This is a genomic window from Streptomyces sp. AM25, from assembly GCF_058146165.1.
In genome coordinates, this window is the sequence record NZ_JBKIWN010000138.1 from 1 (window position 1) to 111352 (window position 111352).

The 111352-nt window shown below is 71.6% G+C and carries 109 protein-coding genes, 3 tRNA genes and 5 pseudogenes (1 of these 117 cut by a window edge); 75 read left to right on the plus strand and 42 right to left on the minus strand.

Annotated features, from left to right (window positions below; translation table 11 throughout):
• Positions 1-27: 27 nt before the first annotated feature.
• A pseudogene (locus tag ACLHRZ_RS39700) lies at positions 28-324 on the minus strand (helix-turn-helix domain-containing protein); the annotation flags it as partial.
• A 361-nt stretch (positions 325-685) separates the two neighbouring features.
• The gene (locus ACLHRZ_RS39705) at positions 686-1465 is read right to left on the minus strand and encodes a GOLPH3/VPS74 family protein (protein WP_490423476.1); all 780 of its coding nucleotides are present in this window, start codon (positions 1463-1465) and stop codon (positions 686-688) included.
• A 268-nt stretch (positions 1466-1733) separates the two neighbouring features.
• Between ACLHRZ_RS39705 and ACLHRZ_RS39710 the strand changes: the two genes are divergently transcribed.
• Entirely contained in the window at positions 1734-4187 is a 2454-nt protein-coding gene (locus tag ACLHRZ_RS39710; RefSeq protein WP_490423477.1) for a D-alanyl-D-alanine carboxypeptidase, read from the plus strand.
• A 62-nt stretch (positions 4188-4249) separates the two neighbouring features.
• Here the strand turns inward: ACLHRZ_RS39710 and ACLHRZ_RS39715 are convergent, their stop codons facing one another.
• On the minus strand, positions 4250-4639 hold the full coding sequence (locus ACLHRZ_RS39715) for a peptidase inhibitor family I36 protein (RefSeq protein ID WP_490423478.1): 390 nt from the start codon (positions 4637-4639) through the stop codon (positions 4250-4252).
• Between the two features lie 116 nt (positions 4640-4755).
• The gene (locus tag ACLHRZ_RS39720) at positions 4756-5685 is read right to left on the minus strand and encodes a hypothetical protein (RefSeq protein WP_490423479.1); all 930 of its coding nucleotides are present in this window, start codon (positions 5683-5685) and stop codon (positions 4756-4758) included.
• Between the two features lie 409 nt (positions 5686-6094).
• On the opposite strand from ACLHRZ_RS39720, the gene ACLHRZ_RS39725 reads away from it, so the two are divergent.
• The 3 genes from ACLHRZ_RS39725 to ACLHRZ_RS39735 all read left to right on the plus strand — a co-directional run bounded on the left by ACLHRZ_RS39725 (position 6095) and on the right by ACLHRZ_RS39735 (position 9713).
• Positions 6095-7960: a glycosyltransferase family 87 protein gene (locus ACLHRZ_RS39725; RefSeq protein WP_490423480.1), complete on the plus strand. Its 1866-nt coding sequence runs from the start codon at positions 6095-6097 to the stop codon at positions 7958-7960.
• 232 nt (positions 7961-8192) lie between these two features.
• On the plus strand, positions 8193-8750 hold the full coding sequence (locus ACLHRZ_RS39730) for a GVDTG sorting domain-containing protein (RefSeq protein ID WP_490423481.1): 558 nt from the start codon (positions 8193-8195) through the stop codon (positions 8748-8750).
• Between the two features lie 237 nt (positions 8751-8987).
• Positions 8988-9713, plus strand: coding sequence for a class F sortase (locus ACLHRZ_RS39735; RefSeq protein ID WP_490423651.1), 726 nt, complete (start codon positions 8988-8990; stop codon positions 9711-9713).
• Here ACLHRZ_RS39735 and ACLHRZ_RS39740 read toward each other — a convergent pair.
• A complete protein-coding gene (locus ACLHRZ_RS39740; protein ID WP_490423482.1) occupies positions 9655-10179 on the minus strand; it encodes a MarR family winged helix-turn-helix transcriptional regulator in 525 nt (174 codons plus the stop codon). The genes ACLHRZ_RS39735 and ACLHRZ_RS39740 overlap by 59 nt on opposite strands.
• A 72-nt stretch (positions 10180-10251) precedes the next feature.
• Here ACLHRZ_RS39740 and ACLHRZ_RS39745 point away from each other — a divergent pair, with 72 nt between their 5' ends.
• Positions 10252-11373, plus strand: a complete 1122-nt coding sequence (locus tag ACLHRZ_RS39745) for a questin oxidase family protein (protein WP_490423483.1) — start codon at positions 10252-10254, stop codon at positions 11371-11373.
• A 66-nt stretch (positions 11374-11439) separates the two neighbouring features.
• On the opposite strand, the gene recQ is transcribed toward ACLHRZ_RS39745, so the two are convergent.
• Positions 11440-13299: a DNA helicase RecQ gene (gene recQ / locus ACLHRZ_RS39750; RefSeq protein WP_490423484.1), complete on the minus strand. Its 1860-nt coding sequence runs from the start codon at positions 13297-13299 to the stop codon at positions 11440-11442.
• A gap of 130 nt (positions 13300-13429) precedes the next feature.
• Positions 13430-15469 (minus strand): restriction endonuclease, encoded by a 2040-nt coding sequence (locus ACLHRZ_RS39755; protein ID WP_490423485.1) that lies wholly within the window; start codon positions 15467-15469, stop codon positions 13430-13432.
• A gap of 251 nt (positions 15470-15720) precedes the next feature.
• Here ACLHRZ_RS39755 and ACLHRZ_RS39760 point away from each other — a divergent pair, with 251 nt between their 5' ends.
• Positions 15721-16278, plus strand: coding sequence for an RICIN domain-containing protein (locus ACLHRZ_RS39760; RefSeq protein WP_490423486.1), 558 nt, complete (start codon positions 15721-15723; stop codon positions 16276-16278).
• Between the two features lie 56 nt (positions 16279-16334).
• Here ACLHRZ_RS39760 and ACLHRZ_RS39765 read toward each other — a convergent pair whose 3' ends face one another.
• Positions 16335-17942 (minus strand): LCP family protein, encoded by a 1608-nt coding sequence (locus tag ACLHRZ_RS39765; protein ID WP_490423487.1) that lies wholly within the window; start codon positions 17940-17942, stop codon positions 16335-16337.
• Positions 17923-18507, minus strand: a complete 585-nt coding sequence (locus tag ACLHRZ_RS39770) for a DUF6542 domain-containing protein (protein WP_490423488.1) — start codon at positions 18505-18507, stop codon at positions 17923-17925. Before ACLHRZ_RS39770 ends, ACLHRZ_RS39765 begins: the two co-directional genes overlap by 20 nt.
• Positions 18508-18601: 94 nt before the next feature.
• Here ACLHRZ_RS39770 and ACLHRZ_RS39775 point away from each other — a divergent pair, with 94 nt between their 5' ends.
• A complete protein-coding gene (locus ACLHRZ_RS39775; protein WP_490423489.1) occupies positions 18602-18919 on the plus strand; it encodes an ArsR/SmtB family transcription factor in 318 nt (105 codons plus the stop codon).
• Positions 18920-18925: 6 nt separating this feature from the next.
• Here the strand turns inward: ACLHRZ_RS39775 and ACLHRZ_RS39780 are convergent, their stop codons facing one another.
• From ACLHRZ_RS39780 to ACLHRZ_RS39805, 6 genes and pseudogenes are all read right to left on the minus strand, one after another.
• Positions 18926-19285 carry a hypothetical protein gene (locus tag ACLHRZ_RS39780; protein WP_490423490.1) on the minus strand — a complete coding sequence of 120 codons (360 nt, stop codon included), beginning with the start codon at positions 19283-19285 and terminating at the stop codon, positions 18926-18928.
• The gene (locus tag ACLHRZ_RS39785) at positions 19285-19914 is read right to left on the minus strand and encodes a DUF6232 family protein (RefSeq protein WP_490423491.1); all 630 of its coding nucleotides are present in this window, start codon (positions 19912-19914) and stop codon (positions 19285-19287) included. The genes ACLHRZ_RS39780 and ACLHRZ_RS39785 overlap by 1 nt, the downstream gene beginning before the upstream one ends.
• Positions 19915-20130: 216 nt before the next feature.
• Positions 20131-20215, minus strand: a tRNA-Ser gene (locus ACLHRZ_RS39790).
• Between the two features lie 694 nt (positions 20216-20909).
• Complete coding sequence (locus ACLHRZ_RS39795) at positions 20910-21365, minus strand: NUDIX hydrolase (RefSeq protein WP_490423652.1); 456 nt, start codon at positions 21363-21365, stop codon at positions 20910-20912.
• Between the two features lie 15 nt (positions 21366-21380).
• A pseudogene (locus ACLHRZ_RS39800) lies at positions 21381-21593 on the minus strand (GntR family transcriptional regulator); the annotation flags it as partial.
• A gap of 143 nt (positions 21594-21736) precedes the next feature.
• The gene (locus ACLHRZ_RS39805) at positions 21737-22195 is read right to left on the minus strand and encodes a transcriptional regulator (RefSeq protein ID WP_490423662.1); all 459 of its coding nucleotides are present in this window, start codon (positions 22193-22195) and stop codon (positions 21737-21739) included.
• 93 nt (positions 22196-22288) lie between these two features.
• On the opposite strand from ACLHRZ_RS39805, the gene ACLHRZ_RS39810 reads away from it, so the two are divergent.
• Complete coding sequence (locus ACLHRZ_RS39810) at positions 22289-22816, plus strand: hypothetical protein (RefSeq protein ID WP_490423663.1); 528 nt, start codon at positions 22289-22291, stop codon at positions 22814-22816.
• 12 nt (positions 22817-22828) lie between these two features.
• Here ACLHRZ_RS39810 and ACLHRZ_RS39815 read toward each other — a convergent pair.
• A pseudogene (locus ACLHRZ_RS39815) lies at positions 22829-22903 on the minus strand (hypothetical protein); the annotation flags it as partial.
• Positions 22904-22962: 59 nt separating this feature from the next.
• A complete protein-coding gene (locus ACLHRZ_RS39820) occupies positions 22963-23283 on the minus strand; it encodes a putative quinol monooxygenase (RefSeq protein WP_490423492.1) in 321 nt (106 codons plus the stop codon).
• Between the two features lie 172 nt (positions 23284-23455).
• Here ACLHRZ_RS39820 and ACLHRZ_RS39825 point away from each other — a divergent pair, with 172 nt between their 5' ends.
• The 20 genes and pseudogenes from ACLHRZ_RS39825 (at position 23456) to ACLHRZ_RS39920 (ending at position 34608) form a co-directional block, all read left to right on the plus strand.
• Positions 23456-23812 carry an SCO3933 family regulatory protein gene (locus tag ACLHRZ_RS39825; RefSeq protein WP_490423493.1) on the plus strand — a complete coding sequence of 119 codons (357 nt, stop codon included), beginning with the start codon at positions 23456-23458 and terminating at the stop codon, positions 23810-23812.
• A gap of 2 nt (positions 23813-23814) precedes the next feature.
• Positions 23815-24780, plus strand: a complete 966-nt coding sequence (locus tag ACLHRZ_RS39830; RefSeq protein WP_490423494.1) for an FtsK/SpoIIIE domain-containing protein — start codon at positions 23815-23817, stop codon at positions 24778-24780.
• An 84-nt stretch (positions 24781-24864) separates the two neighbouring features.
• Positions 24865-26568 (plus strand): IS1634 family transposase, encoded by a 1704-nt coding sequence (locus tag ACLHRZ_RS39835; RefSeq protein WP_490423495.1) that lies wholly within the window; start codon positions 24865-24867, stop codon positions 26566-26568.
• Between the two features lie 115 nt (positions 26569-26683).
• Positions 26684-27151 (plus strand): annotated as a pseudogene (locus tag ACLHRZ_RS39840) (plasmid transfer protein); the annotation flags it as partial.
• Between the two features lie 90 nt (positions 27152-27241).
• A complete protein-coding gene (locus ACLHRZ_RS39845) occupies positions 27242-27448 on the plus strand; it encodes a hypothetical protein (protein ID WP_490423496.1) in 207 nt (68 codons plus the stop codon).
• Between the two features lie 5 nt (positions 27449-27453).
• Positions 27454-27654 carry a hypothetical protein gene (locus ACLHRZ_RS39850; protein WP_490423497.1) on the plus strand — a complete coding sequence of 67 codons (201 nt, stop codon included), beginning with the start codon at positions 27454-27456 and terminating at the stop codon, positions 27652-27654.
• An 18-nt stretch (positions 27655-27672) separates the two neighbouring features.
• Positions 27673-27864, plus strand: coding sequence for a hypothetical protein (locus tag ACLHRZ_RS39855; protein ID WP_490423498.1), 192 nt, complete (start codon positions 27673-27675; stop codon positions 27862-27864).
• The gene (locus ACLHRZ_RS39860) at positions 27861-28052 is read left to right on the plus strand and encodes a hypothetical protein (RefSeq protein ID WP_490423499.1); all 192 of its coding nucleotides are present in this window, start codon (positions 27861-27863) and stop codon (positions 28050-28052) included. The genes ACLHRZ_RS39855 and ACLHRZ_RS39860 overlap by 4 nt, the downstream gene beginning before the upstream one ends.
• 81 nt (positions 28053-28133) lie before the next feature.
• Complete coding sequence (locus tag ACLHRZ_RS39865; protein WP_490423500.1) at positions 28134-28793, plus strand: DUF2637 domain-containing protein; 660 nt, start codon at positions 28134-28136, stop codon at positions 28791-28793.
• Positions 28794-28816: 23 nt separating this feature from the next.
• Complete coding sequence (locus ACLHRZ_RS39870; RefSeq protein ID WP_490423501.1) at positions 28817-29011, plus strand: mobile element transfer protein; 195 nt, start codon at positions 28817-28819, stop codon at positions 29009-29011.
• 16 nt (positions 29012-29027) lie between these two features.
• Positions 29028-29183, plus strand: coding sequence for a hypothetical protein (locus ACLHRZ_RS39875; RefSeq protein WP_490423502.1), 156 nt, complete (start codon positions 29028-29030; stop codon positions 29181-29183).
• 25 nt (positions 29184-29208) lie between these two features.
• On the plus strand, positions 29209-29523 hold the full coding sequence (locus ACLHRZ_RS39880; protein WP_490423503.1) for a SpdD-like protein: 315 nt from the start codon (positions 29209-29211) through the stop codon (positions 29521-29523).
• A 1-nt stretch (position 29524) separates the two neighbouring features.
• Positions 29525-29710 carry a hypothetical protein gene (locus ACLHRZ_RS39885; protein WP_490423504.1) on the plus strand — a complete coding sequence of 62 codons (186 nt, stop codon included), beginning with the start codon at positions 29525-29527 and terminating at the stop codon, positions 29708-29710.
• A 94-nt stretch (positions 29711-29804) separates the two neighbouring features.
• Positions 29805-30005 carry a hypothetical protein gene (locus ACLHRZ_RS39890; RefSeq protein ID WP_490423505.1) on the plus strand — a complete coding sequence of 67 codons (201 nt, stop codon included), beginning with the start codon at positions 29805-29807 and terminating at the stop codon, positions 30003-30005.
• On the plus strand, positions 29999-31450 hold the full coding sequence (locus ACLHRZ_RS39895) for a DNA cytosine methyltransferase (protein ID WP_490423506.1): 1452 nt from the start codon (positions 29999-30001) through the stop codon (positions 31448-31450). Before ACLHRZ_RS39890 ends, ACLHRZ_RS39895 begins: the two co-directional genes overlap by 7 nt.
• Positions 31447-31614 carry a hypothetical protein gene (locus tag ACLHRZ_RS39900; protein WP_490423507.1) on the plus strand — a complete coding sequence of 56 codons (168 nt, stop codon included), beginning with the start codon at positions 31447-31449 and terminating at the stop codon, positions 31612-31614. Before ACLHRZ_RS39895 ends, ACLHRZ_RS39900 begins: the two co-directional genes overlap by 4 nt.
• 2 nt (positions 31615-31616) lie before the next feature.
• On the plus strand, positions 31617-31880 hold the full coding sequence (locus ACLHRZ_RS39905) for a hypothetical protein (RefSeq protein ID WP_490423508.1): 264 nt from the start codon (positions 31617-31619) through the stop codon (positions 31878-31880).
• The gene (gene repSA, locus ACLHRZ_RS39910) at positions 31880-33265 is read left to right on the plus strand and encodes a replication initiator protein RepSA (protein ID WP_490423509.1); all 1386 of its coding nucleotides are present in this window, start codon (positions 31880-31882) and stop codon (positions 33263-33265) included. Before ACLHRZ_RS39905 ends, repSA begins: the two co-directional genes overlap by 1 nt.
• Before the next feature lie 3 nt (positions 33266-33268).
• The gene (locus ACLHRZ_RS39915; protein WP_490423510.1) at positions 33269-33478 is read left to right on the plus strand and encodes an excisionase family DNA-binding protein; all 210 of its coding nucleotides are present in this window, start codon (positions 33269-33271) and stop codon (positions 33476-33478) included.
• Positions 33478-34608, plus strand: coding sequence for a tyrosine-type recombinase/integrase (locus ACLHRZ_RS39920; RefSeq protein ID WP_490423511.1), 1131 nt, complete (start codon positions 33478-33480; stop codon positions 34606-34608). Before ACLHRZ_RS39915 ends, ACLHRZ_RS39920 begins: the two co-directional genes overlap by 1 nt.
• 90 nt (positions 34609-34698) lie before the next feature.
• Here the strand turns inward: ACLHRZ_RS39920 and ACLHRZ_RS39925 are convergent.
• Both ACLHRZ_RS39925 and ACLHRZ_RS39930 read right to left on the minus strand, forming a co-directional pair.
• Positions 34699-34771 (minus strand) — tRNA-Arg (locus ACLHRZ_RS39925).
• 70 nt (positions 34772-34841) lie between these two features.
• Complete coding sequence (locus ACLHRZ_RS39930) at positions 34842-36095, minus strand: M6 family metalloprotease domain-containing protein (RefSeq protein WP_490423512.1); 1254 nt, start codon at positions 36093-36095, stop codon at positions 34842-34844.
• Positions 36096-36305: 210 nt separating this feature from the next.
• Here ACLHRZ_RS39930 and ACLHRZ_RS39935 point away from each other — a divergent pair, with 210 nt between their 5' ends.
• Complete coding sequence (locus ACLHRZ_RS39935) at positions 36306-36935, plus strand: TetR/AcrR family transcriptional regulator (protein ID WP_490423513.1); 630 nt, start codon at positions 36306-36308, stop codon at positions 36933-36935.
• Between the two features lie 125 nt (positions 36936-37060).
• Positions 37061-38581 carry an MFS transporter gene (locus ACLHRZ_RS39940; RefSeq protein ID WP_490423514.1) on the plus strand — a complete coding sequence of 507 codons (1521 nt, stop codon included), beginning with the start codon at positions 37061-37063 and terminating at the stop codon, positions 38579-38581.
• A gap of 72 nt (positions 38582-38653) precedes the next feature.
• On the opposite strand, the gene ACLHRZ_RS39945 is transcribed toward ACLHRZ_RS39940, so the two are convergent.
• Positions 38654-39166, minus strand: a complete 513-nt coding sequence (locus tag ACLHRZ_RS39945) for a MarR family winged helix-turn-helix transcriptional regulator (RefSeq protein WP_490423515.1) — start codon at positions 39164-39166, stop codon at positions 38654-38656.
• Positions 39167-39279: 113 nt separating this feature from the next.
• Between ACLHRZ_RS39945 and ACLHRZ_RS39950 the strand changes: the two genes are divergently transcribed.
• Positions 39280-40062 carry a dioxygenase family protein gene (locus tag ACLHRZ_RS39950; RefSeq protein WP_490423516.1) on the plus strand — a complete coding sequence of 261 codons (783 nt, stop codon included), beginning with the start codon at positions 39280-39282 and terminating at the stop codon, positions 40060-40062.
• Between the two features lie 17 nt (positions 40063-40079).
• Here ACLHRZ_RS39950 and ACLHRZ_RS39955 read toward each other — a convergent pair whose 3' ends face one another.
• Positions 40080-40514 carry a hypothetical protein gene (locus tag ACLHRZ_RS39955; RefSeq protein WP_490423517.1) on the minus strand — a complete coding sequence of 145 codons (435 nt, stop codon included), beginning with the start codon at positions 40512-40514 and terminating at the stop codon, positions 40080-40082.
• Between the two features lie 425 nt (positions 40515-40939).
• Between ACLHRZ_RS39955 and ACLHRZ_RS39960 the strand changes: the two genes are divergently transcribed.
• Entirely contained in the window at positions 40940-41941 is a 1002-nt protein-coding gene (locus ACLHRZ_RS39960) for a sigma-70 family RNA polymerase sigma factor (protein WP_490423518.1), read from the plus strand.
• Positions 41942-42039: 98 nt separating this feature from the next.
• Here ACLHRZ_RS39960 and ACLHRZ_RS39965 read toward each other — a convergent pair whose 3' ends face one another.
• A complete protein-coding gene (locus ACLHRZ_RS39965; protein WP_490423519.1) occupies positions 42040-43008 on the minus strand; it encodes a helix-turn-helix transcriptional regulator in 969 nt (322 codons plus the stop codon).
• A 96-nt stretch (positions 43009-43104) separates the two neighbouring features.
• On the opposite strand from ACLHRZ_RS39965, the gene ACLHRZ_RS39970 reads away from it, so the two are divergent.
• Entirely contained in the window at positions 43105-44598 is a 1494-nt protein-coding gene (locus ACLHRZ_RS39970) for an MFS transporter (RefSeq protein WP_490423520.1), read from the plus strand.
• Between the two features lie 96 nt (positions 44599-44694).
• On the opposite strand, the gene ACLHRZ_RS39975 is transcribed toward ACLHRZ_RS39970, so the two are convergent.
• Together ACLHRZ_RS39975 and ACLHRZ_RS39980 are read right to left on the minus strand one after the other, a co-directional pair.
• Positions 44695-45789: a P1 family peptidase gene (locus tag ACLHRZ_RS39975; RefSeq protein WP_490423521.1), complete on the minus strand. Its 1095-nt coding sequence runs from the start codon at positions 45787-45789 to the stop codon at positions 44695-44697.
• Positions 45790-45801: 12 nt separating this feature from the next.
• A complete protein-coding gene (locus tag ACLHRZ_RS39980) occupies positions 45802-46968 on the minus strand; it encodes a low temperature requirement protein A (RefSeq protein WP_490423522.1) in 1167 nt (388 codons plus the stop codon).
• Between the two features lie 64 nt (positions 46969-47032).
• On the opposite strand from ACLHRZ_RS39980, the gene ACLHRZ_RS39985 reads away from it, so the two are divergent.
• Entirely contained in the window at positions 47033-47197 is a 165-nt protein-coding gene (locus ACLHRZ_RS39985; RefSeq protein WP_490423523.1) for a hypothetical protein, read from the plus strand.
• A 103-nt stretch (positions 47198-47300) separates the two neighbouring features.
• Here ACLHRZ_RS39985 and mscL read toward each other — a convergent pair whose 3' ends face one another.
• The 5 genes from mscL to ACLHRZ_RS40010 form a co-directional block, all read right to left on the minus strand.
• Positions 47301-47765, minus strand: a complete 465-nt coding sequence (gene mscL / locus ACLHRZ_RS39990) for a large conductance mechanosensitive channel protein MscL (RefSeq protein WP_490423524.1) — start codon at positions 47763-47765, stop codon at positions 47301-47303.
• Between the two features lie 37 nt (positions 47766-47802).
• Positions 47803-48651, minus strand: a complete 849-nt coding sequence (locus ACLHRZ_RS39995) for an S-methyl-5'-thioadenosine phosphorylase (RefSeq protein ID WP_490423525.1) — start codon at positions 48649-48651, stop codon at positions 47803-47805.
• Positions 48652-48734: 83 nt separating this feature from the next.
• Entirely contained in the window at positions 48735-49040 is a 306-nt protein-coding gene (locus ACLHRZ_RS40000; RefSeq protein ID WP_490423526.1) for an FmdB family zinc ribbon protein, read from the minus strand.
• Positions 49041-49106: 66 nt separating this feature from the next.
• Positions 49107-50396, minus strand: coding sequence for an MFS transporter (locus ACLHRZ_RS40005; RefSeq protein WP_490423527.1), 1290 nt, complete (start codon positions 50394-50396; stop codon positions 49107-49109).
• 190 nt (positions 50397-50586) lie between these two features.
• The gene (locus tag ACLHRZ_RS40010) at positions 50587-52107 is read right to left on the minus strand and encodes a potassium/proton antiporter (RefSeq protein ID WP_490423528.1); all 1521 of its coding nucleotides are present in this window, start codon (positions 52105-52107) and stop codon (positions 50587-50589) included.
• Positions 52108-52367: 260 nt separating this feature from the next.
• Between ACLHRZ_RS40010 and ACLHRZ_RS40015 the strand changes: the two genes are divergently transcribed.
• Complete coding sequence (locus tag ACLHRZ_RS40015) at positions 52368-55127, plus strand: penicillin acylase family protein (RefSeq protein WP_490423529.1); 2760 nt, start codon at positions 52368-52370, stop codon at positions 55125-55127.
• 80 nt (positions 55128-55207) lie between these two features.
• On the opposite strand, the gene ACLHRZ_RS40020 is transcribed toward ACLHRZ_RS40015, so the two are convergent.
• Positions 55208-55798, minus strand: a complete 591-nt coding sequence (locus ACLHRZ_RS40020; protein WP_490423530.1) for a 5-formyltetrahydrofolate cyclo-ligase — start codon at positions 55796-55798, stop codon at positions 55208-55210.
• Positions 55799-55877: 79 nt separating this feature from the next.
• On the opposite strand from ACLHRZ_RS40020, the gene galU reads away from it, so the two are divergent.
• The 8 genes from galU to ACLHRZ_RS40060 all read left to right on the plus strand — a co-directional run bounded on the left by galU (position 55878) and on the right by ACLHRZ_RS40060 (position 62757).
• Positions 55878-56780 carry a UTP--glucose-1-phosphate uridylyltransferase GalU gene (gene galU, locus ACLHRZ_RS40025; RefSeq protein ID WP_490423531.1) on the plus strand — a complete coding sequence of 301 codons (903 nt, stop codon included), beginning with the start codon at positions 55878-55880 and terminating at the stop codon, positions 56778-56780.
• Between the two features lie 13 nt (positions 56781-56793).
• Positions 56794-58092, plus strand: coding sequence for a molybdotransferase-like divisome protein Glp (gene glp / locus ACLHRZ_RS40030; RefSeq protein ID WP_490423532.1), 1299 nt, complete (start codon positions 56794-56796; stop codon positions 58090-58092).
• 54 nt (positions 58093-58146) lie between these two features.
• On the plus strand, positions 58147-58641 hold the full coding sequence (gene moaC, locus ACLHRZ_RS40035; protein WP_490423533.1) for a cyclic pyranopterin monophosphate synthase MoaC: 495 nt from the start codon (positions 58147-58149) through the stop codon (positions 58639-58641).
• On the plus strand, positions 58638-59147 hold the full coding sequence (locus ACLHRZ_RS40040) for a MogA/MoaB family molybdenum cofactor biosynthesis protein (protein ID WP_490423534.1): 510 nt from the start codon (positions 58638-58640) through the stop codon (positions 59145-59147). Before moaC ends, ACLHRZ_RS40040 begins: the two co-directional genes overlap by 4 nt.
• Positions 59144-59758, plus strand: coding sequence for a GNAT family N-acetyltransferase (locus ACLHRZ_RS40045; RefSeq protein ID WP_490423535.1), 615 nt, complete (start codon positions 59144-59146; stop codon positions 59756-59758). Before ACLHRZ_RS40040 ends, ACLHRZ_RS40045 begins: the two co-directional genes overlap by 4 nt.
• Before the next feature lie 161 nt (positions 59759-59919).
• Positions 59920-60936, plus strand: a complete 1017-nt coding sequence (sepX, locus tag ACLHRZ_RS40050; protein WP_490423536.1) for a divisome protein SepX/GlpR — start codon at positions 59920-59922, stop codon at positions 60934-60936.
• Between the two features lie 75 nt (positions 60937-61011).
• Positions 61012-61085, plus strand: a tRNA-Ala gene (locus ACLHRZ_RS40055).
• Between the two features lie 226 nt (positions 61086-61311).
• Positions 61312-62757 carry a hypothetical protein gene (locus ACLHRZ_RS40060; protein ID WP_490423537.1) on the plus strand — a complete coding sequence of 482 codons (1446 nt, stop codon included), beginning with the start codon at positions 61312-61314 and terminating at the stop codon, positions 62755-62757.
• Between the two features lie 75 nt (positions 62758-62832).
• Here ACLHRZ_RS40060 and ACLHRZ_RS40065 read toward each other — a convergent pair whose 3' ends face one another.
• Positions 62833-65019: an alpha-N-acetylglucosaminidase gene (locus ACLHRZ_RS40065; RefSeq protein WP_490423538.1), complete on the minus strand. Its 2187-nt coding sequence runs from the start codon at positions 65017-65019 to the stop codon at positions 62833-62835.
• 215 nt (positions 65020-65234) lie between these two features.
• Between ACLHRZ_RS40065 and ACLHRZ_RS40070 the strand changes: the two genes are divergently transcribed.
• The 3 genes from ACLHRZ_RS40070 to ACLHRZ_RS40080 all read left to right on the plus strand — a co-directional run bounded on the left by ACLHRZ_RS40070 (position 65235) and on the right by ACLHRZ_RS40080 (position 67509).
• A complete protein-coding gene (locus ACLHRZ_RS40070) occupies positions 65235-65702 on the plus strand; it encodes a hypothetical protein (protein ID WP_490423539.1) in 468 nt (155 codons plus the stop codon).
• Between the two features lie 18 nt (positions 65703-65720).
• On the plus strand, positions 65721-66935 hold the full coding sequence (locus tag ACLHRZ_RS40075) for an ATP-binding protein (protein WP_490423540.1): 1215 nt from the start codon (positions 65721-65723) through the stop codon (positions 66933-66935).
• 64 nt (positions 66936-66999) lie between these two features.
• On the plus strand, positions 67000-67509 hold the full coding sequence (locus ACLHRZ_RS40080) for a DUF1269 domain-containing protein (RefSeq protein ID WP_490423541.1): 510 nt from the start codon (positions 67000-67002) through the stop codon (positions 67507-67509).
• Here ACLHRZ_RS40080 and ACLHRZ_RS40085 read toward each other — a convergent pair.
• Positions 67478-68011, minus strand: a complete 534-nt coding sequence (locus ACLHRZ_RS40085) for a GNAT family N-acetyltransferase (protein WP_490423542.1) — start codon at positions 68009-68011, stop codon at positions 67478-67480. The genes ACLHRZ_RS40080 and ACLHRZ_RS40085 overlap by 32 nt on opposite strands.
• A gap of 34 nt (positions 68012-68045) precedes the next feature.
• On the opposite strand from ACLHRZ_RS40085, the gene ACLHRZ_RS40090 reads away from it, so the two are divergent.
• Entirely contained in the window at positions 68046-68840 is a 795-nt protein-coding gene (locus ACLHRZ_RS40090) for an exodeoxyribonuclease III (protein WP_490423543.1), read from the plus strand.
• An 87-nt stretch (positions 68841-68927) separates the two neighbouring features.
• On the opposite strand, the gene ACLHRZ_RS40095 is transcribed toward ACLHRZ_RS40090, so the two are convergent.
• The 4 genes and pseudogenes from ACLHRZ_RS40095 to ACLHRZ_RS40110 all read right to left on the minus strand — a co-directional run bounded on the left by ACLHRZ_RS40095 (position 68928) and on the right by ACLHRZ_RS40110 (position 71796).
• A complete protein-coding gene (locus ACLHRZ_RS40095; protein ID WP_490423544.1) occupies positions 68928-69656 on the minus strand; it encodes a hypothetical protein in 729 nt (242 codons plus the stop codon).
• 288 nt (positions 69657-69944) lie between these two features.
• A pseudogene (locus ACLHRZ_RS40100) lies at positions 69945-70145 on the minus strand (hypothetical protein); the annotation flags it as partial.
• A gap of 44 nt (positions 70146-70189) precedes the next feature.
• Positions 70190-71047, minus strand: coding sequence for a helix-turn-helix domain-containing protein (locus tag ACLHRZ_RS40105; protein WP_490423545.1), 858 nt, complete (start codon positions 71045-71047; stop codon positions 70190-70192).
• Positions 71044-71796 carry a DUF6879 family protein gene (locus tag ACLHRZ_RS40110; RefSeq protein ID WP_490423546.1) on the minus strand — a complete coding sequence of 251 codons (753 nt, stop codon included), beginning with the start codon at positions 71794-71796 and terminating at the stop codon, positions 71044-71046. The genes ACLHRZ_RS40105 and ACLHRZ_RS40110 overlap by 4 nt, the downstream gene beginning before the upstream one ends.
• Before the next feature lie 218 nt (positions 71797-72014).
• Here ACLHRZ_RS40110 and ACLHRZ_RS40115 point away from each other — a divergent pair, with 218 nt between their 5' ends.
• The 3 genes from ACLHRZ_RS40115 (at position 72015) to ACLHRZ_RS40125 (ending at position 74648) form a co-directional block, all read left to right on the plus strand.
• Complete coding sequence (locus ACLHRZ_RS40115; RefSeq protein WP_490423547.1) at positions 72015-73505, plus strand: flavin-containing monooxygenase; 1491 nt, start codon at positions 72015-72017, stop codon at positions 73503-73505.
• Positions 73502-74386 (plus strand): SDR family oxidoreductase, encoded by an 885-nt coding sequence (locus ACLHRZ_RS40120; RefSeq protein WP_490423548.1) that lies wholly within the window; start codon positions 73502-73504, stop codon positions 74384-74386. The genes ACLHRZ_RS40115 and ACLHRZ_RS40120 overlap by 4 nt, the downstream gene beginning before the upstream one ends.
• Positions 74387-74462: 76 nt before the next feature.
• Positions 74463-74648 (plus strand): hypothetical protein, encoded by a 186-nt coding sequence (locus ACLHRZ_RS40125; protein ID WP_490423549.1) that lies wholly within the window; start codon positions 74463-74465, stop codon positions 74646-74648.
• A gap of 146 nt (positions 74649-74794) precedes the next feature.
• Here ACLHRZ_RS40125 and ACLHRZ_RS40130 read toward each other — a convergent pair whose 3' ends face one another.
• Positions 74795-78043 carry a S41 family peptidase gene (locus tag ACLHRZ_RS40130; RefSeq protein ID WP_490423653.1) on the minus strand — a complete coding sequence of 1083 codons (3249 nt, stop codon included), beginning with the start codon at positions 78041-78043 and terminating at the stop codon, positions 74795-74797.
• Positions 78044-78404: 361 nt separating this feature from the next.
• Here ACLHRZ_RS40130 and ACLHRZ_RS40135 point away from each other — a divergent pair, with 361 nt between their 5' ends.
• The 16 genes from ACLHRZ_RS40135 to ACLHRZ_RS40210 all read left to right on the plus strand — a co-directional run bounded on the left by ACLHRZ_RS40135 (position 78405) and on the right by ACLHRZ_RS40210 (position 97114).
• Complete coding sequence (locus ACLHRZ_RS40135; protein WP_490423654.1) at positions 78405-78977, plus strand: TetR/AcrR family transcriptional regulator; 573 nt, start codon at positions 78405-78407, stop codon at positions 78975-78977.
• Between the two features lie 101 nt (positions 78978-79078).
• Positions 79079-81295 carry an MMPL family transporter gene (locus tag ACLHRZ_RS40140; protein WP_490423550.1) on the plus strand — a complete coding sequence of 739 codons (2217 nt, stop codon included), beginning with the start codon at positions 79079-79081 and terminating at the stop codon, positions 81293-81295.
• 303 nt (positions 81296-81598) lie between these two features.
• Complete coding sequence (locus ACLHRZ_RS40145; RefSeq protein ID WP_490423551.1) at positions 81599-82795, plus strand: MarP family serine protease; 1197 nt, start codon at positions 81599-81601, stop codon at positions 82793-82795.
• A 152-nt stretch (positions 82796-82947) separates the two neighbouring features.
• Positions 82948-84033, plus strand: coding sequence for a Nickel transporter NicT (gene nicT / locus ACLHRZ_RS40150; RefSeq protein ID WP_490423655.1), 1086 nt, complete (start codon positions 82948-82950; stop codon positions 84031-84033).
• Between the two features lie 97 nt (positions 84034-84130).
• On the plus strand, positions 84131-85303 hold the full coding sequence (locus ACLHRZ_RS40155) for a serine hydrolase domain-containing protein (protein ID WP_490423552.1): 1173 nt from the start codon (positions 84131-84133) through the stop codon (positions 85301-85303).
• A gap of 12 nt (positions 85304-85315) precedes the next feature.
• Entirely contained in the window at positions 85316-86101 is a 786-nt protein-coding gene (locus ACLHRZ_RS40160) for an SDR family NAD(P)-dependent oxidoreductase (RefSeq protein ID WP_490423656.1), read from the plus strand.
• Positions 86102-86188: 87 nt separating this feature from the next.
• A complete protein-coding gene (locus ACLHRZ_RS40165; protein ID WP_490423553.1) occupies positions 86189-87931 on the plus strand; it encodes a dolichyl-phosphate-mannose--protein mannosyltransferase in 1743 nt (580 codons plus the stop codon).
• Between the two features lie 139 nt (positions 87932-88070).
• Positions 88071-89687 (plus strand): penicillin-binding transpeptidase domain-containing protein, encoded by a 1617-nt coding sequence (locus ACLHRZ_RS40170; RefSeq protein WP_490423554.1) that lies wholly within the window; start codon positions 88071-88073, stop codon positions 89685-89687.
• Positions 89688-89740: 53 nt separating this feature from the next.
• Positions 89741-90586: an EamA family transporter gene (locus ACLHRZ_RS40175; RefSeq protein ID WP_490423555.1), complete on the plus strand. Its 846-nt coding sequence runs from the start codon at positions 89741-89743 to the stop codon at positions 90584-90586.
• Between the two features lie 80 nt (positions 90587-90666).
• Complete coding sequence (locus ACLHRZ_RS40180) at positions 90667-91110, plus strand: DUF6299 family protein (protein ID WP_490423556.1); 444 nt, start codon at positions 90667-90669, stop codon at positions 91108-91110.
• Positions 91111-91173: 63 nt separating this feature from the next.
• Complete coding sequence (gene rsmI / locus ACLHRZ_RS40185) at positions 91174-92034, plus strand: 16S rRNA (cytidine(1402)-2'-O)-methyltransferase (RefSeq protein ID WP_490423557.1); 861 nt, start codon at positions 91174-91176, stop codon at positions 92032-92034.
• 182 nt (positions 92035-92216) lie between these two features.
• Positions 92217-92678: a hypothetical protein gene (locus ACLHRZ_RS40190; RefSeq protein WP_490423558.1), complete on the plus strand. Its 462-nt coding sequence runs from the start codon at positions 92217-92219 to the stop codon at positions 92676-92678.
• Between the two features lie 27 nt (positions 92679-92705).
• Complete coding sequence (locus ACLHRZ_RS40195; protein WP_490423559.1) at positions 92706-93614, plus strand: TatD family hydrolase; 909 nt, start codon at positions 92706-92708, stop codon at positions 93612-93614.
• Between the two features lie 104 nt (positions 93615-93718).
• The gene (locus ACLHRZ_RS40200; RefSeq protein WP_490423560.1) at positions 93719-95149 is read left to right on the plus strand and encodes a resuscitation-promoting factor; all 1431 of its coding nucleotides are present in this window, start codon (positions 93719-93721) and stop codon (positions 95147-95149) included.
• Entirely contained in the window at positions 95146-96024 is an 879-nt protein-coding gene (gene rsmA, locus ACLHRZ_RS40205; RefSeq protein ID WP_490423561.1) for a 16S rRNA (adenine(1518)-N(6)/adenine(1519)-N(6))-dimethyltransferase RsmA, read from the plus strand. The genes ACLHRZ_RS40200 and rsmA overlap by 4 nt, the downstream gene beginning before the upstream one ends.
• Before the next feature lie 184 nt (positions 96025-96208).
• A complete protein-coding gene (locus ACLHRZ_RS40210; RefSeq protein WP_490423562.1) occupies positions 96209-97114 on the plus strand; it encodes a 4-(cytidine 5'-diphospho)-2-C-methyl-D-erythritol kinase in 906 nt (301 codons plus the stop codon).
• A gap of 42 nt (positions 97115-97156) precedes the next feature.
• On the opposite strand, the gene ACLHRZ_RS40215 is transcribed toward ACLHRZ_RS40210, so the two are convergent.
• Positions 97157-98347 (minus strand): cytochrome P450, encoded by a 1191-nt coding sequence (locus tag ACLHRZ_RS40215; protein ID WP_490423563.1) that lies wholly within the window; start codon positions 98345-98347, stop codon positions 97157-97159.
• Positions 98348-98554: 207 nt separating this feature from the next.
• Between ACLHRZ_RS40215 and ACLHRZ_RS40220 the strand changes: the two genes are divergently transcribed.
• The 4 genes from ACLHRZ_RS40220 (at position 98555) to ACLHRZ_RS40235 (ending at position 103991) form a co-directional block, all read left to right on the plus strand.
• Entirely contained in the window at positions 98555-99283 is a 729-nt protein-coding gene (locus ACLHRZ_RS40220; protein WP_490423564.1) for a GbsR/MarR family transcriptional regulator, read from the plus strand.
• A gap of 52 nt (positions 99284-99335) precedes the next feature.
• Positions 99336-101135 carry an ABC-F family ATP-binding cassette domain-containing protein gene (locus tag ACLHRZ_RS40225; RefSeq protein WP_490423565.1) on the plus strand — a complete coding sequence of 600 codons (1800 nt, stop codon included), beginning with the start codon at positions 99336-99338 and terminating at the stop codon, positions 101133-101135.
• A gap of 191 nt (positions 101136-101326) precedes the next feature.
• Complete coding sequence (locus tag ACLHRZ_RS40230; RefSeq protein WP_490423566.1) at positions 101327-102997, plus strand: hypothetical protein; 1671 nt, start codon at positions 101327-101329, stop codon at positions 102995-102997.
• Between the two features lie 268 nt (positions 102998-103265).
• Positions 103266-103991 carry a response regulator transcription factor gene (locus ACLHRZ_RS40235; protein ID WP_490423567.1) on the plus strand — a complete coding sequence of 242 codons (726 nt, stop codon included), beginning with the start codon at positions 103266-103268 and terminating at the stop codon, positions 103989-103991.
• Here the strand turns inward: ACLHRZ_RS40235 and ACLHRZ_RS40240 are convergent.
• Positions 103939-104229 carry a hypothetical protein gene (locus ACLHRZ_RS40240; protein ID WP_490423568.1) on the minus strand — a complete coding sequence of 97 codons (291 nt, stop codon included), beginning with the start codon at positions 104227-104229 and terminating at the stop codon, positions 103939-103941. The two genes, ACLHRZ_RS40235 and ACLHRZ_RS40240, sit on opposite strands and share 53 nt — an antisense overlap.
• 23 nt (positions 104230-104252) lie before the next feature.
• Positions 104253-105929 carry a sodium:solute symporter family protein gene (locus ACLHRZ_RS40245; protein ID WP_490423657.1) on the minus strand — a complete coding sequence of 559 codons (1677 nt, stop codon included), beginning with the start codon at positions 105927-105929 and terminating at the stop codon, positions 104253-104255.
• Between the two features lie 111 nt (positions 105930-106040).
• On the opposite strand from ACLHRZ_RS40245, the gene galT reads away from it, so the two are divergent.
• From galT to galK, 3 genes are read left to right on the plus strand one after another with little or no spacing between them, the layout of a single operon-like run.
• Positions 106041-107087, plus strand: coding sequence for a galactose-1-phosphate uridylyltransferase (galT, locus tag ACLHRZ_RS40250; protein ID WP_490423569.1), 1047 nt, complete (start codon positions 106041-106043; stop codon positions 107085-107087).
• Entirely contained in the window at positions 107084-108049 is a 966-nt protein-coding gene (gene galE / locus ACLHRZ_RS40255) for a UDP-glucose 4-epimerase GalE (protein WP_490423570.1), read from the plus strand. The genes galT and galE overlap by 4 nt, the downstream gene beginning before the upstream one ends.
• Positions 108036-109148, plus strand: a complete 1113-nt coding sequence (gene galK, locus ACLHRZ_RS40260) for a galactokinase (RefSeq protein WP_490423571.1) — start codon at positions 108036-108038, stop codon at positions 109146-109148. Before galE ends, galK begins: the two co-directional genes overlap by 14 nt.
• A 70-nt stretch (positions 109149-109218) precedes the next feature.
• Here galK and ACLHRZ_RS40265 read toward each other — a convergent pair whose 3' ends face one another.
• Positions 109219-109659: a GNAT family N-acetyltransferase gene (locus ACLHRZ_RS40265; protein WP_490423572.1), complete on the minus strand. Its 441-nt coding sequence runs from the start codon at positions 109657-109659 to the stop codon at positions 109219-109221.
• Between the two features lie 240 nt (positions 109660-109899).
• Between ACLHRZ_RS40265 and ACLHRZ_RS40270 the strand changes: the two genes are divergently transcribed.
• On the plus strand, positions 109900-110697 hold the full coding sequence (locus ACLHRZ_RS40270; RefSeq protein WP_490423573.1) for a response regulator transcription factor: 798 nt from the start codon (positions 109900-109902) through the stop codon (positions 110695-110697).
• Here the strand turns inward: ACLHRZ_RS40270 and ACLHRZ_RS40275 are convergent.
• Positions 110656-111153, minus strand: coding sequence for a MarR family winged helix-turn-helix transcriptional regulator (locus tag ACLHRZ_RS40275; protein ID WP_171081837.1), 498 nt, complete (start codon positions 111151-111153; stop codon positions 110656-110658). The genes ACLHRZ_RS40270 and ACLHRZ_RS40275 overlap by 42 nt on opposite strands.
• A gap of 105 nt (positions 111154-111258) precedes the next feature.
• Between ACLHRZ_RS40275 and ACLHRZ_RS40280 the strand changes: the two genes are divergently transcribed.
• Positions 111259-111352: the 5' end (the start) of a trans-aconitate 2-methyltransferase gene (locus ACLHRZ_RS40280; protein WP_490423574.1), read on the plus strand. The gene runs 713 nt beyond the window's last position; only the first 94 of its 807 coding nucleotides appear in the window; its start codon is at positions 111259-111261; its stop codon lies off the right edge, out of view.

Below are 111352 nucleotides of genomic sequence, written 5' to 3' on the forward strand. Positions count from 1 at the left end.
CATGATCTGGACTCCAGACAGGACCTAGACGCTGTAGGGGATGTCGCCGAAGGCATGCCACCAGCCCTGCTGGCGCGACTCCTTCGCCATCTGCATCAGCGAATCGACGATGCGGTGGTCGTCCACCCCGTACACGCTGCACAGGTCGCGGACGTCGCGCTGGCTGATGCTGCGCCGGCCGTTCTCCAGCCGGCTGATCTTCGACTGCGAGACGAGGAGCCGCTCCGCGACCTCCTCGGCCGTCATTCCTTTGAGCTCACGGAGCTTGCGCAGCTCCTGCCCCAATCGGCGCCGCCTTACGGTGGGGTTGACACTGGACGCCACGGGACGCACCTCCGGCTCCGTCATGCTGATGTCTCCTGCCCCGCAGCCTGCCACCCCCAACCTCGGCGGCGCTGGGAAAATGCCGAACCGAAAGTCCGCTTGCGCCCGCCCGCCGCAGCCTGCACGGACGGACGCGTACGCGGGGCGGCGGGCCGTACCGCCGTCACGAGGGACGGGCCGGCCCGCCGCCCCGCGTCCTGATGCGGCTCCCGAACCGGGCCTTGGGGACTGCGGTGCGGTCGATGTGGAGCGGAGGGTGGTGCTGATGGTGCCGTCAGTTACTGCCTCTGGCTGTCTTCTGGCTGTCTCTTGCTGCTGACCGTGCGCTGCTATCGGTGATCGGAGGAACTGCCGAACCGTTTCACGAGGCGCCCGCACGGGCCATGACGCCTTCACGGACCGGCTGGGCGGCGGCTTCGGCGGGTGCCGCAGCCCTGGAACGCACTGCCGCCCTGCGGCCCGGGGCACCGGATCCGCCCGCGGCACCGGCCGCGGCGGCCGACCGCCGGGGCTGCGCACCGACGCCGTTCTGCACGTCCATCACGGCGTGCGCCACGAGCCCGCCCATCGGGTCGTGCCTGATCAGGTCCCGCAGCCGGGACCGCGAGGAACGGCCCTCATTGCCCGGGTAGAGATGCTTGCCGAGGCCGACCGCGTGCGCGAGCGCGGCGAGCGCCGCCGTCCGCGGGTCCGGCGGCACGCCGGTGCGGATGGCGCTGTCCAGCCGGGACCTGATCTCCCGGCTGATCGCCGTGTCCGTCGCCTGGTAGCGCGTGGTCGGCAGCACCCCGCACATCTGGCCCGCCACGGCATGCACCATGCCGCACCGCTCCAGGTGCGTGAGGTACGTCTGGCGCAGCCCCAGCCGGGGCCCGCCGATCCAGTGGACGGCGCGGACCGGACTGCCGCGGCGGCGCAGCAGTTCGAGCGCGGTGTCCAGGGTCGGATCACCTGTCGGCCGTGGGTGCACCACGGCGATACGATCCCCGTCAGGGGCTATCCGTCCGGCCAGAGCCAGCTCCACTAGCTGAGCTCCGGCGAGACCGAGATCGAGCGACTGCGGCTGCGCCGTGGTACCCGTGGCCGGGTCCAGGGCGAGCAGCAGAAGCTCCTCCGGAATTGTTCTGCGGCTCCTGCCCATCCATGCCTCCCCGCGTGGATGAGTGACAGGGTGACCCCTCTCACATTGGTCTGTCGAGAGCGCGTGGTGGCTTCGTGTGGGAACCGGTAGGTATGTCGTCTCGTCTAGCACGTGGGTGAACCCAGGCGAAGCCCTCTGGAGATACGGGTGCGCATGCACGCGACGATCACAGAGGACACTGGTAGACGTTGAGTGAATTCCGGGCCCTGAGGCGCGCTGGCGCCTCCGGATCCGGATGTACGGCGCGCGAATTTTCGAGGAGGCATCGGTGGCGGGCGAGTCCCCCGACATGTCGGAGCAGCGGAGCGGCCTGCGGTCGGCTTCGGGCGCGGGTACCGGTGCCGGTTCCGGTTCCGGGTCCGGTGGGCCTGCGGCCGGTACCGGTACGGGTGTTGCCGGCGGCAGGGACAGTAGTTCCGGCGCCGCCACCGCTGACGGCGGTCGGGGCGAGGGCCGGCCGGCCGGGGACGCCGACGGCGCGACCGGCGCTGCGGCACGCTCCGAGGCGGGCGGGGCCGGGACCGGGGCCGGTACGAAGGCGGCCAAGGACGGCGGACGTCCCGATCCGCGCGTGGCCGTGCGTGACGGTGCGGACGACGGGGCAGGTGAGGCGGCGGCTGCGGGGTCCGGAGCGGCGAAGCCCGGTTCGGGCGACAGAGGCAAGGCCGGTGCGGACGCCGACGGCAAGGCCGGTGCGGCTGACGGTGCCGAGGACGGCGCGGCGGCTGCGAAGTCCGGTGGTGCGGGCAGCGGCAAGGCCGACCAGGCGACTGCTGTGTTCGGTGCTGTGAAGACGGCCGGGGACGAGGCCGGTGCCAAGGACGACCAGGCGCCTGCCGCGTCCGATAAGGCGGACAAGGCTCCCGCCGCGTCCGACGACGCCAAGGCCGATGCCAAGGGCGCCAAGGCCGATCAGGCCACCGCCGTGTTCGGCGCCGTCAAGGCGCCCAAGAGCGACGCGGGCTCCGAGCCCAAGGCCGCCTCCTGGGGTGCCGGTGCCTCCGGCAACGGCAAGCCCAAGGAGGACGCCCGGCTCAAGGCCGCCGTCGCGGCCTGGGTGGCCGAGACCGAGACCGAGGAAAAGGGCGACGGCGAGGGCAAGGCGGCCTCGGCCGATCAGCCCACCGAGCTGATCGAGGCCCCCAAGGCTCCCAAGGACGGCAAGGGCGCCAAGGACTCGAAGGCGAAGGCTTCCGCCGACCAGCCCACCCAGGCCATCAAGGCGCCCGCGAACCCGGACTCCGAGTCCGAGCGCACCAGCCAGTTCGTCCCGCTGAAGAAGGACGGCGCTCCGGCGGCGAAGCCGCTCAAGGCCCCTGAACCGGCCGCCGAGCCGAAGGCCGCGCCGAAGCCCGAGGCCAAACCCAAGGCCGCGCCCCCGGCGCCCCCGAAGCCCGAGGAACCGGCGGAGCCCAAGGCTCCGCTGGATCTGCTCGCCCAGCTGACCAACACCCCGCCCCCGCCGGAGACCCCGGTGCGCACGGCGGTGCGCCGGGTGAAGATCTGGACGCCGCTGGTCGCGCTCCTCGCGATAATTTTCGTGGTGGTGCAGGCGATGCGCCCGCTGCCCGCCCCGAAACTGGCGCTCGCGGACAAGTCGTCCTTCACCTTCGAAGGCGGCACGCCGTCGCTGCCCTGGCCCACGGAGGGCCAGGCGATCGTGGACGTGGACGGCCTCGGCCGGGTCGGCTCGTACGGCGAGATGAAGCCGCTCCCCATCGGCAGCGTGGCCAAGGTGATGACGACGTACATCATCCTGCGCGACCACCCGCTCAAGAAGGACGGGACCGGGCCGATGATCGACGTCGATCAGAAGGCCGAGGACGACTTCACCAACGGCGTCAAGGAGAAGGAGTCGGTCGTCGAGGTCCACAAGGGCCAGAAGATCTCCGAGAAGGAGGCGCTCCAGGCCGTCATGCTGCCGTCCGCGAACAACGTCGCGCGGCTGCTCGCCCGGTGGGATGCGGGCAGCGAGGAGGCGTTCATCAAGAAGATGAACGACACCGCCAAGGAACTCGGCATGACGAACACCACCTACACCGACGCGAGCGGCCTCATCGAGAGCACCGTCAGCACGGCCGACGACCAGGTGAAGCTGGCCAAGAAGGCGATGCAGGACCAGGTCTTCCGGGAGATCTCCAAGGCGACCGAGTACACCTCCACCACCGCCTCCGGGTCCGGCTCCGGTGTCGAGTACCAGAAGACGCAGCGCAACTTCAACAAGCTCGTCCCCGCGTTCGGCGTCGTCGGCATCAAGACCGGTTCCACGACCAAGGCCGGCGGCAACCTGCTCTTCGCCGCGGAGAAGAAGGTCGGCGACTCCACGCAGCTGATCATCGGCGCGGTCTTCGGGCAGCACAAGAGCCCGATCATCGACACCGCCACCGACTACAGCAAGCAGCTCATCCTGGGCGTGGGCAAGGCGCTGACCACCGGCACCGTCGTGAAGAAGGGCGAGGTCGTCGGCCACGTCGACGACGGTCTGGGCGGGACGACCCCGGTCGTGGCGACCAAGGACCTGACGGCGGTCGGCTGGCCCGGTCTCAAGATCGACCTGAAGCTCACCGACAACGGCAAGGCGATCCCGCACACGGCCAAGGCCGGTACCGAGGTCGGCTCCCTCACCGTGGGCGGCGGCATGGGTGAGGTGAAGGTGCCCGTGGCGCTGCAGAAGGACCTCGCGGAGCCGTCGTTCGGCTCGAAGGTGACGCGCATCTCCTGACGGGTGGATATGGCCGGGCCCCGGTACGCGCAGTGCGTACCGGGGCCCGGCCATATCGGTTCTCAGCAGTCGCCGGCGAACTTCACCGAGGCGTTGTTGTTGTACGTGTTGCCCAGGTTGTGGGCGTTGCGGTAGTTGAACACATCGGTGGGACCGCTGTAGTTGGAGTTGTAGAAGACGGTGACCGTCATGCACACGTTGGAGACAGCGGACGCGGCGCCGTTCTTGACGCTCTTGCCCTGGCCGTTGCCGGGGCTGGTGAACGTGTAGCCGGCGAGGTTGGACACGCTGCTCTGCATCGCGTTGTGGGAGCCCTGCTCGTTCGAGTTGTAGAAGAAGCAGAAGCGGTTCGCCTCGCAGTCGCCCGCACTGGCCTGCGCGGTGGTGGCGAGGGTGGGGACGAGCAGGGCGGCGCCCAGGGCTGCTGCGGCGAGCTTAGGGGTGTGCTTCATGTCTTTCGGTCCTCTCTCTGCGGTCGTCCATGGCGTGTGTGCAGTCCTCCGGCATGCCTGAGGGCATGCCGGAGGAAGGGTGGGCGTGCCAGGACGTGAAAATGTCGGCCCACGGTTTACTGATCGCGCAGTACGGCTTCGGCCTTGGCGAGTTGCTCGTTCTTCGTCTTCAATGCTGCGGTGAAGTCGGCTTGTTGTCGTGCGATCAGTTCCTTTTGCAAGGAAGTCTCGGCCGTGAACCAGATGCCGATCAGGTTCACTTGCTGTTTGCAGGCCACGTCGGCGGACGCTGCTCGGCGCTCCGGCTGCGTGGGTGAATTCCCCTGGAAGCGGCGGTCACTGATGGCCGCCAAGGGGTCGGGATAGGAGTAGCCCTGCTCCTTCATGCAGCCGGACCACGCTTCGAATGCCTGCTTCACTTGCGGCACCGAGCGACTGGCGGTAAAGGTCTGGATATTGGCCTGCCGGGCCGCCTCGCCCGGGCCCAGGTCTCCGGAGCCGGCCAGCTCCTTCTTCGCCTCGTCGTAGCAGCCGCCGGGCGGCACCGTCATGCCGTTGACCCGGAGCGTGGTCTCGCCCTCGCCAGTCTTCTCCTGGGACTGCCCGGTGAGCACCTGCTGTTGCTCGGCGGAGAGCTCGGGCGGGTGGACCGGGTGGGTGCGCGGGTCGCGGTCGCCGAGGTGGTAGCCGTCGGCAGCCGCCTGGGCCTTGTCCGTCACCCCGTACCGGCGGTCCATGAAGGTGCGCGGCCCCGTCGGCGGGCCCGGCGGCTTGATCTCGTAGTCGAGGCCGAACCGGCGCAGGCACTTCTTGTGCAGCGCGGCGCCGGCTCTTGCCATCTTCTCCGACTCCGCATCGGAGAAAAGATATGTCTCTATCGGGAGATGCAAGTCGGCGCTCGACAGAAGTTCCGGAGCGCGCGTTTCCCGTGCCGCCTCGGGAACGGAGTGGCTGGATGAGCCGCAGCCGGACAGGAAAATGCATGTGACGCCGGCCAGGCCGGACAGCCTCGTTTGCAGCTTACGGCTGATTAATCGTCGGTCCATGGCCGAAACCCGATCCCCCCGGAAAACGGCCCGGATATTGCGTCCCCCGACGCCGGGCCTGCATTGGCATTCAAACATGGCCAGGCGATGTGGATCAAGATGATTCCGAGCAACGCGATAGAGATGGGTGGTACATGCATTAAAGCGGACATGGGGGATTAATCGACCTGTCTTCGCCAAAAATCGGCCGCTGGCGGGAGCCTTTCCGTGGGTACCGGGCGGTCCGGACGGCGGGCCTCCGGTACCCGGGCATCGAGGGCACCGACCGTGGGGCCGCCCAGTGCCACTACCCTCGAAGGTCTGCACGGACCGACCCGCCGTGCCGCCCATTGCCGAGGTGATCCGGATGAACGTGATGAACGTGAAGAATGGGTGACGACGACCTGGGGGGAAGACGGGGAGAGCCGCAGTGACCACCGTGGGACCGGCGCGGGCCGGTACGCCGGGAGAGCCCGGACATGATGCCGGGGACGAGGACCGAGTCCCGGACACGCCGGGCCGGCGCCTGCCCTCCTGGGCCTTGCGGCCCGACCCGCAGCGCACGGGCTGGCGCGCGGCGCTGACCCGGACCGTGCCGGTCACCCTGATCACGGCGGCCGTGCTGCACGTGCTGTGGTTCTGGGTCTTCGCCAACAGCGGCGGCGACCTGGCCGCCCAGGACGCCTGGGCGGAGTTCGCGCTCCAGCACCCCTCCTCGGCGTACAACCTCGCCTGGTACGGCGGCATGCACCCCGTCTCGTACAGCGTCATCTCGCCGTACCTGATGGCCGTGCTGGGCGTGCGCACCACGATGATGATCGCGGGCACGCTCTCCGCCGGGCTGATCGCCCTGATCCTGGTGCGCAGCCGCGTGGTGCGCCGTCCGCTGTGGCCCGCGCTCTACGGCGCGTTCGCGCTGACGTGCAACGCGATCTCGGGGCGGGTGACGTTCGGGCTCGGCATGATGTTCGGCCTGGCGGCCGTGGCCGTGATCTTCGCGTGGCCGGTGCGCTGGCGCTCGGACGGCTCGTACCGCTGGCCGCGGGCCGCGCTCGCGGGCGTGCTGGCGGGGCTGGCCACGGCGTCGAGCCCGGTCGCCGGTCTGTACGTGGGCATCGTGGCGGCCGCGCTCTGGCTGGGCCGGCGCCGCCCGGCGGCGTACGCGCTGGGCGTCACCCCGGTGATCGTGGTGGGGCTGTCGGCCTGGCTCTTCCCGTTCTCCGGACAGCAGCCGATGGCGTTCCCGTCGACGGTCCTGCCGCTGCTGGCCGGTCTGTTCGGGATGTTCCTGGTGCCCGCGGAGTGGCGCACCGTGCGGGTCGTCTCGGGGCTCTACGTCCTCGGCGTGCTGCTGGTCTGGCTGATCCCCTCGCAGATCGGCACGAACATCTCCCGCCTCGGCATGGTCTTCGGCGGCGTGGTGATGGTCGCCGTGCTGACGGGCACGAAGGTGCCGCCGCGGTCCGAGCTGCTGAAGCGGGGCCGCCGGTGGACGGTGATGGTGCTCGCCCTGCTGACCTGCACGGTCTGGCAGTCGGTCAACTCCATAAGCGACATCATCCACACCACGCCCGCCGCCTCGTGGGCGCGCGAGCTGGCCCCCCTGGTGGACCGGCTGCAGAAGGTGGACGCCGCGCGCGGCCGCGTCGAGGTCGTCCCCGCCCGCAGCCACCGTGAGGCCTCGGCCCTGACCCCGTACGTGAACCTGGCCCGCGGCTGGAACCGGCAGGCCGACCTCAAGCGCAACCCGCTCTTCTACGAGGAGGGCATGCTCACCCCCGCCAGCTACCAGGCCTGGCTCAGCCGCTGGGCGGTGGCCTACGTGGTGCTGCCGACCGACGAGCCGGACAACGCGGCCGTGGAGGAGGCCAAGCTGGTCTCGCAGGGGCAGCCGTACCTGCGCGAGGTGTGGTCGGACGACAACTGGCGGCTGTACGAGGTGAAGAACCCGACCCCGCTGGCCGAGCCGCCCGCGGTCGTGGAGCGCACGGACCCCGACGGCCTGACGATCTCGGTGAAGAAGCCGGGCCCGGTGCTGATCCGGGTGCCGTACTCGCCGTGGCTGGGCCTGGTGGACGCGGAGGGCAAGGACGTCCAGCCGCCGAAGCCGGGGCCCGGGGGCGAGCCCCCGGTCAACGTCCACGGCTGCCTGACGAAGCAGGTGACCCCGCCGAAGGCCGGGGAGCCCGAGGACGACTGGACCGTCCTGCAGGCGCCCCACGCGGGGAGCTACCGGGTCGTGGCGCGGTACAAGCTGCCGCGCGGGACCGGGTGCCCGGACGACATGGCGCGGTGAGGTCCCGGGGCTTCGCCCCGGACCCCGGACCGCGCTGCGCGCGCCGTGCGGCGGAGCCGCAATCTGCGGTCACCCCGAGTGACGGCCCCCTCACCCGTTCGGCCCTCGGCGTCCCGGCGCCGGAGTGCGGCCCCCGCGGATCCCCGGTTCGCTCGACCTTGGAGGGGCGCGGAACCCCCACCCCCCGCGCGGCACATCCGCGTGCCGCATCCGCGCTCACGGAGGAAGAAGCATGCGTACTGCACGAGTGCTCGCCGGGACCGCAGGGACCGCCCTGGCCATAACCGCCCTTCCCGCCTTCGCGGGCGACTTCGGGAAGCTCGAGGTCACCCCCGGCACCGTCCAGCCCGGCGCCGAGGTCACCGTGAACACCACGGCCTGCGGTCCGAAGGGGCACGGCACGGGCGACGCCAGCGCCGTCGGCGGGCCCGCGTCGTTCGACCTCAAGCCGGGCACCCACAAGGAGGTCGTGGTCGGGCAGTTCATGGTGCCGAAGAACGCCAAGCCCGGTACGTACGGCATCGGTGCCAAGTGCGCCAACGGCAAGGAGGCCACGGGCGACCTGGTCGTCGCCTCGGGCAGCGCCTCCGGCTCGCCCTCGGCCGCGGCCTCGCCCATGCCGAGCATGTCCCCGGCCAAGCCCCCGCAGGGCGGCATGAAGACCGGCGTCGGCGGGACGAGCGAGGAGTCGGGCACGGCCGACATCGTGGCCGGTGCGGCCCTGATGGCGATGGCGGCGGCCGGCGGTGTCTGGTTCCTGCGCCGTCGCGGCACCGGCAGCCGGTACTGAGCCGGCCGCGCGAAGCCGGCGCTCCGGCCGGCCCGGACCGCCCCGGTACCCGGACCCCGTACGCGTCCGGGTACCGGGGCCACGGTCCCCGGACCGTGGTGGAGGACTCCGATGCGCAAGAAGATGCGCAAGAAGACGCGCAAGGACCGCCCCCGACGGCGCCCCCGTCCGCACGCCCGGCCGGCCGCCTGGTGCGACGGTCCGCCCGGGCTCCCGTTCCGGGCCCTCCGTGACGCCCTGCGCGACCTGTGCGCCACGGCGACGGCCGCCGTGGCCCTCGGGGCCGCGCTCTGCACGGGCGGCGCGCTGATCAGCGAGGGCACCCGGGAGCACATACCGCCCCCGCAGCCCTCGGCCGCCGAGGCGTTCGCCGCGGGAGCCGCCAGGGTGATCCGCCCGGACCAGTTGATCCCGCCGCTGCCGCCCGCCCCGCCCACCCGGATCCGGATCCCCGACATCCAGGTCGACGCCCCCCTGACCACCCTCGGCCTGCTGCCCGACGAGACCCTCGCCAGCCCGCCGGAGGACGACAAGAACCTCGCCGGCTGGTACGCGGCCGGCACCGCCCCCGGCGCCACCGGAACCGCCGTCATCGGCGGTCACGTCGACACCGAGTCCGGCCCTGCGGTCTTCTACTCCCTCGGCGCCGTGAAGAAGGGGCAGACGGTCGAGGTGGCGCGCGCCGACGGCCGCACCGCCGTGTTCACGACGGACGCCATCGAGGTGTACGAGCGGGCGGACTTCCCGTCCCGGAAGGTCTACGGGGCCACGGGCCGGGCCGAGTTGCGGCTGATCACGTGCGGCGGGGGCTTCTCGCAGGAGACGGAGGAGTACCTGGGCAACGTGGTGGTGTACGCGCACCTGACGGCGGTGCTCCAGCCGCTGCAGGGCCCGCAGGCCGCTCTCAGGAGCCGCCCCTGGAAGGCTGGGCCTCGCGGGCCCATGCCGCCAGCCCGGCGATGAAGCCCGCCCGTTCGTCCGGCGTCAGGCTGTCGAGCGCCCGCAGCAGCGGGGCGGAGCGCCGGGCGATGAAGGACTCGACGAGCGCCTGGTAGCGGGCGTCGATCCGCACCAGCATCCGCCGCCGGTTCCCCGGGTCCTCGCGCCGTTCCACCAGCCCCGCCTTGTTGAGCGCGCTCACCAGCTCGCTGACGGTCGACAGCGACAGCCCCATCCGGCGGGCGAGTTCGCCCACGGCCAGCGGCTGTTCCGCGATCAGCTGCGGCAGCACCGCGCCGTGCCGGGGCGTGAGGCCGTGCACGTCGAAGACCGCGCGCAGACGGTCGGGCATCTCGGTGAGCGCGTTGCGCATGTAGGGGGAGACGAGCGGGACGAGGCCGATGGCCTCCATCTCCTCGGCGGTCGGGAGGCGGTGCTTTCCGGGCTGACCGGGCTTTCCGTGCTTTCCGGGAGCGGGGGCGTGCGGCATACTGCGAGTCTAGATGCTTCGGATATCCAAACTGTTTGGAAAGCCAAACCAAGGACTTCGAGGGGGACACCCATGCCCGCCGTCACCTACCGCGACGCGCTCGGCGAGGCGCTGGAGCGCCTGGACGACCTCGGCTACGAGCGCGGAGTCGGCACCGGCCTCGCCAACCACGGCCCCATGGGCGCCGAGGCCCTCGCCGCCCTCGGGCACGGCGCCGAGGTCGCCGCGTGGGTCGAGGGCTACCGCACCGCCATGCCCCACCACGAGGTGCCGGAGGCACGCTTCGCCCTCGACCCCGCCGACGAGTCCTCCTGGCGCCCCGCGCTCGGCGACTTCTCCCGCGCGGGCGACTGGGAGCGGCTCCTCGCGCGCGAACTCGCCGGGGCGCCCTGGCGCGAGGTGCTCGTCCGCTGGTGGCCCCGGCTGCTGCCGGGCATGCTCGCCGGCCTCACCCACGGCCTGATCCGCACGGCCCACGCGGTCCGCTCCCTGGCGGCGACGGAGGAGCCGACGCAGCGTCAACTCACCGAGCTGGCAAGGGGGCTGGCCTACTGGGCCGCCCGCTTCGCCCACCTCCCGGGCGAGGTGCGGATCGGCGGCACGTACGACCTCGCCGCCGCCATCGCCTCCGTGCCCCGGACGCCCTACGAGGGCAAGCGCGGCCGCGCCGCCGCGGGCGCGCGGCTGGCCGACCCCGCCCGGCTGCCCGGATACGCGGAGGCGCTCGAAGCGCTGGGCCCCGCCGCCACGGAGCGCCCGGACTGGCTGCTGACCGAGATGACCACCGAGTTCTCGGGCGTCTACCTGAGCCACCCCGAGGTCCTCCCCGTCCCGCTGATCCACGGCGTCACCGCCCCGGCCGCCGTGCGCCTCGTCCTGCCGCACCTGCCGGAGGGCCTGCACCGGCCGACGGTGGCCGCGCTCTGGCAGGTGCACGCGACGCTGCTGGTGACCTTCACCGAACACCGTGGCAGCGAGGCCGGGGCCGCGCGGGCGGCGGCGGAGAAGGACGTGCCGCCGTTCGACGAGCTCGTCGCGCGGGCGGTGGAGCACGGCGACGAGCACGTCATCAAGTTCACCGAGGCGGCGCAGCGCGAGCACGCGCTGCGCCCTGACCCCCGTTATGCGGCGGCGGTGTCGGCGGCGCAGCAGCGGATCAAACCGCGGCGCTCCGCCAGGGGTGCGGTTCGGTAGGTGCGGGTCGGCTGTGGTTGCTCGCGCAGTTCCCCGCGCCCTTTCGGGGCGCGTACCGCACCGGGGTCAGGACGGTGAGGCCGCCCGTAGCTCGGCGAGCGCATCGAGAATCGGCTGGCCGTACTTCGCCAGCTTGCTTTCTCCGACGCCGTTCATGCTCGCAAGCTCGTCGAGGCCGGCAGGCATCCGCGTCGCGATCTCGCGCAACGTCGCGTCGTGGAAGATCACGTACGCGGGCACGCCCTGCTCCTTGGCCGTGGCCGCGCGCCAGGCGCGCAGCGCCTCGAAGACCGGCACCGCCTCGGCGGGCAGGTCGACGGGGGCGCGCTTGCCGGAACCCGAACCGGAGCCGGACTTCGAGGACTTGGCGGCCTTGGCCGCCTTCTCCGGTTCGCGCCGCAGCAGCACCTGCCGCTGCGAGCCGAGCACCTCGCCGCTGGCGTCGGTGAGCACCAGCGTCCCGTACTCGCCCTCCACCGCGAGCAGCCGCTGGGCGAGCAACTGCCGTACGACGCCCCGCCATTCGGCCATGCTCAGCTCCGTGCCGATGCCGAAGACGGTGAGGGCGTCGTGGTCGTGCTGGATGACCTTGGCGGTCTTCTTGCCCAGCAGGATGTCGATGATCTGCCCCGCACCGAACTTCTGCCGCCGCTCGCGGGCCAGCCGGAGGACCGCCGACAGGAACTTCTGCGCGGCGATCGTGCCGTCCCAGGTGACCGGCGGGGTGAGGCAGGTGTCGCAGTTGCCGCAGGGGCCGCTCTGCTGTCCGAAGTAGGCCAGCAGCTGCACCCGGCGGCACTCGACCGTCTCGCACAGCGCCAGCATCGCCTCCAGGTGCGCGGCGAGCCGGCGGCGGTGGGCCTCGTCGCCCTCCGAGCCGTCGATCAGCTTGCGCTGCTGGATCACGTCCTGCAGACCGTAGGCGAGCCAGGCGGTGGACGGCTGGCCGTCGCGCCCGGCGCGGCCCGTCTCCTGGTAGTAGCCCTCGACGGACTTCGGCAGGTCGAGGTGGGCGACGAAGCGCACGTCGGGCTTGTCGATGCCCATGCCGAAGGCGATGGTGGCGACCATGACGATGCCGTCCTCGCGCAGGAAGCGCGACTGGTGGGTGGCGCGCGTGGCCGCGTCGAGCCCCGCGTGGTACGGGAGGGCGTCGATGCCGCTCTGCACCAGGAACGCGGCGGTGTCCTCGACCCCCTTGCGGGACAGGCAGTAGACGACGCCCGCGTCCCCCGCGTGCTCGGTGCGCAGCAGCTCCAGGAGCTGACGCTTGGGCTCGTTCTTCGGGACGATGCGGTACTGGATGTTCGGCCGGTCGAAGCTGGCGACGAAGTGCCGGGCGCCGCCGAGCTGCAGCCGCGCCGCGATCTCCTTGCGCGTGGCCTCGGTGGCCGTCGCGGTGAGGGCGATGCGCGGCACGTCGGGCCAGCGCTCGTGGAGCGTGGAGAGCGCGAGGTAGTCGGGCCGGAAGTCGTGGCCCCACTGGGCCACGCAGTGCGCCTCGTCGATGGCGAAGAGGGAGATCTTGCCGCGGTCGAGCAGCCGCAGCGTGGCCTCGACGCGCAGCCGCTCCGGGGCGAGGTAGAGCAGATCCAGCTCGCCCGCGAGGAACTCGGCCTCGACCATGCGCCGTTCGTCCGGATCCTGCGTGGAGTTCAGGAAGCCGGCCCGCACGCCGAGTGCACGGAGCGCGTCGACCTGGTCCTGCATGAGGGCGATCAGCGGGGAGACGACGATGCCGACACCGGGGCGCACGAGGGCCGGGATCTGGTAGCACAGCGACTTGCCGCCGCCGGTGGGCATCAGGACGAGCGCGTCCCCGCCGTCGACGACGTGCTCGATGATCTCCTGCTGCTCGCCGCGGAAGGCGTCGTAGCCGAAGACGCGCCGGAGGCAGCGCAGGGCGTCGCTGTCGTTGGTGTCCATTCCGGAAGTGTAGGGGGGAAGGGGTGACACGAATGGGGGATGTGGACAACCAGGGGCGCGCGCTCGTACGCGCCCCGCAAGGGGCGCGGGGAACTGCGCGAGCAACCGGAGCCGACCCGCACCCGACCGACTACGCCACCTCGATCCCGAACTCCCGCACCAACGCCTCCAGGCCCCCGACGTACCCCTTCCCGCCCACGACGAAGTCCCAGTCCCCGCTCGCCCGCTTCCGGAAGGACCCGAGGACGAGCGCGGTCTCGCCGGCCCGGCCGTCGGACACCTCCAGCTGTCCGAGCTCGCTCCCGGCCGCGTCCGCGAGCCGGATCCGGGCGTCGGTGAAGCCGGAGAGGTCGGCGTCCGGGTTCACGGCCGGGTCTATGGCGGCCGCGAGCACCAGCCGGTCCGCCTGCGCGGGCAGTGCCTCGAAGGCGACGCGCAGGGCGGCCTTGTCCGCGGCGGAGGGGGCGACGGCGCGGACGGCGCCGTCGGGCGTGCGCGGGTTGTTGTAGAAGACGAAGTGATCGTCGCCGAGGACCCGGTCGCCGGTGCAGACGAGGGCGCAGACGTCGAGGGCGACGCGGCCGGACCAGGACATGCCGAGCACGTTGTGCTCGGCGGGCCCGTCGGTGACGGGAGCCGGCCCACTGCTCGCGGGGCTCCCGGGCCCCAGCCGCCCCCGCAGCCCGTGCTCCTGCAGCAGCCCCACCAGCTCCTCGCCGGAGACGAGCGTCAGTGGCTTCCCGCCCGCGAAGGCGTACGACCCGGGCCCGAACCCGGAGGTCGTGACGAGCACGCCCTTGTTGGCGCCGGCGCCCTGCACGGTCCCGTAGAGATCGCGCACGGCGGTCGGCGGCACCGTCTTCCGGTACCGCTTGACCTGCACGATGATCCGCCCGCCGCTGATCGGGTCGGGGTCGAGGGCCTCGACGTCGACGCCGCCGTCGTTCGACCGCTGGGTCATCACGGCCTGCATGCCGCGGGCCCGGAAGAGCTCGGCGACGAGTACCTCGAAGGCGATCGGGTCCATCTCGAAGAGGTCCGGGTCGTCGTCCCCGCCGTGCGACACCACCCCGCGGCCCACGTCGCCGGGCTGCCGCGCGGGCCGCACCGCCGCCAACTGGTCCGGCCGGGCGGAGAGTTGCCCGCCGAGCCCCTCGACGAGGCAGTCGACGGCACTGACCTGTGCCAGCCGCAGCCCGGAGAAGACCGGCCGGGCGACGGACACGGACGCGAGCACGATCTGCGCGCGCTGCCCGGTGACGGGGTCGTGGTCGTCGACGAAGCCGTTGAGGACGACGGACTCCAGCATCCCGAACTCGTCGGCGGCGAACAGCTCGTGCACGGCCAGCAGCACGCACTGCGCGAGCAGGTCCCGGTGGATCGCGCGGCGCTGCGTGACGGGCCGCGCGGTCTCCTTCTCCTCGTCGGCGGTGGGCATGTAGCGCACGGACTTCACGGCCGGCACGACGTCGGGGCCGGGCAGCTCCCAGTCGACGACCAGCTGCCGGGGCCCGGGGTCGTAGGCGGCGGAGAGCCGGTGGGGGAAGTCGTCGGGCCGGGCGAAGGCGTAGAGGGCGGCCGAGAAGTACTCGACGACGGCGTCCGGGTCACCCTGCCCCAGGGCGGCGACGAGCTCGCCCACCCCGGCGTTGTACTGCCGGACCTCCTGCAGCTGGGCGGCGGCCCACTGGTCGTACTGCTGCCGGTAGGCGGCGAGTTGCTGCTGCCGCTGCGCCTCGGCGGCCTGAGCGGCCTGCCGGTCGCGCTCGTACTGGGCCCGGCTGCCGAACCCGCGGTACCGGTTGGGGTCGGGCAGGACGACGGGCTGCCCGAGGTGTCCGGGGGAGAAGGCCGGCACCTGCTCGGGACGGGCGAGGGCGGCGGTGCTGAAGGCGGGGGCCCGGCAGCCCTCGGCGAGGAGCGAGGACAGCGCCTCGACCTGGGCGTCCAGCTCCTCGTTCCGCCGCCGGACCTCGGCCTCCCGGCTCTGCCGGTACGCCTGCCGCTGCTCCCGGTCGAGCCGGGCCCGCTCCCGCTCCAGGGCCCGCTGCTGCCGCTCGGCCTCCCGCTGCGCCTGCACGGCAGCCCGCTGCCGCGCCTCCTGCTGCCGCTGCTGCTGCCGCTGGGCCTCGGCCCAGACCCCCATCAGTCCGTTGGAGCGTCGGCTCATTGCGGACCCATCCCTCCCCCCGAGACCGGCCCAGCCCCGGAAACCGTTCGTTGACCAGCGGTTACGGGGCAATTTTAGGGGGCTGAGCCGACGTCAGGACGCGGTGGTGGATGGCACTGCCAACGGCGTTGCCTTCGGGCCAACTTGACGGTGGCGCAAGCCGTGCCTGCCGCCCCGCGGGCTTCGGCTATAGCCTGCGCACCGCGCGCGCAGTACGGCTCCTGGTCCACTCCACGAAGAGAAGAGGACACATGAAGTCGCACTATCGCCTACCCGGCATCGTCGCCGCCGCAGCAGCGCTCGTGCTCGGCGCCGTCGTGACCGGTACGACCCAGGCCTCCGCAGCGCCGCAGAGCCCGGAGCGCACCTCCAGACCCGCCGGTGCGGAGGACTACGGCTGGATCCGCAACGCCAACAGCGGTCACTGCCTGGCCGTCCCGGGCGCCAGCACGGCGAACGGGATGGGTCTCATCCAGTGGGGCTGCGGCACCTGGCGCGACCACTTCTGGCAGTTCGAGTACGCCTTCAGCAGTGGCGGGCTGAACTACTACCACATCCGCAACCTCAACAGCCAGCAGTGCCTGGCCGTCCCGGGCGCCAGCAAGACACCCGGCATCGAGGTCATCCAGTGGCCCTGCGGCGGCTGGGCGGACCACTACTGGGGCATCGAGTACACCGACCGGGGCACCCGGCTGGTGAACTGGAACAGCGGCCAGTGCCTGGCCGTCCCGGGCGCCAGCATGGCGCAGGGCGAGAAGGTCATCCAATGGCCGTGCGGTGACTGGCCGGACCACTTCTGGAACTTCTGATCCGGCACCGGCCGGGGCCGGCCGTGGAGGTGCCGGCCCCGGTTCCCCGGATCACGTCAGTTGACGCAGGGGATGCCGCCCTTCACCGCATCACCGGCGAACTTGTCGTCCGACTTGTCGCCGGAGGAGGACGAACCCGGCGCATCGGAGGGTGAGTCCGACGGGCTCGGGGACGAGCTCGCGCCCGCCGACACCCCCTTGAAGTCCTGCCCCAGCGTCACCTGCACATGGCCCGCCGGCACCGTCGGGCTGGCCAGCGGGGCCGCCGTCACGCCGAGGCGGCCCGCGATCTGCCGGCCCGCGTCCTCCGCGCCCTTGCCGTAGACGACGGTGGTGTGGGGCTGGGGCACCGTGTTGGACGCACGGCCCTCCGTGTAGCCCGCGTCCTTCAGGGACTTGAGCTCCTCGGCCGCCGCGCCCGTCCGGCCCGAGCCGTTCAGCACGTCGACGGTGCCGGGGGCGGGCTTCGCCGGGGCGGCGGACGATCCGCCCGCGCTCGGCGAGGCCGACGACGAGGCGTTGCCGAACCGGTCCCGTACCAGCGCCCGGATCTTCTCCGGGTTCACCAGCTGCACGTCCTCGCGGTTGCGCGTGGCCGAGCCCTCCGTCGGCAGCGTGTTGAATTCGACCTTGCCGCCGGTCAGGTTGGTGGCCTGCTGGGCGAAGTCGATGACGTTCAGCTTGCTGTCGATGACCAGGTCCTTCTTCACCACGCCGAACAGGCCCTGCAGCTTGCCCAGGCTGTCGAAGACGCCCTCGCCCTTCAGCTTGTGGGTGACGGAGGAGAGGAACGCCTGCTGGCGGTGGGTGCGGTCCAGGTCGCCGCCGTCCAGGCCGTGCCGCTGGCGGACGAAGGCCAGCGCCTGCCGGGGGTTGACCTCCTGGAGGCCGGCGGGGAAGTCGGCTCCCGAATACCGGTCCTTCACCGGGTGCTTGAGACACACCTGGATGGGCTGGAGCACCTTGGCGATGTCGTAGAAGCCCAGCAGATTGACCTCGGCGAAGTGGTCGATCGGCACGTCGAGGAAGTTCTGCACGGTCGCCAGCGTGGCCTCGCGGCCCGCCTCCCGGCTGCCCGCCTCCAGGTCGGCGCCCCGCTTGCCCTCCTTGTAGAGCCGCTCGCGGGCGCCCGTGTAGGCGTTGGAGTACGCCTCCTTGATCTTGTAGTGCCCCTGCGTCGAACCGTCGCCGTTGAACGTCTGGACGTAGTCGTCCCGGGGGATGGAGAACGCCTGGACCTTCCCGCCGTCGGCGGGGATGTGCATCAGGATGAGGGTGTTGGTGTTGTAGTAGCCGATGTCGCTCGATCCCGCGTGGAGTTCGTCCTGGACGAACTCCTTCGGCAGGTCGTTGCCGTTCATGTCCTTGCGCGAATCGAGGCCGATCAGCAGCAGGTTGACCGAGTTGTCGAGGTGCTTGCGGCCCACCTTGCCGAGCGCGTCGGAGGTGTTGAGGCCGCTGGTGATCCAGTGGTACGCGGCCCAGGAGACCCCGCAGGTCGCCAGCACGGCGGCCGAGGTCAGGCCGGCGACGGTCCGTCCGACGATCACCCCGCGGGGGGTGCGGGAACCGCTGCCGCCCCGGCGGTGGGGCGCACGGCGGCCGCCGGGCCTGTCGCTGCTGGTGCGCCGCTCGGCGCCCGGTTTATCGCGCACGGTACGCACCGCTCTTCCTCGCCCCTCGGCCGGGCGTCACGCCTCGCCTCGCTCGCATCCACCGCACCGTCAGCACCAGCAGCAGCGCGATCTCTGCCGCCGCCATCGCCGGAAAGGCGTCGATCGCCCAGTGGACGGCTCCGGTGGTGGCTCCCTTGGCCTGGGAGTCCTTCGGGCCCGCCGCCAGCTCGGCGGCCACGGTGATCAGCAGCACCACGGGGGGCGGCGCGTACGCGACCCACCAGGCACCCGCCCGCGAGCAGGTCAGGGCCGCCAGCACCGCCCCGGCGACCGCCGTGAGCGCGAAGATCCAGCCCAGCGAGGCCGTGACCAGCTCGTCGGCGAAGGCGCCGGCCACCGGCAGCACCAGAGCGACCAGCGCCGCTCTGCGCGCCTGCGCCCGCGTTCTTCCGCTTCCGCTTCTTCCGCCGCGCGCCGAAGACCGGCCCCGCGGGGCCGGGACCCGGCGTGATCCTTGCGCGCGGGGACGGGAGGCGGCCGGGTCCGGCGAGGGCCTCGCGGCCCTGTCCGGGGCTCCGGCCCGCTGGCCTGCCGTGGGCATTCCGGGTTGCATAGTTGCGCAATGTAGCAAGTGTTCCGGCTAGGCTGTGCGGGTGTCCGGGAGGAATCCCGTGAACGCAACCGCAGACGGGGGAGGAGCCACGCCGATGGCGGCACCAGGGGAGCCTTCGGAACAGGCGCTCAACGCCGCGGCCCTGAAGTTCGGACTGCTGTCCTCTCCACTGCGCCTGCACATCGTATGGGCACTGGCCCGCCGTGAGAGCGATGTCACACAGCTGGCCCGCCGTGTGGGCGCCCGCCCCCAGGCCGTCAGCCAGCACCTGGCCCGGCTGAAACTCGCCGGTGCCGTCCGTTCCCGCAGCGAGGGCCGGCACCAGATCTATGCGGTGACGGACCCACGGCTGACGGCGGCCGTCGAGACGATGATGGGGCCGGCGGGCCGGGCCGACGGGCTGTCGGCCTGAGGGCGGCTACTGCGTGCCCAGCAGGTCCAGGATTCTGTTGACCGCCTCGAGGACCGGCTGCCCGACCGTGCCGACGGTGGCGGCGATGCCCGCGACGGCCAGCAGGGCACGGTGCCGCTCCTGCGGCTGCGCACCGGCGTCGGCGGTGACGCCCGGCAGGGAGTCGTCCAGTGCCTGGGCACTCGCGGCCGGGAGCCTGTCACGGAGCCCGTCCACCAGCTGCAGGAGCTCCTGGACCGCCGCCTGGAGAGCGGGGGACGCGGCCGACGGATCGGCGGCCGGCGCCTGGTTCTTGACGATGCCGGTGTTGCCCGTGCCGCCGTGCATGGTGACGCTGTCGCCGAAGTAGAAGGTGTCGCCGCTCATCAACTCGCCATTCCCACGTTGCCGTTGCCGCCGTACATGTTGACGTTGTCGCCGAAGTAGTAATTCTTCGGGCTGATCGTGATGCTGTCCACCTTCACCTGGAACTCGGTCTCGGGGTTCTCGATCGCGTGGGCGATGTAGCCGACGAGCTGGTTCAGGTGCTGCGGGTTGTCACTGGTGACCACCGCCGTCGACGGGCCCGCCGTCTCGACGGCCAGCACGTAGTGCGACTGGGCCGTCAGGACCGACAGCAGGACCGCGCAGAAGTAGATCAACGTCGCGATGGCGCCGACCCAGACGAAGACGAGGATCCCGCCGCCCGCGTTCCGGCTCGCGAAGGACGCCATGCCGCCGAGGACGGTCAGGGCGATCGCCACGGAGAGCGTGATCCCGGCGTTCTTCAGGAAGTTGGCGACGGCTTCCTTGCGCTTGGGGTGCAGCGTGAACGTGTACACCCGCGCGATGTTCTGCAGGGGATACGCGGCGCTGTCCACCCACAGCAGCCGCTTGCTGACCCGCAGATCGATACTGCGGACGGGCCGCGGGGGCAGCGAAGGCATGGGCGGGGCGGCCTGCGGGGCACTCTGCGGGGCACCTTGCGGCCCGCCCGTCGGATCTGTCGTCTGCACGTGCCGTCCGTCCCCCCGGGGCCTGGGCCCGATGTCCCGTGACTGAGTGGACACCATTAACCACGGGGTGGGTTGGGAGTGCAAGTGGGGATGGACGTGAAGTGTGTTGCTGCTGGGGAGAGTTGAAGCGGCTGCCGGCGGGAACCGGACCGGTGGAACGGAGAAGGCCCAGGACGGAAGAATTTCCGGCCTGGGCCTTCGCGCCGACGGCGCCGGTGCCCCCGGGCAGATTCGAACTGCCGACACCCGCTTTAGGAGAGCGGCAGGGGATCAGTACGGCTGACCTGCGCATTCACTGGGCAGGGATCGGGCTGGAGCTTGAGCCGCTGTGTGCCGCGATTCCCCGCTGTTCCCTGCTCGATCTGGCACGGATGTGGCACGACTCACCACGTGCGGCCGGGCGGTCTGCCACGATGGTGGCGAGCTGAGCGGAGCGCCCCTGACGGGCTTAGCCACAGCGCGGTAGCAGCTGGCTCCCCCTCAGCCTAGACCGGGCGGTGCGATCTCCTCACGCTCGTGCATGTGCGACGGCGTGAGTACGGCGCTCGACTCTGCGGTTGCTGCGGTACGCGAACCGGCCCGGCACCGCCCACCTCCCCTCCTAGCCAGCGTGCTTCCGAAATACGCGACGGCGTGAGGGCGGCTCTGCGGGTTTGGCCGGTGTCCTGCCCGGTCTGGGGTCGGGCATGGCCAGGGGGCCGTACGCTTGCTGGCAACTCGGGCAGGCTTCTCCCCTGCCCGCAATGTGTCCGAGTGGCCCCCTGGTCTTGCCCGACGCGGGACCCGGACCGGGGAGGTGGGTAAAGCCGCAGAGCCGCCCGGCCCATCCCGTGGCCGGCTCTTCCTCCCCAGGCTCCGGCCGTGCCGTAACCAGGGCGCGTGTCGGCGCAGGCGCGCGGAGCGGGCCGAAGGCAGGAGCGGCAGCGCGACCGGAGCCGAAAGCGCGCCCGGCGAAGCGGAGCGCAGCCGGGTGCCTTGATGAAGTAGGGAAAGTTCTACCGCGCCAGGATCAAGCGCTTGCCATCGTGGCTCCGTACGTGAGGGCCGTTGCCATCTAGGGCATCGAGAAGGCGGATCGCGAAGACCTCGGACATCCGCTCGCTCACCTCTTCTGGCGTGAGCCAGCCCACCGCGATGGACTCGCTGGACGTGCGCTCGCTACCCCCGGAGGGCTTGCAGCGAAAGACCAGGGCGAGCACTCCGGCGGAAGTGTTCTTGTACACCCCGGTCAGTTGCTGAACTTCGACCGTGATCCCAGTCTCTTCGTAGGCTTCGCGACGGACGCCTGCCTCGGGGGCTTCGTGGATCTCTAGTACGCCACCCGGAGGCTCCCACGCTTTGTTGTCCGCTCGCTGTACCACCAGCATGCGGCCATCGTCCCGGACCACAGCCCCTGCCACCGAGACGGAGTGAAGGAGCGTGGACCGGGTGCTGATCCGGTTGCTATCCATAGAGACAAAGACTCCCCGGCCATGCTCGGCGATCACGAGTCCCTGTTCAGAGAGAAGACGGATGGCTTCGCGTGCTGTGTTACGAGCGGTGCCGTACTGCTGAGCAAGCATCCGTTCGGAGGGAAGCTTCTGGCCCGGCCCAAGGATCCCGTCCAAGATCTGGCCCCGCAGGTCATTGGCGATGCGCTTACTCGGGAGCACCTTTTGCCCGCCACCTGGGGTCACCATGCGGGTCAGAGTACAGCTGTCCCAGGTGAGTTACCCAGCGGCGAGCCTCCTGTTGCCTGCTCGCTGGACCGCCGGAACACGCCCGTCGTCCTGGACGGCTGCCCCGACCATTGGCATGGGGTGCAGGGGTACAGCCTGAGGGATCACAGGACGCCCGTTCGTTCGGCTAGCCTGGCGAGCTGCTCAGGAACGCGGTTGCCCGAGAGCTGCACCAACTCTTGTACTACTTCACGGACTAGGTGGTGGGCGCGGATGTGTTCTTGCGTGAGCTCTTCCGCTTTGATCAGCGCGGATACCGCCTCGCCGACGTGACGTCGTTGCGCATGTGCTCGTGCCACGTCAACCAGGAACCGCGATTGGCGCTCCGCAGAGAGTGACGATGCATCGATCTTGGCTGCAAGGTCTAGTGCAAACCCTGCGTCTCCAAGATCAATCGCTGTGCTTACTGCGTGCAACTCGACGTTAGTTGGGCCAAACTCGGTGTCGAAGTCATTCCGATCCCCACCCAGACGCTTCGCGATCTTCCGCGCTTCCTGGATGTGCTCGTGCGTCGCCGCCCGGTTGCTGTCTTGGGCGTTGATGACGGAGAGCACCAAGTGCATTGCCCCTAGGAGAGACAACTCTTCGAGTGGAGCATCTGGTGCTTCGCACCGCGGTGTAAGGACACCAACGGCCGACGAGGCAGCGTGCGTGGCTTGATCGGTCCGCCTCTGGCGAATGAACGCGTGAGCCATGCGGAAGAGGCCGGCTACGACTTCCAAAGGCTGCCCGGCGAGTTCTGCGGCTTGCAATGCTCGATCTGCGGCGACCCAGGCGGCATCAGCCTCGTCTTGGCGCGCGAAGCTTGCCGCGGCGGCTTGGTAGATCCGTGCGCGGAGTGCGTGCAGTTCCGCTTGGGCGGTCATGGGGGCGTGTCGGACTGCCCTCTCAACCTCCGGCAACAAGGTAGACAGCAGCTCGGTGAGTTCTGCGTAGCTGGATGCATGAGCGAGTTGCCAGACCTCGTCGACCTGTGCCCGCAAGTCTGCGACAGCCGGCATGGCCTCTGGCTGCGTTTGATCGAAAAGACTGCCGAGCGCTGGGTGTCCGCTGAGAACGACTCTCACGCCGTCGAGATCATTGCTCTTTGGCTGGTCGTCGGCCTCAGGAACGGCCGCTATCTCGGGCCAAATGTCGTGCTGCGCTACGCCGAGTACATCCGCCAGGGTTTGGCGTACAGGTAGCCGTTCCAGCGGCTGGACGCCGCGCTCGACCTGAGAAACCCAGCTCTCAGACCGCCCCATGGCGGCGGCTAGCTCCCGTTGGCTCATGCCGCGTTGGCGTCGTAGTCCCGAGATGCGGCGCCCAGTTGCTGCACGGTCGGGGTCAGTCACTGATCAACCTCCGCCGAGATCTTTCCCGCGTACGGTGACAGTCGGTCCACCTCGGTGGCGACCACAAACTTCGTTCGCTCTCCCAGGAAGTGCTGTGTGTGCGGCTGGCGTTCGTGCTCTTCGAACGCTGCGTGGTCGGCGTACAGCTCGAAGAACACGCGCTGGTCTGGTGCACCCTCAACCTCGTTGCAGGCGTAGATCAGAGTTCTTGACTCCTTCGCCTGGATGGCGGCCGTGGTCTCTCGGACCAGGGCGTCGAAGCCTGTTGCTCCACCTTCCTTGAGGGTGAAGCGGACAAACAAACCGAATTGCCCCATTCTCGCCTCCTTTGCGGCACCTCCAGGATCCCAGAAGAGCACATTTCCTACCACCCACAGTTTTTCTATTGACCCACAGTTTTTCTGCGACTACCTTCGAACTGTTCCACCCGACAGGTTCGCTCCCGAGCGGCTTGCACGTCCGGGGGCGTCGAGAAGGGAGTCCCCTCTCATGCGTCAGATCCCTGTAGACACTTCCGCGGCCACCGTGATGGTGGCGCAGCCTCCGCAGTCCAAGGTCAAGGACCGTCGTACCGGTGAGCGTGCGATGGATGTTGAGACGGGTGCCCCGCTGTCGACCGTGGACGTGATGTTCGCGGCCAACGGTGAGGTGGAGATCCTGTCCGTGACCGTCCCGGAGACCGGCATCTCGGGTGATCTCGGGATGGGGACCCTGGTGGCTGTGACCGGGTTGGTTGCCCGGCCGTGGGAGAACGAGTTCAACGGCCAGAAGCGGCACGGGATCAGCTTCCGTGCGGTGGCTGTGACCTCGCTCGCCGCCGGTGCCTCGAAGCCGAAGGCAGCCTGACCGTGACTGGGTTAACGGTCGCGGTGCTGGTGGTTGTCGCCGTCGCGGGTCTGCTGCGGTGGCGGTGCCCCGCCTGGTACTGGCTGACCTTCGGGGTCACTCTCGCCGTGCTGCGGGTCCTGGTCCGGTACAGCTCGGTGATGGACGCGTGCCGGCTGACCGTCCCGCCGTCGCGCTGGCGTCTGGCTCTGGCCCGGGTCGCGAACCGTCCCGTTCCTGAATCGCGGGCTCCGCGCATCCTGCGGATGCGTCCCACGCGGACCGGACTGGTCTTACGGCTCAAACTCCAGCCCGGGCAGGACGCCTTCGATGTCTCTGCCGCTACTGACCGGCTGCGTCACTCCTTCGCGATGTACGGAGTGACCTCCCGTGAGGTGCGCTCGGGCGTCGTGGAAGTGCGGATGACCGGCTACGACGTGCTCAAGCGGGTGCAGATGCCCGCCAAGGTCGACTGCGCGCCGATGCGCATCCCGGTCGCTCTGCGCGAGGACGGCGCGGTGCACTACCGCGATTACCGCGCTGTTCCTCACGCACTCACCCTCGGTGCCACGGAGTCCGGCAAGTCCGTCTATCAGCGTAACCTTGTGGCCGAACTCGCCCCGCGGGACGTTGCCTTGGTCGGTATCGACTGCAAGCAGGGGGTTGAGCTCTTCCCGCTGGCCCGCCGGTTCTCCGCGCTGGCCGACAATCCCGACACCGCGGCAGACCTCCTTGACGTGCTGGTCTCCCGCATGGAGGGCATCTATCAACTGATCCGTACTGAACAGCGCATTGCGGCTGACGTGCCAGATGCGGAGATCGCCGCTGACATCTGGGACCTGCCCCCAGAGCTGCGCCCCACTCCGGTCGTGATCCTGGTCGATGAGGTCGCCGAACTTGCCCTGTTCGCCAATACCCGGGTTCCGCAGCTAATCGAGGTTCCGAGGGGAAAGATTCGGGATCATTGCAGGTCAGCGGGTTGCGTCTAGCGGCGGGGGCCGGAAACTCCTAGTGACACGAATGTGCGATCAGAGTGGATTTGGCCTGGTTGAATAGGTGTAGTGTCTAGTGGCATGTATGTGAAGGCTTCGTCTCGTCGGAACAAGAGCGGGCAGACGGTGCGGTATCTGCAGCTGGCCCACAACGAGTGGGACGCGGACGCCGGGCGCTCACGTACGAAGGTGCTGCACTCCTTCGGCCGGGAGAACGAGGTCGACCGCGAGGCCATCAAGCGCCTGGTCGCCGCACTGACGCGGCTCCTCGACCCCGCCGAGGCCCTGGCCGCCACCACGCCGGGCGACCTGTCGCTGACCGGCTCGCGCCCGCTGGGCGGCACCCATGCCCTGGACGGGCTGTGGCACCGGCTCGGACTCGACGCGGTGATCCGCCGCCAACTCGAAGGCCGGCGCCCGGACCCACGCGTGGAACGGGTGTTGTTCGCGCTGGCAGCCAACCGCGCCCTGGCCGCCTCCAGCAAGCTCGCCGCCACCGAGTGGATCACCGACGACGTCCACATCGAGGGCCTCGACACGATCACCGACGACGCCTGCTACCGGGCCATGGACTACCTGCTGACCATCGAGCCGGCCCTGGCCAAGGAGGCGTACTTCCAGCTCACCGACCTCCTCAACCTGGAGGTGGACCTGCTGTTCTTCGACACCACCTCCACCTACTTCGAGACCGAGGACGCCGACGAGGCGGTCGCCCGTGACAGCCACGGCCGACGCCTGCCCGAGGACGCCGATCCCTCGACCGCCGACAAGGAGAGAGGGTTTCGCGTCCACGGGAAGTCCAAGGACTCCCGCGACGACCTGCCCCAGGTCGTCGTCGGCATGGCCGTCACCCGCGAGGGCATCCCCGTGCGCGTGTGGTCCTGGCCCGGCAGCACCGGCGACCAGGCACTGATCCGCCAGGTCCGCGAGGAACTGCGCGAATGGACGCTCTCGCGCGTCGTGTGGGTCGCCGACCGGGGCTTCTCCTCCGCCGAGAACCGTCGCGCCCTCATGCGAGGCGGCGGCGGATACATCATCGGAGAGAAGCTCCGCACCGACAGCCCCGAAGTCCAAGCCGCCCTGTCCCGCCAGGGCCGCTATGCGACCGTGCGCGACAACATGCAGGTCAAAGAGGTCAACATCGGCTCCGACGACCGCTTCGTCATCTGCTTCAACCCCGAACAGGCCACCCGCGACGCCGCGATCCGCACCCAGCTTCTCACCCGACTCGAAGAGGCCATCACCGACACCGACAAGCTGCCCCGCCCCGAACGCGACCGGCTGGCCGGGTCGTTGTCGACCAAGCCGGGACTGAAGCGGTTCCTGAGGCAGACCCCCGGCGGACTGTTGCGCATCGACAAGAAGAAGATCGCCGCCGAGGAACGGCTCGACGGGAAGTACCTCCTGCGCTCCTCCGACCCCAAGCTGAGCGCCGAGGACATCGCTCTGGGATACAAGCAACTTCTTGAGGTGGAACGAGGCTGGAGGGACATGAAGCAGATCATCGACCTCCGACCCGTCTACCACCGGCGCGAGGACCGCATACGCGCCCACGTCGTCCTGTGCTGGCTCGCCCTGCTGCTGATCCGCGTCGCCGAGACCTCCACCGGACAGACCTGGAACCGCCTCCGCAAGGAACTGAACCGCCTGCACGCCGTCAGCTACACCGGCCCGGCCGGCACCTTCCGCCAGGCCACCGACCTCACCAAGCCCCAACGCGACATCTTCACCGCTCTGAACGTCACCCCGCCCAAGAAGATCATCGACCTGACCGCAGGCCGCTGACCAGGCACTACCCCCACGCCTAGTGACACGCCTCCCCGGCGTGCTCACAGGCATTTCCACAGGTCAACCCACCTTTTCGTGTCCTAGCCGACACAGCTAACTGCGGAACTCAGGCAATAAGGAGGAGGAAAAGCGCCGGGACCGGATCATCACCGCAATGGTCCGCCTCGTCCAGCTCGGCCGCGCCGCCGGGATCTACCTGGAGATCTGCGGACAGCGCTTCGGCTCCGAACTCGGCAAGGGCATCACGATGCTGCGTGCCCAGCTGACCGGGCGGACCGCACACCGGGTCAACGACGAATCAAGCGCCAAGATGGCCTTCGGCGACATCGCCCCGGACGCTGTCCTCGCCGCCATCCAGATCCCCGCCGACACCCCCGGCATCGCCATCGCCGCTGATGCAACCGGCGGTTGGGCCCGCATCCGCGCCCCGCACACCTCGCTGCGCCAGGCCGTGAACGTCTGCAACCGGCACGCGAGCCTGACCCCGGACCTGCCCGAACTCGCCTGCTTCCGGCCCGTGCTGCCTCAACCGGCCAAGGAGCCGGCCCCGGCAGTCGAGAACGTTCCGGCCTCGGTCTGACCCACCTTGCTCCATCGGTCGGCGTGACCGTGTCGCGCCAGGTCCCTACCCATTCCATGCCCGAAACCGAACCGATCAAGGAGGAAGACCATGTTCAACCGCCAGCAGAAGGACGACGGAGCGCGCAGCCACCGCCTGTTGCAGTCCGCGCAGGATCTCTACGACTATGCGGAGCACGACTCGTCCGAGGAAGAGTTCGCCGCCACGATCTACGGCTCGATGAAGGCACAGATCCGCGCCGAGATCGCCGGTACGTACCCGCCGAAGGGCCACGGTTACCCCCGCGAGGGCCGGTGACCGCCATGTCACACGACCGTGACCCGCAGACAGCGGATGAGCACCGGTATTTCCACCTGACCTATCACGTCAGTGAGTACACGTGTGATCCGGACCATGACCCGGAATTCGCCGCCGTCCTCTACGCGGCCACTCTCGCCGAGATCGATGTCCGGGAGCGCGGGATGTACCCGCCCGACGGGCACGGCTACCCCTCAACTCATTGACGCGACAAGGAGGCAGACATGAAGCACTGGAAGTTCGAGATCGCCATCCTGACGAGCATAGGGATCTACACCTTCGACGGCGATTCGTTTGCCGAAGACGAAGCCGGACCCGAATACCTGGCCCGGGAAGCCCTGGCGGAAATCGCCCGCAAGCGTCCGGATCTGCACGGCGGCAAGGTCATTCACTGCCGCTACATCCAGGTCCGGTGAGCGCTGTGACCCCGCGGAAGACCACTGCCCGCACGCCCCGGGCGAAGAAGTGCCCGGACTGCAAGGGCACCGGCGAGATCACCGAGTCCGTCCGCGTCGGCCGCGCCCGCACAGGCCGGGAGACCGCCGACCGGCAGGCCGCTTTGTGCCTGGCCTGCCTTGGCACGGGCCAAGCGCCCACCGGCTGAACCGCCGCCGGGCCGGGGCGGCCGGTGTCTCGCGACCGCCCCGGCCCGGTCCCAACCCCGCGATGCGAAGGAGGTGAAGACATGAGCCGCACGATCCGACTGGACGCCGTCCTCGTCCAAGCCGTCATTGCTGGCGCCTTGTCCTTCGCCCACCTGCACGACCTTGCCGCCGCTGCCGGGCAGTCCGGCTGGAAGGCCTGGGCCTATCCGGTAAGCGTCGACCTGCTCTTGGTCGCCGCGTGGCGACTCCTGCGGGCGGGCGGTACCTCGCGGCTGGCGTGGTGCTGGTTCCTGATCGCCTTGGTGGCCTCGCTCGGAGCCAATGTGGCCACGGCCGGGTTCCTCGATCTGGCGCACCCTCCGGCGTGGCTGCGGTTCGGCGTCGCTGGATGGCCCGCCCTCGCCTTCCTCGGCGGCACTCTCCTGACCCACACCCCGGACCCGGCCGGGGACCAGGTGACTGCTCCGGCGGCGCCCGCAGCCCCGGCCCCCGAAGTGGATGCCGTCGAGCCGGATGCCGCCCTGGAGCCTGAGCCGATCAGCGTCACCACTGAGGATGCCCCGGCCTTGCCTGCCGCGGACACGGCGCCTGCGGTGTCTGCCGGGCTGGTCGCTCATGCCCGCAAGGTCGCCGACGACCATCACGCCCGTACCGGCACCCGGATCGACACCGAGACCCTGCGCGCCCGCCTCGGAGTTCCGGCCCCGATGGCCGACGCGATCGCCGCCCAACTCACCTGATCCGAAAGGAGGGTTCACCTGTCATGACTGCTCGTGACTACTTCCACTCGCTGTTGCGGATCGGCCCGGTGCAGATCGGCACGCACCGCGACCGGAACGGCCGCACCAAGCACACCGCGGTGTGCACCAACGACCAGTGCGGCTGGTCCGCCGACTACTCCAGCCAGGCCGCCGCCCAGCTCGCCGCCCGCACTCACCACTGCCGCCTGACCGACTGACGGAAGAGGCCCCGCCGTGACTGTCCCGCTCTGGCTCGCCCTGGTCGTCGTCGGCTACCTCGGCATCAAGCTCGTCCGCCCGCCCGCCTGGCTCGTGGCCGTGCTCCTCCTGGGCGGCTACCTCCTCGCCCACAGCCTCGTCGCCCCGGCCATCGGGACCGTCGTCAAGTAACCCGCCCCGGAAGGGAGTAACCGCTGTGCTTCAGCCGAAGATCCCGACCAACCCCATGCCGACAGGCATGGTCGCCCCGCCCCGCGTCGCCGAGCCGGCCGTTGTCGAACAGCACACCCCTGTTCCGGTGCCCGCGCCGGTGGCCCCGGTGCCGTCCCGGCCCACGGTGCAGCTCACCCCCGGCGCCCTGCTCGCCGTCATCGGCGGCGGCACCGCCGTGGTCCTGGTCGTCGGGGCTGTCCTGGTCTCGATGCTCCTCGCGGTCGCCATCACCGCCGCCTCGGTCGCGGTGTGCGCGCTCGTCGTCCGCGCTCTCCTCAACAACCAGAAAGGTCACTGATATGGGCATCTTCAGCAAGCGTCCCGCCGCAGACCCCGTCCAGCAGGACCGGGAGCTTCAGCAGGCCAAGCGCGAAGGCGCGCGGCTGCGGAAGGAAGCAGCCGAGAGGATCAACGACGGCACTGCCACGCGCAAGGACAAGCGCGTCTTCAATGCCGGACGCACGCGCGCCGGTCGCACCAAGTAACACCCTCCGGGGCGGCCTCGGTCGCCAAACTTCCGCCGCCCCGGACGGTCCCACCTCTTCCAGATCCAACGGACCCGAAAGGCAGAGCTCCATCATGCCCCAGCACATCCACGCCCGCTTACGCCCTTGCCCGGACTGCAACGGTTTCGCCTCCGTCGCCATCACCCTCGGCGGACGCGACACCCACGGCCACCTGCGCACCATCACCGCACACTGCCCGGCCTGTCACGGCACCGGCACCCAGTCCCGGCGCCCTTCCGCTCCGATCCGCAGCAAGGCAGGTGCGCCGTGCTGACCTACATCGACTTCTTCTGCGGCGCAGGCGGTTCCTCCTCCGGTGCTGCCGCGGTCCCCGGTGTGCAGCCGGTGCTTGCCGCGAACCACTGGGAGCGGGCGATCACTTCGCATGCGGCGAACTTCCCCGACGCGGAGCACTTCACCGGTGATCTGCACGACGCGGACGTCGCCCGCTTCCCGGCCGCGGATCTGTTCTGGGCCTCGCCGGAGTGCCCGCAGTGGTCCAACGCCCGCGGCAGGCACCGGGACTTCGACAAGCAGCCCGATCTCTTCGGCGAGACCCTGCCCGATGCTGCGGCCGACCGTTCCCGTGCCCTGATGTGGGACGTGCCCCGCTACCTGGACAGCACCCTGCGCCGCGGCCGACCGGTCCTGGCCGGAGTGGTCGAGAACGTCATCGACGTCCGCGCGTGGGACCTGTGGCAGAGCTGGCGCACGGAGATCCGCAATCTCGGCTACGACACCCGGTTGATCGCGCTGAATTCCATGCACGCCTGCCCGGTCACCACCGCGTGGGCACCGCAGTCCCGTGACCGGCTCTACCTCGCCTACTGGCGTCGCAGCCTGGGCCGTACCCCGGAGTGGGACAAGTGGCTGCGGCCCCGGGCCTGGTGCCCGGTCTGCGAGGAGACCGTCTCCGCGGTGCAGGCGTTCAAGAACCCCCGCCGGGACATGGGCCGTTACCGGCAGCAGTATCTCTACCGCTGCCCCCGCGTCTCCTGCCGGAACACGGTCCTTGAGCCCGAGGCGCAGCCGGCTGCCGCGGTCATCGACTGGATGTTGCCCGCGGAGCGCATCGGCGACCGCACCAAGCCTCTCGCTGCGGCCACCGTTGACCGCATCCGCGCCGGACTGGCCAAGTACCCGGTCCCGCAGGCGCCCGCGCTGCTGGTCCCGGTGGAAGGCCGCGACGGCAAGCAGGCCGCCCCCGCCACCGCTCCGATGCGGACGCAGACCGCCCGCAACGAAACCGGCCTCGCCTGGCTGCCCTACCTCATCCCGCTCCGCGGCGGAGGCGACAAGGAACGCACCCGCCCCGTCACCGAAGCACTGACCACGGTCACGGCCTCCGGCAACCACCACGGCCTGGCCATCGGCCCCGGCTTCACGCCCGAGGATGCGGCCCTTCTGGTCCCGTACTACGGCAACGGCACCGCCCGCCGCGTCGCCGAGCCCATCGGCACCCTCTCGACCCGCGACCGCTACGCCCTGATCACCGGCACGTCCGTCACGGTCGAACAGATGCGGTTCCGGATGCTGGAACCGGGCGAGATCGGCCGGGCCATGGCCTTCGCCGACACCTACCGCGTCCTGGGCACCAAGCGCGAGAAGGTCCGCCAGTACGGCAACGCTGTCACCCCGCCCGTCGCCGAAGTCCTCCTCTCCGCGCTCGTCGAAGCCATCACCGCCACCCCGCGCGAACACCAGGAGGTGACCCGGTGACCCTCCTCGACTGGCGCGACGCGAAGCACTACGACCGCTCCGGCGACAAGCCCTGCGTGTGCTGTGGCAAGCCCACACCCCTGCGCTCCGACCGCGGAAAACCCGTCCACAAGGTCTGCGCCGAACGCTGGCTCGACACCCACCCCAGGAAGGAGGAACGGTGACCATGCGCAAGCCCACCCGCGACAACCCCGGCCTGCACATCTACGCCCCCGCCGGTGACGAGCGCTCGCCCGAATACCCGTCCAGCGCCAGCGGAATGGAGCTCACCAACCACGTTCCCGAAGACCGCGGCGACACCCCGCGCGCCTCCTACGCCTGCCGCTGCGGCAAGAAGGCCGAAGCCACCGGAGCAGGACAGGTCCAGGGACTGGTCAAGAGCTGGAACGACCACGGCAAGACCTGCCCGGACAAGAGCCGGGGGCATTGATGGCCGGTCCCGCGGTCTTCGCGGGGCTGGACCCGGTCACCCTCGGCGATCTGCTGAGGGTGGCCTCCGCCCCCGACTACCACCGATGGCACGAGCAGATCCGCCGAACCGGCGGATGTGCCGACCCCGTCCACCTCACCGGCTGGACCGTAACCCGGGACAAGACCACCGGAGAAGCGCTCCACCGCTACACCACGCAGAACGAACCCGGCGGCCGGCTGCGGATCGCCTGCGGCAACCGCCGCGCCTCCCGCTGCCCCTCCTGCGCCTGGACCTACGCCGCAGACACCTACCACCTGATCCGTGCCGGGCTCGCCGGAGACGACCGCCGCGACATCCCCGCCACCGTCCGCGACTGCCCCCGCGTCTTCGCCACCCTGACCGCCCCGTCCTTCGGCCCCGTCCACAACCGGCCCGACCGCGGCGCCTGCCGCTGCGGCACCCAGCACACCCCGGACGATCCAGCCCTCGGCACTGCTCTCGACCCGGAGACGTACGACTACGCGGGCGCGGTGCTCTTCAACAACCACGCGGGCCAGTTGTGGCAGCGCTTCACCAACCGGCTCCGCCGCGAGATCGCCAAGCGTGCCGGGATCACCCAACGCACCCTCGCCGACACCGCCCGCCTGTCCTACGCCAAGGTCGCCGAGTTCCAAAAACGCGGTGCCATCCACTTCCACGCCGTCATCCGCCTCGACGGACCCGACGGGCCCGACACCGCGCCGCCGTCTTGGGCGAGCGTCGACCTGCTCACCGACGCGATCCGCGCCGCCAGTCAGCACCCGTACACCTCGGTGTCTGTCCCGGCCTCCGGTAACCAGCCTGCCCGCACGTTCCGTTGGGGCACCCAGCTCGACGTCCGCCCCATCGCGGCGTTCGGCGACGGCTCCGAGATCACCGAACAGGCCGTTGCCTCCTACGTCGCCAAGTACGCCACCAAGGCAGCCGAGAACACCGGAACCCTCGACCGGCGCATCGGCGAACTCGCCGAACTCGACCGCCACGGCGTCCCCGACCACGCCCGCCGACTGATCACCGCCTGCCGTGACCTCGACGAGCTGTACCCGGAACGGCGCCTGTGGGCGTGGGCGCACATGCTCGGTTTCCGCGGCCACTTCTCCACCAAATCCCGCCGCTACTCGGTCACGCTCGGCGCCCTCCGCCAGGCACGCGCCGACTACCGCGCCACCCAGGAACGCGAAGCCCTCGGCCTGGAGGACCACGAACCGGACACCGTGCTCGTCCTCGCCGACTGGCAGTACGCCGGACACGGCCACACCCCCGGCGAATCCACCCTCGCCGCCACCATCGCCGCCGGTATCCGCACCAACCGCGAAACCGCCCGCGAAGCCATGGCGAACAACGACGACCTAGAAAGGTGGTGACCCATGGACCGACTCCTCACCGTGCAGCAGGCTGCCGAGGTGCTCGGCACGACTGTGCGTTTCCCCCGGAGGCTCATCGAAGAACGCCGGATCACCTTCGTGAAGGTGGGTCGGCACGTGCGCATCCCCGAGAGCGTTCTGAAGGACTTCGTCGCCGCCCACACCGTGGAGCCGGTCACGCTCCGGCGCTCTTCGTACGTGAGGGCTGCCTGATGTCGAACAAGCAGGGCAGGCGCCGCCGGTTCGGGTCCGTCCGTCAGCTCAAGTCCGGCCGCTGGCAGGCTCGGTACCGCGACCCCGGTACTGGCCAGTTGCGCGGCGCTGAGGAGACGTACGCCACCAAGACGGACGCGGAGGTAGCACTGACCCACATTGAGGCGGACATCACCCGCGGTCAGTGGGCTGATCCGGACGTGGGCAAGGAGCAGTTCGGCACGTACGCCATCGGGTGGCTCAAGGACCGCAAACTTGCGGCCCGCACCCGTGAGCGGCACGAGGCGGTGATCCGGCTGTACCTGCTGCCCACCTTCGACATGCGGTCGCTGTCCTCGGTCACGACGCGTCAGGTCCGGTCCTGGCGGACGGCTCTGCTCTCCGCGGGCGTTGGGGAACCGACCGTGGTCAAGGCGTACCAGATCATGCGAGCCATCATGAACACGGCCGTTGACGATGAGCTGATCCGGCGGAACCCCTGTCGGATCAAGGGTGCCGACCAGTACGAGGTGCCCGAACGGCCCGTCCTCACCGTTGAGGAGGTGTTCGCCATCGCCGACGCGATCATCCCGCGCTACCGGCTGCTCGTACTCCTCGCCGCCTTCACCGGGCTCCGCTTTGGGGAGCTGGCCTCCCTCCGGTGCCGGGACGTCGACACCGTGAATGCCGGGCTGAGTGTCCGGCGTTCTCAGGCGGAGATGCAGACAGGAGCGCTCGTCGACAAGGCGCCCAAGTCCCGTGCCGGGGTCCGTCCGGTGGCCTTTCCGGCCGAGCTCCTGCCGGACGTGAAACGCCACCTCGACCGCTTCGCCGGCTCAGGCAAGGACGCGCACTTGTTCCTTGGTCCCCGGGGCGGACAGCTGCGGCGGAGCAACTTCCGCGACGACTGGATCACTGCGCGGACCAAGGCGGGCGTCCCGACTGCCGTCCACTTCCACGACCTTCGGCACACCGGGAACACTCTTGCTGCCTCTGGCGCCAGTCTGCGTGAGCTGATGACGAGGATGGGGCACAGTACGCCGCGGGCCGCGCTGATCTATCAGCACATGGTCAACGGCCGTGACCGGGAGATTGCCAACCGGCTTGGTGCAGCGATCCGTAAGACGCGGGGCGACGTGGAACCCACCTAGCAAGGCATCTGGCACGGGTGTGGCACAGCCGCGATCATGCCGAAGGGCCAGTCCAGGGAGATCATGCCTCCGGACTGGCCCTTCGTCGTGTGCCCCCGGGCAGATTCGAACTGCCGACACCCGCTTTAGGAGAGCGGTGCTCTATCCCCTGAGCTACGGAGGCGGGGCAGCCGTCAGTGTAGCGGGTGGGCCAGGCCGGGCGGCAGGTCGGCAGGGCGATGGGCCGCCGCGGCTCAGTCCCGCTGCCTCACCCTCACCCGCCAGCTGCCGTCGCGCTCCTGGCGCAGGACGTCGATCGTGACGCCGGGGGCCGTGCACCGCTGGCCCGCGAGGTAGGGGGCGTCCGAGAGGGGGGCGCTCACGTTGGGGTCCGTGGTGTAGCAGCCCGCGCTGCCGGGGGTGGCGTCGGAGGCGCGGACCGGGCCCGTGCCGGAGGGGAGGTCCGAGGCCACCGTGGTGACCAGGACGCCGGGGCGGCAGACCGTGTGGTCGAGGGGGCCGGGGGCGCGGGCCTCCAGGGTGATCGCGCGGGTGGGGGAGAGGGGGATGACGGCGAGCTTGGCGCCGCCGCGGCGGGAGGTCGGGGTGAGGGTGACGGTCCGGGTGCCCGGGCGGTCGAGGCAGTGGACCTCGCGCGGGGCCAGCCAGCCCAGCTTCCACTTGTGCCAGGCGAGGAAGTCGTTGGAGGGGCCCCAGTCCTCGTCCATGGGGTCCCAGTGGCCCACGGGCGTGCGGACCGCCCGGCTGTGGCCGGCGGTGTAGAGGTCGGGGAGGCCGAAGCTGTGGGCGTTCTCGTGGGTGAGGACGCGGTACGGGCTGTCGCCGGTCTGCCGGCTCCAGATGAAGGAGACGTTCCGGAACGGCGTGCCGTCGTACGTCTCCAGGCCCGTGGCGGCGCCGGCGAAGGTCACCGAGCGGACGTCCTGCACGGCGGGCGGCCCGGCATTGGGGGCGGCCAGGACGTTGACCAGGTCGTAGCGGGAGAAGTCGACCCGGTCGTCGACGGCCGCGAGGATCTCCTTGGAGATCGCGTGGTAGCCGTCGTCGTGGTTCGGGTCGAAGGCCGAGCCGCGGGTGATGCCGTACCAGCGGTACGGGTGCGCCATGCGGATCCAGTGCAGGAACGGGGTCGAGCGGTAGTCGAGGCGCCCGTACGAGCTGCGGCGGAAGTAGTCGGCGACGGCCGGGAAGAACTCCGCGTAGCGCTCCTTCGGGGTGATCCTGGCCCGCGCGTCGGGGAAGTCGATGAAGAGGGTGACCGCCCGCACGGTTCCGCTGGAGCGCGCGTAGCCGTACGGGGTGCGGGCGCCCTCGGAGACGTTCTGGGTGACCGTGCGGAGGGCGCAGGGTCCGGACGGGCGCCGGCCGGCCCGGTCCGCCGCGGGGGCGCCTGCGGTGTCCGGTGTGTACGGGTCCGCCTCGGACGGCACGGGGGACGTGAGCGCCAGCACCGTCACCGCCAGGACCGTGACGACCAGGGTCTTCATGTTCCTCACCCTGTGCCGTGCCGGGCCGGTGCGCTCCCCGGACTGCGGCAGACGCGTGACGGCGGCGGCACGGGACGGCACGGAGTGTCATGTGAGGCGGCTCACCCGGCCACGCCGAAATATCCGGGGAACCTCCCCCCGTTTAAGTGAGCGTTCCTGTCAAACGGGGAGCTGATCCCCGGATACCCCCCACCCCAAGGAGAAGCCGCCGTGGTCGCCGCCTCGCAGCCCCGCCTCCGCGCCGACGCCCTGCGCAACCGCGAGCGGATCATCTCGGCCGCCCGCGAGGCGCTCGTCGAGCACGGAGCCGAATCCTCGCTCGACGAAATCGCTCGACGCGCGGGCGTCGGCAATGCCACGCTGTACCGGCACTTCGCGGACCGCCGCGAGCTGATCCACCACGTCACCCTCTCGGTCATGGCCCGCCTCGCGGACCGCGCCGAGGCGGCGCGAGCCGAGGAGCCCGATGCCTTCCTGGCGCTGAGGCGCTTCGTCCACGCCGCGGCGGACGAGCGGATCGGGGCGCTCTGCCCGCTGCTCGCCGAGGGTGTCGACAAGAGCCATGTCGAGCACGTCGCGGCGCGCGAGCGGCTCGACCAGGGGATCGAGGCGCTCATGGCGGCCGGCCGCGCGGCCGGTCAGCTGCGCGCCGACATCTCCGTCGGCGATCTGATGGTGGCCATCACCCAGCTCACCAGGCCCCTGCCGGGGACCGGCTGCATGCACTTCGACCAGTTCGTGCACCGGCACCTGCAGATCTTCCTGGACGGGCTGATGGCCCCCGCCCGCTCCCAGCTCCCGGGAGACGCCGTCACGTTGGAGGACCTCCGCCAGAAGTGAGGCCGCACGCCGGGCCGTTGCCCGGGCCGTTGTCAGTGCCTCGTGCCATCGTTCTTCCAACGGGCCTCCAACCGCCCCGACCCTCCCGAGTTTTCGCACCCCGCCACGCCAGATAGGCCCCTTCCATGTCACACACCGCCCCCCACCCGGATCCCCGGCGCTGGAAAGCGCTCGTCTTCATCGCCCTCGCCCAGCTGATGGTCGTCCTCGACGCGACCATCGTGAACATCGCCCTGCCCTCCGCCCAGACCGACCTCGGCATCTCGGACGGGAACCGGCAGTGGGTCATCACCGCCTACGCCCTCGCCTTCGGCGGGCTGCTGCTGTTCGGCGGCCGGGTGTCCGACATGTGGGGCCGCAAGCGCACGTTCGTCACCGGCCTCATAGGCTTCGCCGCCGCCTCGGCGATCGGCGGCGCCGCGGTGAACACGCCCATGCTGATGGGCGCCCGCGCCCTGCAGGGCGTCTTCGGTGCGCTGCTGGCGCCGGCCGCCCTGTCGCTGCTCGCCGTGACGTTCACCGAGGCCAAGGAGCGCGCCAAGGCGTTCGGCATCTTCGGTGCCATCGCCGGTGGCGGCGGCGCCGTCGGCCTCATCCTCGGCGGCGTGTTCACCGAGTACATGAACTGGCGCTGGACGTTCTTCGTGAACATCCCCTTCGCCATCGTCGCCGCGACCGGTGCGATAGCCGTCATCCGCGAGCCCGCGGGCAGCCGCAACTCCTCCCGCCTGGACGTCCCGGGCGTCATCCTGGCCACCCTCGGTCTCGTCTCGCTCGTGTACGGCTTCACCCGCGCGGAGAGCGACGGCTGGACGGCCGGCGCCACGATCGCCTTCTTCGTCGCGGCCGTCGTGCTGCTGGGCGCCTTCGTGGCCGTGGAGTCCAGAGTGAAGGCGCCGCTGCTGCCGCTGCGCGTGGTCACCGACCGCAACCGCGGCGGCGTCTACGCCGCGCTCGGCCTCGCCGCCATCGCCATGTTCGGCCTGTTCCTCTTCCTGACCTACTACCTGCAGGTCACCCGGGGCTACAGCCCGGTCAAGACGGGCCTGTCCTTCCTCCCGATGATCGCCACGATGATCACCGGCTCGACCCAGGTCGGCGCCCGGCTGATGAACCGCGTGCCGCCGCGCTTCCTGATGGGCCCGGGCTTCCTGCTCGCCGCCCTCGGCATGGTGCTGCTCACGCGGATCGACCTCAACACCTCGTACGCCACCGGCATCCTGCCCGCGCTGATGCTGATGGGCCTCGGCATGGGCACCGCCTTCATGCCCGCCATGAGCCTCGCCACGATCGGCGTGCAGGCGCGGGACGCGGGCGTCGCCTCGGCGATGGTCAACACCTCGCAGCAGGTGGGCGGCGCGATCGGTACGGCCCTGCTGAACACGATCGCCGCCAGTGCGACCACCGACTACCTCAAGTCGCACATGACGCCCGCAGCAGCGGCCGATCCCAAGCTGCTGCAGTTCCAGTCGGCGGTGCACGGCTACACCACCGCCATCTGGTGGGCGGCCGGCATCCTCACACTGTCCGCGCTGATCGCGCTGACCTTCGTCAACCACCGCCCCGGCAGTGAGGGTTCCACCGTCGCGTCCGGCGGTGCGGGCGATGCCGCGGCCGAGGACGCGGTCCCGGTGATGGCGCACTGAACGTCGCAGCACATGCAAGGGCCCTTGCGGGAACTCCGGTTCCGGCAAGGGCCCTTGCGCGTGCCCAGCGGGTCAGCGCAGCCAGGGCAGGTCCGCGCCCTCCGGCTCCAGGCCCGTCGCGATCGCCCGGCACACCTCGCCGAAATGCTGGACCTGTTCCGGCGTGAGCCGGTCGAAGACCGCCGCGCGCACCGCGGCCACATGGCCCGGCGCCGAGCGGTTCAGCATCGAGTAGCCCGCGTCCGTGAGGACCGCCAGCTGGCCGCGTTTGTCGGACGGGCACTCCTCGCGGCGTACCCAGCCGTTCTTCTCCAGGCGGGCGACGGCGTGCGAGAGCCGGGATCGGGTGATCTTGGCCTGCTGGGCGAGTTCGGTCATCCGCATCCGGCGGCGCGGGGCCTCGGAGAGCTGGACGAGCAGTCCGTAATAGACGTGCGGCATCTCGGCATCGCGCTGGAGCTGGCGGTCGAGGTGATCCTCCAGGAGCCGGGTCGCGTGCATGTACGCACGCCAGGCGCCCTGTTCTTCCTCGGTCAGCCAGCGCGGCTCCTCCGCGAGGTCGTCCGATGCGGGTTGGTTGGTCATGGCATCCACTGTTCCACTTCCTGCACACCGCCTTGTTCCTTGAAGTTTCAATCAACAAGGAGTAAGATCCCTCATGGAGCTTGAGGATTCAAGCAGTGAGCCGGGAGAGTGTCATGTCGGAGACCCCCGGGCGGATGCCCGCCCTCTATCTCTCGCACGGTGCCCCGCCGCTGGCCGACGACGCCCTCTGGACCGGCCAGCTCGCGGACTGGTCCGCCACGCTGCCCCGCCCCGCCGCCATCCTGATGATCTCGGCGCACTGGGAGGAGGCCCCGCTCGCGCTGGGCGCGACCACGACGGTGCCGCTGGTCCACGACTTCTGGGGCTTCCCCGAGCGCTACTACCGGGTGCGGTACGCGGCCCCCGGCGCCCCCGCGCTGGCCGACCGCGTCCGCAAGATGCTGCGCGGCGCCGGCGCGCCCGTCCAGGACCTGCCGGACCGGGGGCTGGACCACGGCGCGTACGTCCCGCTCGTCGAGATGTTCCCCGAGGCCGACATCCCCGTGCTGCAGCTCTCGATGCCCACGCTCGACCCGCAGAAGCTGCTGCAACTGGGCCGCAGGCTCGCGCCGTTGCGCGACGAGGGCGTACTGATCACCGGCAGCGGCTTCTTCACCCACAACCTGGCGGCCCTGCGGCACGCCGGGCCGCAGCCGCCCGCGTGGTCGGCGGAGTTCGACGCGTGGGGCGACGAGGCCCTGCGGGCGCAGGACGTCGACGCGCTGCTGGACTTCGCGCACGCCGCCCCCGCCGCCGCGCTCGCGCACCCGCGCACCGAGCACTTCGCCCCCCTCTTCGTCACGCTCGGCGCGGCCGAGGACGAACTGGGCAGCGGGCGCAGCGTGATCGACGGCTTCTGGGGCGGGCTCGCGAAGCGGTCCGTCCAGTTCGGGTGAGCGCGGAGGCGTACGCCTCAGTGCTCGTGGATGTAGAAGACGTAGTACGCGACCAGGCCCATCCCCAGCCCCAGCGGGAGTCCGATCGCCGACGACCGGAGCACGGAGCCCCCGGACAGGCTGCAGAGGAACCCCATGCAGATGCCGAAGAACGCGCCGAAGGCGCCGGCGCGCACCTCGGCGATCATCCGGTGCCGTTCGCGGAGCAGGACGTGCCCGACGGCGATGGACACCAGGGCGGTGACGAGGCCCACCAGCCAGGCGTGCCCCGTGGAATCGCCGCTCTGTGAGGAGATGAAGACGGCGTAGAGGCCCAGGGCGATGCCGCCGGTGACGGGGACGGCCCACTCCCACCGGGCCGCGTGGCCGGTCTCCGCGGTGCGGCGGGTCTGGGGAAGATGCGTGCGGCGGGCCACCGGGCCCGGGCCCTCGTGGACGGCGTGTGCCGGCATGACGGGCTCCCTTCGCTGGCTCCTGACCCAGGGGGTGTGTCCGGTGGGTCAGACACCCCCTAGCGCACACCCGTCCCACAGGCCCGGCAAATCGATCACGGCGCCCCTCCGCCCGTCCGGGGTGCCCTCCGGGCAACCGGCGGCCGGTGCGCAGCGTCTACGGGGGCAGGGGCCGGAGCCCGCCGAGGGCCGAGGGGCAGTGCCGCCCGCCGGTTCACCCCTGGCCGAGTCCGCGTCCGACCTGCGGTTTTCCCGACGGTGACGCCCAGTGGTCCCCCTTGCGGCCGGACAGGGTACTGCATGATCACAAAAAAGAAGACGTCCCTGGGAATTCTGTCCTGATTCCGGCCGTTGTTTCCTTCGGACGGCTACCCGTCAGGGGCACCGTCTCCACCCCGCGACCCACTCATCGCAAGGGAGTACGCATGGCAACCCGTGCCGTCGCCCGTCGTAAGACCGCCTCTCCGGGGGCCGACGAGGCCAGCAGTGTTCGCGCCTCGGGCGGGGAGATCGCCGATCGCGACCTGGTCGGCATGTACCTCGACGAGATCGCGCGTACGCCCCTGCTCGACGCCGCCAAGGAGGTCGAGCTCTCGCAGACCATCGAGGCGGGCGTGTACGCCCAGCAGCTCCTCGACGGCCTGGAAGAAGGAGCCGGGGCCTCAGGCGCCTCGCGCGAGGAGCTCGAGGCGATAGCCGCCGAGGGGGCCCGCGCCAAGGACGTCTTCATCAAGTCGAACCTCCGCCTGGTCGTCGCCGTGGCCCGGCGCTACCCGCGCAGCGGCCTGCCCCTCCTCGACCTCATCCAGGAGGGCAACGCGGGCCTGGTGCGCGCCGTGGAGAAGTTCGACTACACCAAGGGCTTCAAGTTCTCCACGTACGCGACCTGGTGGATCCGCCAGGCCATCACCCGCTCCATCGCCGACCAGTCCCGCACGATCCGGCTCCCCGTCCACCTCGTGGAGGAGCTCGGCCGGATCCGCCGGGTGCAGCGCGAGTTCAACCGGGAGCACGGCCGCGACCCCGAGCACGGGGAGATAGCCGCCGAGCTGGACACCACGCCCGAGCGCGTCGGTGACGTCCTGGACTGGGCGCGCGACCCGGTCAGCCTGAACATGTCGGTGGACGACGAGGGCGAGACCCAGTTCGGCGACCTGCTGGAGGACACCTCCGCCATCTCCCCGGAGCAGTCCGTGATCGCGCTGCTGCGCAGCGAGGAGCTGGAGGGCCTGATCGGCCGTCTCGACCACCGCACCGCGTCGATCATCAAGGCGCGGTACGGCATCGAGGACGGCCGTGAGCGCACGCTCACCGAGGTCGGGAAGCAGCACGGCCTCACGCGCGAGCGCATCCGGCAGATCGAGAAGCACGCGTTGCTGGAGCTGAAGAAGATGGCCCACGACACAGGGTTCGACGCAGCGGCCTGAACGGCATAGCCTGGAATCGACCCCAAGGACGGGCCCCGGCGCCTCCCCCCCCTGCGTCGGGGTCCTTTTTCGTCCCCGTGTCCCCGTGAGGGGTGCGGCTACGCGCCGGCCGCCCGGCCCAGCCGGGCGCCCAGTTCCCGCAGGTGGTCCACCAGGGCCCGCGGCTCGGTCACCTCGAACTCGCAGTCGATCAAGGCCAGTCGCATGGCGATCCACTCCAGCGAGTCGGACGTCTCGAACTCCAGCCGGCAGCTGTCCTCGCCCGTCGGCACCGGAGTGCCGACCGACTGCGGCATCCGGGCCGCCACGAACTCCGCCGGAGCGCGCAGGGCCGCCACGACCCGGTAGCGCGGCTGGGACCGGGACATCGAGCGGCTCATGTACTCCGCCGCGTCCGCCGCCGGCAGCTCCCGCGGGGTGAACCGCGCGCCCGTCGCGAAGGGCTCGCTGATCCGGTCCACCCGGAACGTGCGCCAGTCCTCGCGGTCGACGTCGTACGCGACCAGGTACCACCGGCGCCCCGTGCTCACCAGCCGGTGCGGCTCGACCAGCCGCTTCGTCCCGGTGCCGTCGCCCTTGCGGTAGCCGAAGCGCAGCCGCTCGTGACCGGTCGCGGCCGCCGCCATGACGGTCAGGGACCGGGGATCGATGGTCGCCCCGTCCCCCGCGCCCCACACGAGCGGCACGGTGGCCGCCTGCAGCGTGGCGACCCGGTGCCGCAGCCGCGACGGAAGCACCTGCTCCAGCTTGGCCAGCGCGCGCACCGAGGCCTCCTCGATGCCGTCGACGGCGTGCCCGGCCCCGGCGCGCAGCCCGACCGCGATGGCCACCGCCTCCTCGTCGTCGAGGACGAGCGGCGGCATGGCGGCCCCGGCGGCCAGCCGGTACCCGCCGTCGGCGCCCATCGTCGCCTGGACGGGATAGCCGAGGTCGCGGAGGCGCTCGACGTCGCGGCGGATCGTGCGCGTGGTGACGTCCAGCCGCTGGGCGAGCTCGCGGCCCGGCCATTCGCGCGGGGTCTGGAGCAGCGAGAGCAGGGTCAGCAGCCGTGCCGGGGTGTCCGTCATGTCACTCAGCCTGCCAGCGAAATAGGACACGACCTGACCTACACCCGGGTTAGGTTTTCGGTCACCCCCGGAAAATCAGCACGAAAGGCAGTACGCGTGTCCGTCACCGCCACCGACCCGCCGGCCACCGAGGCCGCTGAGGCCGCACAGCAGGCCCCGGCCGACCGCCGCCGCTGGCTGGCGCTCGCGGTCGTCATGACCGCGTCCTTCATGGACCTGGTCGACGTCACCATCGTCAACATCGCCATGCCGAGCATCCAGAAGGACATCGGCGCCTCCTTCAGCGTCCTGCAGTGGATCACCGAGGGCTACGCGCTCGCCTTCGCGGCCGGCCTGATCACCGGCGGCCGGCTCGGGGACATCTACGGCCGGCGGCGGATGTTCCTCCTCGGCATGACCGGTTTCACGCTCGCCTCGATGCTGTGCGGCATAGCCGGCGACCCCCATCTCCTCGTCGCGGCACGGGTGTTGCAGGGCGCGACGGCGGCCCTGATGGTTCCGCAGGTGCTGGCCATCGTCCACGCCACCTTCCCGGCGCACGAACGCGGCAAGGTCTTCGGCATGTTCGGCGCCGTCGTCGGCCTCGGCGCCGTCTCCGGCCCGATCCTGGGCGCGCTGCTCACCCAGTGGAACCTCTTCGGCCTGGAGTGGCGGCCGATCTTCCTGGTCAACCTGCCCGTCGGCATCGCCGGTCTGCTGCTCGGCCGCCGCTACATCTCCGAGTCCCGCGCCCCCAAGGCGCTCAAGCTCGACCTGGTGGGCGTGCTGCTGGCCTCGGGCGGCCTGCTGATGCTGCTCTACCCGCTGACCCAGGGCCGCGAGCTGGGCTGGCCGCTGTGGGGCCACCTCTGCATGGCGGGCAGCGCGGTCGTCTTCGCCGGGTTCGTCGCCTACGAGCGGTACAAGACCCGCAAGGACGGCTCCCCGCTCGTCGAGCTCTCGCTCTTCCGCGTCAAGAGCTTCGCCGCCGGCGTCGGAGTCGAGATCGCCTTCGGTGTGGCCTGCGGCATCTTCTTCCTGATCTGGACGCTGTACATGCAGATCGGGCTCGGCTGGAGCCCGCTGCGCGCGGGCCTGACCGGCATCCCCTTCTCGCTGGCCGTCTCGGTCGCGGCCGGCGTGTCCGTCCAGAAGCTCGTGCCGCGCTTCGGCCGCAAGGTGCTGCAGACCGGTGCGCTGGCGATGGCGGCCGGCGTCCTCCTCTACATCTGGGAGGCCGGCCACTACGGGACGGGCATCAAGCCGTGGCAGATGGCTGCGCCGCTGATCGTCATGGGCCTGGGCATGGGCCTGATCGTCGCCCCGCTCACCGAGGCGGTCCTCTCCGAGGTGCCGCGCGAGCACGCCGGGTCGGCGTCCGGACTCATCAGCACGACACAGCAGTTGGGCAATGCGGTGGGGCTGGGGCTGGTGTCGGTGGTGTTCTTCAACGCGCTGGACGCGAAGGCGCTGGCCGCTGGGCGTACGGGGGAGGCGTTTGCCACTGCGTTCCGGCATGGCATGTGGTGGGTTGCCGGGGTGCTGGGGGTTGTGCTGGCGCTGATGTTTGCGCTGCCGCGGCGCCGGGCTGCTGCGCAGGTGGCCGAGTAGGCCGGGTGCGGGTTGCCTGTGGCTGGTCGCGCAGTTCCCCGCGCCCCTTACGGGGCGCGGTACTGCGGCCCGCACCCGACGGCGTAGCAGCGGCGGTCAGCCGTACAGCTCCGTGTACGACGGGAACACCCCGCCGGGGCCGTTGACGCCCTCGGCGGCCCGCACCGCTTTTACGACGCACCGCGTCAGGACGTCCGCCCCCGCCGCCAGGATCTCGTTCACGAGTCCCGCCGCGAAGTCCACGCTGCTGGGCAGCGATTGGTCCTCAGCCAGGGGGTGAGCGCCCGTCGCGAGGGTGAACACCGTGTCGCCGTCCGTGAGCAGATGCACCGGGCGCACCGCGCGGGCCAGGCCGTCGTGGGCGGTGCCGGCCAGTTTCTGGGCCTGGGCGCGGGTGAGGGCCGCGTCCGTCGCGACCACGGCGATCGTGGTGTTGAGCGGCGGGTGCACGGAGCCCGCCCAGCGCCGTGCCGACTCCTGCCGCGCCGCGTCCAGCGCGCGCTGCGCCGCCGCGTGCCGCTCCGGTTCCGGGTACGCGACCCGACTGCCCTCGTACAGCTGCCCGTACAGCACGCCCGTGTGCGGATCGGCCACCGCCCCGGCCGCGTTGACCGCGGCGAGTGCGGCCACCGTCACGCCCGAGGGCAGCACCACGCTCGCCGTGCCGATGCCCCCTTTGAGGCCCCCGGCCACCGCCCCGGTGCCGGCTCCCACGCTGCCCTGTACCACCGGCGCCCCGGGCTCCGTACGCGCCGCGGCCTCGACGGCCAGGCGGCCCAGGGCGGCGTCCGGGCGGGCCCGCCAGTCGCCGCCGCGGCCCAGGTCGAAGAGGGCGGCGGCCGGGACGACCGGCACCACCTGGGCGGGGTCCGGGCCCACCTGCACGCCCCGGCCCTCCTCCTCCAGCCAGGCCATCACACCGGACGCCGCCTCCAGCCCGAACGCGCTGCCGCCGGTGAGGACGACCGCTTCGATGCGCTGGACGAGGTTGCGCGGGTCGAGGGCGTCCGTCTCCCGCGTCCCGGGCCCGCCGCCCCGGACGTCCACGGCGGCGACCGCGCCGCCCCGCTCGGTGAGGACGACGGTGGTCCCGCTCAGGGCCCGCTCGCCGGTCAACTGGGCATGTCCTACGCGGAGACCGGGCACGTCGGTCAGTGCATCACGAGGGCCCGGGCGCAGCAATGCAGTCATGGGGCATGCGTATCACGCACTCCGCTCCCGCGCTGCCCCCCTGGACGTCAGAGTGACGCCCACCACGACCGTCGCAGCGGCCACCAGACCGGCTGCGAGGACGGCCCTGCCGCCCGCGAACGTACACAGCAGCACCAGCGCGGCGGAGACCGGCAGCACCGACTGCTGGGCCAGGCCGCGCTTCTGGTGCCGGGAGTGGGTCAGCCACACCGTGAACATGAACAGGGCGGTGGGGACGGTGACCGTCGCGGAGGCGGCGGCCGTGGAGATGTGCGCCTTGCCCGTCGCCGCTTCGAGGGCGACCTCGATGCCCGCCCCGACCGCCGCCGCCGAGACGAAGACGGGGTAGTGCCCGTAACCCCACAGGAACGCCTGTCTGTTGGAGGCGAGATGGAGGTGGATGGGCACCGCGAAGTAGATCCAGTACGCGGCGAAGATGATGAGCAGCCCGCCGGCCGCGATCGGCAGCAGGGTGCCCAGCGACCCGTGCTCGTCCACCGCCGACTGCACGGCGACCGTGGCCGCGGAGACGGTCTCGCCGAGCACGATGATCGTGAACAGGCCGTAGCGCTCGGCGATGTGGTGCGGATGCCAGCCCGTCTGGTGACGGCGCTCGGCGACGGGCGGCACGCACATCTCCAGGACCGCCATCCCCAGGAACAGCCACGACTTGGCGTGGCCCGGCAGCAACAGCAGCCCCAGCCAGCCGACCTGGCACAGACTGATGCCCGCCGCGTAGCGCAGGGCCGTGCTGCGCTCCTCGCCCTCCGAGCCGTGCGCCGCCCGCAGCCACTGCGAGACCATGGCGAACCGCATCACGAGATAGCCGAACCAGACCGCCGTGAAGTCGCCGCGGTCGAAGGCGCGGGGCACGCCGCCGGCGAGGATCAGCACACCGGCGATCTGGACGAGGGTGACGACGCGGTAGAGCGCGTCGTCCGTGTCGTACGCCGAGGAGAACCAGCTGAAGTTCATCCAGGCCCACCACACGGCGAAGAACATCATCAGGTAGCCGAGGATGCCGTGCTGCGGATGCCCCTCGGCGAGCGCGTGCACCAGCTGCCGTCCCGCCTGGGCCACCGCGACCACGAAGCACAGGTCGAAGAACAGCTCCAGGGGCGTCGCGGCGCGGTGCGACTCCTCGCGTCCGCGTTCGGTCATGGGGCGCAGCACGCTCATGGCCCGATTCTCACCGCAGGCGCCCCGGCCCGCGCGCGGAGCGCGTACCCCTACCCTTGAGGACATGAGCACCGCCCCCGAGCCCAGAGATTCCGCCGCCGCGCTGATCTTCGACGACCCGCTGTCGCGCCCGTCGTCCGACGACACGGACCGAGGCTGGGGCGACGAGCGCCCGTCGGGCGGCGACCTCGCCCGCTTCCTGGACGAAAAGCCGCCGCACCACATCTAGGCATTGGCCGCGCCCCGTCCGCGCCCCTGAAAGGGGCGCGGGGCTGCTTTCGATTTGCGGCTCCGTCGCGTGGGCGCGATCAGCCCAGACGGACCCGCACGGTTCAGCGCTGCGCAGGCACCGTATCCCCGTCCCGCCGCGCAGCGACCAGCGCATCACGGATCTCGGTGAGCAGCTCGACCTCCGACGGCCCCTTCGGCTCGGCCTCCGCCGGAGGCTTCCGCTCCTGCCACCGCTTCATCGGCAGCAGCATCAGGAAATACACCACCGCAGCGGTGATCAGAAACGTGAGCGAGGCGCTGAGCACCGAGCCCCACTGGATGGAGACGCCCTCCGTGACCTCGCCCGCGGCGTTCCGCACGCACGGGCCCTTGAGGCAGGACGCGTAGTGCTCCAGGTCCTTGGTGCCGAAGGCCCCGACGACCGGGTTGATCACGCCCTTGACCACGGAGTTCACGATGTTCGTGAACGCTGCTCCGATGACCACGGCGACTGCCAGGTCGATGACGTTCCCGCGCATCAGGAATGCCTTGAAGCCGCCGAGGACTCCTGTCTTCTTCTCGCTCACGGAGAGCCTCTCTGTACCGGAATGTGCGGTTCCGATCCTACGGAAGCGCGATACCGGGTTCCTGCCCTTCATACGCGTGCCGACACAGGCAGTCCGCGTCGGCGGGCTCCGGGAGGCCCTTCACCGTGTCGAAGAGCACCTCGCGCAGCCGTCCGACGTTCTCCGCGAACACCCGCAGGACCTCGTCGTGCGAGACGCCCTCGCCGGTCTCCGCGCCCGCGTCCAGGTCCGTGACCAGCGAGATCGACGTGTAGCAGAGGCCCAGCTCACGGGCCAGGGCGGCCTCGGGGTGCCCGGTCATGCCGACCACGGACCAGCCCTGCGCCGCGTGCCAGCGGGACTCGGCCCGGGTCGAGAAGCGCGGCCCCTCGATCACCACCATCGTGCCGCCGTCCACCGGCTCCCAGTCGCGCCCGCGCGCCGCCGCCACGACCGCGGTGCGGCCGGCGGGGCAGTAGGGGTCGGCGAAGGTGGCGTGCACGACGTTGGGGACGGTGCCGTCCGGGAGCGGCTCGCCGTCGAAGAACGTCTGGGTACGGGACTTCGTCCGGTCCACGAGCTGGTCCGGCACCAGCAGCGTGCCGGGCCCGTACGCGGACTGCAGCCCGCCCACGGCGCAGGGGCCCAGCACCTGCCGGGCGCCGACGGAGCGCAGCGCCCAGAGGTTGGCGCGGTAGTTGATCCGGTGCGGGGGCACGGTGTGGCTGCGCCCGTGCCGGGGGAGGAAGGCGACGCGCCGTCCCGCCAGTTCGCCGAGGAAGAGGGAGTCGCTGGGGGCGCCGTAGGGGGTCTTGACCTGGATCTCGGTGACGTCGTCCAGGAAGGAGTAGAACCCCGATCCGCCGATGACGCCTATGTCCGCTCGCGCGGTGCCGATGTCGACCATGGCCTCACCCTACGGGGCTGCCCCCGCAACGCGACGGAGCCCGCCGCCCCCTGAAGGGGCAACGGGCTCCGCTCGTAGAAAGATCAGGCAGCCGAGGAGGATGCCGTGCTGCTGCTCGACGGGCTCGACGCCTTGGTCGACGACGTGCCGGTCGACGACGTGCTCGACGAGCCCGACGCAGTCGAACCGGCCGGCGTGCTGCTGGACGACGCGCCGCGGCTGTCGTTCCGGTAGAAGCCGGAGCCCTTGAAGACGATGCCGACCGCCGAGAAGACCTTCTTCAGGCGTCCCTCGCACTGCGGGCACACGGTCAGGGCGTCGTCGGTGAACTTCTGCACCGCTTCGAGGCCCTCGCCGCACTCGGTGCACTGGTACTGGTAAGTCGGCACTTGCTCCTCCTGGCACTCTCACTCGATGAGTGCTAACGACGGTCCATAGTGCAGTATTCCTGCCCGTCAGTCCACCGATACCGGCTCGCGGTGACCGACCCCACTCGCCGCCACCCGCGAGGCGGACCCCGGCCGGACCGCCAGCGCCTTGCGCAGCGCCAGCAGGACGGCCAGCGCCAGCGCCGTGCCGATGAGCGGCACCAGGAAGCCCGCGTGCGGGCTGTACTTGTCGATCAGCCTGCCGCCGAGGGCCGCGCCGGCCGCCTGGCCGAGGCCGACCGAGCCGGTCAGCCAGGTGAACGCCTCGGTGCGCATGCCGGCCGGCACCAGCTTCTCGACCAGCGTGAATCCGGTGATCAGCGCGGGTGCGATGCACAGGCCGACGACCAGGCCCAGCCCGCCCAGCAGCGGCAGCGAGTGCGCCGCCCACAGCGGGCCGGTGGCCAGCACCAGCAGCGGGTAGGCGATCAGCAGACGGCGCTGCGGGCTGCTGCGCCAGGCGATGGCGCCGCAGATGATGCCGGCGGTCATGTTCCCGGCCGCGAAGATGCCGTAGAGCAGGCCGTTCAGGCCCGGCTCGCCGATGTCCTCGGTGAAGGCGGCGAGCGAGACCTGCATGCCGCCGAAGACCGAGCCGATGCCCAGGAAGATCACGGCCAGCACGCGGACGCCCGCGACGGACAGTGCCGAGCGGCCCTTCTCCGCGGCCCCGCCCGCGCCGCGCGAGCGGCTCGGCTGCGGCTGCGTGCGCCGCTGCGCGGCGAACAGCAGACCGCCGAAGAGGGTCAGCACCGCCTCGGCGACCAGGCCGGCCGCCGGGTGGATGCCCGTGCACAGCGCGGTGGCCAGCACCGGGCCGATCACGAACGTGAACTCGTCGGTGACGGACTCGAACGCTGCCGACGTGGCCATCAGCGGCGAGCCGTCCAGCTTGGCAGCCCAGCGGGCCCGCACCATCGGGCCGACCTGCGGGGTGGACGCACCGGCGGGCACCGCCGCGGCGAACAGCGCCCACAGCGGGGCGTCCGACAGGGCGAGAGAGATCAGCAGCGAGATCGCGGCGGCGTGCACGAGCACGCCGGGGACCAGCACCGCGCCCTGCCCGAAGCGGTCCGCGAGCTTGCCGCCCTGCGGGGCGAACAGGGCCATCGACACCCCCGCGGTCGCCGAGACGGCGCCCGCGGTGGTGTACGAGCCGGTGGTGTCCTGGACCAGCAGCAGAATGCCTATGGTCAGCATCGCGAACGGCTGCCGGGCGAAGAAGCCGGGCAGGAGGAAGGTCCAGGCGCCGCGCGTACGCAGCAGCCTGCCGTATCCGGGTCGTGCCCCGGCGGTGTCGTCGACCGTGTCAGCCACGGTCCGGGCCTTTCCGCCGCCTGGTAGCACGCACCGCACGGGCGACCGCACGGTGCGCGCCGAGAGCTGTCCTCTCGCGCAGGACCGTGGTAGATACCGCTCCGGCCGCCTCGGTTGCGCAGCCGCGGCCGCCGTGCGGTCGCGCCAGCTCTGCATCAGGCAGAGTTGGTTCGATTGGGGAAGTTGTTGATTACTTCCTCTTTATCATACGGGGTCGTTTTCCTGCACCTATGACCCCGGTCACATCCGGTGGCCCGCTGCCGTTCTCCGCCGTGCGCTGCGCGCCCAGCCAGCCGGCCAGCTTGCCGCCCTCGGCGACCGCCCGCAGCCGCTTCTCGGCGGCGTCCCGCACCGGGTCCGTGGCCACCACCAGCAGTTCGTCCCCGTGCCGCAGGACGGTCGAGGGGGCCGGGACGAAGCTCGCCCCGTCCCGGACGACGAGCGTGACCGCCGCCCCGGCGGGCAGCCGCAGCTCCGAGACCTCCACACCGTGCATGCGCGAGCCGTCGGGTATCGCGAACGACAGCAGGTGGCCGCGCAGCCGCTCCAGGGGTGCGGACTCGATGCCGAGGTCCTCGGCCTCGGTGTCGCCCAGTTCGAGCCGGCGGGCCAGCCAGGGCAGCGTCGGGCCCTGGACCAGGGTGTAGACGATCACCAGCACGAAGACGATGTTGAAGATCCGCCGGCTGTCGTCCACCTCGGCCACCATCGGGATGGTGGCCAGCACGATCGGCACCGCCCCGCGCAGCCCCGCCCAGGACAGCAGGGCCTTCTCCTGCCAGGGGGTGCGGAAGGGCGCCGTACTGAGGAAGACGGACAGCGGACGGGCCACCATGGTCAGCACCAGCCCGACGACGAGGGCGGGCAGGATGTCCTGCCCCAGCTCGTGCGGGGTGACGAGCAGGCCGAGCAGGACGAACATGCCGATCTGGGCGATCCAGCCGAGCCCCTCGGCGAAGCCCCGCGTGGCCGGCTGGTGCGGCAGCCTGGCGTTGCCGAGGATCAGCGCGGCGAGGTAGACCGCGAGGAAGCCGGAGCCGTGGGCCAGGGCGCCGCCCGCGTAGGCGGCGGTGGCGAAGGCCATGACGGCGATCGGGTACAGACCGGAGGCGGGCAGGGCGACCCGGCGCAGCGTGCACGCGCCGATCAGGCCGACCGCGACGCCGACGCCCGCGCCGATGGCCAGTTCCAGGGCGATCTTGCCGACCAGGAGGTACCAGTGGTCGACGGGCCCGGCGGCCGAGAAGGCGACGACGAGGATGACGACGGGGGCGTCGTTGAAGCCGGACTCCGCTTCCAGTACACCCGTGAGCCGGGCGGGGAGCGGGACGTTGCGCAGGACGGAGAAGACCGCGGCGGCGTCCGTGGACGACACGACCGCACCGATGATCAGTGACTGGCGCCATTCCATGCCGGCCAGGTAGTGCGCGGCCGCGGCGGTGACGCCCACGCTGACCGCGACGCCGAAGGTGGAGAGCACCGCGGCGGAGCGCAGCGACGGTCTTATCTCGTGCCACTTGGTGCCGAGGCCGCCCTCGGCGAGGATCACGACCAGGGCCGCGTAGCCGATGACCTGGGTCAGGCCGACGTCGTTGAAGTGGACACCGATGCCGTCCTGGCCGATGGCCACGCCGATGCCCAGATAGATGAGCAGGCTCGGGAGCCCGCTGCGTGAGGAGACCCGCACCGCGGCCACTGCGACGAGCAGCACGAGCGAGCAGATGAGCAGGAGTTCGTTGAGGTGGTGGACAGTCAGGGGCCGGTCCTTTCACGAGCAACGGGAAGCGACGGGAGGAAGCTTCATTTCCTCATCTAATATTTTACGGGTTCTTAACGCGTTTCGTTGACGATCGCTTCCCAGGCGCCCGGACGCCGGTGGTGACTCCGCGTCGGGTGGCCCTGCGCCCTGCGCCTATGGTTGCTTCCAGCACTCCCGGACCCCCTGCCCCGCGAAGGACAGCAAGGACAGCGATGCCCGCCAACAAGACCGGCCCTTCCGGCAAGAAGAAGAAAGGCCGACGCGCCCGCCTGCTCGTGATCACCCTCGTGCTGCTGCTCGTGGCGGGCGTCGCCTACGGCTCGTACTGGAGCGTCGGCACGGTGCGCGCCTCGTTCCCGAAGACCAACGGCACGCTCCAGCTCAAGGGGCTGTCGGGCCAGGTCAAGGTGGTGCGCGACGGCAACGGCATTCCGCAGGTCTATGCGGACAACGCCGAGGATTTGTTCCGCGCCCAGGGCTTCGTCCAGGCACAGGACCGGTTCTGGGAGATGGACGTCCGCCGTCACATGACGGCCGGCCGGCTCTCCGAGATGTTCGGCGACTCCACGGTGGAGACCGACGCCTTCCTGCGCACCATGGGCTGGCGGAAGGTGGCGCAGCAGGAGTACGACACCAAGCTCTCGCCGGCCACCAAGAAGTACCTGCAGGCGTACTCCGACGGCGTCAACGCCTATCTGAAGGACCACAAGGGCAAGGACCTCTCGGTCGAGTACGCGGCCCTGGAGTTCCAGAACGACTACAAGCCCGAGCAGTGGACCCCGGTCGACTCGGTCGCCTGGCTCAAGGCCATGGCCTGGGACCTGCGCGGCAACATGCGCGACGAGATCGACCGCTCGCTCGCCGCGGCCCGGCTGAGCCCGAAGCAGATCGAGGACCTCTACCCGCCGTACCCGTACGACCGGAACCAGCCGATCGTCGACGGCGGCGCGGTCGACCCCGCCACCAAGACCTTCGACCCCAAGGCCACCCCGGCCGCGGGCGCGCAGAACGGTGCGACGAACCCGGCCACCGGCGGCTCCGCCGCCACCGGCCTGCGTACCAGCCTGTCCGCGCTGTCGAGCTCGCTCGACAAGGTCCCGGCGCTCCTGGGCCCGAGCGGCAACGGCATCGGCTCCAACTCCTGGGTCGTCTCCGGCAAGTACACGACGACCGGCAAGCCGCTGCTGGCCAACGACCCGCACCTGGCGCCCCAGATGCCCTCGCTCTGGTACCAGATGGGCCTGCACTGCAACAAGACCGGCCCCGAGTGCCCCTTCGACGTGGCCGGTTACACCTTCTCCGGCATGCCGGGCGTCGTCATCGGCCACAACCAGGACATCGCCTGGGGCATGACGAACATGGGCGCCGACGTCTCCGACCTCTACCTGGAGAAGGTCACCGCCGACTCCTACCTCTACGACGGCAAGCAGGTCCCGTTCACCACCCGCAAGGAGACCATCAAGGTCGCGGGCGGCAAGGACCGTGAGATCACCGTCCGCTCCACCAACAGCGGGCCGATCGTCTCCGACCGCAACGACGAGCTCGCCAAGGTCGGCCAGGACGCGCCCGTCCAGGACCCCGCCCCCGACCGCGCCGAGGGCTACGCCATCGCCCTGCGGTGGACGGCGCTGGACCCGGGCAAGACCATGGACGCGGTCTTCGGGATCAACCAGGCCAAGGACTTCAAGGAGTTCCAAAAGGCCGCCGCCGACTTCGAGGTGCCCTCGCAGAACCTGATCTACGCGGACACCAAGGGCAACATCGGCTACCAGGCCCCCGGCCGGATCCCCGTCCGCGGCAAGGGCGACGGCCGCTACCCGGCCCCCGGCTGGGACTCCGCCTACCAGTGGAAGAGCTTCGTCCCGCAGTCCGAGCTGCCCTGGGACTACAACCCCAAGCGCGGCTATATCGTCACCGCCAACCAGGCGGTCGCCGGCAAGGACTACCCGGAGAAGCTGACTTCGGACTGGAGCTACGGCACCCGCAGCCAGCGGATCAACGAGCTGATCCAGTCCAAGATCAAGGACGGCGGGAAGATCTCGACGGACGACATGCAGAAGATGCAGCTGGACAACTCCAGCGAGATCGCCAAGCTGCTGACGCCGTACCTGCTCAAGATCAACGTCAAGGGCGCCAACGAGCGCGAGACCAAGTACGTCCACGAGGCGCAGAACCTGCTCAAGGACTGGGACTACGCCCAGGAGGCCGACTCCCCGGCCGCCGCGTACTTCAACGCGGTCTGGCGCAACGTCCTCAAGCTCGCCTTCGGCAACAAGCTGCCCAAGGAACTGCGGGTCAAGGGCCAGTGCCTGCGGGTGCGCCCGGCCAACGACTCCGGTCCCCAGGAGGACCTCAACGGCAACGCCCGGCTGGTCTGGGAGTGCGGCGAGCGGGAGGCGGACGCGGCGCAGCCGGACGGCGGCGACCGCTGGTCCGAGGTCGTGCGCAGCATCCTCGACAAGCCGGACGACGACTGGTGGAAGACCAACGGCACCCGCACCAACCCCGGCGCCCGCAACCGTGACGACCTGCTCGCCATGGCCATGAAGGACGCCCGCTGGGAGCTGACCTCCAAGCTCGGCAAGGACGTCAACTCCTGGAGCTGGGGCCGTCTCCACCAGCTGAACCTGAAGAACCAGACCCTCGGCAAGAACGGTCCCGGCATCGTCCAGTGGATGCTCAACCGCGGCCCGTGGAACCTGGCGGGCGGCGAGGCCGCGGTCAACGCCGCGGGCTGGAACGCGGCGGGTGGCTACGACGTGATCTGGGTGCCGTCGATGCGGATGGTGGTCAATCTCGACGACCTCGACAAGTCGCGGTGGATCAACCTGACCGGGGCGTCCGGGCACGCGTACAACGCGCACTACTACGACCAGACGGACAAGTGGGCCAAGGGGGAGTTGTTGCCCTGGGCTTTCAGCGGGGACGCGGTGGCGAAGGCCGGGGACGACGTGTTGACGCTCAAGCCGTAGGCCCTGCCGGGCGGGCCCGTGGTCATCTGCGGGTCCGCTCCGGCTGGTCGCGCAGTTCCCCGCGCCCCTTCGGGGCGCGGCTACGGGGCGCGAAAACGACGTACCCCGCCAGGGGTGATCACTGCATTCACGGGGTGGTCGTGCGGTTCCTCCGGGACCCGTGCGACCACCTCGTCGTCGTAGAGGAGCACGATCCGGGCCGGGGCCGCTCCCGCGCGGTCCAGGCGGGACAGGACGCGGTCGTACGAGCCCCCGCCGCGGCCCAGCCGCATCCCGCGGCCGTCCACCGCCAGGCCCGGCAGCAGTACCGCCTCCGCCTCCGTCACGGCCTCCGGGCCGAGCCGCTCGCCGTCCGGCTCCAGCAGGCCCCGGCGGGCGGGGGCCAGGTGGGCGGCGCCGCGGTAGGGGGCCCAGTCGAGATCGTTGTCGGGCAGCAGCACCGGCAGCAGCACCCGGATCCCGCGGGCGCGCAGCGCGTCGAGCAGCGCGCGGGTGCCCGGCTCGGTGCCCACCGAGACGTAGGCGGCCACGGTGTGCGCCTGTGCGAGCTCGGGCAGTTCCAGCGCCCGCCGCCCGAGGGCGGCCCGCGCCTCCTCGATGTCCTGGGCCGTCAGCGCCGCACGCGCGGCCAGCAGGGTCCGCCGCAGCGCGGTCTTGTCGGACGGGATCATTGTTCGTACAAACTCCCTGGCTAGGGTCATACTCGATCGAGTCGTATCCTCGCCCAAGCCCAACGGATAGTGTCGGCCCATGACTCTCTCGCGCCCTCGGATCAGCAAGGCTGTCATCCCTGCCGCCGGGCTCGGAACCCGCTTCCTTCCGGCCACCAAGGCCACTCCGAAGGAGATGCTGCCGGTCGTCGACAAGCCGGCCATCCAGTACGTGGTGGAGGAGGCGGTGGCCGCGGGACTGTCGGACGTCCTGATGATCACGGGCCGCAACAAGCGTCCGCTCGAGGACCACTTCGACCGCAATTACGAGCTCGAAGAGGCCCTGCGCCGCAAGGGCGACGAGTCCCGCCTGGCCCGCGTCCAGGAGTCCAGCGACCTGGCCACCATGCACTACGTGCGCCAGGGCGACCCCCGGGGCCTGGGCCACGCCGTCCTGTGCGCCGCCCCGCACGTGGGGAACGAGCCCTTCGCCGTGCTGCTCGGCGACGACCTGATCGACTCCCGCGACCCGCTGCTCTCGCGCATGGTCGACATCCAGAACCGGCACGGCGGCAGCGTGATCGCGCTCATGGAGGTCGACCCCGAGCAGATCCACCTCTACGGCTGCGCGGCCGGCAAGCCCACCGACACCGAGGACGTCGTCGAGGTCACCGGCCTCGTCGAGAAGCCGGACGCCGCCGAGGCGCCCAGCAACTACGCGGTCATCGGCCGCTACGTGCTCGACCCGGCCGTCTTCGACGTGCTGCGCGAGACCCCGCCCGGCCGCGGCGGCGAGATCCAGCTCACCGACGCCCTGCAGGCCCTCGCCGCCGAACCCGGCCGCGGCGGGCCGGTGCACGGCGTGGTGTTCACCGGGCGCCGCTACGACACCGGGGACCGTGGCGACTACCTGCGTGCCATTGTCAGACTGGCATGCGAACGTGAAGACCTGGGACCGGACTTCAGGGCCTGGCTTCGCCGGTACGTCACCGAGGAGATGTAGCACTTTGCCGCCTTTGAGCAGAGCCGCCGATGCGTCCGCCGAGGCGGACCGCCTCTGGTCCGTGGACGAGCACCTCGCCGACATCCTCGGGAAAATCCGCCCGTTGGAGCCCATCGCGCTCCAACTCATGGACGCCCAGGGCTGCGTACTGGTCGAGGACGTCACCGCACCCGCCGCGCTGCCCCCCTTCGACAACAGCTCCATGGACGGCTACGCGGTCCGGGTCGCCGATGTCGAGGGGGCGGGCGAGGAGTTCCCGGCGGTGCTCGCGGTCGTCGGCGACGTCGCGGCGGGCAGCGGCGAGCCGCCGGCCGTCGGCCCCGGCGAGGCCGCCCGCATCATGACCGGGGCACCGCTGCCGCCCGGCGCCGAGGCCGTCGTCCCCGTCGAGTGGACCGACGGCGGCCTGGGCGGCGGGCCGGCCACCACGATGGCCGGTAGCGGCACGACCGAGGTCCGGGTGCACCGCTCCGTCGACGCCCGGGCCCACGTCCGCGCCCGCGGCGGCGATGTCGCCGCCGGGGAGCTCGTCCTCGCCGCGGGCACCCTGCTCGGCCCGGCCCAGATCGGCCTGCTGGCGGCGATCGGCCGCGGCACCGTCTCCGTGCGCCCGCGCCCCCGTGTGGTCGTCGTGTCGACCGGCAGCGAGCTCGTCCCGCCCGGCGAGAGCCTCGCGCACGGGCAGATCCACGACTCCAACAGCTTCATGCTCACCGCCTGCGCCCGCGCCGCCGGAGCCCTCGCCTACCGCGTCGGCGCCGTCGGCGACGACCCCGCGACACTGCGCGCCACCCTGGAGGACCAGCTGGTCCGGGCCGACGCCGTGGTCACCAGCGGCGGCGTCAGCGTCGGCGCGTACGACGTGGTCAAGGAGGCGCTCTCCGGGCTCCCGGCCGAGGAGGGCAGGGTCGACTTCCGCGGGCTGGCCATGCAGCCCGGCAAGCCGCAGGGCTTCGGCCGGATCGGCCCCGACCGCACGCCGCTGTTCGCCCTCCCCGGCAACCCCGTCAGCTCCTACGTGTCCTTCGAGCTCTTCGTACGGCCCGCCCTGCGCGCCCTGATGGGCCTGGAGCCCGCGGACCGGAAGGTCGTGCGCGCGGTCTGCCCCGAGGGCGTCGCCTCCTCGCCGAAGGGCCGCCGGCAGTACCTGCGCGGCCGCCACGATCCGGCCACCGGCGAGGTCACCGTGCTCGGCGGCGCCGGATCGCACCTGGTCAAGGCCCTTGCCGGGGCCAATGCGCTGATCGTCGTTCCCGAGGACGCCGCCTCCGTCGCCCCCGGCGCCGAGCTGGACGCGGTCCTTCTCGACTGACGCCGCGGCGCTGCCGGTACGGTGGCTCCCCACAGGACCCGGACCGGGAGAACGATGAGCAAGCAGCTGACCCACATCGACGACGCCGGTGCGGCCCGCATGGTCGACGTCTCCGCCAAGGACGTCACCGCACGCACCGCCCGCGCGAGCGGCCGGGTGCTCGTCTCCCCGAGCGTCGTGGAACTCCTGCGCGGCGAGGGGGTCCCCAAGGGCGACGCCCTCGCCACGGCCCGCATCGCCGGGATCATGGGCGCCAAGCGCACCCCGGACCTCGTCCCCCTCTGCCACCCGCTCGCCGTCTCCGGCGTCAAGGTCGACCTGACGGTCGCGGACGACGCCGTCGAGATCACCGCGACCGTGAAGACGACGGACCGCACGGGCGTGGAGATGGAGGCCCTGACGGCGGTGACGGTCGCGGCGCTGACGGTGGTGGACATGGTCAAGGCGGTCGACAAGGCGGCAGTGATCACGGACGTGAGGGTGGAGGAGAAGACGGGCGGCAAGTCGGGCGCCTGGTCCCGCGGGGCGGGAGAAGGAGACCAGGGGTGAGCCGGCCCTACCGCGCCCTCGTCGTCACCGCCTCCAACCGCGCCGCCGCAGGCGTGTACGAGGACAAGGGCGGCCCCCTGATCGCAGCCGCGCTGCGGGACCTCGGCTTCACGGTCGACGGCCCCCTCGTCGTCCCCGACGGGGCCCCCGTCGAGGCGGCCCTCCGCGACGCGGTTGCGGCCGCATACGACGCGGTCGTGACGACCGGCGGCACCGGCATCTCGCCCACCGACCGCACCCCCGAGGCCACCCGCCGCGTCCTCGACTTCGACGTCCCCGGCATCCCCGAGGCCATCCGCGCCGAGGGCCTCGCCAAGGTGCCCACGGCCGCCCTCTCCCGCGGGCTCGCGGGCGTCGCCGGCGGCCGCACGCTGATCGTGAACCTGCCCGGCTCGACGGGCGGGGTACGGGACGGCCTCGCCGTCCTGGAGCGGCTGCTGGTGCACGCCGTGGACCAGCTCCGGGGCGGCGACCACTCCAGACCGGCAGAGGGCTCCGCCGGGTGAGCGCCATCTGGCCGGTCGAGCTGGCGGACGGCGAGATCGTCCTGCGCCCCATACGGCAGCGCGACCAGCGCGCCTGGCGCGAGGTCAACCACCGCAACCGCGACTGGCTGCGCCCCTGGGAGGCGACCGTCCCGCCGCCCCCGCCCGGCGGCCGGCCCGGCCGCCGGCCCACCTTCCGGCAGATGGTCCGGCACCTGCGCGCCGAGGCCCACGCGGGGCGGATGCTGCCGTTCGTGATCGAGTACCGCGGCCGCCTGGTCGGCCAGCTGACGGTCGCCGGGATCACCTGGGGCTCGATGTGCTCGGCACACATCGGCTACTGGGTGGACGAGGCCGTGGCGGGCCGCGGCGTGATGCCGACCGCCGTCGCGCTCGTCACCGACCACTGCTTCCGCACGCTCGGCCTGCACCGGGTGGAGGTGTGCATCCGCCCCGAGAACCTCCCCAGCCGCCGCGTCGTGGAGAAGCTCGGCTTCCGCGAGGAGGGCCTGCGCCCCCGCTACCTGCACATCGACGGCGCCTGGCGCGACCACCTGGTCTATGCGCTGACCGCCGACGAGGCCGTCGACGGGCTGCTCGGCCGCTGGCACCGCAGCCGCTCACAGAAATAAAATAAACGTTCGATATTGACTGTCAATTGACGGTATTCGTTGGCTTCCGTCGGCTTCCGTTGCCAACAATCACAAAAAAAGTTCGAGATATCAGCCGGATCGTGCGACACACCGCGCCAATTGGCGGAATCCGCTGTCCGGACCCCTCTACCGTGTGAAGGGTGAGCAGCAGCGGCCTGATCTACGCAGTCATCGTCGGGGCCTGGGCCGCCTACTTGGTGCCGATGTGGCTCCGTAGGCAGGACGAGCTCAATGAAGCCCGTCCGACGGAACGCTTCAGCACAGCCATCCGGCTTCTGTCCGGACGGGCGGGCATGGAGCGCCGTTACGCCAAGGACCTCGAAGGGCGCACCCCCGCTCAGGCGGCGGTCCCGGCGGACCCCGCGGAGCCGGAGGAGCGCGCCCCCGAGCCGGACGCCGTGACCGAGATGGTCGCCGTCCGGCCCTCCGGCGCGCCCGCGCCCGGCCCGGCGGCGCCGACGCCCGCCGAGCGGGCCCGGCGCTCCAAGGTGCTGGCGCGCCGCCGGCGCACGACCGTGCTGCTCTTCCTCGCCTTCACCGTCGGCGCGATCGTCGCGGGCGTGGGCGGCCTGGAGTTCCTGTGGGTCCCCGCCGTGCCGGCGGCCCTGCTGAGCGCGTACATCGGCTACCTGCGGGTGCACGAGCGGCGCCGCTTCGCCTTCACCATGGACCGCCGCCGGGCCGAACTGGCCGCCCAGCGGCTGCGCGAGGGCCGCCCGCGCCCTCAGCAGGCGGCGCCGGAGAGCGCGTCCGACGCCGCTGACACCGTGGTCCGCCCGGCCCCGGCAGCGCAGCCCCCGGCCTCCTCGCGCAGCGCGGACCGGCGGGCGCTCGTCGAGCAGACCGACCACGCCGAGTGGGTGGACCAGCAGCGCGAGCGGGACACCGGCGACGGCTGGGAGCCCGTGCCGGTGCCGCTGCCGACGTACGTCTCGGCGCCGGTCGCCCCCCGCGCGGGCGGTCCCGTCGACCTGGGCGCCCCGGACACCTGGAGCTCGGCCCGCTCCAGCACCGCCGAGCCGGCCCCCGACCGCAGGCCCGCCGCCGAGGAGCGGCGCGGCTCGCGCCCGCTCCGCCGCCGTCCCCGCGAGCGCGGCCGCACGCCGCTGTTCGACCAGTACGCCGACGAGGACCGGCCGCGCGCGGCCAACGAGTGAGCTGACCAGCGGGGTCGGAGGGGGAGCGGATTTCCGGGCGCCCCGATGGGGGTGCTAGAGTTCCACTCGTTGCAAGGGCCTGTGGCGCAGTCCGGTAGCGCACCTCGTTCGCATCGAGGGGGTCAGGGGTTCGAATCCCCTCAGGTCCACCGCACATGGGAAGGTCCCGTCCGAGAGTTCTCGGGCGGGACCTTTTCGTTGTCGCCGTCCTCTGGTGCCGGTGTGATCCAGATCATCTTCGTGCGGCTGGTGAATCGGTTCTGCGTGGCTGTGGGCCGTGGCACGATCTTGCCAATCGTTACCTGCGAGTAACGGCCCGGCCGGAGTGCCGACTTCCTCCGGTCGCCCCCACATCACGCCCCTGAGGGACCAACTTTGCGCAATACCACCAGGTATGCCGTTCTACCGGTACTGACTGCCGCCTCCCTGCTCGTCGTCACCGGGTGTTCGGGGTCGTCCGGCACCTCCGCGGCCGGGAAGAGCGACCGCACGGAGCCGGTGGCCGCTGCCGGGACCGCTGACGCGCACCCGCAGCTCGCGGTGGCTGCGGCGCCTGCCGGTGACGGGGCGCCCAGCGCCGTGGCGACGCCGCAGACGGGCGGGAAGCCCGCGGCCAAGTCCTCGCTGAAGGTGGCCGAGTTCGACAAGGGCAGCGGACGCGCCGTCATCTCCGGCAAGGAGAAGGACAAGGGAAAGGGTAAGGAGGAGGGCGGAACGCCCAGGCCCGCGGCCCCCGTTGCCGTCGGTGACGTCATCGCCAGTGCCCCGGCCCCCGGTGCGCCCCAGGGCGTGCTGGCGAAGGTGACCGAGGTGGTGGGCACGACCAAGCAGGGCACCGAGGTGAAGACCGCCCCGGCCACGCTGGGCGCCCTGCTGGGCGGCTCCACGGCCAAGGGGCAGGTGCCCGTCGACCCGTCCTCGGTGAAGGTCGAGCCGCTCGCCCCGAAGGTGAAGGTCTCCTGGGCGAAGACCGGCGGCGTGCACTTCGGGCCCGAGGGCGCGCAGTTGCCGCTCGGCAGCCTGCGGGTCGACGTCAGCGCGGCGCTGCCCACGGTGACGGGCAAGGCCGGCCCCGCCCAGGGGTCCGTCGACGCCTCCGCCAACGGCTTCGTCCAGCTCGCACCCGAGGTCGACTTCGCCTACGACGGCAAGGGCACCGCCACCGGCACGCCGGGGACCGCCTCCCTGAGCCTGTCCGGCGACTGGACCTCGCAGTGGGAGCTCAAGGGTCAGGCGGCCGCAACGACGGCGGACGGCAAGCCGCTGCGGGTGCCGTTCGCCAAGCTGCACGCCGACCCCGTCATCACCGTCGGCGCGGTGCCGGTCGTGATCAACCTCGACCTCACCTGCTACCTCCAGGTCGACGCCGACGGAAAGGTCAGCGTCGACGTCAAGCAGGACGTCAAGGGCGACTTCAAGGTCGGCGGCTCGTACAGCAGGGCCAAGGGCTGGACGCCGGTCGCCAAGGCGGACATGAGCGGCACGCCGGTGACGGCGACCGCGACCGCCGCCGGCAAGGTGAAGGCCGCGCTCGGCGCGGAGGCCAGTGTCGGCCTCTACGGCAGCGTCGGTGTCACCGGCAACGTGGCGCCGTACCTGCGTGCCGACGTGGAGGGCACGGCCACCGGGGCCTCCGACGGCACCGGGTCGCTCGTCGGCAAGTGGGCCGCGTACGGCGGTGTCGATCTGGGCGGGGCGCTCCGGGCGCACCTGGATATTTTCGGCACTCCCGTGTTCGAGCGGAGTCTGCCGCTCGGTCCTCTGAACCGGGAGTGGAAGCTCGGTTCCGGTGAGGGTGCGGTACGTACTCCCAAGCGGTAGGGGTCGGTTGGGGCGCGGGGTACGTGCGGGTCGGCTGTGGCTGATCGCGCAGTTCCCCGCGCCCCTTACGGGCCGCTACAGCCTCGACGCCACCGTTCTTGCGATGCGCATGATGTCGCCCTGCGGTCTTGACGGGAACGCAGGGCGTTCTCGCGTCCAGCGGTCCTCCAGGGCGAACCAGTCGATCGGCTTCGGCTTGCGGCCCTCCGCCAGCGCCGCGGAGAGTTCCGTGAAGTACGTCGTCCAGCGCAGCCGGTAGAGGCCGCCGATCAGGCCGGACCACTCGCGGTTGGCGTAGTCGTGCAGTTCGCCGCCGTCCGCCGCGGCGCGCGGGCCCCATATCGTCAGCAGGGAGACCGCGTCGTACTCCAGGGCGTCGCGCTCGGCGGGGGTGGATCCCCAGGCGCGGGCGTCGGCGGTCCAGCGGCCCAGCAGGTGGTGTGCGTCGGTGGCCGTCACCTGTTCCAGCAGGGTCATCCAGTCCAGCCACTGGCGTGCGAGGCCGTCGAAGCGGGCGCGGTCGCCCGCGTCGTGCGCCGCCTTGATGCGGGGCAGCAGCAGACGGCTGCGGTTGGCGATGCACTGGCGGGCGACGTCCATCAGGTCGTAGCGGTAGGCCGAACTGCCGCGCAGGCCGGGAGCGACGGCCAGCAGGGCCGGCAGGGCCTTCTCGAACTCGGCGGCGTCGTAGCGCAGTCGGCGCGGCGACCAGGTGCCCGCGTGGGTGGCGGCCAGGTCCGGGCGGGCGCCGAAGAGGCCGTCGGCGGCCTCGCTCCAGCTGTCGGCGCGGGTGGTGCCGTAGGCGGTGCGGCGCAGGACGTCCCAGGCGCGGGCGGCGTGCGGGTCCGCGGCGCCGTAGCGCGCGACGGACCACTGCCCGAACCAGGCGGCGAGGTCCGTGGGGCCGTCCGTCCAGGCCAGGTCCGAGAAGAGGGCGAGGGCCGCGGGGTTGTTGTCGGTGGCCTCGGGCATCAGGGCGATGCCGCGCAGCGCGCTGCCCCGCTTGGTGCGCCAACGGTCGTACAGCGCGGCCCAGTCGGGGGTGTTGGCGCCCATCGCGGTGTGGCCGCCGAAGTTCCAGATGGAGCCGAAGGCGTAGGGTGTGCCGCCCCAGTCGGCCTCGCGGTCGGTGACCTTGGGGAAGCGGTCGGACAGGCCGTCCAGGACGAGCATCTTCGAGCGGTCGACGGCGTCGAGGATCTCGCGCCGCGGGTTCTCCTGCCAGCCGAGGATGGCCCAGACCGCGCCCGGACGGGCGGACTGCAGTGCGTCCTCCACGGCGCGCGCGGCGTCCGCGACGGGGACGTCGCCGGGGGTGCCGCCCTCGTGCAGCAGGTCCATCTTGTACATCGAAGTGGCCCCGTGGAGCTCCTCCTGCACCCGGTAGAAGGTGCGGGCGACCCGGGCGAAGTGCGGGGTGCGCGGGTCGAGCCAGTCGGGGCGCCGGAAGCCGCCGCCCCAGTCGCCCTGCGGGACGACGCGGGCGCCCGGATTCCGCCGGTCGAAGTCCGGGGGCACGGTGCCGAACCAGCCGGGCAGCACGGGCGTCATGCCCAGTTCGCGCAGCCGGTGCACGATGCGCTGCGCCAACTCCGTGCGCCGGGCGAGGAGTCCGTCGGAGACGGGGCCGCCGAAGGAGGCCATGTTCTGCAGCAGCCACCAGGGCTGGTGCGCGGGCCCCGGGATCCAGTCCCGCAACTCGGCGTCGTCGTAGCCGTGTTCGAGGAAGGTGCGGTGGTAGACGGCGTCGGCGCCCGCGTAGACCAGCACTTCGTTGAAGCCGTGCAGGGCGAGGACGTCGATCTCGCGCTCCCAGGAGGCCCAGTCGCGGTACGGGCCCGTGTAGCCGTCGCCGGTGTCGTTGAACACGAAGCGGTGGACGGCGTTCGCCGTGCCGGTGACCGGGGCGGCGGGGGCCGGGAGGCGGTCGGGGAGGGCGGTCTGCTCGCCGTTCCAGGAGAAGTGGGCGTGCGCCGTCCGCCTCAGATAGCGGTGGAATCCGGCGAGTTGGACGGCCGGGGTGGTGCCCTCCACCGTGATCCGGCCGGTCCGGCCGGACACCCGGAAGACGTCGGCCCCGCCCCTCCGGGCCACGGTGCGGAAGGCGACCTGCTGCCGGTGCCGGGGGAGCAGCCGGGCCAGCGCGGTTGCCGCGGCGCCCGCTTCGGCGGCGTTCGCGGAGGTGGAGGAGATGCCGGCGACCGCTCCGAGGGCGGCCGACCCGGCCACGGCGCCGAGCAGCGTGCGGCGGGGAATGTGCATGAGTGACCTCCGTGTGGCGCCGCAGGGCCTGTGCCGATCCATCGGACACCCCCCCCGGCCTCTGGACCGGACCACTTGAGCGCGGTGATCCTATGAGCCGACGCCGGGAAGGGGTCAAGGGCGCGGGCGTCGAACCAGCCACGCCGGTTACATTTGGCACGAATGGCCCCATCGAACGCCCGTATCCGTCCCGTCCGTCCGGCATGAGGAACCCCGTGCGACCACTCCTCGCGACCGCCGCCGCCGTGTCCCTCACGGCGGTGCTGCTCGGTGCGACGCTGTGCGGCTGTGCCGACCCGGGCGGACTGAAGGTCACCGGTCCGGCGTCGAGCCCGGCCGCCTCCGTGGCGGGCCCGGTCTGGATCACCGAGGGCGCCGGTCAACCCCCGGTGCGCCGTCCGGCGTCCTTCGAGATCGGCGACTCGGTCCGGCTGAGCGGGCTGCGCTGGAAGTCCTGGGGCGGCCCGACCGCCGAGGCGACCGGCGAGGTGTCGGGCGGCTGGTGCGCCCCGGCCTGCCGCGACAGACCGTACCGGGCCGGCGTCACCCTGGGCGGGCTGGTGCGGCAGGGCGGCTCCGGCTACTACAGCCGGGCCGTGGTCGCCGTGGCCGAGGCCGCCGGGCTGCCGCCCGCACAGCAGAAGGAGCTGCGCGACCTGCGGCTCCCCGTGCCCAGGGGATAGAGGGACAGGGGGCGTCCGATGGGACTGCGCATCAAGACCGCCGTGGCGATCACGGCGGTCTCCGCTCTGGTCGCCGTCATCATCGGGCTCGTCGTCCATCACCGCACCGCCGTCAACCAGTTGGACACCGCCCGCAGCGACATCGACCAGCGGCTGCTGACCGCCGTCGAGGACCACGCGGCCGGCTTCGACCGGCCGCGGACGATCCTCAACCCCTACCGGATGCCCGGCCCGTTGCGCCGCGCCGTCGAACAGGGCAAGCGCGCCACCTACCTCGACCGCAGCGGCCCCGAGCCCGCGCTGTGGGCCGCGACCCGGCTCGGCGACGACGTCATCGTCATCAAGCACGCCTACACCCGCCAGGACCGCAACCTCGCCTCCCTCGACGAGGACCTCTGGCTGGCCGGCGGCCTCGGCACCGCCCTCGCCGCCACCGTCGGCGTGGCCCTGGCCACCATCGTCGGGCGCCGCCTCAACGCCTCGGCGCGGACCGCCGAGCGCATCGCCGACGGCGATCTGACCGCCCGGCTGAAGCCGCGGGGCGGCAAGGACGAGATCGCCCGGCTCACCCACTCCGTCAACACCATGGCCGACGCCCTCGCCGCCCGCCTGCAGGCCGAGCGCGAGGTGACCGCCAACATCGCCCACGAGCTGCGCACCCCGGTGGCCGGCCTGGTCGCCGCGGCCGGGCTGCTGCCGCCGGGCCGGCCTGCGGAGCTGGTCCGGGAACGGGCGCAGCGGGTGCGGTCGCTGATGGAGGACGTCCTGGAGGTGGCCCGGCTGGACGGCGACGCCGAGCAGGCCGAGACGGACGTGAGGGCGCTGGGCGAGCTGACCCGGCGGGCGGTGCGGGCGGCGGCCGCGCCCGGGCAGGACGAGGTCACGGTCACGGTGGTGCGCGAGTGCCTGGTGGAGACGGATGCGCGGCGGGTGGAGCGGATACTGGCCAACCTCGTCACCAACGCCTTCCGGCACGGCGCCGCCCCGGTCGTCGCCGAGGTGGACGGCGGCGTCATAAGGGTCCGCGACGGCGGGCCCGGCTTCCCGGAGCACCTGCTCACGCGCGGCCCCCAGCGCTTCCGCACCGGCTCGCGCTCCGGCCTCGGCCTGGGCCTGACCATCGCCGCGGGCCAGGCCCGGGTGCTCGGCGCCCGGCTGACCTTCGGCAACCCCGCGGGCGGGGGCGCGGAGGCGGTGCTGGACCTGCGGGACGCGGTACGGGACGCCCCGTAGGGGCGCTGCCCCTTCGGGGTGTGCTGACGTGCGCGGGCCGGTGGCCGCCCCGAGAGTGGAAGCCATGAACGACAACGTCCTCTTCATGACCGTGCCGAGCCGCGAGCGCGGCCACCGCGCGCTGGAGGCCCTGCGCCAGGCGCACTCCGACGGCGACATCACCCTGCGCGAAGGCGTCGTCATCGCCCGGGACGCGGAGGGGGCCCTGGACTTCCCCGACGCCGTCGACAACACCGGCACCGCCCACGCCTTCGCCATGGGCGGGCTGCTCGGCGGCCTGCTGGGCATCCTCGGCGGACCGCTCGGCGTCATGATCGGCTTCGGTGCGGGCGGGCTGATCGGCGGTATCCACGACGCCCGGGAGGCCACGGCCTCGAACGCGGCCCTGGAGATGCTGGCCGCCGAGGTGCCGCCGGGCTCCACCGTGCTGATGGCCGAGGTCCAGGAGGAGGGCCACGAGCCGGTGGACCGGCTGCTGGAGCCGTTCGGCGAGGTACGGCGCTACCCCGCGGAGCAGGTGCGGGCGGAGGTCGAGGCGGCGATCAAGGCGAGTCCGGCGAAGCCGGCACCGTGAGCGGTCCGGTGAGCGGCTCGGTGAGCGGCTTGGTGAAGCAGCGGCTGCTGTCGTACGCGCGGTAGAAGCCGAACTTCCGCTGGTGGGGGACCGGTGCGTAGCCGGACGAGGCGTAGAGCGCGATCGCCTCCGGCTGCATGGTCCCGGTCTCCAGCACCATCCGTATCCGGCCCGCGGCCCGGGCGTCGTCCTCCAGCACGGCCAGGATCCGGCGGGCCAGCCCGCGCCCGCGTGCCCGCGGGGCGACGTACATCCGCTTGATCTCGGCGTCGCCGTCCGCGTACCCCTCGTCGTTGCGCTCCTGCGCGCGCCAGCCGCCGGTGGCGACGGGCGTCCCGTCGTCCTCGTACGCGATGAGATACAGCCCACAGGGCGGGACGAACTGGGCGGGGTCCATGACCGTGAAGTCGGGTTCCCCGTACCGCTCCACGTACTCGAGTTGGACCTGGTCCTGGAGTTTCACGGCATCGGGATGGTCGTACGACCTCGGCAAGATCCGCATTCGCCGATCGTACGGAAACGGGTACCGTACCGGAATGCTCACCGTGACGACCGTGAACGTGAACGGCCTGCGTGCTGCGGCCAAAAAGGGCTTCGTGGAGTGGCTGGCACAGACCGAGGCGGATGTCGTCTGCCTCCAGGAGGTGCGCGCCGAGCCGCACCAGCTGCCCGACGAGGTGCGCGAGCCGGAGGGCTGGCACGTGGTGCACGCCCCGGCGGCGGCCAAGGGCCGCGCCGGCGTCTCCGTCTACTCCCGGCGCGAGCCGGACGCGGTGCGGATCGGCTTCGGCTCGGCCGAGTTCGACGGCAGCGGCCGCTACGCGGAGATCGACCTGCCGGGCGTGACGGTGGCCAGCCTCTACCTGCCCTCGGGCGAGGTCGGCACGGAGCGGCAGGACGAGAAGGAACGCTTCATGGCGGAGTTCCTGCCGTACCTGACCGGGCTGCGCGCCCGCGCGGAGGCGGACGGGCGCGAGGCGCTGGTGTGCGGCGACTGGAACATCGCGCACACCGAGGCGGACCTCAAGAACTGGAAGGCCAACCGCAAGAGCGCCGGGTTCCTTCCGGAGGAACGGGCCTGGCTGTCCGAGGTGTTCGAGCAGTACACGGACGTGGTGCGGGCCCTTCATCCGGATGTGGCGGGGCCGTACTCGTGGTGGTCGTACCGGGGCCGGGCCTTCGACAACGATTCGGGGTGGCGGATCGATTACCTCGCCGCCACCGCCGGCCTCGCGGCCCGCGCTCGTAAGGCCGTTGTGGAGCGGGCCGCCTCCCATGCGGAGCGGTGGAGTGATCACGCGCCTGTGACTGCCGTGTTCGGGGCTGCGTAGTCGGCTGCGGGCTCGTCGTGGCTTGTCGCGCCCACGCGGCGGAGCCGCACATCGTAAGGAGCCCCGCGCCCCTTGCGGGGCGCACCCTCACACCCTCTGCAGGTCCGCCTGCAGCGTCGCCAGGTCTATGCCGTTGACCTTGCCGGCCTCCTTGTACTCCTGCGAGAGCACCGCCCACGCCTCGTCGGAGTACGTGGACCACCAGTCCCACGCGATCGGCTGCACCGCGCCCCAGGTGATGCAGTACAGCCAGTCCGCGTCGTAGCCGAGCAGCGGGATCGCGTGGCCGCCCTCGATCGGCTGGTCCTGCCAGCCGGGGTCCAGGGTCCACGGCTTGCCCGCGGAGAACTGGTCCTGGGCGTTGGACGGGACCTGGATGCCGGCGTAGACGCCGCCGAAGAGGCTGATGGTCTGCTTGATCGCGGTCAGGTCGTGGACGTTGACGGGCGCGTAGGCCACCGCCTTGTTGCCCCAGAGGCCGCTGTTCTGCCAGGACTTGAGGACCTGGGACTCGACGAGCCCGGTGTCCTCGCCGCCGGACAGGTGCAGGTACTCGTCGATCACCTGCTGCTCGGTCGGCACCGGGTCCTTGGCGCCGGTCTGGGCGTTCCACGACTGGATCGTGTGCGCGGCGGCGGCCATCGTGCAGTCGCCGTAGCGGTCGTTGCCGTCCATGGGCCAGGCGGTGACGTTCTTCGCCCAGTCCACCGCGTCCGGCGGCGCGGGCAGCGGAGCCGCGGCATAAGCGGTGAACTCCTTGAGCACGACCGGGAACTGCGGGCTCAGCTTGCCGAATTTTCCTGCAGCACGGGCCATTTCTCTTCACTCCGTTGCATCCGCGTGGGGGAGGTGCAGGGTGAGAACAAAGCTCCCAGACGGCCGGGGCTTTTCCCAGAGTAATGCCGCATTCCGGTGCCGCTTTTTCGGCGGGTGCGGTGCGGGCCCGAAGCCCCCCGGAGAGGCCGGGTGGGCGGCGGCTCCGGCTCGTGCATGTGCTTCGCGCTGATGGCGTCCCATCAGGACGGTGCAGTCGGTCGCCCTGCTCATGTCGCCTGTGGCGACGGCTTCCGCATGTTCGGCCTTGATCGTGGAGCATTCGACGCAACGCTTCGTCGTCCCGACGGGCCGGATGCGCGCGGGCGGGCAGTCCCACTCACGGCCGCCGCCCTGCGGGCGGAGCTGGACGTAGGGGCCCTCGCTGCCCATGACGATGCCCAGGCGGCCGGTCCGGGTGTCGAGGGCGGGGGTGCCGGGCTTCGGGCCGGGGGCGTCGGTGGCCGCTGTCACTTCGTGCGTGTTCTCCATGAACAGGACGTTAGACAGGGCGCGTTGGACGGACGCTGCTTGATTCACGGATATTCGAGCGCAGCATCCAGGCCGCGGCGTGCTCCGACGATGATGCGATGCGCATCGGGCCCGTAGACGGCGTTCCGCTCAAGCGCCTTCCAGGCGCGATCATGCAGCGCCACGTCCAGAGGGTCGTCCAGCCACATCTCGGCGTGCCAGCTCTCGGTGATGACCAACTCGTCGTCATGGATGGAGAAACCGACTCCGGCGGGTACGTTCATGTCGGCTGTGAAAGGGACGATGCCGACCCGTACCGATCCGGGAGCAAGGCGTGCGGCCACGCGTTCGAGCTGCTGCGCCAGCACCTCTGGCGGGCATGGGCGAGCGCGCAGCGCTCCCTCCCAGATCAGGAAGTGGAAGACGCGGTGGGGCTCGCCGAGGACGGACTGGCGGTCCACGCGGGTCCGCACGGCGGTGTCGATGTCGCGGGGTGGCGCCGTGTGGATCGCGGAATAGCGGGTCAGGACGGCACGGGCGTACTCCGGGGTCTGCAGGAGGCCGGGGATCAGCGTGGGGTCGAAACTTCGCCGCATGCGGGTCCTGCGGGCCTGTGCGCCGTGTGCTTCTTGGACGGAGCGGTATCCCCCCGCAAGCTGGCGCCGCCACGAACGGTACTGCGTCTCCAGGCCGCGCAGCCGCCCCACGAGTTCTGCGGCCGCATCCGGATGCCCCGTTCCCCCGGCCCATGCGGTGAGATCGGCGGTGGTGGGTGTCTGCTTGCCGTTCTCCAGCTTGCTGACCTTGGACTGCGGCCACCCGAGTCGCGCGGCCAGTTCCCTGCCCGGCAGCCCGGCCTCGGCGCGCAGCTCCCGGAGCCGCGCGCCGAGGGACAGCCAGGCGTGCTGGAAGTCGGTCGTCACACAGCGGAAGGTACCCGACCCCTGAACTCCTCGTAGCGCGTGGCGTAGTGCCATGCGGTGTCACGGACCCGGCAGGCGCGCAGCACCTCTGCCGGTTCCGTGATCAGCTCCATGCCGACGGTCCGTTCGCCGTCGAAGTGGAAGCGGGCCACCGTGCGCGAGTCGAACAGCCAGAAGTCCCAGAGATTCAGCCCGTACTGCTCGGCGTCGCTGCGCCACAGGTACCGGATGTCCTCGCTCGCCGCGACGTTGGTACGGGCACAGGCGAGGAGGTATCGCTGGCCGGTCGTGGGCGGGTCGTCCACGAGCCGTACGCGCTCGAACCGTTTGCCGTTCGCGACCATGCGTCGCACGTTGTCGAACCACGGGTGGCCGGCTTCACCGGCCGTGTCGCCGGTCCGCAGGAACTCCCGGTACGACGGCATCGCCTGGTCCGATGCGTAGCCGGTGCGGGTCTCCAGGCGCCATGCGGTGTGTGCGAACCCGTCGTTGATGAACTCGTTGATCTCCTGTTGCGGAACGAACCGCGTCACGTGGTGGGGCTCCTTCGGTGCGAAGTTCACCAGAAGCTCGCGAGGGACGACCACAAAGGCCTCGCCGTCCTTGACGTGTTTCAGCTGGGCCACGTCGCCAGGGTCGGTCACCGCATCGCCTTGTACGAGCACTTCCCCGGTGTCCAGGTCTTCGTAGAGAGTCGGGCAGTCGCCGATTCCCGATGTGCTGCCGAGGACCCGCAGTCGTCGTGCCATGGCCGTTCCCCTCGTCGTCGGACACAACGGACCCAGCTTGGTGTGCGAGGGGCACCCCGTCCGGCGCGATTCGCGATTATTCGCCCGCCGCAGCACACGTGACCCTCGGTAACTCCTTTGCCCCGGACCTCTATCGCCGCGAACACCCCCTGGCTTACGCTCCCGACTGTGCCAGCGATTGCTGGCACCTTCGGCGATCCGGGGAGGCTGCGGCAGACATGACCGAGCACGTACGGGTGGCGGTGATCGGGGCAGGGTTCGGCGGGCTGGGGGCGGCCGTGCGGCTGCGGCGGGAAGGGGTCACCGACTTCGTGGTCCTGGAGCGCGCCGGAGCCGTCGGGGGTACCTGGCGGGACAACACCTATCCGGGCTGTGCCTGCGACGTCCCCTCCCACCTCTACTCCTTCTCCTTCGCCCCCAACCCCGAGTGGCCGCGCAACTTCTCCGGCCAGGAGCACATCCGTGCCTACCTGGAGCGGGTCACCGACGTCTTCGGGCTGCGGCCCCACATACGGTTCGACTCCGAGGTGAGAGCCATGCGGTGGGATGCCGAGCGGCTGCTCTGGGAGATCGACGCCGGCGGCCGCGCCCTCACCGCCGACGTCGTCGTCTCCGCGACCGGGCCGCTCGCCGACCCCAGGGTGCCGGACGTGCCGGGGCTCTCCGGCTTCCCCGGCAAGGTCTTCCACTCCTCCCGCTGGGACCACTCCTACGACCTGCGCGGCAAGCGCGTCGCCGTCATCGGCACCGGCGCCTCCGCCATCCAGCTCGTGCCCGGCATCCAGCCGGACGTCCGGCGGCTCACGCTCTTCCAGCGCACCCCGCCCTGGGTGCTGCCGCGTGCCGACCGGCGGATCACCGCGGCCGAGCGCTGGCTGCACACCCGGGTGCCCGCCACCCGCGCCCTGCGCCGCGGGGCGCTGTGGGGCATCAGGGAGGTGCAGGTCAACCTGTTCACCAGATGGCCGGACCAGCTGGGCTGGATAGAGGGCCTCGCCAAGTCCCACATGGCCAAGGCGATCAAGGATCCGGGGATGCGCGCCCGACTCACCCCGGACTACCGGATCGGCTGCAAGCGCATCCTGCTGTCCAACGACTACTACCCGGCCCTCGCGCAGCCCAACGTCGACCTCGTCCCCTCCGGGCTCGCCGAGGTGCGCGGCTCCACGCTCGTCGCCGCCGACGGCACGGAGGCCGAGGCCGACGCCATCGTCTTCGGCACGGGTTTCCGGGTGACCGACCTGCCCATCGCCGGGCGCGTCACCGGCGCCGCCGGGACCACGCTCGCCGAGGAGTGGAAGGACGGCATGGCCGCGCTGCGCGGCACCAGCGCCGCCGGCTTTCCCAACTTCCTCACCATCATCGGGCCCAACACCGGCCTCGGGAACAGCTCGATGATCCTCATCATCGAGGCGCAGCTGAACTACCTCGCCGACTTCCTCCGCCAGCTCGGCACCCTCGGCGGCCGCGCCGCGCTCGACGCCCGCCCCTCCGCCGTCCGCGCCTGGAACCGGCGCCTGCAGCACCGGCTGCAGCGCACCGTCTGGAACACCGGCGGCTGCGACAGCTGGTACCTCGACGCGGAGGGCCGCAACACCGTGGTCTGGCCCGGGAGTACGGGCGAGTTCCGCCGGGTCACCCGCCGCGTCGACCTCGCCGAGTACCAGCTGCTGCGCGCCGCCCGGATACCGGCGGAGGCCGCCCGGTGAGCGCCCGTACGAGCCTGGCCGGCCAGGTCGCCGTCGTCACCGGGGCCGCCCGCGGCGTGGGGGAGCTGCTCTCCCGCAAGCTGGCCGCGCGCGGGGCGCACGTGGCCCTCGTGGGCCTGGAGCCCGCCGAACTGCGGCGCGTCGCCGAGACGTTGCGCACCGACTCCGCGCACTGGCACGCCGACGTCACCGACCACGCGGCCATGACCCAGGTGGCCCGCGAGGTCAAGGCCCGCTTCGGCAAGGTGGACATCGTCGTCGCCAACGCCGGTGTGGCCGCGGGCGGTCCGCTGACCGCCTCCGACCCGGAGGCGTGGCGCCGCGTCGTCGAGGTGAACCTGGTCGGCAGCGCCGTCACCGGGCGGGCCTTCCTGCCCGTCCTGGCCGAGAGCCGCGGCTACCTGCTGCAGATCGCCTCGCTCGCCGCCCTCGCGCCCGCGCCGATGATGACCGCGTACTGCGCGTCGAAGGCGGGCGTGGAGGCGTACGCGCACTGCCTGCGCGCCGAGGTGGGGCACAAGGGCGTACGGGTCGGGGTGGCGTATCTCAGCTGGACCGACACGGACATGGTGCGCGGCGCGGACGAGACCGACGTGATGCGGGAGCTGCGGCAGCGGCTGCCGTGGCCCGCCAACCGCACGTACCCGCTCGGCCCCGCCGTCGACCGGCTCGTGGCGGGCATCGAGCGCCGCTCGGCGCACGTGTACGCCCAGTGGTGGCTGCGCGGCATGCAGCCGGTGCGCTCGGCGCTGCCGGGGCTGATCGCCCTGGGCGGGCGGCGTGAGATGCGGCGTGTGGAGTCCCGGCTGACGGCCCTGCCCGACGGGCTGGTGGGCGCGGGAGGGCTGGCGGACACCAAGGCGCGCACGGAGCGTGGTTGATCGAAATGCGGCTTTCGTTCCTGCGTGTGAGGCTGGCCGTGCCCGACCATCATCACCCCTGAGGAGTGAGCACAGCATGGGCATGAAGGACGACATGCAGAAGAAGGCGCAGCAGGCCAGGCAGAAGGCGCAGCAGTCGAAGCAGCAGGCGCAGCAGCGCGGCCAGCAGGCGCAGGACAAGGTGCGCGAGCAGCAGCAACAGCGCGAGCAGCAGGGCCGCCAGCAGTCGCTGGACGACATCCAGGACGACCTGGGCGACTAGGCGCTCCGCGGTAGGTGCAGTGCGTCGACTGCGGGCTCGTCGTGGCTGGTCGCACAGTTCCCCGCGCCCCTTCCCGATCAGTTCCCCGCGCCCCGTAAGGGGCGCGGGGAACTGCGCGATCAACCACTGACGACCCGCAGAAGAAGTCAGGCCCGCGGCGGCAGCACCGGCCGACGCAGATCCGGTACCCCCGAATAGTCCGGCGGCGCAGCCGCCCCGTGCCGCTCCAAAAGGTCCAGCGCCAGCGCCACCGCATCGTCCAGCTGCTTGTGCCGCCCCTCCGCCCAGTCCAGCGGTGTGCGGTCCACCTCGATGTCCGGCTCCACGCCGTGGTTCTCCACGCCCCACCGGTACGCGTCGAACCAGGCCGCGTTCATCGGCACCGTGATCGAGGTGCCGTCGCCCAGCCGGTGCCGTCCGGTCATGCCGACCACGCCGCCCCAGGTGCGCAGGCCCACGACCGGGCCGATGCCCTGGAGCTTGAAGGCCGCGGTGATCATGTCGCCGTCGGAGGAGGTCATTTCGTCGGCGATGGCGACGACCGGGCCGCGCGGCGCGTTGCTCGCGTACGAGACGGGCTGGGCGTCGCGCGTGAGGTCCCAGCCGATGATGGTGCGGGTGAGCTTCTCCACCACGAGCTCGCTGATGTTGCCGCCCGCGTTGCCGCGCACGTCGACGATCAGGGCCGGGAGCGACATCTCCATCCGCAGGTCGCGGTTGAACTGCGCCCAGCCGGATCCGCCCATGTCGGGGATGTGCAGGTAGCCGCACTTGCCGCCGCTCAACTCCCGCACGACCGCGCGGCGTTTGGCCACCCAGTCCTGGTAGCGCAGCGGCCGTTCGTCGACGAGCGGGACGACGGCGACGCGGCGCGCGTGCCCGTCGGCCTCGGGCGGGTGGAAGGCCAGCTCGACCGTGGTGCCGCCGGCCGCCGCCAGCAGCGGGTACGGGCCGGCGACCGGGTCGACCGGGCGGCCGTCGATGTGGGTGAGGATCGAACCCTCGCGGATGCCCGAACCGGCCAGCGGGGAACGGGCCTTGGAGTCCGAGGAGTCGCCGGGCAGGATGCGCCGCACGGCCCAGCTGCCGTCCTTCAGGTGCGTCAGATTCGCGCCGAGCAGGCCGATCGCGCGCTGGTAGTGCGGCGGGCCCTCGTTGCGGCGGGCGGGGGTGACGTAGGCGTGCGAGGTGCCCAGTTCGCCGAGGACCTCGCGGAGCAGGTCGGCGAAGTCGTCGGGGGAGGCGACCCGTTCGACCAGCGGCCGGTACTGCTCCAGCACCGCGTCCCAGTCGATGCCGCACATGCCCGGCTCCCAGAAGTACGCCCGGATGATCCGGCCCGCCTCCGCGTACGCCTGCCGCCACTCCTCCGCCGGGTCGACCTCGTGCAGGATGCGGCGCATGTCGATGAAGACGGTCGACTCGGGGTCGCCGGACTCGGTCGCGGGCACGGCCCGCAGGTCGCCCTCGTCGTTGACGACGAGCCGGGTGCCGTCGCCGCTGACCGCGAACCAGTCGATGGACGAGGTGAGTTCGGAGCGCTTGGCCTTGGCCAGGTCGAAGTGCTCCAGGGTGGGGCGGCCGGAGGTGTCGGCGGGGTTGGCGAAGGTCTCGCCGAGCGCGCCGGAGATCGGCCAGCGCAGCCACACCAGCCCGCCGCCGTTGACGGGGTAGAGGTGCGAGTACTTGGAGGCCGCGACGGGGAAGGGCGTCACCCGGCTCTCCAGTCCCTCGGCCTCGACCAGGGTCGCGCCCTCCTCGCCGCCGCCGTTCTCCTGGTCGAGCCCGCCGCCCGCCGGGCGGCCCTCGATGGTCAGCGCGAACGGCGAGGGCGTGGCCGAGGACAGCGGGACGAGGTAGGGGCGGCAGCCGAGCGGGAAGGACAGGTCGCCGGTGTGCACGTCGTAGACGGGGTCGAAGCCGCGCCAGGAGAGGAAGGCGAGGTAGCGGCCGTCGCGGGTGAACACCGGCTGCTCGTCCTCGAAGCGGCCGTTGGTGACGTCCACGACCGTCCCGTCCGCCAGCTTGGCGATCTTGATCTGCCGCAGCGACCGGCCGACGCGGGGGTGGGACCAGGCGAGCCAGGCCGAGTCGGGGGAGAACGACAGGTCGCGCACGGGCCCGTTGACGGACCGGACCAGCTCGGTGACCTCGCCCGTGCCCTCCGTCGAGGTGTCCACCAGCAGCAGCCGCCCGTCGTGCGCGGCGACGGCCAGGCGGGCCCCGTCCGGCGAGGCGAGCGTCTCGTGCACCCGCCCGATCCGCCCGGCCGCCAGCCGGTGCGGCACGGACGGCCCGGCGGCGCGCGGCAGTTGGGCGATCTCGATGGCGTCCTCGCCCTCGGCGTCCGTCACGTACGCGATCCGGCCGGTCGAGCCGAGCATCTCCGGCAGCCGCACCCGCACGCCCGGGGTGTCGGCGATGGCCCGGGCGGGGCCGTCGCGGTGGGTGAGCCAGTAGAGGCTGCCGCGTACCTGCACGGCGCTGGCCCGGCCGGTGGTGTCGACGGCCAGCGCGTCGACGTGGTTCGAGGCCTGCACCTGGTAGGTGCGGCGCCCGGCACGCGGGCCGCCGAGGCGGACGTCCAGCCGGCGCGGGACGGCGTCCGGGCCGAAGTCCTCCACCAGCCACAGCGCGCCCGCGCACTGGTAGACCACGCGCGAGCCGTCGGTGGAGGCGTGCCGGGCGTAGAAGTCGGCGTGGTCGGTGTGCCGGCGCAGGTCCGAGCCGTCGGGGAGGACGGAGTAGAGGTTGCCGGTGCCCTCGTGGTCGGAGAGGAACGCGATCCGGCCGCCCACGAACATCACCGAGTCCAGGTGGCCGTTCAGATCCGGCACCAGCCGCTGTCCGTGCAGCCACAGTCTGCCCGTGGCGCCGCCCCGGTAGCGCTTCCAGGAGGCGGGTTCGTGCGGCGGCTTGCCCGCGAGCAGCAGGGTGCGGTGCTCGCCGCCGACGTCGCCCATCGCGATGTCGGACACCGGGCCCCACGGCAGCCGCAGGCCCGGACTGCCGTCGGTGGGCAGCCGGTAGGCCCAGGAGAAGTAGGAGAACGGCTGGCCGTGCGAGGAGACGGCGAGGATGTCGTACCCGTCGCCGCGGTCGGAGGGCGCCCAGCCGCAGACCCGGGCGTCGCTGCTGCCCCAGTGGCTGAGCCGGCGGGCGGGCCCGCCGGAGACGGGCACGAGATGGATCTCGGGATCCAGGCTGCGCCAGGTGGTGAAGGCGATCGACTCCCCGTCGGGGGAGAACCGCGGATGCCCGCAGCGGGTGCGGTCCACCGTCAGCCGCCAGGCCCTTCCGCTTGCGCGGTTTCCGGGCGGGGGCAGCGGCGCGAGCCACATGTCGTCCTCCGCGACGAAACAGAGGAGGTCCCCGTGGAGATGAGGGAACCGCAGGTACGAGCCGCAGTCCGGCGAACCCGCAGGCCGTGTGCTCGTCTGCGGCTCGGAGGCCGCGCGTGCGTCGCTCGCTGCATTTGATCGTTCGCTTCTCCGCCCGCGCGGCGAAGCTGCAGGCTTCGTGCTGGTCTGCGGCTCGGAGGCCGCGCGTGCGTCGCTCACAGACACCATGGTTTCGGCCGGTAGGGCCAGCGGCAACTCGGTCCGTCTCCCGCCGTGACCGAGAACACCATCGAAACGGTCCCGTTTCGCTCCCGCCCGGCTTACGCTCGTACGGTACGAAACCGTTTCGTACGACGGGTTCGGCAAGTTCAGCCGGGAAGGAGGCGGAATGTCGACGGCCACACCCAAGCCGGCGGTGCGCCGCACCCGGTTGACGCCCGAACGCGAGGCCGAACTCTACGAGGCGGTTCTCGCACTTCTGCGCGAGGTCGGTTACGACGCCCTCACGATGGACGCCGTCGCCGCCCGGACCCGCGCCAGCAAGGCCACCCTCTACCGCCAGTGGAAGGGCAAGCCCGAGCTGGTCGCGAGCGCGCTGCGGCACAACAAGCCGATGAGTCTGGCGGACATCGACACCGGCACGGTGCGCGGTGACCTCCGGTCCATGGTGTGCAGCGCCGACCAGGAACGAATGGACAAGGACGCGGCCCTCATGCGGGGGCTCCAACATGCGATCCACCGTGATTCGGACCTGAAACAGGCACTGCGCGAGCTGCTGATCCAGCCCGAGATGGACGCCCTGGACGCGATGTTCCGGCGGGCCGTCGACCGGGGGGAGATCGAGGCGGACAATCCGGCGCTGGCGTTCGTCGGGCACATGCTGCTCGGCGGCTTCGTCGCCCGTCCGCTGATCGAGGACCGCACCGCGGACCCGGAGTACCTCAGCCGCTACATCGACGCCGTGATCATCCCCGCTCTCGGCCTCTAGCTCCACAACCCACAAGAACCACCTGACACGCCGCTCTCGTCGTCGGGCTGGTCTCCCATGCCCGTAATCCTCCGCACCGACCCGACGGGAGCACCCGCCTCGTGGCCACGTTCCTCTACAAACTCGGCCGGCTCGCCTTCCGGCGCCGCTGGTACGTCGCCCTGATATGGGTGACGCTGCTGGCGCTCGCCGGCGTGGGCGCCGCCACCGCCTCCAAAGCCACCAACGACAGCTTCTCCATCCCCGGCACCGAGGCGCAGCACGCCTTCGACATGCTGGAGAAGCGTTTCCCCGGTGAGCGCGCCGACGGCGCCAACGCACGCCTGGTGTTCAAGGCCCCCGAGGGCCAGAAGCTCACCGACCCCAAGAACAAGGCGAAGGTCGAGACGGTCGTCGCCGAGCTGAAGGACGGCGGCTCGCAGGTCGAGTCCGTCGCCGACCCGTTCCAGGCCAGGGCCGTCAGCAAGGACGGGTCCACGGCGTACGCGTCGGTCACCTACAAGGTGAAGTCCAACGAGCTCACCGAGGACTCGCGCACCAACCTCAAGGACTCGGCCCAGCACGGGCGTGACGCCGGGCTGACCGTCGAGACCGGCGGCAGCGCGCTGCAGTCCATGCCCGAGGGCGGCAACACCGAGGTCTTCGGCATGGTGGTCTCCGCCTTCGTGCTGCTGATCACCTTCGGCTCGCTGGTCGCGGCAGGGCTGCCGCTGCTGACCGCGATCATCGGCGTCGGCATCGGCATCTCCTCGATCACCGCGCTCTCCGCCACGCTGGGCCTCTCCAGCAACACCTCGACGCTCGCGATGATGATCGGCCTCGCGGTCGGCATCGACTACGCGCTCTTCATCGTCTCCCGCTACCGCGCCGAGATAGCCGAGGGCCGCGAGCGCGAGGAGGCCGCGGGACGGGCCGTCGGCACGGCCGGCTCCGCCGTGGTCTTCGCCGGCCTCACGGTCGTCATCGCGCTGGCCGGCCTGGCGGTCGTCAACATCCCGATCCTGACCCAGATGGGTCTCGCCGCGGCCGGCACGGTCGCCATCGCGGTGCTGATCGCCCTCACCCTGATCCCGGCGCTGCTGGGCTTCTGGGGCCGCAAGGTGCTCTCCCGCAAGGCCCGCAAGGGCGCCGCGGACGCGGCCGGGGACGCAAAGCCCAACATGGGCACCCGCTGGGCCCGCTTCGTGCTGCGCCGTCCGGTGCTGGTGCTGCTGGCCGGTGTGATCGGCCTCGGCGCGATCGCCGTCCCGGCCGCCTCGCTGGAGCTGGGCCTGCCGGACGACGGCTCGCAGCCCACGAAGACGACCCAGCGCAAGGCGTACGACCTGCTGTCGGACGGCTTCGGCGCGGGCTTCAACGGGCCGCTGATGCTGGTCGTCGACGCCGCCAAGAGCGACGACCCGAAGGCCGCGGCGCAGTCCGTGGAGAAGACGGTCAAGGGCCTGGACGACGTCGCCATGGTCACCCCGGCCCGCTTCAACCACGCCGGCGACACCGCGACGATCACCGTCATCCCCAAGTCCAAGCCCAGCGGCAAGGAGACCGAGGACCTCGTCCACGCGATCCGCGACAAGGGCGCGTCCATCAAGGGCGACACGGGCGCCCAGGTGCTCGTCACGGGCCAGACGGCGATGAACATCGACGTCTCGCAGAAGCTGAACGACGCCCTGCTGCCCTACCTGGCGCTCGTCGTCGGCCTGGCCTTCCTGCTGCTGATGGTCGTCTTCCGCTCGGTGCTGGTGCCGCTCAAGGCGGCGCTGGGCTTCCTGCTCTCCGTCGTCGCCGCGCTGGGCGCCGTCGTCGCCGTCTTCCAGTGGGGCTGGCTCAGCGGGGTCCTCGGGATCGAGGAGACCGGCCCGATCATGAGCATGATGCCGATCTTCATGGTGGGCGTGGTGTTCGGCCTCGCGATGGACTACGAGGTGTTCCTCGTGACCCGCATGCGGGAGGCGTTCGTGCACGGCGAGAAGCCGGGCGAGGCCGTGGTGACGGGCTTCCGGCACGGGGCGCGGGTGGTGACCGCCGCGGCGGTCATCATGATCAGCGTCTTCGCCGGCTTCATCGGCTCGTCGGAATCGATGATCAAGATGATGGGCTTCGGGCTCGCGATCGCGGTCTTCTTCGATGCGTTCGTCGTGCGCATGGCGATCGTTCCGGCGGTGCTGGCTCTTCTCGGCAAGGCCGCTTGGTGGCTGCCCGCGTGGCTGGGCAGGATCCTGCCCAACGTGGACGTCGAGGGCGAGGCCCTTGCCGTGCCGGCGGCTCCGGCGACCGCGTCGGTCGACCCCGACGAGGATCCGCGCCTGACGCGGGTCTGACCTTCCTGTAACGACGGCGGCTCGCCCGCCGCGGTGGGGGCCACCCTCCCGCGGGGGCGGGCCGCCGTCGGCGTCTGCGGGATGCGGTGCGTGATCGCGCCCCGAAGGGGTGCGGGGCTGCCACATCATGCGGCTCCGCCGCGTGGGCGCGACCAGCCACGACGCACCCGCAGCCGACGCACCGCCCCCCATGGCGGGCAGCCGGAAACGTGGCAAAGCCCACCCCGCGGAACCGCGGGGGCTGCAAACCACGTTTTCCCCATTGGCGCGATCGGGGGCGCGCGACAAGGAAAGGGCCCGCGTGTGAACCTGCTCGATCTGCTCCTGTTGCTGGTCGTCATCGGCTATGCCGTCTCCGGCTACCGCCGCGGCCTCGTGGCGAGCGTCGTCCTGCTCGCCGGCTTCCTCGGCGGAGCCGTCCTCGGCGTGTGGGCGCTCCCGTACGTCCTGCGCCCCTTCGAACCCGGCACCGCGACGGCCGCCGTCGTCGCCGTGCTCGTCGTCCTGATCCCGGCCGGCATCGGCCACGGCCTGGCCGGCCGGCTCGCCTGGCGGCTGCGCCGCAACCTGACCTGGGCCCCGGTCCGGGGCCTCGACGGCGCCGGCGGCGCCGCCGTGAACTCGCTGGCCGCCCTCCTGGTCGCCTGGGTGGCCGCGAGCGTGCTGGTCTCGGCGAACTCCACCCTGCTCACCCGCGAGATCCGGGAGTCCTCGCTGCTCGGCGCCGTGCAGAAGGCGATGCCCGAGCAGGCGCCCACCTGGTTCAGCCGCACCACGGACGCCCTGGCGGGGGCGGGCTTCCCGCAGGTGTTCAACCCGTTCGAGAGCGAGCCCGCCACCAGCGTGCCCAAGCCCTCGGGCGACGCGGTCACCACCGCCGCCACCCAGGCGGCGCGCGACAGCGTCGTCAAGATCGAGGGCGTCGCGGACGTCGGCAGCGGCCGCCGCGGCCAGGAGGGCAGCGGCTTCGTCTACGCCGACGAGCACGTGATGACCAATGCGCACGTGGTGGCCGGGGTCACCGACCCGACCGTCCGCGTGGGCGGCGTCGGGCGGACGTACCGGGCGAAGGTCGTCCTCTTCGACCCGAAGAAGGACGTGGCCGTCCTGGACGTGCCGGGCCTGGACGCGCCCGTCCTGCCCTTCGACAAGAGCGCCAAGCGCGGGGACGCCGCGGTCGTCGCCGGCTACCCCGAGAACGGCGGTCTGGACCTGCGCGCCGCGACCGTCGCCAACGAGCTCCGGGCCAAGGGCCAGGACATCTACGGCGACGGCGTCACCACCCGCGACGTCTTCTCCGTGCGCTCCACGGTCCGCCCCGGCAACTCCGGCGGCCCGCTGCTGACCCCGTCGGGGAAGGTCTACGGGGTGGTCTTCGCCCGCTCCACGGCCGACTCGGAGACCGGCTACGTGCTGACCGCCGAGCAGGTCGCGGCGGACGCGGCCCGCGCGGCCAGGGCGACGGTGCCGGTGGACACGGGGAGCCGGGCGGCGCAGTAGCGCGCGGCCCCCGGGCATCGGCGCACTCAGCTGCACATGGCTTGCAGCTACGGCAGGAACGCGCCTACGGTGTGCCGTCTTTTGCTCACCCGTAGGAAGGTCCTGCCGTGGCCAGCTCCGTTCCCTCCCGCCTGCGCCGCATACCGGCGGTGATGACGGGCGCCGAGTGGCGCCGCATGGGCGGCATGGCCGCCTTCATCCTCGCCCTGCACGTCATCGGGTGGTTCACACTCGTGGCCGTCGTGGCCCCCGAGCACCACACCCTGGGCACGAAGACCTTCGGCGTCGGCATCGGCGTCACCGCCTACACCCTCGGCATGCGGCACGCCTTCGACGCCGACCACATCGCGGCCATCGACAACACCACGCGCAAGCTGATGCACGAGGGCAAGCGGCCGCTGTCGGTGGGCTTCTGGTTCTCGCTCGGCCACTCCAGCGTCGTCTTCGGCCTGACCTTCCTGCTCGCCCTCGGCGTCAAGGCCCTGGCCGGGCCCGTCCAGAACGAGAACTCCGGGCTCCACGAGATCACCGGCTGGATCGGCACCACCGTCTCCGGCGCCTTCCTCTACCTCATCGCGATCTTCAACGTGGTGATCCTGGCCGGGATCTGGAAGGTCTTCCGGCAGATGCGCGCCGGCCACTTCGACGAGGCGGCGCTGGAGGAGCAACTGAACAACCGCGGGCTCATGAACCGGCTGCTCGGCCGCGTCATGAAGTCGATCAGCAAGCCGTGGCAGATGTACCCGCTGGGCCTGCTCTTCGGGCTGGGCTTCGACACCGCCACCGAGGTGGCCCTGCTGGTCCTGGCCGGCTCCGGCGCCGCCTCGGGCCTGCCCTGGTACGCGATCCTGTGCCTGCCGGTGCTCTTCGCGGCGGGCATGTCGCTGCTGGACACCATCGACGGCTCGTTCATGAACTTCGCCTACGGCTGGGCCTTCTCCAAGCCCGTCCGCAAGGTCTACTACAACCTCGTCATCACCGGCCTGTCCGTGGCCGTGGCGCTCGTCATCGGCACCGTCGAACTGCTCGGCCTGATCGCCGACAAGCTGGACCTGCACGGCGCGTTCTGGGACTGGATCGGCGGACTCGACCTGAACACGGTCGGTTTCGTCATCGTCGGCATGTTCTTCGTCACGTGGCTGCTCGCGATGGTGGTCTGGAAGGCCGCCCGCGTCGAGGAGAAGTGGACCGCCCACGTCCGGCCCGCGCCCGCCCCGGCCGCCCGCACCGAGGCCTGACCCGGGCCCCGGCCCCGCCCACCCCCGTGCAACGCGCGAATCGGACACGTTGCACCATGGTGGACTGGCAGCAATCGGCACGGCAGGAGCAGTACCAGTGGACGTCCACGGCACGACGGCGGACGGGTTCGAACCCGTCCGCACCGCCTTCGCAGACAACTTCGCCCTCCGCGGCGAACGCGGCGCCGCCGTCACCGTCTACCGCGACGGCACCAAGGTCGTCGACCTCCACGCCGGCACCCGGGACGCCGACTCCGGCGACGAGCCCTGGCGGCACGGCACCGCGCAGGTCGTCCGCTCCGCCACCAAGGGCGTCGCCGCCGCGGTCCTGCTGCTCCTGCACCAGCGCGGCCAGGTCGACCTGGACGCGCCCGTCGGCACGTACTGGCCCGAGTTCAAGGCGGCCGGCAAGGAGCGCGTCCTCGTCCGGCACCTGCTCGCGCACCGCGCCGGGCTGCCCGTGCTCGACGCCCCGCTCACCCCGGCCGAGGCCGTCGACGGCGTCAGCGGCCCGCGTGCGCTCGCCGAACAGGCGCCCGCCTGGGAGCCCGGCACCGACCACGGCTACCACGCCCAGACCTACAGCTGGCTGCTCGGCGAGCTGGTCCTGCGCGTCACCGGGCGCACGCTCGGCACCTGGGTCGCCGAGGAGATCGCCGGCCCGCTGGGCCTCGACCTGTGGATAGGCCTGCCGGACGCCGAGCGCGACCGCGTCGGCCGGATAGCCGACATCGAGGCCCCGCCCGCGCCCGCCTCGGCAGGGCTGCGCGTCCGCGCCAAGCAGTCCGTCACCGACGCCTACCGCGATCCGGAGTCCCTCACCCGCCGCGCCTTCGCGGCGATCGACCCGCACCCGGACGAGAACGACCCGGCCTACCGGGCCGGCGAGCTCCCCGCCTCCGCGGGCATCGCCACCTCCGACGCGCTGGCCCGCTTCTACGCCTCCCTGACCGGCGTCGTCGACGGCGGCCACCGCCTCTTCGCCCCCGCCACCCTGACCCTCGCCCGCACCGAGGAGTCGGCGGGCCCGGACCGGGTCCTGATGGTGGGCACCCGCTTCGGACTGGGCTACATGCTGCACGGCGCGGCCTGCCCGCTGCTGGGCCCCGGCTCCTTCGGCCACCCCGGCCGCGGCGGCTCGCTCGCCTTCGCCGACCCCGAGTCGGGCATCTCCTTCGGCTACGTCACCAACGGCATGCAGAAGAACGTCACCGCCGACCCGCGGGCCCAGGCGCTGGTGCGGGCGGTTGCGAAGTCGCTCGCCGGGTAGTCACTCCGTGTGCTGAGACGGTTCGACGGCTGGACGGTCCTGATCACCGGCGCCGGGCGCGGCATCGGCGCGGCCACCGCGCGGCGCCTCGCCGCCGAGGGCGCGCGGGTGCTCGTCACCGACGTGGACGGGGAGCGCGCGGAGAAGGCGGCGGCGGGCATCCGGGAGACGGGCCTGACGGCGGAGGCGGCGCCCTGCGACGTGGGCGACCGGGCCGCGGTCGAGGCGGCGGTGGCAGCGGCCGTGGAGCGGTTCGGCGGGCTGGACGTCCTGGTCAACAACGCCTTCGCCTGCCATCCGGACCCGGCGCTCGTCGAGGACGAGACGGACGAGGCCTGGCAGCGCGACCTCGACATCACGCTGAACGGCGCCTTCCGCTGCGTCCGGGCGGCCATGCCGCACCTGGCCGCCGCCGGGGGCCGCGGCGCGGTGGTCAGCATCGGCTCGGTCAACGGGGAGCAGGACTTCGGCAACCACGCCTACAGCGCGGCCAAGGCCGGGCTCGCGAGCCTGACGCGCACCCTGGCGGGCCAGTGCGCCCCGCGCGGGGTCCGGGTCAACCTGGTCGCGCCGGGCACGGTGGACACGCCCAACTGGGCAGGCCGGGAAGCCGCGTTGGAACGGGCCGCGCCCCTGTATCCGCTGGGGCGCGTGGGACGCCCGGAGGACATCGCGGCGGCGGTGGCGTTCCTGGCGTCGGAGGACGCGGCGTGGATCACGGGGGTGACGCTGCCGGTGGACGGCGGGATCCTGATCGGAAACCTGGGGCTGCGCGCGGCGCTGAGGGGCGCCCCGTAAGGGGCGCGGGGCACTGCGCGAGCAACCGAAGCCGACCCGCACCGACAGGACGGGCCCTCTCACAGCCCCGTTCCATACGATGGCGCGGTGAGCACTGACACCGCGACCCAGGAACGGAACCCGCACCCGTGGCAGCACAGGCTCCGTCGCTACGGCTACACGGGCCGACGGAGTCGAACGGGCGTGCGGGAGCGGCTCGTGCCGCCCTACCCCGAGCCGGGCACGCGGGTATGGGAGGCGCTGGGCGCCGGCCCGGTCCTGGCCTACCGCCTGGCCCGTTCCACGGGCTGGGCGGCCCCCCTGGCCGTCGCCCTGCTCGCAGGCCTGACCCGGTTCTGGAACCTGGGCAGTCCGAATGCGGTGATATTCGACGAGACGTACTACGCCAAGGACGCCTGGGCCCTGTGGAAGTACGGCTACGAGGTCGACTGGCCCAAGGACGCCAACGACAAGATCATCGCCGGGCATTCGTACGTCGGCGACGCCGCGGCGTACGTCGTCCACCCCCCGGTGGGCAAGTGGGTCATCGGTATCGGTGAGCAGCTCTTCGGGCTGAACCCTTTCGGCTGGCGGTTCATGGTCGCGCTGCTGGGCACGCTCTCGGTGCTGATGCTGTGCCGTATCGGCCGTCGTCTGTTCCGTTCCACCTTCCTGGGCTGTCTGGCCGGCGGGCTGCTGGCGGTGGACGGGCTGCATTTCGTGATGAGCCGTACCGCGCTGCTCGACACGGTGCTGATGTTCTTCGTGCTGGGGGCCTTCGGCTGCCTCCTCGTCGACCGCGACCACGCACGCTCGCGCCTGGCGGCGGCCCTGCCCGGGGACGAGGACGGCGAGGCACATGCCGATCCCGCCGTGGGCGGCCGGCTGCGCCTGGGCCTGCGCCCCTGGCGGCTGGCGGCCGGCGTCCTGCTGGGCCTGGCCTGCGCCACGAAGTGGAACGGGGCCGTCTTCCTGGCCGCGTTCGGCCTGATGACCGTGCTCTGGGACGCCGGCTCCCGGCGCACCGCCGGGGCGCTGCACCCCTGGCGCTCGGCGCTGCGCCGCGATGTGCCGTGGGCGTTTTTGTCGACGGTGCCGGTGGCGCTGGGCGTCTATGTCGCCTCGTGGGCGGGCTGGTTCCGTAAGAGCGGCACGTTCAGCCCTTCGCTGGGCTGGCAGCACAGCGGCTACGACCGGCACTACGCCGAGACCGAGGGCGGGCACGGCACGGGCGGTCTCCTCGACGGGATCCTCAACCCGCTGCGCAGTCTGTGGCATTACGAGCAGCAGGTGTGGGACTTCAACACCACGCTCTCCTCGCCGCACACGTACCAGTCGAATCCGTGGAGCTGGCTGGTCCAGGCGCGCCCGGTCTCCTATTTCTACGAGTCCCCCAAGCCCGGCCAGGACGGGTGTCCGGCGGATGCGGCCGGCAAGTGTGCGCGTGAGGTGCTCGCGCTGGGCACGCCGCTGCTGTGGTGGGCGGCCTGCTTCGCGCTGCTGTACCTGCTCTACCGCTGGGTGCTGCGGCGTGACTGGCGTGCGGGGGCGGTGCTGTGCGGGGTGGCTGCGGGGTATCTGCCGTGGTTCCTGTGGCAGGAACGCACGATTTTCGTCTTCTACGCCGTGGTGTTCGCGCCGTTCCTGTGCCTCGCCGTGGCCATGATGATCGGGGCCATCCTCGGGCCGCGCGGTTCCTCGGAGCGGCGCCGGGTGAGCGGTGCGGTCGTCGCGGGGACGCTGGTCCTGCTGATCGTGTGGAACTTCGTGTACTTCTGGCCCCTTTACACGGGCCAGGCGATCCCGATCGACGCGTGGCGCAACCGGATGTGGTTCGACACCTGGATCTGACCGCCTGTGTGAAACGTTCCGGCCACCCTCGCGCCGTATGTCACTCCTGTCCCGTAGAGTTCCCCTGAAGATTTAATCGACTGATTAAAAGCTGGTCCGAGCCATGGGGGGAACCGTGGGGGCCAGGAGGGGGAACGGCATGCACAAGGGTGCGAAGTACGCCGTCGGCGGGGTCGCCGCCGCGCTGGTGGGGGCGGCGGGCCTGGGGGTCTGGAACCTCGCCGACGCCATCGGCGGCGACGGCGGTTCCGCGCACACGCAGGCGGCACCGGTGGAGACGGGGCCGCCGAGCGCGAGCGAAGTGGAGTCGACCGCCCGCGACTTCCTCGCGGCGTGGGAGGCGGGCGACGCGGAGAAGGCCGCGGGCCTGACAGACAACGCCCAGGCGGCGACGGCGGCGCTGACCGGCTACCGCGACGCCGCCCATGTCGAGAAGGTGACGTTCCGTCAGGCGGCTGCTTCGGGCGCCACGGTGCCCTTCACGGTCACCGCGGAGGTGGCCCTCGGCGCGCAGCGGTCGACGTGGACGTACGAGTCCTCGCTCGCCGTGGTGCGGGGCCGGGGCAGCGGCCGTCCGCTGGTCGACTGGCAGCCCGCCGTCCTGCACCCGCAGTTGGCCGCCGGCGAGTCGCTGAAGACGGCGGCGACGGATGCCCCGCAGGTCGTCGCCGCCGACCGTGACGGCAAGGAGCTGGACCCCAAGGAGTACCCCTCGATCGCCCCGCTCCTGCCCGAACTGCGCAAGCGGTTCGGGGAGAAGGCGGGCGGGCAGCCGGGGGTCGAGGTGCGCAGCCAGGGCGCCGGCGGTGCGCCGGGCAAGACGCTGTTCGTGGTCTCCAAGGGCAAGCCGGGCACGCTGCGCACGACGATCGACGCGGGTGCGCAGCGCGCGGCCGAGGCGGCGGTCGCCCGGCATGCCGACGCCTCGGTGGTGTCGGTCAAGCCGAGCACGGGCGAGATCCTGGCCATCGCCAACGCGCAGAAGGCGGGGTTCAACGCGGCGGTCGGCGGGACGACCGCCCCCGGTTCCACGATGAAGATCCTGACGTCGGCAGTGCTGCTGGAGCAGGGCAAGGCGTCGCCGGGCAAGCCGCTGCCGTGCCCCAAGTTCGCGACGTACGGCATGCAGTTCCACAACGTGGAGAAGAGCGAGAACCCGGGCGCGACGTTCGCCCAGGACTTCGCCGCGTCCTGCAACACGGCGTTCGTCTCCCTGGCCGGCCAGTTGTCCGACACCGCGCTCGCGGACGAGGCGCGCGACGTCTTCGGCATCGGGCTGGACTGGAAGGCGGGCATCTCCACGTTCGACGGCAAGGTCCCGTCGGACTCCGGGGCCGGCAAGGCCGCCGCGATGATCGGGCAGGGCCGGGTGCAGATGAACCCGCTGACGATGGCCTCGGTGGCCGCCACGGTCCGCCACGGGTCGTTCCGGCAGCCGTACCTGGTGGACCCGTCGGTGGACGGCCGCGAACTCGCCCGCGCCCCGCGGTCGTTGCCGTCCGGCGTGGCCTCGGACCTCCGCTCGATGATGCGGCTCACCGCCACGGCGGGGACGGGGGCCGGCGCGATGTCCGGCCTCGGCGGGGACATCGGGGCCAAGACCGGCTCCGCGGAGGTGGACGGCCAGGCCACGCCGAACGGCTGGTTCACGGCGTACCGCGGGGACGTGGCGGCCGCGGCCGTGGTCCCGCAGGGCGGGCACGGGGGTGACTCGGCGGGACCGATCGTGGCGGCGGTGCTGCGGTCCGTGGGGTAGCGGCGGGGTGGCCGGGCCCCGGTCCCGCCGGTGATTGAGGAAGGATCACGTCCATGACCCTCACCGTCGCGGTCGCCGTCCTCATCGCCGCCATAACCCACGCCAGTTGGAACGCGATAGCCCACAACATCAAGGACCAGCTCCTCGCCTTCACCTTCGTCGGCGGCGGAGGCGCCCTCTGCGGCCTCGTGCTGCTCCCCTTCGCCGCGACGCCGGCCGCCGCCGCGTGGCCGTACCTCCTCGCCTCCGCCGTCGTGCACGTCGTCTACCAGGCCCTGCTCATGCGGTCGTTCAGCCTCGGCGACTTCGGGCAGATGTACCCGATCGCCCGCGGTACCGCGCCGCTCGTCGTCACCGTCCTCGCCGCGGTCTTCGCGGGCGAGCTGCCCGGGCTGTGGCAGCTCGCGGGCGTGGCCGTGGCCTCCGCCGGGCTGGTCGGGCTCGCCCTGTGGGGGATCCGCGGCCGCGGGGCCCAGTGGCCCGCGGTCGGGGCCGCGGTCGCGACGGGGCTGGCCATCGCCGTGTACACCGTCATCGACGGGCTCGGGGTGCGCGCCGCGCACTCGCCCCTCGGCTTCATCGCCTGGCTGATGGTCCTGGAGGGACTGGCCATCCCGGCCTGGGCGTTGGTCTCCCGGCGCGGCCGGCTCCTCGCGGAGATCCGCCCGTTCGCCGTGCGCGGCCTGCTCGGCGGCCTGCTGTCGGTGTTCGCCTACGGGCTGGTGCTGTGGGCGCAGACGCAGGCGGAACTGGCGCCGATCGCCGCCCTGCGCGAGTCGTCCATCATCGTGGGAGCAGCCATCGGCGCGCTGTTCATGAAGGAGCGGTTCGGCGGCCCCCGCGTGGCGGCCGCAGGCCTGATGGTGGTCGGCATCGGTCTGATGCTGCACGCCGGCTGACGGCGCGCCTCGGGCGCCGGAACGGACAATTCGGGTATCCCTGGCGGCTCGTAGCCAGAGACACGGAAGAGGAACCGTCCATGTCGCGCACCCGTCGCGCTCTCGTCATCTCCCTCGGCGCCGCCCTGTTCGGCGCCGTTCCGCCGCCCGCCGCCGCCCACGCCGTCGGCACCCCGGTCTACCGGCTCTCCGTCGACCGCCTCGGCTCCGTCGCCCCCGACGGCACCGTCGCCCTGTCCGGGGCGTACCGGTGCAGCGGCGGCGACGCGGGCGAGCCGGTGTACGTGGCCACCAACCTCCGGCAGAGCAGCCAGCTGGTGCGCGCCATCGGCGGCACCAGGGCCGTGTGCGACGGCCAGGAGCACCGCTGGCGCAACACCGGCCGCCCCGAGGAGCCGGCCGTCCGGCCGGGCGGGGCCAAGGTGGAGGCCACGCTGATGCGGATGCGGCGGGGCGCGATGGGGTTGCCGTTGCCGACGTTTCTGGCGGGGCGCACGCAGGACGTGACGCTGCTGCGGAGGTAACCGGTCGTCCGCAGGTGTGCCGGGCCCGCACCCGACGGCCGACCGCCCTGCGAGACTGGTCATGTGACTGGAACGCTCGTACTCGCAGGAACCCCCATCGGCGACGTCGCCGACGCCCCCCCGCGCCTCGCCGCCGAGCTCGCCGCGGCCGAGGTGATCGCGGCCGAGGACACCCGGCGGCTGCGCCGCCTGACGCAGGCGCTGGGGGTGCACACCACCGGCCGTGTCGTGTCCTACTTCGAGGGCAACGAGGCGGCCCGCACCCCCGAGCTGGTCGAGGCGCTGGCCGGCGGGGCGCGGGTGCTGCTGGTCACGGACGCGGGGATGCCGTCCGTGTCGGACCCCGGCTACCGGCTGGTGGCCGCCGCGGTCGAGCGCGACATCAAGGTCACTGCCGTGCCGGGCCCGTCGGCCGTGCTCACCGCGCTGGCGGTGTCCGGCCTCCCGGTCGACCGGTTCTGCTTCGAAGGCTTCCTGCCCCGCAAGGCCGGCGAGCGCCTGGGCCGGCTGCGGGAGGTGGCCGGCGAGCGGCGCACCCTGGTCTACTTCGAGGCCCCGCACCGCCTGGACGACACCCTGGCCGCCATGGCCGAGGCGCTCGGCGCGGACCGCCGGGCGGCCGTCTGCCGCGAGCTGACGAAGACGTACGAGGAGGTCAGACGCGGTCCGCTGAAGGAGCTCGCCGCGTGGGCGGCCGAGGGCGTCCGCGGCGAGATCACGATCGTCGTCGAGGGCGCGCCCGAGACCGGGCCCGAGGAACTGGACGAGGCCGAGCTGGTCCGCCGGGTGCGGATCCGGGAGGACGCGGGCGAGCGCCGCAAGGAGGCCATTGCGGCCGTGGCGGCCGAAACGGGCCTGCCCAAACGGGCCGTGTTCGATGCGGTCGTAGCGGCAAAAAATGCCGCACAGCAGGGCTCACCGTAAGGTAAAGGGCCAACCTGAAAAGCAAAGCTTGGTCCTGGCTGTGAGCGCCTTCGGGCATGGAGCCGCCAAGTTTGCCCCAATTCGGGGGTCAGGCTGCTGCGCTGTCGACGGGAAGGGCGTTCCCTTGGTTGTGGGACGTCCGATCCCGGAGAGAGCTTGTCCTACGGACAAGAGGAGCTGCCATGAGCGAGACCGCAGAGACCTCGAGCGGAGTCCACCCCGTGACCCGTCCGCGCACTGCCGAGCAGGGTGCGACGGCCTTCGAGGCGGCGCACGAGTCCTACAGCTTTGCCTGCATGCGGTGCGGGCACTGCTGGGAACAGTCGTACGAAATACAGCACCACGTCGACGCCAAGGGCCAGCCGTTCGTCACGTACTACGCGGACGGGCAGCGTGTCCCGTCCCCGTTGACCCGCCCGGCCTGCGTCAACTGCGGCAACCACGTGGTGCGCATCATGCGCTCCGGCCAGGTGTCCGTGATCGCCGAGGCCCTGCACCTCCCCACCCGCACGACCGTGCCCGCCCCCTCGACGGCGGGGCCGCTGATGAACGGCGGCTCGCACGAGGAGCGCCCGCACCACCACGCCGGGCACCACTGGCACCTCTCGGACCTGCTGAAGCCCTTCCACCTGCACCGGAAGTGAGCGCGTCCGCTCCTTAGAATCACGTGCATGGCATCGAACAGTGGCCCGGCCGGCGGCGAGAAGCAGAACCCCAAGGACGTCCCCCCGCCCCTCCCGGCGCCGCTGAAGGTGCCCGTGGCCGACTCGCACACCCACCTCGACATGCAGAAACATGCGACGGTCGAGGAGGCCCTAGCAGTGGCTGCATCCGTAGGCGTCACCACCGTCGTCCAGGTCGGCTGCGACCTGGCCGGGTCCCGCTGGGCGGCCGAGACCGCCGCAGCGCACGACGCCGTCTGGGCGACCGTCGCCCTGCACCCCAACGAGGCGCCCCGCATCGAGCTCGGCGATCCCGACGGCCGGTCCCGGCAGGGGGCCCGCGAGCCCGGGGGCCGGGCGGCGCTCGATGCCGCTCTCGCCGAGATCGACCGCCTGGCCGGCCTGCCGCAGGTCAAGGGGGTCGGCGAGACCGGCCTCGACTTCTTCCGCACCGGCCCCGAGGGCATGGCGGCCCAGGAGTACTCCTTCCGCCGCCACATCGCCATCGCCAAGCACCACGGCAAGGCCCTGGTCATCCACGACCGCGACGCGCACGACGACGTGCTGCGCGTCCTGGGGGAGGAGGGCGCGCCGGAGACCGTGGTCTTCCACTGCTTCTCCGGCGACGCCGCCATGGCGAAGGTGTGCGCCGAGGCCGGCCACTACCTGTCCTTTGCCGGGAACGTCACATTCCGCAACGCCCAGCCGCTGCGCGATGCCCTCGCCGCCGCCCCGCTCGACCGGGTGCTCGTGGAGACCGACGCACCTTTCCTGACCCCGATGCCGTATCGCGGACGGCCGAATGCGCCCTACCTCATTCCGGTCACTTTGCGTGCGATGGCGGAGGTGAAGGGGATCGGCGAGGACGCCCTGGCCACGGCCGTCGCGGCCAATACCGCACGCGCCTTCGGATACTGACCCTCAAATCCGCGACACCGTGTGACGGTACGACTTTGGTCCGTGACCGCCCCTCCGCTACAGTCCCGGGCCCAGGCCGTGTGCAGCCGGACCAGTGGAGTGTCGTGAGTCATAGCCAGGGCGGGCCCCGCGCCACCACGGAAGCGCCGCGCTACGACCCGTACGTGCCCCACGAGCCGTACGGGACGTATCCGCGATACGAGGCCTACGAGCCGTACGAGCAGTCGTTCGGGACCTACGAGGCCCCGCCGGCGGCCTCGCTCCCGGTGTCGTCGCCCTCGTACGAGCCGGGCCGGCTGGCCCCGGCCCACGACGGGCAGCCCCTGCTGCCCCGCCAGGCCACCGCGCCCGGTGTCACGGGCGACGACGGCCCGGACGCGGAACCGGAGGCGGACGGCCGCGGCCGCCGGGCCGCGCGCCGCAGGCGCCCCGCGGGCGACCGCACCGAACCGCTGCGCCGCCTGCTGCCGCAGGCCCTCGTGGTGGCCTTCCTGGCCGGCGGCACCTCGGCGTTCATCGCCAGCGACAAGGCCGTCCAGCTCAGCGTCGACGGCAGGCCGCGCACCCTGCACACCTTCGCGGACGACGTCCACGAGCTGCTGGCCGACCAGGGCATGCACGTCGGCGAGCACGACATCATCGCCCCCGGCCCGCACCACGACCTCGCCTCCGGCGACCGCGTGATCGTCCGCTACGGCCGTCCCGTCACCCTCACCCTCGACGGGGAGCGCCGCCAGGTGTGGACCACGGCCCGGACCGTCGACGGCGCCCTGCAGCAGCTCGGCGTGCGCGCCGAGGGCGCGTACCTCTCCGCCTCCCGCTCCACCGCCATCGGGCGCAAGGGTCTGGACCTGGACGTGCGCACCGAGCGGTCCGTGACGTTCATGGCCGACGGGCGCGAGCGCACGATCCGGACCAACGCGGCCACCGTCCGCGAGGCCCTCGACCAGGCCGGGATCGCCCTGCACGGCCAGGACACCACCTCCGTCGACCCCGGCAGCTTCCCGCGCGACGGGCAGACGATCTCCGTCATGCGCATCACGGGCAGCCAGGAGGCCCGCGAGGAGCCGATCCCGTATCAGACCGAGAAGCACGAGGACCCCTCGCTCTACAAGGGCACCGAGACCGTTGTGCAGCGCGGCGAGCCGGGCGCCGAGCGTGTGATGTACGCCCTGCGCACGGTCAACGGCGTGAAGCAGAAGCCCAGGAAGATCTCCTCGGAGACCGTCCGGCAGCCCCGCACCGAGATCGTCAAGATCGGCACCAAGCCGCGGCCCACCACCGTGCAGGGCGCGGAGGGACTGAACTGGTCCGGGCTCGCCCAGTGCGAGGCCGGCGGACGGCCGGGCGCGGTGGACTCCTCGGGCACCTACGGCGGGCTGTACCAGTTCGACGTGCGGACCTGGCAGTCGCTCGGCGGCAGCGGCCGGCCGCAGGACGCCCCGGCCGACGAGCAGACCATGCGGGCCAAGAAGCTCTACGTCAGCCGGGGGTCGACGCCCTGGCCCGTGTGCGGCCGTAAACTTCACGGGTGAGCTCCAGCCCCAGCACTGACGAATCCGGCGCCCTCCTCGGCCCGGCCGACATCCGAGAACTGGCCAACGCCCTCGGGGTCCGCCCGACCAAGCAGCGCGGCCAGAACTTCGTGATCGACGCCAACACGGTCCGGCGCATCGTGCGGACCGCCGAGGTACGGCCCGACGACGTGGTCGTCGAGGTCGGCCCCGGCCTCGGGTCGCTGACCCTGGCCCTGCTGGAGGCCGCCGACCGGGTCACCGCGGTCGAGATCGACGACGTGCTGGCGGCGGCCCTCCCGTCGACCATCGCGGGCCGGCTGCCCGCGCGCGCCGACCGCTTCGCGCTCGTCCACAGCGACGCGATGCAGGTGCAGGAGCTGCCGGGCCCGCCGCCCACCGCGCTCGTCGCCAACCTGCCCTACAACGTCGCCGTGCCGGTGCTGCTGCACATGCTGGACCGCTTCCCCAGCATCGAGCGCACGCTGGTGATGGTCCAGGCCGAGGTCGCCGACCGGCTCGCCGCCGCGCCCGGCAACAAGGTCTACGGCGTGCCCTCGGTCAAGGCCAACTGGTACGCCGAGGTCAAGCGCGCCGGTGCCATCGGCCGCAACGTCTTCTGGCCCGCCCCGAACGTCGACTCGGGCCTCGTCTCGCTGGTGCGCCGCACGAAGCCGATCGAGACGACGGCGAGCAAGGAGGAGGTCTTCGCCGTCGTCGACGCCGCCTTCGCCCAGCGCCGCAAGACGCTGCGCGCCGCGCTGGCCGGCTGGGCCGGCTCGGCCGCCGCGGCCGAGGCCGCGCTGGTCGCGGCCGGGATCTCGCCGCAGGCGCGCGGCGAGGCGCTGACGGTGCACGAGTTCGCGGCCATCGCGGAGAACAAGCCGACCGCCTGACGCCGGTTCGCCTCCGGCGCGGTCCGCGGGTCGGCCGTGGGATCCGCCGGTGGCCGCCGGGCGGGCCGCCCGTGGCCGTACGGCACGGTCCCGGGCCGTACGATCGGCCGCAACGGCCGGCCACGTCGCCCTGCCGGCCTCTCCCTCCGCCCGTCCGCCCGATCGCCCCGAGGAGCCCCGTCCCGTGACCGCCGAGTCCGTCACCGTCCGCGTCCCCGCCAAGGTCAACGTCCAGCTCGCCGTGGGCGGTCCGCGCCCCGACGGTTTCCACGACCTGGCCAACGTCTTCCTCGCCGTCGGCCTGTACGACGAGGTCACGGTGACCCCGGCCGACGCGCTGCGCATCACCTGCTCCGGCCCCGACGCGGCCCAGGTGCCGCTGGACGCCTCCAACCTCGCGGCGCGGGCGGTGCTCGCGCTGGGGGAGCGGTACGGGCGTGCCGCGGACGTGCACATCCACATCGCCAAGGACATCCCGGTGGCGGGCGGCATGGCCGGCGGCAGCGCGGACGGCGCGGCCGCGCTGGTCGCGTGCGACGCGCTGTGGGGCACCGGCGCCTCGCGCGGGGAACTCCTGGAGATCTGCGCCGAGTTGGGCAGCGACGTGCCGTTCAGCCTGGTCGGCGGCGCCGCGCTCGGGCAGGGCCGCGGCGAACTGCTCACCCCCCTGGAGGTCGGCGGCACCTTCGACTGGGTCTTCGCCGTGGCGGACGGCGGCCTGTCGACCCCCGCGGTCTACCGGGAGTGCGACCGCCTCCGGGGCGATGCGGAGATCCCGGCCCCCGAGGCGTCCGCGGCCCTGCTGGACGCCCTCCGGGCGGGGGATGCGGCCGCGCTCGCGGCCGCGGTCTCCAACGACCTCCAGGCCGCTGCCGTTTCGCTGCGCCCGTCCCTGACGGCCACCCTCGCGGCGGGCGCGGAGGCGGGGGCCCTGGCGGCCATGGTGTCGGGTTCGGGGCCGACCACGGCGTTCCTGGCGGGGAGCCCGGAGGAGGCCGAGAAGGTGGCCGATGCGCTGCGTGCCTCCGGTACGTGTCGTGCGGTGCGGGTTGCCGCTGGGGCGGTGGCGGGGGCTACGGTCGTTCGCTGACTGCGGGTTGGTTGTGGCTGGTCGCGCAGTTCCCCGCGCCCCTTACGGGGCCAGCCTCACCGGCAACTCCTCCACCCCGTAAATGTCGGACTCCGTCCGCATCCGTACCTCCCCGGCTGGCACGGCCAACTGCAACTCCGGGAAGCGGTCGAACAGTGCCGGCAGGGCAACTCGCAGTTCGACCCTGGCCAGTTGCTGGCCCAGGCACTGGTGGATGCCGTATCCGAGGGCGACGTGGCCGGTGGCCTGGCGGCGTACGTCCAGGCGGTCGGGGTCGGGGAACTTCGCCGGGTCCCGGTTGGCCGCCATCACCGACAGGGCGACCGTCTCGCCCGCCTTGATCAACCGACCGCCCAGCTCGATGTCTTCGAGCGCGGTCCGCGCCCCGGTGTGGGCGATGCTCAGGTAGCGCAGCAACTCCTCGACGGCCGTGTCCACGACCTCCGGGTCGCTGCGCAGCACGGCCAGCTGCTCCGGGTGTTCCAGCAGGGCGAAGGTGCCCAGCCCGATCATGTTGGCGGTGGTGTCGAGCCCCGCCCCCAGCAGCAGGGTGGCGATGTTGGTGAGCTCCTCGTCGGTGAGCTCGTCCGTGGCGGCCAGGTCGCCGAGCACGTCGTCGGTGGGGGCGGACCGCTTCGCCACGACCAGGCCGTACAGCATGCGACCCAGCCCGTTCATCGCGGCGATCCGCTCCTCCATGGTGGCGTTGTGGTCGTTCAGGTCCATCGTGAACTGCTGGAAGGCCTCGTGCTCGGCGTAGGGCACGCCCAGCAGTTCGCAAATCATCAGCGCGGGGACGGGCTGGGCGTAGGCCCGCACCAGGTCCACCACCGGGCCCTGCCGTGCCATCTCGTCCAGCTGCGCGGCGGTGATCTCCTCGACGCGCTCGGTGAGCTGTCGCATCCGGCGGAGCGTGAACTTGCCCATGAGCAGACGCCGGTAGCGGGTGTGCTCGGGCGCGTCGTGCCCGATGAACATTCCGGGTCCGGCCGGCGGTATCGGTTCGGTGGCGACGGAGCCGGCCATCGGGTTGTGCATGAGCTCCTGCCGCGAGCTGAACCGCGGGTCGGACACCACCGCGCGGCCCAGGGCGTGGCCGGTCACCAGCCAGCCCTTGTGTCCGTCGGGGAACGTCATCCGGGCCAGGGGCTGTTTCTCGCGCAGCCGTGCCAGCTCCTCCGGGGGGTCGAAGGGACAGCCCGCAGGGCGCTGGGCGGGGAGGGATTCGAGCATGGCGGTCGCCCCGTTTCTCGTAAGCGTTCAGAACTCTTTGAAAGCTACGTTGCGTTCAGTACACCTTCAATCCAGGGAGGGCTCAATTCCGCGTATTTGCAGGGTGATTGACGGGTTTCATTGCAATGGAGGTGTGCGTGAATGCAATGCACGTCCCTGTGTGTTGCAATGACTTGTCAGTGAACGCACAGGGGGAGGCGACCGCGCATGCCGGGAGGCAGGCTCACCCACGACGACCGGCGGCACATCGCCGAGGGGCTCGCCGAAGGGCTCGCCTACGCCGAGATCGCCAGGCGCCTGGCCCGGCCGACCTCGACCGTCAGCCGCGAGGTGGTCCGCAACGGCGGGCCCGACGGCTACCGGGCCGACCACGCCCACCTGGCCACCGCCCGCCGCGCCCGCCGCGGCACCCCGGCGGCCGCCGCTCCGGCACCGGCCGCGCCCTCCGACGAGGCCGTCCGCGGCTTCGAGGAGCTCCTCACGGCGACGCTGATCCGGACCGGGGTGCCGCGGATGATGGCCAGGGTGCTCGCCTGCCTCTGCACCGTCGACGCCGGCGGCCTCACCTCCGCCGAGCTGGTCCGGCGCCTGCAGGTCAGCCCGGCGTCCGTCTCCAAGGCCATCGGCTACCTGGAGGAGCAGGACCTCGTCAGCCGCGAACGCGATCCCGGGCAGCGGTACGACCGCTACGTCGTCGGCGACGACGTCTGGTACCGCTCGCTGCTGGCGAGCGTCCACACGAACGCCTTGCTGGCGGACACCCTCCGGAAGGGGGCGCAGGTGCTCGGCAGCACCACCCCGGCGGGGACGCGGATGGCGGACATGAGCGGGTTCCTCGACCGCCTGTGCGCCGACTTGATCGAAAAGGCCGAGCTCTGGCGCCCCGAAGGGGCGCGGGGAACTGCGCGACCAGCCAGAGACGGCCCGCACGAATAGCACCACCGCAACCCATGGGATCCTGGACCCGTAACTCAAAGCGAGGAGCGCAATGGCAGCCAACCTGGTCAATCTGGAAGCCGTCGACAAGGTGTACGGCACCCGTGCACTGCTCGACGGCGTCTCCCTCGGGGTCAACGAGGGAGACCGGATCGGCGTGGTCGGCCGCAACGGCGACGGCAAGACCACCCTCATCCGCGTCCTCGCCAAGCTGGAGGAGGCCGACAAGGGGCGCGTCACGCACGTCGGCCACCTCCAGCTCGGCGTGCTCACCCAGCACGACTCGCTCGACCCCGCCGCCACCATCCGGCACGAGGTCATCCGCGACATGCCCGACCACGAGTGGGCGGGCAACGCCAAGATCCGCGACGTGCTCACCGGCCTCTTCGGCGGGCTGGACCTGCCGGGCTTCGCCGACGGGCTCGACACCGTCATCGGCCCGCTGTCCGGTGGCGAGCGCCGCCGGATCGCGCTCGCCAAGCTGCTCATCGGCGAGCCGGACCTGATCGTGCTCGACGAGCCCACCAACCACCTCGACGTCGAGGGCATCTCCTGGCTCGCCGGGCACCTGCGGGCGCGCCGCTCGGCGCTGGTGTGCGTCACGCACGACCGCTGGTTCCTGGACCAGGTCTGCACGCGCATGTGGGACGTGCAGCGCGGCACCGTCCACGAGTACGAGGGCGGCTACAGCGACTACGTCTTCGCCCGCGCCGAGCGCGAGCGCATCGCCGCCACCGAGGAGGCGAAGCGGCAGAACCTGATGCGCAAGGAGCTCGCCTGGCTGCGCCGCGGCGCCCCGGCCCGCACCAGCAAGCCGCGCTTCCGGATCGAGGCGGCCAACGAGCTCATCGCGGACGTGCCGCCGCCGCGCGACACCTCCGAGCTGATGAAGTTCGCCAACGCGCGGCTGGGCAAGACCGTCTTCGACCTGGAGGACGTGACCGTCGAGGCCGGCCCCAAGGTGCTCATCGAGCACCTCACCTGGCAGCTGGGCCCCGGCGACCGCGTCGGCCTCGTCGGCGTCAACGGCGCCGGCAAGACCTCGCTGCTGCGCACCCTCGCCGAGGCGGCGCGCACGCAGGGCGAGAAGCAGCCGGGCAAGGGCAAGGTCGTCGTCGGCAAGACCGTCCGGCTGGCGTACCTCTCGCAGGAGGTCGCCGAACTCGACCCCGCCAAGCGGGTGCTGGAGGCCGTGCAGCAGGTGCGCGACCGCGTCGACCTCGGCAAGGGCCGGGAGATGACGGCCGGGCAGCTGTGCGAGAAGTTCGGCTTCACCAAGGAGAAGCAGTGGACGCCGGTCGGTGACCTGTCGGGTGGCGAGCGGCGCCGGCTCCAGATCCTGCGGCTGCTGATGGACGAGCCCAACGTCCTGTTCCTGGACGAGCCGACGAACGACCTCGACATCGAGACGCTCACGCAGCTGGAGGATCTCCTCGACGGGTGGCCCGGCTCGATGGTCGTCATCAGCCACGACCGGTACTTCGTCGAGCGCACGACGGACCGCGTCTTCGCACTGCTCGGCGACCGCGCGCTGCGGATGCTGCCGCGCGGGCTGGACGAGTACCTGGAGCGGCGCCAGGCGGTTCTCGAATCGGCCGTGGCGCAGGTTCCGGTCACCGCCCCCGTGAAGCAGAAGTCGGCTGCCGATCAGCGTGCCGCGCAGAAGGAGCTGCAGAAGATCGAGCGCCGGCTCGACCGCATCGGCGAGCAGGAGGCGAAGCTCCACGGGCGCATCGCCGAGCAGGCGACGGACTTCGAGGCGGTCGCCAAGCTGGACGCGGAGCTGCGCGAGCTGGGCGGTGAGCGGGAGGAGCTGGAGATGCGGTGGCTCGAACTGGCCGAGGACGTTTAGGCGTTCTGTCGGGTGCAGGTTGATTTGGGCTGGTCGCGTAGTTCCTCGCACCCCTGACGGGGCGCGGGGCAACGGTCTCGTCACGGGCCGGTCTCAGGTGGTGAATGCGCCTGGGATCGGCCCGTTGGCGTAAAGCGGACGGTGATACAAAAGAACACCCGCTCGCCTGCCGTGCATGAAGAGGAAAGCCGATGTCACAGCCCCCGCCGCCGCAGCAGCCGCCTCCGCCGCCGGGCGGCTTCGGTCCCGCGCCGGGTGGCTTCGGCGCTCCCGAGCAGCCCGCTGCCGCCCCCGGCGGCTACGGCTACCCCCAGACCCCGCCACCCCCGCCGCCGCCCGCTCAGGCCCCCGCCCCGGGCTACGGCTACCCGCAGAGCGGGTACGGGTACCCCCAACAGGGGTTCGGCGGGCCGCAGTTCCCGGCCGGTCCCGCCGTTCCGCCGCCCGGCAGCCCGAAGAAGAAGCCGCCCGTGGCGGCGATCATCGGCGGCGTCGTGGCCGTCGCGCTCCTCGCCGGCGGCGGTATCTGGTTCGCCACCCAGAGCGGTGGCAAGGACGACGGCGACACCAAGAGCAGCAGCCAGGCCGCAGGCTCGAACGGCACCGGCAGGAACGCCCCCGCGACCGTCAACGGCAAGATGCTGTTCAGCGTCGACTCGCCGCAGGTCGACGACCTCGTCAACGTCAAGGGCACCTGGGTCACCGATCAGGTCTTCGCCAAGTCGGACGTCTACAAGGTCGTCGGCTACGGCCTGTCCGGCGGCAAGAAGTACGAGATCCCGCTCGACGGCGAGATCTGCTGGGCCTCCCAGCAGGTGACGCCCGACGGCAAGACCGCGGTCCTGGTCAAGGAGTCCAAGCCCACGCCGGACAAGAAGTACGGCGGCCCGTGCGACCAGGTCGTCGCCCTCGACCTGAACAACGGCAAGAAGCTGTGGCAGAAGGCCGCCAAGGCCGGCGACCAGCCGGTGACGTTCGGCGAGGTCACCATCGGCGGCGGCACCGTCGCCGCGGGCGGCACCAGCGGCGGTGCCGCGTGGTCGCTGAGCGACGGCAAGGAGCTGTGGACGCCCAAGGCCGGCGACGACTGCCGGGACGACGGCTACGGCGGCGGCACCAAGCTGGTCGCGGTGCGCCGCTGCGGCGACTACGCGCGCCCGCAGATGCAGGTGCAGACCCTCGACCCGGCGACGGGCGGCATCAAGTCCACGTACAAGGTGCCCGCAGGGCTGAACTACGTGCACGTGGTGTCAACCGACCCGCTGGTGGTCGCGGTCGACGCGGGTGATCACACGGGCAGCGCCGCCTCCGACTTCCTGGCGATCGACGACAGCGCCAAGGAGGGCACGCTGCGCAGCAAGGTCTCCACGCAGAACGGCCAGTTCACGCCGAAGTGCGAGTCCACCAACGTCGAGGGCTGCAAGAAGGTCGTCGTCAGCAAGGACACCCTGTACCTGCCGACCCAGGAGCACCAGAGCGGCAACTCCCAGGAGGTGGGCCGGGTCACGGACATCGTCGGCTTCGGCCTCTCCGACGGCCAGACCCGGGGCAAGGTCTCGGGCGCGCCGGGCTCCTCGTTCACCCCGCTGTCGCTGGACCGCGACGGGTACCTGATCGCCTACCAGGACCCGACGTACAAGGCCGGCGGCATGGTGATCCGGATCGATCCCAAGACGTTCAAGACCGATGTGCTGATGAAGAACCCGGTCGACACGACCGGGGCCGAGCGCAAGCTCTCGCCCAGCTACCAGGACGTGGTGTGGTCGCAGGGCCGGCTCTACATGGGCAACGGCTTCGCCAACAAGGCCGGTCCGGCCGGGCTGGGCAAGGACTGCCTGGCCCTGGTCTTCGGCGGGAGCTGAACCGGCGGCCGAGGGCGGTGATCACTACGTGATCGTTTGACGGCGTCCCGTGCGTGGAAGCCTGTCGAAACCCAGCCGTATCCCTGTCCATCACGCGTACATGCCTGAACGATCCGTTTCAGTCGCGAAGTACACGTGATTGGCAGGGATTTCGGCATTCCGGGGGACTTCTCACCGGTAAGGGGCGCGGAACGTCGAACAAGCGTGTAGCTTCCGGGGTCAAAGAAGGAGCCGGGGAGACGTACGCGGGGCGACAGGGGGGACGCGCATGGGCGTGCGGCTCATGGTGGTCGACGACCACCGTCTACTGGCCGAGGCGCTCGCCTCGGCGTTGAAGTTGCGCGGGCACCGAGTGCTGGCCGCGGCTGCGCCGAGCGCGGGGGCGGCCGATCTGGTGGTGAGCCGCGCGCCCGAAGTGTGCCTGCTCGGCACGGCGGCCCCGGCGGAGCCGGGCGCCTTCGAGCCGGTGGTGCGGATCAAGCGGGAGCGCCCGCAGGTCGCCGTCGTGGTGCTGGGCCCGGTGCCCAGCCCCCTGGGGATCGCGGCCGCGTTCGCCGCGGGCGCCTCCGGCTACGTCCGGCACAACGAGCGCATCGAGGGCGTCGAGCGGGCCATGATGAAGGCCCGCGCGGGCGAGGCCGCGGTCGATCCGCAGCTGCTCCAGGGCGCGTTCGCCGAGCTGCTCAACCCGGCGGCCCAGCCGGACGACGAGGGCGCCCGGCTGCTCCAGCTGCTCACCCCGCGCGAGGTGGAGGTGCTGGTGCGGGTCGCCGAGGGCGAGGACACCCGGCTGATCGCCGCGGGCATGGGCATAGCCCCGAGCACGGCCCGTACGCACGTCCAGCGCGTGCTGATGAAGCTCGGCGTGGGCTCCCGGCTGGAGGCGGCCGCCCTGGCCGCCCGTACGGGCCTGCTCGACCGCGCGACGGGCGGCGGCGCCGTCACTCCGGGCGCTGTTCCCCGGGGGCCGGCGGGGGCGCCGGGCGGAGTCTGAGCCAGACGAGGAAGAAGGCGCCGAGGGCCAGCATGCCCAGGCCCGTCCAGAGGTTGATGTTGATGCCCTGCGCCTTCTTCACGTCCGCCTCCGAGGCGGTGATCCCGGCGACGGTGACGATGATCCCGTAGACGGTGAACAGCGCGCCGATGATCCGCCGCACGTCGAAGAGGCGTGCGGCGGTGGCGGACTTGCGCTCCAGTTCCTCGACGTCGTGCTGGTACTCGAACTCGCTCACAACTTGCTCCTCGACGGCGGGCGTTACAGGGAGAAGGGCACGTAGCAGGCGGCGGCCAGGACGACCGCGCCCCAGCCCAGCAGTGCGGGGCGGCGGTACCAGGCGTCGTCGCCCTCGGCGGCCGGCTCCGCCATGCCGGGCGAGGAGGTCCCGTAGACCAGCCCGGCCAGCGAGGCGGCCGGTTTGGGCGCGGTGCACAGCGAGACCGCGAGCATCACGGCCGCGCCGATCACGAACGCGACGATGGAGGAAACGAAGTTGGCGCCCTGGTCGGACGGGATGCCGATGACGCCCTGCTTGTAGAACCAGAAGTAGTTGACCATCGCGGCCACCGTGCCGCTCAGCAGCCCCCAGAAACCCGCGGCGGCGGTGGCCCGCTTCCAGAACATGCCGATGATGAAGACGCAGAACAGCGGGACGTTGAAGAACGAGAAGAGCGTCTGCAGGTAGTTCATGATGTTGGAGAAGGACGAGGCGATGAAGGCCGTCCCCATCCCGATGACGACGCCGATCGCGGTGACCACGCGCCCGGTCCGCAGGTAGTACGCGTCCTCGCGGCCGCGCTTCACATAGGCGGCCCAGATGTCTTTGGTGAACACGGTGTTGAAGGACGAGACGTTGGCCGCCATGCCCGCCATGAAGGCCGCCAGCAGCCCGGTGACCGCGATGCCGAGCACGCCGTTGGGCAGCAGGTCGCGCATCAGCACGGGAATCGCGTCGTTGTAGCTCAGACCGCCGCCCGCCTTGCCGAGCGAGGGCTCCATGACGAGGGCGATGAGCCCGGGGACGACCACGACCATCGGGATGAACATCTTGGGGAACGCGGCGATCAGCGGCGTGCGCCGGGCGGCGCTGAGGTTCTTCGCGGACAACGCGCGCTGTACTTCGGCGAAGTTGGTGGTCCAGTAGCCGAAGGACATCACGAAGCCGAGGCCGAGCACGATGGTGAGCCAGTTGGCGCCCAGCGGGTTGGGGTGCCCGATGCCCGTACCGCCCCAGGCGCTCAGGAAATCGTCACCGTGCGAGGCAGTGAGCGAGTGGTTCAGGCCGTGCCAGCCGCCGACCCGCTTGAGCCCGACGACCGTCAGCGGGATCAGCGCCGCGAGGATCACGAAGAACTGCAGCACCTCGTTGTAGATCGCCGAGGAGAGCCCGCCGAGCGTGATGTAGGCGAGGACGAAGAAGCCCGCGACGACGATCGCCACCCACTGCGGCCAGCCCAGCAGCGCCTGCAGCACGATGGCCATGGCGTACAGGTTGACGCCCGCGATGAGTACGGACGACACCGCGAAGATGACCGAGCTGAGCAGGTGCGAGGCCGGCCCGAAGCGGTGCAGCAGGAACTCCGGCACGGATCTGACCTTCGACCCGTAGTAGAACGGCATCATCGCCAGGCCCAGGAAGACCATGGCCGGGATGGCGCCGATCCAGTACCAGTGCACCGTGTAGGCGCCGTACTGTGCGCCGTTGGCGGCCATGCCCAGGATCTCGGTGGCGCCGAGGTTGGCGGCCACGAAGGCGAGTCCGGTCACCCAGGCCGGCAGCGAGCGCCCGGAGAGGAAGAAGTCCAGGCTGGTGCGCACCGAGCGGCGAGCGGCGAAGCCGATGCCCAGGACGACCACGAAGTACAGGACCAGGATCGTGTAGTCGAGCCCGTTGACGGGCAGCCGGAGCCCGTCGGCCAGGGGCGTGGACGCCATGGTCGGCATGGGCGGATCACCTCACTCGACGTTGACTGAGTTGTTGGGTCATGATTCCTTGTGTTCGGTTGTGTGTGAAGGTGTTGAGGCGCGCAAGTTGGAGGGCCCACCGTGAAGAAGACCGCGACCCGGCTCGCGGACGGCCGTGAGCTGCTCTACTACGACTCCCGCGACGACGCGGTCCGGGACGCCGTGGACCGCAGGCCGCTCGGCGCCACCGTCACCGCGTCCGAGATCCGCCGCGACCCGCTGCTCGGCGACAGCGTCGCCATCGCCTCCCACCGCCAGGAGCGCACCTACCACCCGCCCGCGGACCAGTGCCCGCTGTGCCCCTCGCGGGACGGCCGGCTCACCGAGATCCCCGCCGCGGACTACGAGGTCGTGGTCTTCGAGAACCGTTTCCCCTCCCTGGCCGGCGACTCCGGCCGCTGCGAGGTCGTCTGCTTCACCCCCGACCACGACGCCTCCTTCGCGGATCTCGACCCCGGGCGGGCCGCCCTGGTCCTCGACGCCTGGACGGACCGCACGGCCGAACTGGCCGCCCTGCCCGCCGTCGAACAGGTCTTCTGCTTCGAGAACCGCGGCCAGGAGATCGGCGTCACGCTCGCTCACCCGCACGGCCAGATCTACGCCTACCCGTTCGTCACCCCGCGCACCGAGCGCATGCTGGCCTCCGCCGCCGCGCACGCCGCGCGCACCGGCGGGCGCAACCTCTTCGACGACACCGTGGCGCGGGAGTACGCCGACGGCCGCCGGATCGTCCTCGACGGCGACCACTGGACGGCCTTCGTCCCCTACGCGGCCCACTGGCCGTACGAGGTGCACCTCTACCCGCGCCGCCGGGTCCCGGACCTGCTCGGGCTGGACGCCGCCGCGCGCACAGAGTTTCCACAGATCTATCTGGAACTGTTGAAGCGCTTCGACCGGATCTTCGGCCCGGGCCGGCCGCCGACCCCGTACATCTCGGCCTGGCACCAGGCGCCCTTCCGGCACCCGGAAAGGACCGAATTCGCCCTCCACCTCGAGCTCTTCACCGTCCGCCGCTCTCCCGGCAAGCTGAAGTTCCTCGCGGGTTCCGAATCCGGCATGAACGTGTTCATCAACGATGTGCCGCCCGAGGCCGCGGCCCGCCGACTGCGAGAGGCAGCAAGCGCATGAGCAACAGCAAGTTCCTGGTCACCGGCGGCGCGGGCTACGTGGGCAGCGTCGTCGCGGCCCGTCTGCTGGCCGCCGGGCACGCGGTGACCGTCCTCGACGACCTCTCGACCGGACACCGCGAGGCCGTCCCGGACGGGGCGTCCTTCGTCGAGGGCCGCGTCCAGGACGCGGCGCGGTGGCTCGACGGCTCGTACGACGCGGTGCTGCACTTCGCCGCGTTCTCCCAGGTGGGCCAGTCGGTCGCGGACCCCGAGCCGTACTGGCGCAACAACGTGGGCGGCACCGCCGACCTGCTCGCCGCCATGCGGGACGCGGGTGTCCGCCGCCTCGTCTTCTCCTCCACCGCGGCCACGTACGGCGAACCCGCCACGGTGCCGATCACCGAGGACGCCCCGACGGCGCCCACGAACCCGTACGGCGCCACCAAGCTCGCCGTCGACCACATGATCGCGGGGGAGTGCACGGCGCACGGCCTGGCCGCGGTCTCGCTGCGCTACTTCAACGTCGCGGGGGCGTACGGCCGTTACGGCGAGCGGCACGCGCCGGAGACGCACCTGATCCCGCTGGTGCTGCAGGTGGCACTGGGGCAGCGCGAGGAGATCTCGGTCTACGGGGACGACTACCCGACCCCGGACGGCACCTGCATCCGCGACTACATCCACGTCGCCGACCTGGCGGAGGCGCACCTGCTGGCCCTGGACGCCGCGCGCGAGGGCGAGCACCTGGTCTGCAACCTCGGCAACGGCAACGGCTTCTCGGTCCGCGAGGTCGTCGGGACCGCGCGGAAGGTGACGGGCCACCCGATCCCGCAGCGCACCGCCCCGCGGCGCCCCGGCGACCCGGCCGTGCTGGTCGCCTCGGCGGACCGGGCCGCGGAACGGCTGGGATGGCGCCCGCAGCGGACCGATCTGGCCGGAATCGTCGAGGACGCCTGGGAGTTCGCGCGCCGTGAAGACGTCTGACAACTTCCGTGAGGTGTACGGGAGACCGGCCACCGGGGTGTGGTCGGCACCCGGCCGGGTCAACCTCATCGGTGAATACACCGACTTCAACGACGGCTTCGTGATGCCGTTCGCGCTCCCGCAGTGCACACGGGTGGCGGCCGCTCCGCGGGCGGACGGCCGGCTGTGCCTGTGCTCCCGCGATGCGCAGGGCGGGGTGACGGAGTCGGACCGCGGCTGGGCCGCGTACCCGGCGGGCGTGGCGTGGGCACTGCGCGAGGCGGGCCTGCCGGTGGGCGGGGCGGACGTGTACGTGGAGAGCGACGTGCCCGTCGGCGCCGGCCTGTCCTCCTCCGCCGCCCTGGAGGTGGCGACGGCGCTCGCCCTGACCGAGCTGTACGACGTGGAACTGCCGCGCACGGAACTGGCCCGGCTGGCACAGCGGGCCGAGAACGAGTTCGTCGGCGTGCCGTGCGGAATCATGGACCAGACGGCATCGGCGTGCTGCCGGGCCGGGCACGCGCTGCACCTCGACACGCGCGACCTCTCGATGCGGCAGATCCCCTTGGCCCTGGAGGAGTGGGGCCTGCGGCTGCTGGTGATCGACACCCGGGTCAAGCACGAACTGGGCGACGGCGCGTACGCGGCCCGACGGGCGGGGTGCGAGTCCGCTGCGCGGCGGCTGGGGGTGCGGGCGCTGCGGGACGTCGCACTGGGCGAACTGGAGGCGGCGCTGGGCGAGTTGCCCGTTGCGGAGCAGCCGCTGGTCCGTCATGTGGTGACGGAGAACGCACGGGTGGAGCGGGTGGCGGCCCTGCTGGCCGCGGGGGATGCGCGTGCTGTGGGCCCGCTGCTGACGGAGGGGCATGCGTCGCTGCGCGACGACTTCCGCGTCTCCTGCCCTGAACTCGACCTGGCGGTGGACACGGCCGTCGGGGCGGGGGCGCTGGGTGCGCGGATGACGGGGGGCGGCTTCGGGGGGTCGGCGATTGCCCTGGTGGAGGGCGCGGATGCGGAGGCGGTGACGAAGGCGGTGACCGAGGCACTCGGGGCGCCGCGGGTGTTCACGGCGGTGGCGGGGGAGGGGGCTCGGCGCGAGGCCCAGGACAGCGCCCCGTAAGGGGCGCGGGGAACTGCGCGATCAGCTACCGATGCACCCGCAGATGACGTGCTGCCCCTTACAGGGCGCCTCAAAGCCCCTTCAGCAACAGGTGGCTCGTGATGCCGGGCGGATAGTCCGGGATGCTCGCCGCCAGGCGATACCCCACCCGCCGATAGAACCCCGGCGCCTGGAAGTCCCAGGTCTCCACCTGGCTCCCGACGCAGTCGAACTCCTTCCGGGCCCGTTCCTCCGCCCGCGCGATCAGCCGCGATCCGAGCCCCGCGCCGCGGTGCCGGGCGTCCACCCACAGCAGATCCACATGCAGCCATTGCCACTGCACATGACCGACGAGCCCGCCTGCCAGTTCCCCGCGCTCGTCGAGCGCGTACACCTCCACCGGCCGCGTCTCCATGGCGGGAGTGGCCCGCAATGCCCGCAGGGCGGGCGAGCGTTCGTCGTTGACGGTCTGCAACCGTGCAAGGACAACATCGCGTCGTTCCGGGTCGTTCACCGCCTCAATACTGAACATAAAGCTCACCATAAACACCGGGGCCAGGCAGTTTTGCCAATCCGCTTCCGTTGTCGTACCCCGGCCGTACGCTGATGCACAGTGCCGGTGGGGGCCGGCGCTGATCAGGGGGCGAGACAGGCAGGTACGACGCCCGGGGCGGGGTGGTGTCAGGTCACGGCGGCGGCCGTGCACGGCGTAGGGCCCCGGGTTCGGGCGCCGTACCCGCACTGCTCCGTCTGTCCGGAGATGGGGGTGTCTGTGGCACGAATTCGGGTACTGGTGGTCGACGACCACCGCATCTTCGCCGAGTCGCTCGCCGCCGCCCTCGCGGCCGAGCAGGATGTGGACGTCTCGGCGGCCGGCAGTGGGCCGGCGGCGCTGCGCGCGGTGGAGCGCGCGGCAGGTGAGGGGCGGCGCTTCGACGTGCTGCTGATCGATGCCGACCTCGGCACGGTCGGCGCGGACGGCGTGCGCGTACCGCCCCAGCTCCGGGGCCAGGGCCCCGGGCCGGACGGCCAGGGGGCCGTCGCGGAGAGCGCGGTGGACGGCATCTCGCTGGTCGCGCGGGTGCGCGCGGGCCATCCGGGTGTGCGCACGGTGGTGCTCGCCGAGCGGGACGACCCGCGCCGGGCGGCCGCCGCGCTGCAGGCCGGGGCCGGCGGCTGGGTGGCGAAGGACTGTTCGCTGTCCCGCCTGCTCGCGGTGATCCGCGGGGTCCTCCGGGACGAGACGCACCTGCCGCCCGCCCTGCTGACGGGCGTGCTCCGCGAGCTGACGGCGGCGCGCAAGCACCGCACGGAAAGCGAGCGGCTCGTCGAGTCGCTGACCCCGCGTGAGCGAGAGGTGCTGCGCTGCATGGTGGCCGGGCTCGGCCGCAAGGCGGTGGCCGAGCGGCTGTATCTGTCCCCGCACACGGTGCGTACGCACATGCAGAACGTGCTGGGCAAGCTCGGCGTGCACTCCACGCTCGCCGCGGTGGCACTGGCCCGGCGGGCCGGCGTGGGCCCGGTGGACCTAGCCGGGGACGTTGTCGAACGGGGCGGTCAACTGGCGTAGCAGCCGGGCCAGTTCGCCCCGCTGGGCGGGGGAGAGCTCGGCGAGGATGGCGCGCTCCTGGGCCAGCAGCCCGGCGAGCGCCTGGTCGGCGCGGTCCCGGCCCTCGTCCGTGAGGCGGACGAGCACGCCGCGCCGGTCGCTGGGGTCGGGCTCGCGCAGCACGAGGCCCTTCTTGGCGAGCCGGTCGATGCGGTTGGTCATGGTGCCGGAGGTGACCAGGGTCTGGGTCAACAGCTGGCCCGGCGAGAGCTGGTAGGGCGCGCCCGCGCGCCGCAGCGAGGTCAGGACGTCGAACTCCCAGGGCTCCAGCTGGTGCTCGGAGAAGGCGAGCCGCCGCGCCCGGTCGAGGTGCCGGGCCAGCCTGCTGACGCGGCTGAGCACCTCGAGTGGTTCCACGTCGAGGTCGGGGCGCTCTCGGCGCCACGCCGCGACCAGCCGATCGACCTCGTCCTCCATGGGGTCAGTGTAGTAGGTCTGTCGACATGAAGTCTCTTGACGTCAAGATAATCGGCGGGGGATGCTGGAAGGGCCACCACGGTCGCTCCTCGCAGGAGGCTCACCATGCCCGTATGGGATCCGCAGCAGTACCTCCGCCACGCGGGCCCGCGCACCCGCCCCTTCCAGGACCTGCTGGCCCGGGTCCCCGAGCTGCCCG

What these genes read in the sequence shown, in the direction of transcription:
- ACLHRZ_RS40090 (WP_490423543.1), top strand. Translation starts at nt 68,046, where the DNA reads ATGCTCACCGTGACGACCGTGAACGTGAACGGCCTGCGTGCTGCGGCC.
- ACLHRZ_RS40175 (WP_490423555.1), top strand. Translation starts at nt 89,741, where the DNA reads ATGACCCTCACCGTCGCGGTCGCCGTCCTCATCGCCGCCATAACCCAC.
- ACLHRZ_RS40115 (WP_490423547.1), top strand. Translation starts at nt 72,015, where the DNA reads ATGACCGAGCACGTACGGGTGGCGGTGATCGGGGCAGGGTTCGGCGGG.
- ACLHRZ_RS40095 (WP_490423544.1), bottom strand. Translation starts at nt 69,656, where the DNA reads ATGGCCCGTGCTGCAGGAAAATTCGGCAAGCTGAGCCCGCAGTTCCCG.
- ACLHRZ_RS39745 (WP_490423483.1), top strand. Translation starts at nt 10,252, where the DNA reads ATGCCCGCCGTCACCTACCGCGACGCGCTCGGCGAGGCGCTGGAGCGC.
- ACLHRZ_RS39905 (WP_490423508.1), top strand. Translation starts at nt 31,617, where the DNA reads ATGCGCAAGCCCACCCGCGACAACCCCGGCCTGCACATCTACGCCCCC.
- ACLHRZ_RS40235 (WP_490423567.1), top strand. Translation starts at nt 103,266, where the DNA reads ATGGGCGTGCGGCTCATGGTGGTCGACGACCACCGTCTACTGGCCGAG.
- ACLHRZ_RS39775 (WP_490423489.1), top strand. Translation starts at nt 18,602, where the DNA reads ATGGCGGCACCAGGGGAGCCTTCGGAACAGGCGCTCAACGCCGCGGCC.
- ACLHRZ_RS39825 (WP_490423493.1), top strand. Translation starts at nt 23,456, where the DNA reads ATGCGTCAGATCCCTGTAGACACTTCCGCGGCCACCGTGATGGTGGCG.
- ACLHRZ_RS39915 (WP_490423510.1), top strand. Translation starts at nt 33,269, where the DNA reads ATGGACCGACTCCTCACCGTGCAGCAGGCTGCCGAGGTGCTCGGCACG.
- ACLHRZ_RS40215 (WP_490423563.1), bottom strand. Translation starts at nt 98,347, where the DNA reads ATGCTCGAATCCCTCCCCGCCCAGCGCCCTGCGGGCTGTCCCTTCGAC.
- recQ (WP_490423484.1), bottom strand. Translation starts at nt 13,299, where the DNA reads ATGGACACCAACGACAGCGACGCCCTGCGCTGCCTCCGGCGCGTCTTC.
- ACLHRZ_RS40170 (WP_490423554.1), top strand. Translation starts at nt 88,071, where the DNA reads ATGCACAAGGGTGCGAAGTACGCCGTCGGCGGGGTCGCCGCCGCGCTG.
- ACLHRZ_RS39965 (WP_490423519.1), bottom strand. Translation starts at nt 43,008, where the DNA reads ATGACGGACACCCCGGCACGGCTGCTGACCCTGCTCTCGCTGCTCCAG.
- ACLHRZ_RS40080 (WP_490423541.1), top strand. Translation starts at nt 67,000, where the DNA reads ATGAACGACAACGTCCTCTTCATGACCGTGCCGAGCCGCGAGCGCGGC.
- ACLHRZ_RS40065 (WP_490423538.1), bottom strand. Translation starts at nt 65,019, where the DNA reads ATGCACATTCCCCGCCGCACGCTGCTCGGCGCCGTGGCCGGGTCGGCC.
- ACLHRZ_RS39715 (WP_490423478.1), bottom strand. Translation starts at nt 4,639, where the DNA reads ATGAAGCACACCCCTAAGCTCGCCGCAGCAGCCCTGGGCGCCGCCCTG.
- ACLHRZ_RS39945 (WP_490423515.1), bottom strand. Translation starts at nt 39,166, where the DNA reads ATGACCAACCAACCCGCATCGGACGACCTCGCGGAGGAGCCGCGCTGG.
- ACLHRZ_RS39865 (WP_490423500.1), top strand. Translation starts at nt 28,134, where the DNA reads ATGAGCCGCACGATCCGACTGGACGCCGTCCTCGTCCAAGCCGTCATT.
- ACLHRZ_RS39975 (WP_490423521.1), bottom strand. Translation starts at nt 45,789, where the DNA reads ATGACTGCATTGCTGCGCCCGGGCCCTCGTGATGCACTGACCGACGTG.
- nicT (WP_490423655.1), top strand. Translation starts at nt 82,948, where the DNA reads ATGACGGGCGCCGAGTGGCGCCGCATGGGCGGCATGGCCGCCTTCATC.
- ACLHRZ_RS40125 (WP_490423549.1), top strand. Translation starts at nt 74,463, where the DNA reads ATGGGCATGAAGGACGACATGCAGAAGAAGGCGCAGCAGGCCAGGCAG.
- ACLHRZ_RS39855 (WP_490423498.1), top strand. Translation starts at nt 27,673, where the DNA reads ATGAAGCACTGGAAGTTCGAGATCGCCATCCTGACGAGCATAGGGATC.
- ACLHRZ_RS40225 (WP_490423565.1), top strand. Translation starts at nt 99,336, where the DNA reads ATGGCAGCCAACCTGGTCAATCTGGAAGCCGTCGACAAGGTGTACGGC.
- ACLHRZ_RS40015 (WP_490423529.1), top strand. Translation starts at nt 52,368, where the DNA reads ATGCCCGCCAACAAGACCGGCCCTTCCGGCAAGAAGAAGAAAGGCCGA.
- repSA (WP_490423509.1), top strand. Translation starts at nt 31,880, where the DNA reads ATGGCCGGTCCCGCGGTCTTCGCGGGGCTGGACCCGGTCACCCTCGGC.
- ACLHRZ_RS40075 (WP_490423540.1), top strand. Translation starts at nt 65,721, where the DNA reads ATGGGACTGCGCATCAAGACCGCCGTGGCGATCACGGCGGTCTCCGCT.
- ACLHRZ_RS39930 (WP_490423512.1), bottom strand. Translation starts at nt 36,095, where the DNA reads ATGAAGACCCTGGTCGTCACGGTCCTGGCGGTGACGGTGCTGGCGCTC.
- ACLHRZ_RS39705 (WP_490423476.1), bottom strand. Translation starts at nt 1,465, where the DNA reads ATGGGCAGGAGCCGCAGAACAATTCCGGAGGAGCTTCTGCTGCTCGCC.
- ACLHRZ_RS39920 (WP_490423511.1), top strand. Translation starts at nt 33,478, where the DNA reads ATGTCGAACAAGCAGGGCAGGCGCCGCCGGTTCGGGTCCGTCCGTCAG.
- ACLHRZ_RS40180 (WP_490423556.1), top strand. Translation starts at nt 90,667, where the DNA reads ATGTCGCGCACCCGTCGCGCTCTCGTCATCTCCCTCGGCGCCGCCCTG.
- ACLHRZ_RS39835 (WP_490423495.1), top strand. Translation starts at nt 24,865, where the DNA reads ATGTATGTGAAGGCTTCGTCTCGTCGGAACAAGAGCGGGCAGACGGTG.
- ACLHRZ_RS39755 (WP_490423485.1), bottom strand. Translation starts at nt 15,469, where the DNA reads ATGAGCCGACGCTCCAACGGACTGATGGGGGTCTGGGCCGAGGCCCAG.
- ACLHRZ_RS39940 (WP_490423514.1), top strand. Translation starts at nt 37,061, where the DNA reads ATGTCACACACCGCCCCCCACCCGGATCCCCGGCGCTGGAAAGCGCTC.
- ACLHRZ_RS39720 (WP_490423479.1), bottom strand. Translation starts at nt 5,685, where the DNA reads ATGGACCGACGATTAATCAGCCGTAAGCTGCAAACGAGGCTGTCCGGC.
- ACLHRZ_RS39850 (WP_490423497.1), top strand. Translation starts at nt 27,454, where the DNA reads ATGTCACACGACCGTGACCCGCAGACAGCGGATGAGCACCGGTATTTC.
- ACLHRZ_RS40230 (WP_490423566.1), top strand. Translation starts at nt 101,327, where the DNA reads ATGTCACAGCCCCCGCCGCCGCAGCAGCCGCCTCCGCCGCCGGGCGGC.
- ACLHRZ_RS40275 (WP_171081837.1), bottom strand. Translation starts at nt 111,153, where the DNA reads ATGGAGGACGAGGTCGATCGGCTGGTCGCGGCGTGGCGCCGAGAGCGC.
- ACLHRZ_RS40195 (WP_490423559.1), top strand. Translation starts at nt 92,706, where the DNA reads ATGGCATCGAACAGTGGCCCGGCCGGCGGCGAGAAGCAGAACCCCAAG.
- ACLHRZ_RS40190 (WP_490423558.1), top strand. Translation starts at nt 92,217, where the DNA reads ATGAGCGAGACCGCAGAGACCTCGAGCGGAGTCCACCCCGTGACCCGT.
- ACLHRZ_RS40110 (WP_490423546.1), bottom strand. Translation starts at nt 71,796, where the DNA reads ATGGCACGACGACTGCGGGTCCTCGGCAGCACATCGGGAATCGGCGAC.
- ACLHRZ_RS40245 (WP_490423657.1), bottom strand. Translation starts at nt 105,929, where the DNA reads ATGGCGTCCACGCCCCTGGCCGACGGGCTCCGGCTGCCCGTCAACGGG.
- ACLHRZ_RS40085 (WP_490423542.1), bottom strand. Translation starts at nt 68,011, where the DNA reads ATGCGGATCTTGCCGAGGTCGTACGACCATCCCGATGCCGTGAAACTC.
- ACLHRZ_RS39795 (WP_490423652.1), bottom strand. Translation starts at nt 21,365, where the DNA reads ATGGATAGCAACCGGATCAGCACCCGGTCCACGCTCCTTCACTCCGTC.
- moaC (WP_490423533.1), top strand. Translation starts at nt 58,147, where the DNA reads ATGAGCAAGCAGCTGACCCACATCGACGACGCCGGTGCGGCCCGCATG.
- ACLHRZ_RS40265 (WP_490423572.1), bottom strand. Translation starts at nt 109,659, where the DNA reads ATGTTCAGTATTGAGGCGGTGAACGACCCGGAACGACGCGATGTTGTC.
- ACLHRZ_RS39950 (WP_490423516.1), top strand. Translation starts at nt 39,280, where the DNA reads ATGTCGGAGACCCCCGGGCGGATGCCCGCCCTCTATCTCTCGCACGGT.
- ACLHRZ_RS39820 (WP_490423492.1), bottom strand. Translation starts at nt 23,283, where the DNA reads ATGGGGCAATTCGGTTTGTTTGTCCGCTTCACCCTCAAGGAAGGTGGA.
- ACLHRZ_RS39805 (WP_490423662.1), bottom strand. Translation starts at nt 22,195, where the DNA reads ATGCACTTGGTGCTCTCCGTCATCAACGCCCAAGACAGCAACCGGGCG.
- ACLHRZ_RS39730 (WP_490423481.1), top strand. Translation starts at nt 8,193, where the DNA reads ATGCGTACTGCACGAGTGCTCGCCGGGACCGCAGGGACCGCCCTGGCC.
- ACLHRZ_RS39885 (WP_490423504.1), top strand. Translation starts at nt 29,525, where the DNA reads ATGGGCATCTTCAGCAAGCGTCCCGCCGCAGACCCCGTCCAGCAGGAC.
- ACLHRZ_RS39740 (WP_490423482.1), bottom strand. Translation starts at nt 10,179, where the DNA reads ATGCCGCACGCCCCCGCTCCCGGAAAGCACGGAAAGCCCGGTCAGCCC.
- ACLHRZ_RS39890 (WP_490423505.1), top strand. Translation starts at nt 29,805, where the DNA reads ATGCCCCAGCACATCCACGCCCGCTTACGCCCTTGCCCGGACTGCAAC.
- galU (WP_490423531.1), top strand. Translation starts at nt 55,878, where the DNA reads ATGACTCTCTCGCGCCCTCGGATCAGCAAGGCTGTCATCCCTGCCGCC.
- ACLHRZ_RS39770 (WP_490423488.1), bottom strand. Translation starts at nt 18,507, where the DNA reads ATGCAACCCGGAATGCCCACGGCAGGCCAGCGGGCCGGAGCCCCGGAC.
- ACLHRZ_RS39780 (WP_490423490.1), bottom strand. Translation starts at nt 19,285, where the DNA reads ATGAGCGGCGACACCTTCTACTTCGGCGACAGCGTCACCATGCACGGC.
- ACLHRZ_RS39845 (WP_490423496.1), top strand. Translation starts at nt 27,242, where the DNA reads ATGTTCAACCGCCAGCAGAAGGACGACGGAGCGCGCAGCCACCGCCTG.
- galE (WP_490423570.1), top strand. Translation starts at nt 107,084, where the DNA reads ATGAGCAACAGCAAGTTCCTGGTCACCGGCGGCGCGGGCTACGTGGGC.
- ACLHRZ_RS40220 (WP_490423564.1), top strand. Translation starts at nt 98,555, where the DNA reads ATGCCGGGAGGCAGGCTCACCCACGACGACCGGCGGCACATCGCCGAG.
- ACLHRZ_RS40020 (WP_490423530.1), bottom strand. Translation starts at nt 55,798, where the DNA reads ATGATCCCGTCCGACAAGACCGCGCTGCGGCGGACCCTGCTGGCCGCG.
- ACLHRZ_RS39955 (WP_490423517.1), bottom strand. Translation starts at nt 40,514, where the DNA reads ATGCCGGCACACGCCGTCCACGAGGGCCCGGGCCCGGTGGCCCGCCGC.
- ACLHRZ_RS39960 (WP_490423518.1), top strand. Translation starts at nt 40,940, where the DNA reads ATGGCAACCCGTGCCGTCGCCCGTCGTAAGACCGCCTCTCCGGGGGCC.
- ACLHRZ_RS39870 (WP_490423501.1), top strand. Translation starts at nt 28,817, where the DNA reads ATGACTGCTCGTGACTACTTCCACTCGCTGTTGCGGATCGGCCCGGTG.
- ACLHRZ_RS39985 (WP_490423523.1), top strand. Translation starts at nt 47,033, where the DNA reads ATGAGCACCGCCCCCGAGCCCAGAGATTCCGCCGCCGCGCTGATCTTC.
- ACLHRZ_RS39760 (WP_490423486.1), top strand. Translation starts at nt 15,721, where the DNA reads ATGAAGTCGCACTATCGCCTACCCGGCATCGTCGCCGCCGCAGCAGCG.
- ACLHRZ_RS39995 (WP_490423525.1), bottom strand. Translation starts at nt 48,651, where the DNA reads ATGGTCGACATCGGCACCGCGCGAGCGGACATAGGCGTCATCGGCGGA.
- ACLHRZ_RS39980 (WP_490423522.1), bottom strand. Translation starts at nt 46,968, where the DNA reads ATGAGCGTGCTGCGCCCCATGACCGAACGCGGACGCGAGGAGTCGCAC.